105 protein-coding genes (1 of these 105 only partly in view) are annotated in these 114840 nt (G+C 65.8%); 59 read left to right on the top strand and 46 right to left on the bottom strand.

The window, feature by feature from the left end:
• Positions 1-1158 precede the first annotated feature (1158 nt).
• From AB4061_RS23875 to dmpG, 14 genes are all read left to right on the top strand, one after another.
• The gene (locus AB4061_RS23875) at positions 1159-1377 is read left to right on the top strand and encodes a phenol hydroxylase subunit (RefSeq protein ID WP_441638106.1); all 219 of its coding nucleotides are present in this window, start codon (positions 1159-1161) and stop codon (positions 1375-1377) included.
• A 64-nt stretch (positions 1378-1441) separates the two neighbouring features.
• Positions 1442-2437, top strand: coding sequence for an aromatic/alkene monooxygenase hydroxylase subunit beta (locus tag AB4061_RS23880; RefSeq protein WP_441638108.1), 996 nt, complete (start codon positions 1442-1444; stop codon positions 2435-2437).
• A 10-nt stretch (positions 2438-2447) separates the two neighbouring features.
• On the top strand, positions 2448-2720 hold the full coding sequence (locus tag AB4061_RS23885; RefSeq protein ID WP_441638110.1) for an MmoB/DmpM family protein: 273 nt from the start codon (positions 2448-2450) through the stop codon (positions 2718-2720).
• A gap of 41 nt (positions 2721-2761) precedes the next feature.
• A complete protein-coding gene (locus AB4061_RS23890) occupies positions 2762-4276 on the top strand; it encodes an aromatic/alkene/methane monooxygenase hydroxylase/oxygenase subunit alpha (protein WP_150987097.1) in 1515 nt (504 codons plus the stop codon).
• A gap of 32 nt (positions 4277-4308) precedes the next feature.
• Entirely contained in the window at positions 4309-4668 is a 360-nt protein-coding gene (locus AB4061_RS23895; protein WP_441638112.1) for a phenol hydroxylase subunit P4, read from the top strand.
• A 15-nt stretch (positions 4669-4683) separates the two neighbouring features.
• Positions 4684-5751: an NADH:ubiquinone reductase (Na(+)-transporting) subunit F gene (locus AB4061_RS23900; protein ID WP_441638114.1), complete on the top strand. Its 1068-nt coding sequence runs from the start codon at positions 4684-4686 to the stop codon at positions 5749-5751.
• Positions 5752-5764: 13 nt separating this feature from the next.
• Complete coding sequence (locus AB4061_RS23905; RefSeq protein WP_441638116.1) at positions 5765-6112, top strand: 2Fe-2S iron-sulfur cluster binding domain-containing protein; 348 nt, start codon at positions 5765-5767, stop codon at positions 6110-6112.
• Positions 6113-6185: 73 nt separating this feature from the next.
• Positions 6186-7118 (top strand): catechol 2,3-dioxygenase, encoded by a 933-nt coding sequence (locus AB4061_RS23910; RefSeq protein ID WP_441638118.1) that lies wholly within the window; start codon positions 6186-6188, stop codon positions 7116-7118.
• A gap of 214 nt (positions 7119-7332) precedes the next feature.
• Positions 7333-8787, top strand: a complete 1455-nt coding sequence (locus AB4061_RS23915; RefSeq protein WP_441638120.1) for a 2-hydroxymuconic semialdehyde dehydrogenase — start codon at positions 7333-7335, stop codon at positions 8785-8787.
• Positions 8788-8795: 8 nt separating this feature from the next.
• Positions 8796-9578, top strand: coding sequence for a 2-oxopent-4-enoate hydratase (gene dmpE, locus AB4061_RS23920; protein WP_441638122.1), 783 nt, complete (start codon positions 8796-8798; stop codon positions 9576-9578).
• Positions 9579-9610: 32 nt separating this feature from the next.
• Positions 9611-10399, top strand: coding sequence for a 2-oxo-3-hexenedioate decarboxylase (dmpH, locus tag AB4061_RS23925; protein ID WP_441638124.1), 789 nt, complete (start codon positions 9611-9613; stop codon positions 10397-10399).
• The gene (locus AB4061_RS23930; RefSeq protein ID WP_441638357.1) at positions 10368-10673 is read left to right on the top strand and encodes a 2-hydroxymuconate tautomerase; all 306 of its coding nucleotides are present in this window, start codon (positions 10368-10370) and stop codon (positions 10671-10673) included. Before dmpH ends, AB4061_RS23930 begins: the two co-directional genes overlap by 32 nt.
• A gap of 61 nt (positions 10674-10734) precedes the next feature.
• Positions 10735-11700, top strand: coding sequence for an acetaldehyde dehydrogenase (acetylating) (locus AB4061_RS23935; protein WP_441638126.1), 966 nt, complete (start codon positions 10735-10737; stop codon positions 11698-11700).
• Between the two features lie 24 nt (positions 11701-11724).
• Complete coding sequence (gene dmpG, locus AB4061_RS23940; protein ID WP_441638128.1) at positions 11725-12777, top strand: 4-hydroxy-2-oxovalerate aldolase; 1053 nt, start codon at positions 11725-11727, stop codon at positions 12775-12777.
• Positions 12778-12822: 45 nt separating this feature from the next.
• Here dmpG and AB4061_RS23945 read toward each other — a convergent pair whose 3' ends face one another.
• Positions 12823-13776, bottom strand: coding sequence for a GlxA family transcriptional regulator (locus AB4061_RS23945; protein ID WP_441638130.1), 954 nt, complete (start codon positions 13774-13776; stop codon positions 12823-12825).
• Between the two features lie 124 nt (positions 13777-13900).
• Between AB4061_RS23945 and AB4061_RS23950 the strand changes: the two genes are divergently transcribed.
• Positions 13901-14740 (top strand): SDR family NAD(P)-dependent oxidoreductase, encoded by an 840-nt coding sequence (locus tag AB4061_RS23950; protein WP_441638132.1) that lies wholly within the window; start codon positions 13901-13903, stop codon positions 14738-14740.
• Positions 14741-14812: 72 nt separating this feature from the next.
• Here AB4061_RS23950 and AB4061_RS23955 read toward each other — a convergent pair whose 3' ends face one another.
• From AB4061_RS23955 to AB4061_RS23975, 5 genes are all read right to left on the bottom strand, one after another.
• Positions 14813-16621, bottom strand: coding sequence for a methyl-accepting chemotaxis protein (locus AB4061_RS23955; RefSeq protein WP_441638134.1), 1809 nt, complete (start codon positions 16619-16621; stop codon positions 14813-14815).
• Positions 16622-17021: 400 nt separating this feature from the next.
• A complete protein-coding gene (locus AB4061_RS23960) occupies positions 17022-18005 on the bottom strand; it encodes an aliphatic sulfonate ABC transporter substrate-binding protein (protein WP_441638136.1) in 984 nt (327 codons plus the stop codon).
• Between the two features lie 117 nt (positions 18006-18122).
• Positions 18123-18935 carry a MetQ/NlpA family ABC transporter substrate-binding protein gene (locus tag AB4061_RS23965; protein WP_441638138.1) on the bottom strand — a complete coding sequence of 271 codons (813 nt, stop codon included), beginning with the start codon at positions 18933-18935 and terminating at the stop codon, positions 18123-18125.
• A gap of 456 nt (positions 18936-19391) precedes the next feature.
• Positions 19392-20666: an O-acetylhomoserine aminocarboxypropyltransferase/cysteine synthase family protein gene (locus AB4061_RS23970; RefSeq protein WP_441638140.1), complete on the bottom strand. Its 1275-nt coding sequence runs from the start codon at positions 20664-20666 to the stop codon at positions 19392-19394.
• Between the two features lie 125 nt (positions 20667-20791).
• Positions 20792-21760, bottom strand: a complete 969-nt coding sequence (locus AB4061_RS23975; RefSeq protein WP_441638142.1) for a sulfonate ABC transporter substrate-binding protein — start codon at positions 21758-21760, stop codon at positions 20792-20794.
• Positions 21761-22451: 691 nt separating this feature from the next.
• On the opposite strand from AB4061_RS23975, the gene cyoA reads away from it, so the two are divergent.
• The 4 genes from cyoA to AB4061_RS23995 are packed head-to-tail and all read left to right on the top strand — an operon-like array spanning position 22452 to position 26424.
• The gene (gene cyoA / locus AB4061_RS23980) at positions 22452-23420 is read left to right on the top strand and encodes a ubiquinol oxidase subunit II (RefSeq protein WP_441638144.1); all 969 of its coding nucleotides are present in this window, start codon (positions 22452-22454) and stop codon (positions 23418-23420) included.
• A gap of 8 nt (positions 23421-23428) precedes the next feature.
• Complete coding sequence (gene cyoB / locus AB4061_RS23985) at positions 23429-25405, top strand: cytochrome o ubiquinol oxidase subunit I (RefSeq protein ID WP_441638146.1); 1977 nt, start codon at positions 23429-23431, stop codon at positions 25403-25405.
• A gap of 3 nt (positions 25406-25408) precedes the next feature.
• Positions 25409-26059, top strand: a complete 651-nt coding sequence (cyoC, locus tag AB4061_RS23990; protein ID WP_441638148.1) for a cytochrome o ubiquinol oxidase subunit III — start codon at positions 25409-25411, stop codon at positions 26057-26059.
• The gene (locus AB4061_RS23995; RefSeq protein ID WP_183031587.1) at positions 26059-26424 is read left to right on the top strand and encodes a cytochrome o ubiquinol oxidase subunit IV; all 366 of its coding nucleotides are present in this window, start codon (positions 26059-26061) and stop codon (positions 26422-26424) included. Before cyoC ends, AB4061_RS23995 begins: the two co-directional genes overlap by 1 nt.
• Before the next feature lie 85 nt (positions 26425-26509).
• Here the strand turns inward: AB4061_RS23995 and AB4061_RS24000 are convergent, their stop codons facing one another.
• From AB4061_RS24000 to AB4061_RS24025, 6 genes are read right to left on the bottom strand one after another with little or no spacing between them, the layout of a single operon-like run.
• A complete protein-coding gene (locus tag AB4061_RS24000) occupies positions 26510-27874 on the bottom strand; it encodes an LLM class flavin-dependent oxidoreductase (protein WP_441638151.1) in 1365 nt (454 codons plus the stop codon).
• 11 nt (positions 27875-27885) lie between these two features.
• The gene (locus tag AB4061_RS24005) at positions 27886-28836 is read right to left on the bottom strand and encodes a TauD/TfdA dioxygenase family protein (RefSeq protein WP_441638153.1); all 951 of its coding nucleotides are present in this window, start codon (positions 28834-28836) and stop codon (positions 27886-27888) included.
• Positions 28837-28867: 31 nt separating this feature from the next.
• Complete coding sequence (locus AB4061_RS24010; protein ID WP_441638155.1) at positions 28868-29710, bottom strand: ABC transporter ATP-binding protein; 843 nt, start codon at positions 29708-29710, stop codon at positions 28868-28870.
• A 41-nt stretch (positions 29711-29751) separates the two neighbouring features.
• Positions 29752-30573 carry an ABC transporter permease gene (locus AB4061_RS24015; RefSeq protein ID WP_441638157.1) on the bottom strand — a complete coding sequence of 274 codons (822 nt, stop codon included), beginning with the start codon at positions 30571-30573 and terminating at the stop codon, positions 29752-29754.
• A 34-nt stretch (positions 30574-30607) separates the two neighbouring features.
• Positions 30608-31456 (bottom strand): ABC transporter permease, encoded by an 849-nt coding sequence (locus AB4061_RS24020; RefSeq protein ID WP_441638159.1) that lies wholly within the window; start codon positions 31454-31456, stop codon positions 30608-30610.
• A gap of 4 nt (positions 31457-31460) precedes the next feature.
• Entirely contained in the window at positions 31461-32558 is a 1098-nt protein-coding gene (locus AB4061_RS24025) for an ABC transporter substrate-binding protein (RefSeq protein WP_441638161.1), read from the bottom strand.
• A 222-nt stretch (positions 32559-32780) separates the two neighbouring features.
• On the opposite strand from AB4061_RS24025, the gene AB4061_RS24030 reads away from it, so the two are divergent.
• From AB4061_RS24030 to AB4061_RS24070, 9 genes are all read left to right on the top strand, one after another.
• Positions 32781-33359 (top strand): TetR/AcrR family transcriptional regulator, encoded by a 579-nt coding sequence (locus AB4061_RS24030; RefSeq protein ID WP_441638163.1) that lies wholly within the window; start codon positions 32781-32783, stop codon positions 33357-33359.
• A 139-nt stretch (positions 33360-33498) separates the two neighbouring features.
• Complete coding sequence (locus AB4061_RS24035; RefSeq protein ID WP_441638165.1) at positions 33499-34635, top strand: thiolase family protein; 1137 nt, start codon at positions 33499-33501, stop codon at positions 34633-34635.
• Positions 34636-34675: 40 nt separating this feature from the next.
• Entirely contained in the window at positions 34676-35527 is an 852-nt protein-coding gene (locus AB4061_RS24040) for an alpha/beta hydrolase family protein (protein WP_441638167.1), read from the top strand.
• A 142-nt stretch (positions 35528-35669) separates the two neighbouring features.
• Positions 35670-36941 carry a sulfite dehydrogenase gene (gene soxC / locus AB4061_RS24045; protein WP_441638169.1) on the top strand — a complete coding sequence of 424 codons (1272 nt, stop codon included), beginning with the start codon at positions 35670-35672 and terminating at the stop codon, positions 36939-36941.
• Positions 36928-37527, top strand: a complete 600-nt coding sequence (locus AB4061_RS24050) for a c-type cytochrome (RefSeq protein ID WP_441638171.1) — start codon at positions 36928-36930, stop codon at positions 37525-37527. The genes soxC and AB4061_RS24050 overlap by 14 nt, the downstream gene beginning before the upstream one ends.
• A 203-nt stretch (positions 37528-37730) precedes the next feature.
• Positions 37731-38675 (top strand): TauD/TfdA dioxygenase family protein, encoded by a 945-nt coding sequence (locus tag AB4061_RS24055; RefSeq protein WP_441638173.1) that lies wholly within the window; start codon positions 37731-37733, stop codon positions 38673-38675.
• 109 nt (positions 38676-38784) lie between these two features.
• A complete protein-coding gene (locus tag AB4061_RS24060) occupies positions 38785-39819 on the top strand; it encodes an ABC transporter substrate-binding protein (protein ID WP_441638175.1) in 1035 nt (344 codons plus the stop codon).
• A gap of 1 nt (position 39820) precedes the next feature.
• Positions 39821-40669 (top strand): ABC transporter ATP-binding protein, encoded by an 849-nt coding sequence (locus tag AB4061_RS24065; protein WP_441638177.1) that lies wholly within the window; start codon positions 39821-39823, stop codon positions 40667-40669.
• A 19-nt stretch (positions 40670-40688) separates the two neighbouring features.
• Entirely contained in the window at positions 40689-41591 is a 903-nt protein-coding gene (locus AB4061_RS24070; protein ID WP_441638179.1) for an ABC transporter permease, read from the top strand.
• A gap of 62 nt (positions 41592-41653) precedes the next feature.
• On the opposite strand, the gene AB4061_RS24075 is transcribed toward AB4061_RS24070, so the two are convergent.
• From AB4061_RS24075 to AB4061_RS24085, 3 genes are all read right to left on the bottom strand, one after another.
• The gene (locus tag AB4061_RS24075; RefSeq protein WP_441638181.1) at positions 41654-42199 is read right to left on the bottom strand and encodes a shikimate kinase; all 546 of its coding nucleotides are present in this window, start codon (positions 42197-42199) and stop codon (positions 41654-41656) included.
• An 88-nt stretch (positions 42200-42287) separates the two neighbouring features.
• Complete coding sequence (locus AB4061_RS24080) at positions 42288-43112, bottom strand: 3-keto-5-aminohexanoate cleavage protein (RefSeq protein WP_441638183.1); 825 nt, start codon at positions 43110-43112, stop codon at positions 42288-42290.
• 46 nt (positions 43113-43158) lie between these two features.
• Positions 43159-45042 (bottom strand): bifunctional sugar phosphate isomerase/epimerase/4-hydroxyphenylpyruvate dioxygenase family protein, encoded by a 1884-nt coding sequence (locus tag AB4061_RS24085; RefSeq protein WP_441638185.1) that lies wholly within the window; start codon positions 45040-45042, stop codon positions 43159-43161.
• A 131-nt stretch (positions 45043-45173) separates the two neighbouring features.
• Here AB4061_RS24085 and AB4061_RS24090 point away from each other — a divergent pair, with 131 nt between their 5' ends.
• Positions 45174-45941, top strand: a complete 768-nt coding sequence (locus AB4061_RS24090; protein ID WP_441638187.1) for an IclR family transcriptional regulator domain-containing protein — start codon at positions 45174-45176, stop codon at positions 45939-45941.
• A 24-nt stretch (positions 45942-45965) separates the two neighbouring features.
• Here AB4061_RS24090 and AB4061_RS24095 read toward each other — a convergent pair whose 3' ends face one another.
• The 4 genes from AB4061_RS24095 to AB4061_RS24110 all read right to left on the bottom strand — a co-directional run bounded on the left by AB4061_RS24095 (position 45966) and on the right by AB4061_RS24110 (position 51034).
• Positions 45966-46925 carry an AEC family transporter gene (locus AB4061_RS24095; protein ID WP_441638189.1) on the bottom strand — a complete coding sequence of 320 codons (960 nt, stop codon included), beginning with the start codon at positions 46923-46925 and terminating at the stop codon, positions 45966-45968.
• A 60-nt stretch (positions 46926-46985) separates the two neighbouring features.
• Positions 46986-48047 (bottom strand): porin, encoded by a 1062-nt coding sequence (locus AB4061_RS24100; protein WP_441638191.1) that lies wholly within the window; start codon positions 48045-48047, stop codon positions 46986-46988.
• Positions 48048-48374: 327 nt separating this feature from the next.
• Positions 48375-49787: an MFS transporter gene (locus AB4061_RS24105; protein WP_441638193.1), complete on the bottom strand. Its 1413-nt coding sequence runs from the start codon at positions 49785-49787 to the stop codon at positions 48375-48377.
• 287 nt (positions 49788-50074) lie between these two features.
• Positions 50075-51034 (bottom strand): LysR family transcriptional regulator, encoded by a 960-nt coding sequence (locus AB4061_RS24110; protein ID WP_441638195.1) that lies wholly within the window; start codon positions 51032-51034, stop codon positions 50075-50077.
• A gap of 108 nt (positions 51035-51142) precedes the next feature.
• On the opposite strand from AB4061_RS24110, the gene AB4061_RS24115 reads away from it, so the two are divergent.
• Together AB4061_RS24115 and aroQ are read left to right on the top strand one after the other, a co-directional pair.
• Positions 51143-52195 (top strand): Gfo/Idh/MocA family protein, encoded by a 1053-nt coding sequence (locus AB4061_RS24115; protein WP_441638197.1) that lies wholly within the window; start codon positions 51143-51145, stop codon positions 52193-52195.
• Between the two features lie 63 nt (positions 52196-52258).
• Entirely contained in the window at positions 52259-52708 is a 450-nt protein-coding gene (gene aroQ / locus AB4061_RS24120; RefSeq protein ID WP_150987230.1) for a type II 3-dehydroquinate dehydratase, read from the top strand.
• Positions 52709-52980: 272 nt separating this feature from the next.
• Here the strand turns inward: aroQ and AB4061_RS24125 are convergent, their stop codons facing one another.
• On the bottom strand, positions 52981-53832 hold the full coding sequence (locus AB4061_RS24125) for a shikimate dehydrogenase family protein (RefSeq protein ID WP_441638199.1): 852 nt from the start codon (positions 53830-53832) through the stop codon (positions 52981-52983).
• A gap of 456 nt (positions 53833-54288) precedes the next feature.
• Between AB4061_RS24125 and AB4061_RS24130 the strand changes: the two genes are divergently transcribed.
• From AB4061_RS24130 to AB4061_RS24140, 3 genes are all read left to right on the top strand, one after another.
• On the top strand, positions 54289-55479 hold the full coding sequence (locus tag AB4061_RS24130) for a 4-hydroxyphenylpyruvate dioxygenase family protein (protein ID WP_441638201.1): 1191 nt from the start codon (positions 54289-54291) through the stop codon (positions 55477-55479).
• A gap of 240 nt (positions 55480-55719) precedes the next feature.
• Entirely contained in the window at positions 55720-56682 is a 963-nt protein-coding gene (locus AB4061_RS24135; RefSeq protein ID WP_441638203.1) for a hypothetical protein, read from the top strand.
• A 109-nt stretch (positions 56683-56791) separates the two neighbouring features.
• On the top strand, positions 56792-57562 hold the full coding sequence (locus tag AB4061_RS24140) for a class I SAM-dependent methyltransferase (RefSeq protein WP_441638205.1): 771 nt from the start codon (positions 56792-56794) through the stop codon (positions 57560-57562).
• Between the two features lie 36 nt (positions 57563-57598).
• On the opposite strand, the gene AB4061_RS24145 is transcribed toward AB4061_RS24140, so the two are convergent.
• Genes AB4061_RS24145 through AB4061_RS24155 form a run of 3 tightly spaced genes read right to left on the bottom strand, consistent with a single transcriptional unit; the run spans position 57599 to position 63566 of the window.
• A complete protein-coding gene (locus AB4061_RS24145; RefSeq protein ID WP_441638207.1) occupies positions 57599-59092 on the bottom strand; it encodes an efflux transporter outer membrane subunit in 1494 nt (497 codons plus the stop codon).
• Position 59093: 1 nt separating this feature from the next.
• Positions 59094-62318 carry an efflux RND transporter permease subunit gene (locus AB4061_RS24150; RefSeq protein WP_441638209.1) on the bottom strand — a complete coding sequence of 1075 codons (3225 nt, stop codon included), beginning with the start codon at positions 62316-62318 and terminating at the stop codon, positions 59094-59096.
• A 15-nt stretch (positions 62319-62333) separates the two neighbouring features.
• On the bottom strand, positions 62334-63566 hold the full coding sequence (locus tag AB4061_RS24155) for an efflux RND transporter periplasmic adaptor subunit (RefSeq protein ID WP_441638211.1): 1233 nt from the start codon (positions 63564-63566) through the stop codon (positions 62334-62336).
• 702 nt (positions 63567-64268) lie between these two features.
• On the opposite strand from AB4061_RS24155, the gene AB4061_RS24160 reads away from it, so the two are divergent.
• The 6 genes from AB4061_RS24160 to AB4061_RS24185 all read left to right on the top strand — a co-directional run bounded on the left by AB4061_RS24160 (position 64269) and on the right by AB4061_RS24185 (position 69150).
• Positions 64269-64448, top strand: coding sequence for a hypothetical protein (locus AB4061_RS24160; RefSeq protein WP_441638213.1), 180 nt, complete (start codon positions 64269-64271; stop codon positions 64446-64448).
• Between the two features lie 46 nt (positions 64449-64494).
• A complete protein-coding gene (locus AB4061_RS24165; protein ID WP_441638215.1) occupies positions 64495-65052 on the top strand; it encodes a sigma-70 family RNA polymerase sigma factor in 558 nt (185 codons plus the stop codon).
• Entirely contained in the window at positions 65049-65840 is a 792-nt protein-coding gene (locus tag AB4061_RS24170) for an anti-sigma factor family protein (protein WP_441638217.1), read from the top strand. The genes AB4061_RS24165 and AB4061_RS24170 overlap by 4 nt, the downstream gene beginning before the upstream one ends.
• Before the next feature lie 196 nt (positions 65841-66036).
• A complete protein-coding gene (locus tag AB4061_RS24175; RefSeq protein ID WP_441638219.1) occupies positions 66037-66522 on the top strand; it encodes a hypothetical protein in 486 nt (161 codons plus the stop codon).
• Positions 66523-66950: 428 nt separating this feature from the next.
• On the top strand, positions 66951-67679 hold the full coding sequence (locus AB4061_RS24180; protein ID WP_174424044.1) for an IclR family transcriptional regulator: 729 nt from the start codon (positions 66951-66953) through the stop codon (positions 67677-67679).
• Between the two features lie 241 nt (positions 67680-67920).
• Positions 67921-69150, top strand: coding sequence for a diguanylate cyclase (locus AB4061_RS24185; RefSeq protein WP_441638221.1), 1230 nt, complete (start codon positions 67921-67923; stop codon positions 69148-69150).
• A gap of 28 nt (positions 69151-69178) precedes the next feature.
• Here the strand turns inward: AB4061_RS24185 and AB4061_RS24190 are convergent, their stop codons facing one another.
• The 6 genes from AB4061_RS24190 to AB4061_RS24215 form a co-directional block, all read right to left on the bottom strand.
• Positions 69179-70045: a citryl-CoA lyase gene (locus AB4061_RS24190; protein WP_441638223.1), complete on the bottom strand. Its 867-nt coding sequence runs from the start codon at positions 70043-70045 to the stop codon at positions 69179-69181.
• Entirely contained in the window at positions 70042-71241 is a 1200-nt protein-coding gene (locus AB4061_RS24195) for a CaiB/BaiF CoA transferase family protein (protein WP_441638225.1), read from the bottom strand. The genes AB4061_RS24190 and AB4061_RS24195 overlap by 4 nt, the downstream gene beginning before the upstream one ends.
• Before the next feature lie 72 nt (positions 71242-71313).
• The gene (locus tag AB4061_RS24200; RefSeq protein WP_441638227.1) at positions 71314-72291 is read right to left on the bottom strand and encodes a Bug family tripartite tricarboxylate transporter substrate binding protein; all 978 of its coding nucleotides are present in this window, start codon (positions 72289-72291) and stop codon (positions 71314-71316) included.
• Between the two features lie 1070 nt (positions 72292-73361).
• Complete coding sequence (locus AB4061_RS24205; protein ID WP_441638229.1) at positions 73362-74084, bottom strand: MgtC/SapB family protein; 723 nt, start codon at positions 74082-74084, stop codon at positions 73362-73364.
• 128 nt (positions 74085-74212) lie between these two features.
• Positions 74213-76969, bottom strand: coding sequence for a magnesium-translocating P-type ATPase (mgtA, locus tag AB4061_RS24210; RefSeq protein ID WP_441638231.1), 2757 nt, complete (start codon positions 76967-76969; stop codon positions 74213-74215).
• A 124-nt stretch (positions 76970-77093) separates the two neighbouring features.
• Positions 77094-77243, bottom strand: a complete 150-nt coding sequence (locus AB4061_RS24215; protein WP_441638233.1) for a hypothetical protein — start codon at positions 77241-77243, stop codon at positions 77094-77096.
• A 653-nt stretch (positions 77244-77896) separates the two neighbouring features.
• Between AB4061_RS24215 and AB4061_RS24220 the strand changes: the two genes are divergently transcribed.
• The 11 genes from AB4061_RS24220 to AB4061_RS24270 all read left to right on the top strand — a co-directional run bounded on the left by AB4061_RS24220 (position 77897) and on the right by AB4061_RS24270 (position 94177).
• Complete coding sequence (locus AB4061_RS24220; RefSeq protein WP_441638235.1) at positions 77897-78397, top strand: DUF6630 family protein; 501 nt, start codon at positions 77897-77899, stop codon at positions 78395-78397.
• A gap of 563 nt (positions 78398-78960) precedes the next feature.
• Positions 78961-79875 carry a polysaccharide deacetylase family protein gene (locus AB4061_RS24225; RefSeq protein ID WP_441638237.1) on the top strand — a complete coding sequence of 305 codons (915 nt, stop codon included), beginning with the start codon at positions 78961-78963 and terminating at the stop codon, positions 79873-79875.
• A 127-nt stretch (positions 79876-80002) separates the two neighbouring features.
• Positions 80003-80689, top strand: coding sequence for a MotA/TolQ/ExbB proton channel family protein (locus AB4061_RS24230; RefSeq protein WP_441638239.1), 687 nt, complete (start codon positions 80003-80005; stop codon positions 80687-80689).
• Entirely contained in the window at positions 80689-81105 is a 417-nt protein-coding gene (locus tag AB4061_RS24235) for a DUF2149 domain-containing protein (protein ID WP_441638241.1), read from the top strand. Before AB4061_RS24230 ends, AB4061_RS24235 begins: the two co-directional genes overlap by 1 nt.
• Complete coding sequence (locus tag AB4061_RS24240; protein WP_441638243.1) at positions 81105-85220, top strand: cobaltochelatase subunit CobN; 4116 nt, start codon at positions 81105-81107, stop codon at positions 85218-85220. Before AB4061_RS24235 ends, AB4061_RS24240 begins: the two co-directional genes overlap by 1 nt.
• Positions 85221-85435: 215 nt before the next feature.
• Entirely contained in the window at positions 85436-86518 is a 1083-nt protein-coding gene (cobW, locus tag AB4061_RS24245; RefSeq protein ID WP_441638245.1) for a cobalamin biosynthesis protein CobW, read from the top strand.
• A gap of 59 nt (positions 86519-86577) precedes the next feature.
• Positions 86578-90381 (top strand): cobaltochelatase subunit CobN, encoded by a 3804-nt coding sequence (gene cobN / locus AB4061_RS24250; protein ID WP_441638247.1) that lies wholly within the window; start codon positions 86578-86580, stop codon positions 90379-90381.
• Positions 90378-91442: an ATP-binding protein gene (locus AB4061_RS24255; protein WP_441638249.1), complete on the top strand. Its 1065-nt coding sequence runs from the start codon at positions 90378-90380 to the stop codon at positions 91440-91442. Before cobN ends, AB4061_RS24255 begins: the two co-directional genes overlap by 4 nt.
• Before the next feature lie 209 nt (positions 91443-91651).
• Positions 91652-92128 carry a vWA domain-containing protein gene (locus AB4061_RS24260; protein ID WP_441638251.1) on the top strand — a complete coding sequence of 159 codons (477 nt, stop codon included), beginning with the start codon at positions 91652-91654 and terminating at the stop codon, positions 92126-92128.
• Positions 92129-92283: 155 nt separating this feature from the next.
• Positions 92284-92790 carry a GNAT family N-acetyltransferase gene (locus AB4061_RS24265; protein ID WP_441638253.1) on the top strand — a complete coding sequence of 169 codons (507 nt, stop codon included), beginning with the start codon at positions 92284-92286 and terminating at the stop codon, positions 92788-92790.
• A gap of 391 nt (positions 92791-93181) precedes the next feature.
• Positions 93182-94177, top strand: a complete 996-nt coding sequence (locus AB4061_RS24270) for a hypothetical protein (RefSeq protein ID WP_441638255.1) — start codon at positions 93182-93184, stop codon at positions 94175-94177.
• Positions 94178-94392: 215 nt separating this feature from the next.
• Here the strand turns inward: AB4061_RS24270 and AB4061_RS24275 are convergent, their stop codons facing one another.
• Positions 94393-94845 carry a MarR family winged helix-turn-helix transcriptional regulator gene (locus tag AB4061_RS24275; RefSeq protein ID WP_441638257.1) on the bottom strand — a complete coding sequence of 151 codons (453 nt, stop codon included), beginning with the start codon at positions 94843-94845 and terminating at the stop codon, positions 94393-94395.
• Between the two features lie 65 nt (positions 94846-94910).
• On the opposite strand from AB4061_RS24275, the gene AB4061_RS24280 reads away from it, so the two are divergent.
• A complete protein-coding gene (locus AB4061_RS24280) occupies positions 94911-95204 on the top strand; it encodes a DUF1330 domain-containing protein (protein ID WP_441638259.1) in 294 nt (97 codons plus the stop codon).
• A gap of 205 nt (positions 95205-95409) precedes the next feature.
• On the opposite strand, the gene AB4061_RS24285 is transcribed toward AB4061_RS24280, so the two are convergent.
• From AB4061_RS24285 to AB4061_RS24330, 10 genes are all read right to left on the bottom strand, one after another.
• Positions 95410-96258: a DUF3626 domain-containing protein gene (locus AB4061_RS24285; protein WP_441638261.1), complete on the bottom strand. Its 849-nt coding sequence runs from the start codon at positions 96256-96258 to the stop codon at positions 95410-95412.
• Positions 96259-96877: 619 nt separating this feature from the next.
• Complete coding sequence (locus AB4061_RS24290; RefSeq protein WP_441638263.1) at positions 96878-97183, bottom strand: metal-binding protein; 306 nt, start codon at positions 97181-97183, stop codon at positions 96878-96880.
• A gap of 21 nt (positions 97184-97204) precedes the next feature.
• Positions 97205-97912, bottom strand: a complete 708-nt coding sequence (locus AB4061_RS24295; protein ID WP_441638264.1) for a 2OG-Fe(II) oxygenase — start codon at positions 97910-97912, stop codon at positions 97205-97207.
• A gap of 12 nt (positions 97913-97924) precedes the next feature.
• A complete protein-coding gene (ada, locus tag AB4061_RS24300; RefSeq protein WP_441638266.1) occupies positions 97925-98989 on the bottom strand; it encodes a bifunctional DNA-binding transcriptional regulator/O6-methylguanine-DNA methyltransferase Ada in 1065 nt (354 codons plus the stop codon).
• An 86-nt stretch (positions 98990-99075) separates the two neighbouring features.
• A complete protein-coding gene (locus AB4061_RS24305) occupies positions 99076-99720 on the bottom strand; it encodes a DNA-3-methyladenine glycosylase family protein (RefSeq protein WP_441638268.1) in 645 nt (214 codons plus the stop codon).
• A 2-nt stretch (positions 99721-99722) separates the two neighbouring features.
• Positions 99723-100274: a methylated-DNA--[protein]-cysteine S-methyltransferase gene (locus AB4061_RS24310; protein ID WP_441638270.1), complete on the bottom strand. Its 552-nt coding sequence runs from the start codon at positions 100272-100274 to the stop codon at positions 99723-99725.
• A 52-nt stretch (positions 100275-100326) separates the two neighbouring features.
• Positions 100327-100527, bottom strand: coding sequence for a hypothetical protein (locus tag AB4061_RS24315; protein WP_441638272.1), 201 nt, complete (start codon positions 100525-100527; stop codon positions 100327-100329).
• Between the two features lie 22 nt (positions 100528-100549).
• Positions 100550-100816 (bottom strand): hypothetical protein, encoded by a 267-nt coding sequence (locus tag AB4061_RS24320; protein ID WP_441638274.1) that lies wholly within the window; start codon positions 100814-100816, stop codon positions 100550-100552.
• Positions 100813-101505 (bottom strand): 2OG-Fe(II) oxygenase, encoded by a 693-nt coding sequence (locus AB4061_RS24325; protein ID WP_441638276.1) that lies wholly within the window; start codon positions 101503-101505, stop codon positions 100813-100815. The genes AB4061_RS24320 and AB4061_RS24325 overlap by 4 nt, the downstream gene beginning before the upstream one ends.
• Before the next feature lie 457 nt (positions 101506-101962).
• Positions 101963-102430, bottom strand: coding sequence for an ester cyclase (locus AB4061_RS24330; protein WP_441638278.1), 468 nt, complete (start codon positions 102428-102430; stop codon positions 101963-101965).
• 394 nt (positions 102431-102824) lie between these two features.
• On the opposite strand from AB4061_RS24330, the gene AB4061_RS24335 reads away from it, so the two are divergent.
• Positions 102825-103232, top strand: a complete 408-nt coding sequence (locus AB4061_RS24335; protein WP_441638280.1) for a hypothetical protein — start codon at positions 102825-102827, stop codon at positions 103230-103232.
• Here the strand turns inward: AB4061_RS24335 and AB4061_RS24340 are convergent.
• Positions 103216-104109 carry an AraC family transcriptional regulator N-terminal domain-containing protein gene (locus tag AB4061_RS24340; RefSeq protein ID WP_441638359.1) on the bottom strand — a complete coding sequence of 298 codons (894 nt, stop codon included), beginning with the start codon at positions 104107-104109 and terminating at the stop codon, positions 103216-103218. The genes AB4061_RS24335 and AB4061_RS24340 overlap by 17 nt on opposite strands.
• Before the next feature lie 280 nt (positions 104110-104389).
• On the opposite strand from AB4061_RS24340, the gene AB4061_RS24345 reads away from it, so the two are divergent.
• The 3 genes from AB4061_RS24345 (at position 104390) to AB4061_RS24355 (ending at position 107079) form a co-directional block, all read left to right on the top strand.
• A complete protein-coding gene (locus tag AB4061_RS24345) occupies positions 104390-105130 on the top strand; it encodes an SDR family oxidoreductase (protein WP_441638282.1) in 741 nt (246 codons plus the stop codon).
• Positions 105131-105279: 149 nt separating this feature from the next.
• Positions 105280-106131 (top strand): SDR family oxidoreductase, encoded by an 852-nt coding sequence (locus AB4061_RS24350; RefSeq protein ID WP_441638284.1) that lies wholly within the window; start codon positions 105280-105282, stop codon positions 106129-106131.
• A 366-nt stretch (positions 106132-106497) separates the two neighbouring features.
• The gene (locus AB4061_RS24355) at positions 106498-107079 is read left to right on the top strand and encodes a histidine phosphatase family protein (RefSeq protein WP_441638287.1); all 582 of its coding nucleotides are present in this window, start codon (positions 106498-106500) and stop codon (positions 107077-107079) included.
• A gap of 210 nt (positions 107080-107289) precedes the next feature.
• Here AB4061_RS24355 and AB4061_RS24360 read toward each other — a convergent pair whose 3' ends face one another.
• Together AB4061_RS24360 and copC are read right to left on the bottom strand one after the other, a co-directional pair.
• Positions 107290-108159 (bottom strand): copper resistance D family protein, encoded by an 870-nt coding sequence (locus AB4061_RS24360; protein WP_441638289.1) that lies wholly within the window; start codon positions 108157-108159, stop codon positions 107290-107292.
• Positions 108159-108530, bottom strand: a complete 372-nt coding sequence (copC, locus tag AB4061_RS24365) for a copper homeostasis periplasmic binding protein CopC (RefSeq protein WP_441638291.1) — start codon at positions 108528-108530, stop codon at positions 108159-108161. Before copC ends, AB4061_RS24360 begins: the two co-directional genes overlap by 1 nt.
• 395 nt (positions 108531-108925) lie before the next feature.
• Between copC and AB4061_RS24370 the strand changes: the two genes are divergently transcribed.
• From AB4061_RS24370 to AB4061_RS24380, 3 genes are all read left to right on the top strand, one after another.
• Positions 108926-109309: a DUF2946 family protein gene (locus AB4061_RS24370; RefSeq protein WP_441638293.1), complete on the top strand. Its 384-nt coding sequence runs from the start codon at positions 108926-108928 to the stop codon at positions 109307-109309.
• A 90-nt stretch (positions 109310-109399) separates the two neighbouring features.
• On the top strand, positions 109400-110443 hold the full coding sequence (locus AB4061_RS24375; protein WP_441638295.1) for a transporter: 1044 nt from the start codon (positions 109400-109402) through the stop codon (positions 110441-110443).
• A complete protein-coding gene (locus AB4061_RS24380) occupies positions 110433-110972 on the top strand; it encodes a TlpA disulfide reductase family protein (RefSeq protein ID WP_441638297.1) in 540 nt (179 codons plus the stop codon). Before AB4061_RS24375 ends, AB4061_RS24380 begins: the two co-directional genes overlap by 11 nt.
• A 48-nt stretch (positions 110973-111020) precedes the next feature.
• Here the strand turns inward: AB4061_RS24380 and AB4061_RS24385 are convergent, their stop codons facing one another.
• The 3 genes in view from AB4061_RS24385 to AB4061_RS24395 are tightly spaced (at most 53 nt apart) and all read right to left on the bottom strand, a layout consistent with a single transcriptional unit that may run on beyond the window.
• Positions 111021-112079, bottom strand: coding sequence for a HoxN/HupN/NixA family nickel/cobalt transporter (locus AB4061_RS24385; protein WP_441638299.1), 1059 nt, complete (start codon positions 112077-112079; stop codon positions 111021-111023).
• 53 nt (positions 112080-112132) lie between these two features.
• Positions 112133-113647, bottom strand: coding sequence for a PepSY domain-containing protein (locus AB4061_RS24390; protein WP_441638301.1), 1515 nt, complete (start codon positions 113645-113647; stop codon positions 112133-112135).
• Between the two features lie 7 nt (positions 113648-113654).
• A protein-coding gene (locus AB4061_RS24395; RefSeq protein ID WP_441638303.1) for a TonB-dependent receptor crosses the window boundary here: on the bottom strand, positions 113655-114840 show its 3' portion. 1073 nt of this gene lie beyond the right edge of the window; only the last 1186 of its 2259 coding nucleotides appear in the window; its start codon lies off the right edge, out of view; its stop codon occupies positions 113655-113657.

The following is a 114840-nucleotide window of genomic DNA, read 5'->3' on the forward strand; positions in this document are numbered from 1 at the left end:
ACATCCCCCTGCGGGGGCTGCCGGTCACTCTTCTTTGCGTCGGCAAAGAAGACTAACGAGAAGAAAGCCGACCCTGCCGGGTGCAGAGCAATCGCGGGTGCTAGGGATACTGGTTTCTTCGTACGGCCACAGTTCTGCTGGCATCTGCCGGTACCGGCTTGAAGGGCCACGACGCTGCCGGTTTCCGGGATTCGTAGTGCGGCCCCCGGTAGCGGTATCCTTGCCCTTTCGCCAATCTGCCGTTACCGGCGCGAAGCACCACGACACATCGCCTGCCAATGGTTTCGTGGTGGGGCGGGCGCGGTGGTCAAKGTCTCGGGCAAGTCAACCCGGTGCCACCGCGCCCACGACGGAACCGGTGCGCTTGCAACTTCGTGGCCGGCCACGCCACGAGCGACAGACGGCTTGAAGCAAGTGATGTCCGCTACCGGGGGGCTCACCACGCATCCCGGAAGCTGGCAGGTTCGTGGCCCTTCAAGCCGGTACCGGCAGATGCCAGCCAACACTCGGGGCCGTACGACGCAACCACCGAGGCCCAAATAGCCTTATTGCTCTGCGCCCGGCAGGGTCGGCTTTCTTCTCGTTAGTCTTCTTTGCCGACGCAAAGAAGAGTGACCGGCAGCCCCCGCAGGGGGATGTCGTATGGCACTTGGGTGCAAAAACCAACGCCGTACAAAGAAACAGCGACCAACCCAGCAGAGCAACGTCGTACGGCCACCTTGGGTGCAAACGCCAACACCGTTCAAACAATCAGCGCCACCCACCATCCACCACCCAAATCCCATTTAATCATTTGATGCAATTACCAATCCCCACCCCAATCAAGTAACCCCCCCACTTGTTGCGCCGCATGCGCCAGCAATCCCTTCCCCCTCCTACCTCTAACCTCCCCCCGCCCCCTTCCCTGTTGCAGCGCCGCAGCCTTGCGCAAAGGCAATAAGCTCCCCGCAAACCACCACCCAGCGCGGCATTTCATCATTTGGTCAAATCCCACCTTGCACTTCATCAATTGATTGAGCCGCGGCGCATGCGCAATTCAGGGTAAACGCCAAATCCAGCGCGGCCCGAATCCCGACGCGCCTTGTGGCGCCGTCGTTTGCGTCAGCTGGCACGCTCTTCGCAATAGAGGCCATACAGCCCACGCGAAGGAGCAGCGCCATGATCAACCAGTCGGTCCCCTTGTTTGAAGCCTCGCCCCGGTTCGTGCGCATTGACGGCCGCACGCCAGAGGGCTTCGTGCAGTTCGCGTTCAGCGTGGCGGACCCCGAGCTCAATGTCGAGCTGATCATGCCCGAGCCGATGTTCGAAGCCTTCTGCAGCGTCAACCACGTGCGCTTCCTGCCGCCGGAGCTCCCGGCGCCCGATCGGGACGACTGAGCACGGCCGGCCCCCACGCACCGAACCACCCCCATAAAAACAGCAAGACCCAGGAGACCAAGCGATGCAAGTCGATATCAAGACCCAGCAGATCCAGCCGCTGCGCCAGACCTACGGCCATGTGGCGCGCCGCTTTGGCGACAAGCCCGCCTCGCGCTACCAGGAGGCCACCTACGACGTGCAGTCGGAAGTCAATTTCCACTACCGCCCGACCTGGGACTCGCAACACGAGATCTACGACAAGCGCCGTACCGCGATCGTGATGGCGGACTGGTACGCGCTCAAGGACCCGCGTCAGTACTTCTACGGCGCCTACGTGACGGCGCGCGGCCGCCAGCAGGACGCCACCGAGAAGAGCTTCGCCTTCGTGGAAAAGCGCGGGCTGCTGCAGGCACTGCCCGCCGAATGGCAGGACCGCCTGGCAGACGGCTTGCTGCCGCTGCGCCACGTGGAGTGGGGCGCCAACATGAACAACTTCTATTGCGCCGACTATGGCTGGGGCACGGCCATCACCCAGGCCTGCACCTACTGTGCGATGGATCGCCTCGGCATTGCCCAGTACCTGTCGCGCATCGGCATGCTGCTGGACGGCAACACCGGCGTGGCGCTGGAGCGCGCCAAGGTGGCCTGGATGGAGAGCGCCGCGTGGCAGCCGATGCGCCGGCTGATCGAGCGCAGCTTCGTGATCGAGGACTGGTTCGAGACCTTCGTCACCCAGAACCTGGTGCTCGACGGCCTGCTTTACCCGATGGTGTACCAGCACGCCGACGCCGCCATCGTCCGCGCCTGCGGCACCGGGCTGGCGGTGCTGACCGAGTTCATGAACGACTGGCGCGAAGAACACGCACGCTGGGTCGACTCGGTGGTGCAGACCGCAGCGGCCGAATCCGACGCCAATCGCGTGCTGCTGTCCGGCTGGGCCCGCGCCGCACGCGCGCAAGCGGCCGAAGCGTTGGTGCCGGTGGCTGACACCTTGCTGGGCGAGGGCGGCGAGCGGGTGGTGGCGCTGTGCGTGGAGCAGTTCGACGTGCGTCTTAACAAGCTTGGCCTTGCCGCCTGAGGAGCCCGCCATGACCGCCAACGTTTATATCGCGCTGCAAAGTAATGACGACACCCGCCCCATCATCGACGCCATCACCGAGGCCAACCCGCACGCCGTGGTGTCGCAGTTTCCCGCGATGGTGAAGATCGATGCGCCGGGCCATCTGACCATCGTGCGCGAACTGGTGTCGGAAAAACTCGGCCGCGAATGGGACCTGCAGGAGATCCACCTGAACCTGATTTCGCTGTCGGGAAACATCGACGAAGACGACGACGCCTTCACCCTGCACTGGAACGCCTGAAGTGGCCCGCCCACAGCAAAGACAAACGGAGACAGAACATCATGGACGCACGCAAGAAGCTGAACCTGCGGGAAAAATACGCGACGATGACGCGCGACCTCGGCTGGGAAACCACCTACGAGCCGATGGACAAGGTCTTTCCCTACGACAAGTACGAAGGCATCAAGATCCATGACTGGGACAAATGGGAAGACCCGTTCCGCATGACCATGGACGCCTACTGGAAGTACCAGTCGGAGAAAGAGCGCAAGCTGTACGCGATCATCGATTCGTTCGTGCAGAACAACGGCCACCTCAACGTCTCGGACCCGCGCTACCTGAACGCGCTGCGCCTGTTCCTGACCGGCGTAACGCCGCTGGAGTACGCGGCGCACCGTGGCTATGCCCACCTCGGGCGGCACTTTCGCGGCGCCGGCGCGCGGGTGGCGGCGCAGATGCAGTCGATCGACGAGCTGCGCCACGCGCAGACCCAGATGCACACGCTGTCGGTCTACAACAAGTACTTCAACGGCTTCGGCGAATGGCAGCACATGCATGACCGGGTCTGGTACCTGTCCGTGCCCAAGTCCTACTTCGAAGACGCCATGAGCGCGGGGCCGTTCGAGTTCATCACCGCGATTTCGTTCTCCTTCGAGTATGTGCTGACCAACCTGCTGTTCATGCCCTTCATGTCGGGTGCGGCCTACAACGGCGACATGGCCACGGTGACCTTCGGCTTCTCGGCACAGTCCGACGAATCGCGCCATATGACGCTGGGCCTGGAAGTGGTGAAGTTCCTGTGCCAGCAGGACCCGGACAATATCCCCATCCTGCAGAAGTGGCTGGACAAATGGTTCTGGCGCGGCTTTCGCCTGCTCACGCTGGTCGGCATGATGATGGACTACATGCTGCCCAAGCGCGTGATGTCGTGGGCGGAAGCCTGGGAGATGTACTTCGAGCAGGCCGGCGGTGCGCTGTTCAAGGACCTGGAGCGCTACGGCCTGCGCATGCCCAAGTACCACGAGGTGGCCACCAAGACCAAGGACCGCATCACCCACGAGGCCTGGGGCACCTTCTACAACTACGCCGCCGCGGCCGGCTTCCATACCTGGGTGCCCAAGCAGGACGAAATGGCATGGCTGACGGAGAAATATCCCGACACCTTCGCGCGTTACTACAAGCCGCGCCTCGATTACTGGCAGGAACGCCAGCAGCAAGGGGAGCGCTTTTACAACGCCACGCTGCCGATGCTGTGCCAGACCTGCCAGATCCCGATGGTGTTCTCGGAGCCGGACGACCCCACCCAGACCTGCTACCGGGAGAGCAGCTACCACGGCATGCGGTTCCACTTCTGCTCGGACGGCTGCAAGGACATCTTCGACGGCGAGCCGCAGAAGTACGCGCAGGCCTGGTTGCCTGTGCACCAGATCTACCAGGGCAACTGCGGCGGTGGATCGCTGGACGACGTGCTCAAGTGGTACCGCATCAACCCTGGCGCCGACAACCTGGATTTCGAAGGTTCGCAGGATCAGAAGAACTGGAACGCCTGGAAAGGCGTGCCGGGCACGGCTGCCTGAGCAGCCGGCATACAAGAGATAAGGAGACCACCATGTCCGTCGTATCCATTGGCCCCTACGCGTTCGAGCCCGCCGACCGCGAAGCGGTGTTCCACGGCAACCGCCTGCTCTATATCGGCTGGGACCGCCACCTGCTGTTCTGTGCGCCGCATTGCCTTCCCTTGCCGCCGTCGATGCGCCTGCGCGATGTCGTGGAGACCGTGCTGCCGGGCGTCTACGGCTATCACCCCGACTTTGCCCGCATCGACTGGCGCCGCGTGGAATGGCTGCGCGGCAGCGAGCCCTGGCAGCCAGGCCTCGACCGCACGCTGGAAGAGAACGGCCTGGGCCACAAGGCGGTGATCCGGTTCCGCACGCCGGGGCTGGATGGCATTGGCGGCAGTGGCAGCTAAGGCAGGAGACACAAGATGTATTCCCTGACCATTGAACCGATCGGGCAGACCATTCCCATCGCACCGGGCCAGACCGTGCTGGATGCCTGCCTGCGCAACGGCGTGTGGCTGCCGCACGCCTGCTGCCACGGGCTGTGCGCCACCTGCAAGGTGCAGGTGGTGCAGGGCGAGTTCGAGCATGGAGAGGCCTCCAGCTTCGCGCTGATGGATTTCGAGCGTGACAGCGGGCAGTGCCTGGCCTGCTGCGCCACCGCGCAGTCCGACATGGTGATCGAGGCCGATATCGAGGAAGACGCCGACTCGCTCGGCTTGCCGCTGGCCGACTATCGTGCCGAGGTGGTGGAGGCCCGCGCGCTGACCCCCACCATCCGCGGCATCTGGCTGCGCGTGAAGGGGGGCGCCGCGGCAGCTTTCCAGGCCGGCCAGTACCTCAACCTGCGCGTGCCGGGCTGCGACCAGCCGCGTGCGTTCTCGCTGGCTAACCGTCCCGGCGACGACCTGGTGGAGCTGCATGTGCGGCGGGTGGAAGGCGGGCAGGCCACCAGCTACCTGCACGATCGGTTGTCGGTGGGTGATGAACTCGGATTTTCCGCGCCTTACGGCCGCTTCTTCGTGCGCAAGTCGGCGCAAAAGCCCATGCTGTTCCTGGCGGGCGGCTCGGGCTTGTCCAGCCCGCGCGCCATGATCCTGGACATGCTGGCCGCCGGCGAGACCCTGCCGATCACGCTGGTGCAGGGCGCGCGCAACCGCACGGAGCTGTACTACGACGAGGCGTTCCGTGCACTGGCCGGCGCGCATCCCAACTTCCGCTATGTGCCCGCGCTCTCCGACGAACCGGCGGACAGTGGCTGGGATGGCGCGCGCGGCTATGTGCATGACGTCCTGCACGGCCTTTACGCCAATGGCGCTACCGCCGACTTCCGTGGCCACAAGGCCTACCTGTGCGGCCCACCGCCGATGATCGAAGCCTGCATCCGTACGTTGATGCAGGGCCGGCTGTTCGAGGAGGACATCCACACCGAGAAGTTCATCTCGGCCGGCGACGCACAGAACAGCGCGCGCAGCCCGCTGTTCAAGATCTGATGGAGGGCGCGGCATGCATACCGTCGAGATTGCGGGAAGCGGCCAGTGCTACCCCTGCGCGCCGGAGCAGAACCTGCTGCGCGCCATGGAAGCCCTGGGCAAGCGTGGCATTCCCGCGGGCTGCCGGGGCGGTGGCTGCGGGGTGTGCAAGGTGCGCATCGAGGCTGGCCGCTACCGTACCGGCAAGATGAGCCGCGCCTGCCTGTCGGAGGCGGAGGAGGGGAGTGGGTTTGTGCTCGCCTGCAAGGCCTTCCCCGACAGCGATATCCGCCTGCAGCCGGTGGCATTGCTGCAGCGCTGCCTGGACAAGCAGCGGGCGCGGCAGGACGCAGCGCAGGAGCAGTTGAACAAGCAGCCATAGATGCGGCAATGAACGCAGCAATGAACGCAGCAATAAAAGCTGGACCAATAACCCCATCATCAAGGAGACAGTCATGGCATTGACAGGCGTATTGCGCCCGGGGCACGTGGCACTGCGCGTGCTGGAACTCGAACCGGCGCTCAAGCACTACACCGAGGTACTCGGACTGATCGAAACCGCGCGCGACGACAAGGGCCGCGTCTACCTGAAGGCCTGGGACGAGCACGATCACCACAGCGTGGTCCTGCGCGAGGCCGACAGCCCGGGCATGGACTACATGGGCTTTCGCGTGGATAGCAGCCGCACGCTGGAGCGGCTTGCACAGGAAGTGGAGCAGTCCGGACTCGCGTCGGACTTCCAGTGGATTCCCGCCGGCGAGCATCCGCGTACCGGCGTGCGCTTTCGCTTCACCATTCCCACGGGACATGYCATCGAACTCTTCGCCGACAAGGACAAGCTGGGCTGCCTGACCGGCGACAGCAATCCCGACCCGTGGCCGGACGACCTGCGCGGCATGGCGCCCAGCCGCTTCGATCATTGCCTGCTCTATGGCGACGACCTGGATGGCACGGTCAAGCTGTTCCGCGACGTGCTCGGCTTCACGCTGGCCGAGGAAGTGGTCGCCGGCCCTGACAAGATGATGATCGGCGCCTTCCTGACGTGCTCCAACAAGGCGCATGACATCGCCTTCATCCGGCATGCGGAGAAGAACAAGTTCCATCACGCCTCGTTCAACCTGGACAACTGGGGCGAAGTGCTGAAGGCCGCCGACATTATTTCCAAGAAGGACGTGTCGCTCGATATCGGGCCGACGCGCCATGGCATTACCCGCGGCGCGACGATCTATTTCTTCGATCCTTCGGGCAACCGGAATGAGGTCTTCTCTGGCGGTTATATCCACTATCCCGACAAGCCGACCATCACGTGGACCGACAACGAACTGGGCCGCGCGATCTTCTATCACGACCGCAAGCTGAACGATGCGTTCCTGAATGTACTGACCTGATCCCCGGCGCGACGACTTCTCCGATGCCAGATGCTTGCCCCCCTCTCCCAGCGGAGCAAGGCGGGGCAGAGGCGTGGTGAAACGAGACGTCAGGCGCCACGTGTTTGCTCCCCTCTCCCGCTTGCGGGAGAGGGGAGCAAAGCACGGCAGAGGCGTAGCAAGGCGAAAGACAGCAAGGCAAAGCGGCGCACCCCGCCGCACCAAGCGAGACAACATGAAAGAGTTCAAGAACTTCATCAACGGCGAATGGGTGGCCACCCATCGCCAGTTCGACGACCGCAACCCGGTCGACAACAGCCTGATCGCCCGAGTGCACGAAGCCGGGAAGCCCGAGGTCGATGCCGCCGTCGCAGCGGCAAAGCAAGCGCTGAAAGGCCCGTGGGGCCAGATGACCGTGGCGCAACGCGTGGAGCTGCTGCATGCGGTGGCCGACGGCATCAACCGCCGCTTCGATGACTTCCTGCAAGCGGAGATCGCCGACACCGGCAAACCGCACTCGCTTGCCAGCCATATCGACATCCCGCGCGGCGCCGCCAATTTCAAGGTGTTCGCCGACCTGATCAAGAACGTGCCGGCCGAGAGCTTCGCCATGGCCACGCCGGATGGCGGCGAGGCCATCAACTACGCGGTGCGCTCGCCGCGCGGTGTGATCGGCGTAGTGTGCCCGTGGAACCTGCCGCTGCTGCTGATGACCTGGAAGGTCGGCCCCGCGCTGGCGTGCGGCAACACGGTAGTGGTCAAGCCATCGGAGGAAACGCCTGCAACCGCCACGCTGCTCGGGGAGGTCATGAACGAGGCCGGCGTGCCGCCGGGCGTCTATAACGTGGTGCACGGCTTTGGCCCGGATTCCGCCGGCGCCTTCCTGACCGCGCACCCGGATGTGAACGGCATCACCTTCACCGGCGAGACGCGTACTGGCGAGGCCATCATGAAGGCGGCTGCCAATGGCGTGCGCCCGGTTTCGTTCGAGCTGGGCGGCAAGAATGCCGGCATCGTGTTCGCCGACGCGGATTTCGACAAGGCGGTGGCCGGCATCACCCGCTCGGCCTTCGAGAACAGCGGCCAGGTCTGCCTGGGCACGGAGCGCGTCTACGTGCAGCGGCCCATCTTCGCGCGCTTCGTCGCGGCGCTCAAGGCCAGGGCCGAGGGCTTGCGCATCGGCCGGCCGAACGATGAGGGTGTCAACATGGGCCCGCTGGTGTCGCTGGAGCACCGCGACAAGGTGCTGTCCTACTACCGCAAGGCGGCGGATGCGGGCGCTACCGTGGTCACCGGCGGCGGTGTGCCCGAGATGCCCGGTGCGCTGGCCGAAGGCGCCTGGGTGCATCCCACCATCTGGACCGGCCTGCCGGAGGACTCGGCGGTGATCCGCGAGGAGATCTTCGGCCCCTGCTGCCACATCGCGCCGTTCGATACCGAGGAAGACGCCATCCGCCTGGCCAACGACACGCCTTACGGGCTGGCCGCCACCGTATGGACGTCCGACCTGGGCACCGCGCACCGCATGGGCAGCGCGCTGGAGGTGGGCATCTGCTGGATCAACGCGTGGTTCCTGCGCGACCTGCGCACCGCCTTCGGCGGCGCCAAGCAATCCGGCATCGGCCGCGAGGGCGGGGTGCATTCGCTGGAGTTCTATACCGAGTTGCGCAACGTGTGCGTGAAACTGTGAGGCAGGCCATGAGACCCGAAGACATTCTCGAGATCGGCGCGAGCCTGCATCAGGCACTGGATAAACGCCGGGCCATCGCCCCGCTGACCGAGCGCTACCCCGAACTGTCCATCGACGATGCCTACCGCATCCAGCTGGCCATGGTGCAGCACCGCCTGGACGCCGGCGAGCGCGTGATCGGCAAGAAGATCGGCGTGACCAGCCGGGTGGTGATGGACATGCTCGACGTGCGCCAGCCGGATTTTGGCCACCTGCTGTCCGGCATGGTCCATGGCGATGGTGCTGCCATTGCCGCCGATACGCTGATCGCGCCCAAGGCCGAAGGGGAAATCGCCTTCGTGCTCAAGGAAGACCTGGAAGGCCCGGGCATGACCAATGCCGATGTGCTGCGCGCCACCGCCTACGTGCTGCCGTGCTTCGAGATCGTCGACTCGCGCATCCGCGACTGGAAGATCCGGATCCAGGACACCGTGGCGGACAACGCATCGTCCGGTGTGTTCGTGCTGGGCGACGCCGCGGTGGACCCGCGCGGCCTTGACCTCGGCACCGTTGGCATGACGCTGGAGAAGAACGGCGAGATCGTCGCCACCGGCGCGGGCGCCGCCGCGCTCGGCCACCCGGCCAACGCCGTGGCGTGGCTGGCCAATACGCTGGGGCGTCTCGGCATCGGGCTGAAGAAGGGTGAGGTGATCCTGTCAGGCTCGCTGGCCGCGATGGTGCCTGTCCAGGCCGGCGACCAGCTTCGCATCAGCCTGGGCGGCATCGGCTCCGCCGGCGTGCGCTTCGTTTGATCGGATTCCACATAGCAGCCCAGGACAACGCCATGAACCTCACCCAAGACACCATCCGGCAACTCGCCGAGCACCTGGAAAACGCCGAGCTCAGGCGCGAGCCGGTGCGCAAGATTACCGACACCCACCCCGATATGGACTGGGATGACGCCTACGCCATCCAGGACGCGATCCGGGCGCGCAAGGAAGCGCGCGGCACCCGCATCGCCGGCCTGAAAATGGGGCTGACCTCGTTCGCCAAGATGCGCCAGATGGGCGTGACCGATCCGGTCTATGGCTTCCTGACCGACTACGGCGCCTGCATGGACGGTGGCACCATCGATACCGCATCGCTGATCCATCCCAAGGTGGAGGCCGAGATCGCCTTCGTGCTCAAGCATCCGCTCAAGGGACCGGGCTGCCATATCGGCGACGTGCTGGCCGCCACCGATTTCGTGCTGCCGGCGGTGGAGGTGATCGACTCGCGCTATGAACACTTCCGCTTCGACCTCAAGAGCGTGATCGCCGACAACACGTCGTCGGCACGCTTTGTCGTTGGCGGCACGCATCGCAGCGCCGAGGGGATCGACCTGAAGAACCTCGGCGTGGTGCTGGAGAAGAACGGTGAGGTGGTCGCCACCGCCGCCGGCGCCGCCGTGCTCGGCCACCCGGCTAGCAGCGTGGCCATGCTGGCGAACATGCTTGGCGCGCGTGGGCGCGAGCTGCCGGCGGGCACTTTCATCATGACCGGCGGCGTGACCGAGGCCATTGCGGTAGCAGCCGGCGATAGCATCACGGTGCGCTACCAGCATCTCGGCACCGTATCGATGCGCTTCGTTTGATGCTTCGTTTGATGCGCCCGGCGAGCGTGCTGGTGGCGCGGTACGATGCCACCGACTCAACCCATCCCGCAGGAGAAAAGCCATGCCCATCATGCAAGTGTTTCTGATCGAAGGCCGGACCGAAGAACAAAAGGCTCGCCTGATCAGCGCGCTGACGGACGCCGCCGTGGAATCGATCGGCGCGCCGATCGAGAGCGTGCGCGTGATGATTACCGAGGTGCCCAAGACGCAGTTTGGCATCGCGGGCAAGACAGCGAAGGAACTCGGCCGCTGAGGGAGCGGCATACGGAATGCCTGGCGGCACTGGACCTGGACCGCCCGGGCACGGAGACAACATGGACATGAAAGCAGGCGCCGGCGGCAGCCATCCGCCCGGCAAGCACAAGGTAGCCATCATCGGCTCGGGCAATATCGGCACCGACCTGATGATCAAGGTAATGCGCCACGGCCGGCATCTGGAGATGGGCGCGATGGTCGGCATCGACGCCACCTCCGACGGCCTGGCCCGGGCCGCGCGGCTGGGCGTGCCCACCACGGCCGAGGGCATCGAAGGCCTGGTGAGGATGGCCGGCTTTGGCGATATCCGCATCGCCTTCGACGCCACCTCGGCCGGCGCCCACGCGCATCACAACAAGATCCTGCAGCAGCACGGCATCCAGGTAATCGACCTGACCCCGGCCGCGATCGGGCCGTACGTGGTGCCGGTGGTCAACCTGGACCAGCAGCTCGGTGCCAGCAATATCAACATGGTGACCTGCGGCGGCCAGGCCACCATCCCGATGGTGGCGGCGGTGTCTCGCGTGGCCGAGGTGCATTACGCGGAGATCGTGGCCTCGATCTCCAGCAAGTCCGCCGGGCCGGGCACGCGCGCCAATATCGATGAATTTACCGAGACCACCAGCCAGGCGATCTGCTCCGTGGGCGGCGCGGCGCGCGGCAAGGCCATCATCGTGCTGAATCCGGCCGAGCCGCCGCTGATGATGCGCGACACGGTGTTCACGCTGTCCGAGGACGCCGACGAGGCGGCGATAGAGGCCAGCGTGCAAGCCATGGCGAAGGCAGTGCAGGCCTATGTGCCCGGCTACCGCCTCAAGCAGCGGGTGCAGTTCGAGCGCATCGATCCGTCAGCGCCGTTGAACATCCCGGGGCTGGGGCGGATGAGCGGGCTAAAGACATCGATCTTCCTCGAAGTGGAAGGCGCCGCCCATTACCTGCCGGCTTATGCCGGCAACCTCGACATCATGACCAGCGCTGCGCTAGCCTGCGCCGAGCGCCTGGCGCAAACGCGGCTGGCCGCGTAAGCGGCGGGCGCACGGAGACAAGACATGACCCAGCAAGCCACGCAGAAGAAACTCTATATCTCGGATGTCACGCTGCGCGACGGCAGCCACGCCATCCGCCATCAATACAGCCTGGACGACGTGCGCCGCATCGCCGCGGCGCTGGATGCCGCCAAGGTGGACTCGATCGAAGTCGCGCATGGCGACGGGCTCGCCGGCTCCAGCTTCAACTACGGGTTCGGCGCGCATACGGACCTTGAGTGGATCGCGGCGGCGGCCGAGACCGTCCGCCATGCCAAGGTAGCCACCTTGCTGCTGCCCGGCGTGGGCACCGTGCATGACCTGCGCGCCGCGTTCGACGCTGGCGCGCGCGTGGTCCGCGTGGCCACGCACTGCACCGAGGCGGATGTCTCGCGCCAGCATATCGAGTACGCGCGCAACCTGGGCATGGACACGGTGGGCTTCCTGATGATGAGCCACATGACCACGCCCGCCGCGCTGGCGCAGCAGGCCAGGCTGATGGAAAGCTACGGCGCCGAGACCGTCTACGTGGTGGATTCCGGCGGCGCGCTCAACATGAACGACGTGCGCGACCGCTTCCGCGCCTTCAAGGACGTGCTGAAGCCGGAAACCCAGACCGGCATGCATGCGCACCATAACCTGAGCCTGGGCGTGGCCAATTCCATCGTGGCGGTGGAAGCGGGCTGCGACCGCATCGACGCCAGCCTGGCCGGCATGGGCGCCGGCGCCGGCAACGCGCCGCTGGAGGTGTTCATCGCCGCCGCCAGCCGGCTCGGGTGGAACCACGGCTGCGATCTCTACACGCTGATGGACGCCGCCGACGAGATCGTGCGGCCGCTGCAGGACCGCCCGGTGCGCGTGGACCGCGAGACCCTCGCGCTTGGCTATGCGGGCGTCTATTCCAGCTTCCTGCGCCACGCGGAGGCAGCCGCCGGGCGCTATGCGCTGAAGACCGTGGATATCCTGGTGGAACTAGGCCAGCGCCGCATGGTGGGCGGGCAGGAAGACATGATCGTCGACGTGGCGCTGGACCTGGTGGCGCGGCGCGAGGCCGGGCAGGCGCGGATCACGGCGTAAGCTCCGCCCGGCCGAAGGGCGGCCGTCCGATAGGGGCGCCAGCACTCAAGCCGCCATCGGCTCCTCTTCCCCGCGCGCCATGCGCCGGATCGCCTGCGGCGGTTGCCCGAACGCCCGCAGGAACGCGCGGCGCATGCGCTCGCGGTCGCCAAAGCCGGTCTCCTTGGCCACCACATCGATCGGATGCCGCCCGGACTCCATCATCAGCCGCGCGGCCTCGATGCGCAGGTGCTCCACCGCCTTGGCCGGGGTTTGTCCCGTTTCTTCGCGGAAGGAGCGGCTGAACTGGCGCGGGCTGAGGTGCGCCGCTTGCGCCAGTTGGTCGACCGACAATTCGGCGTGCAGGTTCAGACGGGCAAAGGCGAGCGCGGCCTGGATGCGATCGGACTTGGGCTCAAGCTCGAGCAGCGCCGAGAACTGCGATTGCCCGCCGGCACGGCGGTGATAGACAACAAGCTTGCGCGCGACAGTGCGCGCGGTTTCGGCGCCGGCGTCTTTCTCGACCAGCGCCAAGGCCAGGTCGATGCAGGCGGTCATGCCGGCGGAGGTCCAGACCGGTCCGTCGATGATGAAGATGCGGTCTTCCTCGACGCTGACCGCGGGATACGTGCGCCGGAACCGGGCCGCGTAAAACCAGTGGGTGGTGGCCCGGCGGCCGTCCAGCAGCCCAGCCTCGGCGAGGTTGAAGGCGCCCGTGCAGGTGGCGCCGATGCGCCGTGTGGAGGGCGCCGCCTTTTGCAGGAAGGCGACCAGACCGGGCGACGCCGGCTGGATATCGTTGTCGCCCACCACCAGCAGCGTGTCGAACGCGCGGTCGTCGAATGCCTCCGTGGTGACGCAAAAGCCTGCCGAGGTCGGCACCGRCCCGCCTTGCTCGGACAGCAGGTGGACCGCGTAGAGCGGTTTGGCCGCGGTGCGATTGGCGAACTCAAGGACAGTGGTGACGCCCAGGTTCATGACCTGGAAGCCGGGGTAAAGGACGATTCCGACACGCAGCATGGTGAACTCCCACCGATGGCATAAAAGGTGGCATCTATGACATTGTTGCCATCGGATTATGCACCTAATCTTCGTTCCGTGGTGGCCGGCAACGGGCCGGCAACAACGAAATCGGAGAACGGACATGACCGCATCGACAGCAACCTCGGGAACCTCGGCAAGCTCGGGAATCAATTCGCACCAAGGCACCGCCCTGATTACCGGCGCGTCCTCAGGGATCGGCGCCGTCTACGCGGACCGGCTCGCCCGGCGCGGCTACGACCTGATCGTGGTCGCCCGTAACCGCGGCAGGCTGGCCACGCTGGCAGAACGCCTGACCAGCGAGACGGGCCGCTGCGTGGAGATCGTGACCGCGGATCTTGGCGCCGATGCCGATGTCCGCCGCCTGGAGACGCTGCTGCGCACCGACGCCAGCATCACCATGCTGGTCAACAACGCGGGCATCGGCGCGGCGGGGCCGCTGCTCCAGTCCGATGCCGACAAGATGGCTGCGATGATCGCGCTCAACGTTACCGCGCTGACCCGGCTGACCTACGCCGCCGCGCACGGCCTGGTGGCGCGTGGCAAGGGGACGATCATCAACATTGCCTCGATCGTGGCGCTCGCCCCGGAATTGCTCAACGGCGTCTACGGCGGGTCGAAGGCCTTCGTGCTGGCCTTTACGCAATCGCTGCAGCATGAACTGGCGGACAAGGGCGTGCGCGTGCAGGCCGTGCTGCCCGGTGCGATCCGTACGGAGTTCTGGGATGTGGCCGGCCAGCCGGTGGACAACCTGCCGCAGGAGTGGGTGATGAGCGCGGACGACCTGGTCGACGCGGCCCTGTCCGGGCTGGACCAGGGTGAGGTGGTGACGCTGCCGTCGCTGCCGGACGTGGCCGACTGGCATGCCTTCGAGGCCGCCCGCGCGGCGCTGGGGCCCAACCTGTCGCGCAGCGTGCCGGCCGCGCGCTTCCGGCTCGCCTGAAAGACGCGGTCTCGTTCAGGCGGAGGGGGAACACCGAGATGCGGGAGCCCGCCATGGGCTCCTCCCAGGACCTCACCCCAGCCTGAACTGCCCCACGACCCCCGCCAACGCGCCCGCCTGCCCCTGCAACGCCTCGGCGGCCGCGGTGGATTCCTCAACCAAGGCCGCATTCTGCTGCACCATCTGATCCAGCTGGCTAACCGCCCGGTTCACCTCCTGGATGCCCCGGGTCTGCTCCTGCGCAGCACTCGTGATCTCGGAAATGATGTTGGTCACCTTGTCCACGTTCCCGACGATCGCATGCATCGTGTCTCCGGCGCGGCGTACCTGCCCGGAGCCGGACACCACGCTGTCGACGGTGGTCTCTATCAGTGTCTTGATCTCCTTCGCGGCTTGCGAACTGCGCTGCGCCAGCCCGCGCACCTCACCGGCAACCACGGCGAATCCACGGCCCTGCTCACCGGCGCGCGCTGCTTCCACCGCAGCATTCAGCGCGAGGATGTTGGTCTGGAACGCAATGCCTTCGATCACGCCGATGATGTCGGACACCTTGACCGAAGCCCGCTCGATCTCGCTCATGGTTTGAATGGCCTCGCCAATGGCGGCGCCGCCATTGCCAGCGACCTGGGAGGCCGCGATCGCAGACGCATCGGCCTGCCTGGCCGACATGGCAGACTGGCTCACCGTCGCGGTGATCTGTTCCATCGACGCCGCCGTCTCTTCCAGGCTCGCCGCGGCGGATTCAGTGCGCCGCGAAAGGTCGATGTTTCCGGCCGCGATCTCGTCAGCGGCGGCATGTACAGACGCGCTGGCATCCCGGATCTGGCGCATCACGCTGACCAGCTTCTCGGCGAATGCGTTGAACGCCTGCGCAATCTGCGCCACCTCATCGGTGCCATCGGCTGGCAGGCGGCGCGTCAGGTCACCATCCCCGCTGCCAATATCCCGCATGGCATCGCGAATCACCGACAGCCTTCGGAATGAGACCGCTGTCACCCCGGCGACGATGGCGGCAGCCACGCCAGCGATCACGATCAGCACGAACACCGATGCCATCAGCATGGAGCGCATGCCCGCCGTAGCCTCGCTTTTGTCCAGCGCGATCACAGCGATCCAGTCCGTGCCGGGCACGCCGCGCGCCCGCAGCAGCTTGGGTGCATTGTCCACATCGACCTGCAGCGGCGCCTTGGCGCTTTCGAGCCCCGCGAGCTTGTCGACGGCAAGCGCAGGCATCAGATCGGTCAGCGGTTTGAGGGTGAGCTTATCGTCCTGGTGGGCGACGATCTTGCCGTCCTTTGTTGCCAGCACGCCAAAGCYGGCAGGGGTGGGGTGGATGGCCTTGATGTTGGCGATGACACTGTCCATGGACACGTCGCCGGCCACCACGCCTTTGAGCGTGCCGTCGCGCAGGATGGGCACGGCGAAGGTCACGACCAGCTTGCCGCTGCTGGCGGCCACGTAGGGCGGCGTGACCACCGGCTTGCCGGCGGCCACGGCCTGCTTGTACCAGGGACGGGACGTGGGATCGTAATCGGGCCGCAGGCCTTCGGTATCGGAAAACCGGTGGGACTTGTCGGGAAAGCCGATGTAGGTCATGACGAAGCCGCCGGCGCTGCCGACCTGCTTGAGCGCGGCGATGGCGGCGTTGGTGTCGGGCTGCGTTGCCGCGTCCTGCAGCGAGCCGATCATCTGCATGTGGCTCGCCACCCAGTCGGCGATGGCGCCGACGTGGCCGTTCTGCACGGCGGCCAGGTTGCTGTCGATGGCGTCGTCGCTGTACGAACTGGCCACCACGTGATTGATAACGGCGTTGGCAATGAGTGCCACCACGACGATGGCCACCGATAGGGCCACGATGCGCGCGCGCAGGGAGGACAGCATAGTTGGATCTTTCTTGTTTGGCTCGTCGGGCGGATAGCCGCTCGGAGCGGTGGGGGCGGAGGGTCCTGGCTCGCTCTTACGGCATTGTTGGCGGCGAATTTAGGATGGCCGGGCAGCCAATTTTCAAAGTGCGAAGAGCGCCATTCGGATATCCGGATAAAGCGCGATCTGGTTGTTCGGGTATTCGGATGCTCGGTTTTTTCTGCGTATTTGGCACCGAAGTGGTGCGTCTGTTGGCATGGGCGGAGCCTGCCTCGCGCAAAAAAGAAAGGCCTCCGAAGTGGAGGCCTTTCGTCTTTGTCTGGTCGTGTTTTGCGCGTGAGAACGCTGTGTCTTTTCCGCTGCCAGAGCGCACGGACCTCCACCTGTTAACGTGGTGGCAAGCCAATGGTCCCGAGGGTCAAGCGCGCCGCCACACCGGCGACTCAGCCACCACCACCTTGCGCGGCAGGATCTTCTGGCTGGTGAAGGCATCCGCGATGCGCTGCTGCTCATCGAGCGAGGCCGCATCCACCGTCTGCACCTGGTAGGTCCGGCGGCGGTTGGCGGCTTCCACCGTGGGCGCGTCCAGGCCGATCAGCGGCGCATGCCACTGCGCGGCGGCCGCGGGGTTTTGCTTGATCCATTCGCCGGCGCGGCGCAGTTCTTCATAGACCACGGCCAGCACGTCCGCATGCTTCTGCGCGTAAGGCGTGGCGGCGAGGTAGAAGCGCCGGTAGCTTGAGAGCCCCTTGCCATCGCGCAGGATGCGCGCGTTGGCCTGGCGTTGCACTGCCGCCAGGAACGGGTCCCAGATCACCCAGGCGGCCACGCTGCCGCGCTCGAAGGCGGCGCGGGCGTCGGCCGGGCTCAGGTAGGCGGGCTCGATGTCGCGGATCGACAGCCCGGCGCTGGCCAGCGCTTCGAGCAGCAGGTAGTGCGCGCCCGCGCCCTTGGCAAAGGCGATGCGCTGGCCTTTGAGCTGGGCGATTTCCTTGATCGGCGAATCCTGCCGCACCACGATGGCCTGCGCTTCGGGCGAGGGCGTCTCGATGGCGTAGTAGGTCAGGTTGGCGCCGGCCGCGAGCGCGAAGGGCGGTACCGCGTCGGCCACGTCCGCGCTCAGGTCGAGGTTGCCGATATTGAGGGATTCCAGTAGCGGCAGGCCCGAGGTAAATTCATACCATTGCACCGACGCGCCCAGCGGTGCGAGTGCCTTCTCCAGCGTCTCGCGCGATTTCAGCAGGATCATCAACGTGGACGATTTCTGGAAGCCGATGCGCAGCGTGTGCTTTGGCGCCTGCGCGCGTGCCRGCAACGCCGTGCCAAGCGCGCAGGCCGCGCCGGCGGCCAGCATGCTGCTGACAACGATTCTCCGCCGCCGCTGGTTGCGTTCGTTTGTCATTGCCGCTCCCCCTTGTCTTTCAAGTTGTAAGGGGAAGAGGGTAGGCGAAAGCCATGCCGCAAGGAACGAAGAATGCCGCAGTTGCTTATGCGCCGGATGGCGCGCTGCAGGAGCGCCTCAGCGCTGGTAGGCCGGCGGCAGGAAGCCGGCAAAGCGTTGCTGCGTGGTCGCCTTGAATTCCGGCGACTGGTAAGCCTCGCGGATGTCCTTGACGAACGGCTTGCCGGTGTCGGCGGTGCGCACGGCAACCAGGTTCATGTAGTAGTCGGGAATCTTCTCCAGGCTCAGCGCTTCGGTCAGCTTCAGGCCGGAGGACAGCGCGAAGTTGCCGTTGACGAAGGCGAAGTCCACGTCGTCGAGCGAGCGCGGCAGTTGCGCGGCTTCGAGCTGGATCAGCTTGAGCTTGTTCGGGTTGCCTTCGATGTCGCGCTCGCTGGCGCGGATCGGATCGGTGCCGGCCTTGAGCGTGATCCAGCCGATCTGCTGCAGCATGGCGATGGCGCGTGCCAGGTTGGACGGATCGTTAGGCAGCGACACCGACGCGCCCGGCTTCACTTCCGTCAGCGACTTGTGCTTGCGGCTGTAGATGCCGATCGGGGCGGTGGGGACCTGGATGACGTCGGACAATTGCAGCTTGCGGTCGCCGGAGAACTTCTTCAGGTAGGCCACGTGCTGGAAGGCATTGGCGTCGATGGCGCCATCGGCCAGCGCCAGGTTCGGCTGCACGTAGTCGCTGAACTCAACGATAGTGACCTTGTAGCCCTTTTTTTCCAGCAGGGGCTTGATGCCGTAGCGGATCTGGTCGGAGTAGGGGCCAGCGGTGGCGCCGAAGCGGATTTCCTTCTTGTCCGGATCAGCCGCGCCGGCCGTCTGGATCACGCCGAGCGCGAGCACCGCGGCAATCAGTCGAATTCCGAAACCCAGTTTCATCTAAAGCTCCCCGTATTGTTTGTGTGGTTTGTGTGCATCGTGGCTTACCGGGATGGCGGCAAGCAAGGAAGCCCATTGTAGGGAAGTGCATACGTTCAAGGAACGAGTAAAAACGCATGGTCTTATAACGCACTTGCATATGCCTGCAAGCAGGTTTGCAGGCACTCGTGTGACGCTAACGGCTGTTTCGCTCGGCGGCATATGCATATGGCAATTGGGTAGTTGCGGGATAACCCGTATTGCGGTTATGATAGAACTGTCTCCTCCAATCCCTCCAAGGAATTGGATTCGCGCCCGCCTCATTGGTGGGCGTTTTTATTTGTGCTTGCCAAACGGGCTTAAGCGGTCGCCAGCGCGGCGGAAAACAAGAAGGGCCGGTGGCATCCATGTGCCACCGGCCCTTCTTGTTGCGAGCGCCGCGTTGCGACGCCAGCTACTGCGCTACCCCGCCACCCCTCAGGCCGCGGCCAGCGCGCGCTCCAGGTCTTCCARCAGGTCGTCGATGTGCTCGATGCCGATCGACAGGCGCACCATGTCTTCGCTGACACCGGCGGCCTTCAGCTCGGTGGCGTCGAGCTGGCGGTGCGTGGTGGAGGCCGGATGGGTCGCCAGCGACTTGGCGTCGCCGATGTTGACCAGGCGGGTAAACAGTTGCAGCGCGTCCAGGAAGCGCGCGCCGGCTTCGCGGCCGCCGCTCTTCAGGCCGAATGACAGGATGCCGGGGCCGCGCCCGCCCAGGTAGCGCTGCACCAGCGCATGGTCCGGGTGCTCCGGCAGGCCGGCAAAGTTGACCCACTCCACCTTGGGGCTGGCCTTCAGGTGGCGCGCGACAGCCAGCGCGTTCTCGGTGATGCGGTCCAGGCGCAGCGCCAGGGTCTCGATGCCTTGCAGGATCAGGAAGGCATTGAACGGCGACAGCGCCGCGCCGGTATTGCGCAGCGGCACCACGCGGGCGCGGCCGATATAGGCGGCGGCGCCGAGCGCTTCGGTGTAGACCACGCCGTGGTACGACACATCCGGCTCGTTCAGGCGCTTGAAGCGCGCCTTGTGCTCGGCCCACGGGAACTTGCCGCTATCGACGATGGCGCCGCCCACGCTGTTGCCGTGGCCGCCCAGGTATTTGGTGAGCGAGTGCACGACGATGTCCGCGCCATGCTCGAACGGACGGCACAGGTAGGGCGAGGGCACGGTGTTGTCCACGATCAGCGGGATGCCGTGGCTGTGCGCCACCTTGGCGATCGCTTCGATATCGACGATGTTGCCCAGCGGGTTGCCCACCGACTCCACGAAGATCGCCTTGGTGCGCGCATCCACCAGGTCGCCGAAGGCGGCCGGATTGCGGCCATCGGCAAAGCGGGTCTCGATGCCGGACAGCGGCAGCGTGTGCGCGAACAGGTTGTAGGTGCCGCCGTAGAGCTGGCTGGCCGAGATGATGTTGTCGCCGGCCTCGGCGATGGTCTGGATGGCATAGGTGATGGCCGCCATGCCGGACGCCAGCGCCAGCGCGCCCACGCCGCCCTCGAGCGCGGCCAGCCGCTGCTCCAGCACGTCGTTGGTGGGGTTCATGATGCGGCTGTAGATATTGCCGGGCACCTTGAGGTCGAACAGGTCGGCGCCGTGCTGCGCGTTGTCGAACGCATACGCAACGGTCTGGTAGATCGGTACGGCCACGGCACGCGTGGTGGGGTCCGGGGAGTAGCCGCCGTGAACAGCAATTGTCTCGATTTTCATGATGTCGTTGTCTTCTTGTTGGAATGAATACGCTCAGGAACGGGCATGGTAGCAACCGTGGTTCGCGTGTGTCATCCGGGGGCGGGGCTGCGCGGGCCCGCCCCCGGATGTGGGCATGGGCCCCTTTACTGGCTGGCCAGGGGGAAGCTCGCCTGCCAGACGTTGTCCTTGACCTTGACGGCGGTGGGGATCAGTTTCTGCTCGTGGAACAGGTCGGCCACCCGCTGCTGGGCGGCGATCACCTCCGGCGTTACCGGGGTGGCGCCGTACGGCACGCGCTTGAGCCAGGTCTCCACGACCTGCGCGTCCAGGCCCACGGCAGGCGCGAGCAGGGCGGCAGTCTCGCCGGGGTTCTTCACCACCCACAGGCCGGTCGTGCGCAGTTGCTCCAGGATGGCATTGACCACTTGCGGCTGCGCCTTGACGAAGCCGTTGGCGGCTTCATAGAAGTTGAAGGGGGAGGGCACGCCTTCATAGTCGGCGATGGTGCGCACCTTCAGCGCCTTCTGCGCCAGCGCGTAGTACGGGTCCCAGACCACCCAGGCGTCCACGTTGCCGCTCTCGAAGGCGGCGCGTGCATCGGCGGGCGGCAGGTAGATCGGCTGGATATCCTGCAGGGCCAGCCCATGCTTCTTGAGCAACTGCACCAGCAGGTAGTTGGAGCTGGAGCCTTTTTGCAAGGCGATGCGCTTGCCGCGCAGGTCGGCCACCGAGCGGATCGGCGACTTCTCCAGCACGAACAGCGCCTCGTTGGTCTTGCCGCCGGGCTCTGCGCCCACGTAGACAAAGTTGGCGCGGGCCGCCTGGGCGAACACTGCCGGCGGCGCGCCGGTGTAGCCAAAGTCGATGCCGCCGGCATTGAGCGCCTCCAGCAACTGCGGGCCGGCGGGGAATTCCTTCCACTCCACCTTGACGCCGAGCGGGGCGAGCTTTTTCTCCAGCGAGCCCTGCGCTTTGAGCACGGCCAGCAGGCCGGCCTTCTGGTAGCCCACGCGGACCGACGCGTCGGCGGCATGGCCGGCGGCGGACCAGGACAGCGCGGCGATGGCCAGGGCGCGGCCGACGACGGGTAGCCATTGGCGGAAAGGATGCATTGCGATGTTCTCCGAAGTCGACGATGCGGTAGCAAGGGTCTGAGGTTGGGATGCGGCCCTATGGTTGCGAAATCGCGCGAGGAGGGGAACGAAGGTTATTGCATTTGGATAGAACCGCGGCGGGCGCCGCGCGGTGGCAAGCACGTTTCGGCGGTCCGTGGCATCCTGCTTTCCCACCCCATTGCCACCCCGCTGCCCACCGCACGCGCGTTGCGGTTTGTGCAGCTGCTTTCAAGGGTGCGCACCCCTGCGACACCTTGCCGCAGTCAAAAATGTCCCGGCTTAATTGGGTGTTGCCGGCGAGATGGCAGAAGAAGCTGCATTGTCCGATTTTCCGGACAGTGTGTTCCAGATCACGGGTTTACCCTCAATGCTGCGATGCGGTAGATTCGCGGCCACGATGTCTGACGTACCGCGAACCTCACCCGAATTCCCTGCTTGCCCACCAGGCAAGCTCGCCGGGCCGCGCCACGCCGACGTCCTCCTGTGTGGACCGCCGCAGTCCCACTTTGATCCGTCCCACAAGGACCAAGCCAGGCTGCCGCTGATCGGCGCGTCCCCCGGCACACCGGTCGCTTGACCCGGATCTGACCCAGTTTCCCCCAAGCCTTAAGCCTGCCTCTTGCTCCTGCATCTGGCAGCAGAATCACGCCGCGCCGTCGCTGCCGTGGCCAACTCAACCAGTCGTGACATGAAGATACCCAAACTTCCGCGTTGGACGCGGCTAATGCCTTGCGCCGCCCTGCTCTTGCTGGCCGGATGCAACATGGCCGTGCTAGATCCGAAGGGCCAGATTGGCGCCGACGTCAAAAACATCATCCTGATCGCGACCTGGTTGATGCTGCTCGTCGTGGTGCCGGTGATCGTGCTGGTCTTCACCTTCGCGTGGAAGTACCGCGCCAGTAACAAGTCGGCCCGCTACGAGCCGGACTGGTCCCATTCGACCGGGATCGAAGTCGTGGTCTGGCTGATTCCCTGCCTGATCATCCTGGTGCTGGGCATCATCACGTGGAAGTCCTCGCACGACCTGGACCCCTACAAGCCTATCGAATCCAACGTCAAGCCGATCACCATCGAGGCGGTTGCGCTGAATTGGAAATGGCTGTTCATCTATCCGGACCTGGGCATCGCCACGGTCAACGAGATCGCGTTCCCGGTGAACACCCCCGTGAACTTCAAGATCACGTCGGATTCGATCATGAATTCCTTCTTCATCCCGCAACTGGGCAGCCAGGTGTACGCCATGGCGGGCATGGAGACCAAGCTGCACCTGATCGCCAGCGAGACCGGCGCGTTCGACGGCATGTCGGCCAACTACAGCGGCGGCGGCTTCTCGGGCATGAAATTCAAGGCCAAGTCGGTGTCGAACTTCGACTTCGAGGCGTGGGTCAAGCAGGTCCGCGCCTCGTCGAGCCAGCTGACCCTGGCTGACTACAGCGCGCTGGCCAAGCCCAGCGAGGCGAATCCCGTGGCGCTGTACGCCAAGGTCGATCCGCAGCTGTACCACGGCATCCTGCACAAGTACATGGACGGCGCCGGTGGCGCTATCGCCGGCAACGGCACCTCGTTTGGTCCCGTCTGCACCTCGCGCAACACCCTTGGCGTGAGCCAGGTGTCCATGGCCGCGCCCGCTACGCCGGCGCCGGGCTCGAATTCCTAGGAGTAGAGATGTTTGGCAAATTGAGTTTGGATGCCATCCCGTTCCACGAGCCCATCATCATGGGCACGTTGACGATGGTGGCGCTGGGTGGCGTGGCGCTATGCGCGCTGATCACCTATTTCGGCAAGTGGAAATGGCTGTGGAACGACTGGTTCACCTCGGTCGACCACAAGAAGATCGGCATCATGTATTCCGTGGTTGCGCTGATCATGCTGCTGCGCGGCTTTGCCGACGCCATCATGATGCGTACCCAGCTGGCGCTGTCCACCAACGGCTCGCCGGGCATCCTGCCGCCTGAGCACTACGACCAGATCTTCACCGCCCACGGCGTGATCATGATCTTCTTCGTGGCGATGCCGCTGATGACTGGCCTGATGAACCTGGTCGTGCCGCTGCAGATCGGCGCGCGCGACGTGGCCTTCCCGTTTCTCAACACGCTGAGCTTCTGGCTGTTTGTTGCCGGCGCGATGCTGGTCAACGTCTCGCTGGGCGTCGGCGAGTTCGCGCGCACCGGCTGGCTGGCCTATCCGCCGCTGTCCGGCATTGCGTACAGCCCTGGCGTGGGGGTGGATTATTACCTCTGGAGCTTGCAGATCTCGGGCCTGGGCACCTTGCTGACCGGCGTCAACTTCCTGGTGACCATTCTCAGGATGCGCGCCCCGGGCATGACCCTGATGCGCATGCCGGTGTTCACCTGGACCGCGCTGTRCACCAACGTGCTGATCATCGCCGCTTTCCCGGTGCTGACCGTCACGCTGGGCCTGCTGGGCCTTGACCGCTACCTGGGCATGCACTTCTTCACGAACGAAATGGGCGGCAACGCCATGATGTACGTGAACCTGATCTGGATCTGGGGCCACCCCGAGGTGTACATCCTGATCCTGCCGGCATTCGGCATCTTCTCGGAAATCATCTCGACGTTCTCCGGCAAGAAGCTGTTCGGCTACAAGGGCATGGTCTACGCGACCTGCGCCATCATGGTGCTGTCGTTCCTGGTCTGGCTGCACCACTTCTTCACGATGGGCTCCGGCGCCAACGTGAACGCGTTCTTCGGCATCACCACGATGATCATTTCCATCCCGACCGGGGTGAAGATCTTCAACTGGCTGTTCACGATGTACCGCGGCCGCGTGCAGATGACCACGCCCGTGCTGTGGACGCTGGGCTTCATGGTCACCTTCGTGATCGGCGGCATGACCGGCGTGCTGATGGCAGTGCCTGCGGCTGACTTCGTGCTGCACAACAGCCTGTTCCTGATCGCCCACTTCCACAACGTGATCATCGGTGGCGTGCTGTTCGGCTACATTGCCGGCATTACCTACTGGTTCCCGAAGGCCTTCGGCTTCAAGCTCGACGAGCGCCTGGGCAAGTACGCGTTCTGGTGCTGGATCATCGGTTTCTACCTGGCCTTCATGCCGCTGTACGCGCTGGGCTTCATGGGCATGACCCGTCGCCTGAACCACACCGACAATCCGGCGTGGAACCCGTACCTGTATGTGGCCGTGCTCGGCGCCGCGTTTGTCGGCCTGGGCATCCTGTTCCAGATCCTGCAGATCGTGGTCAGCGTGCGCCGCCGCAAGGAACTCCTCGACGTGACCGGCGACCCCTGGGGTGGCCGTACGCTGGAGTGGGCAACTTCGTCGCCGCCGCCGTTCTACAACTTCGCGCACACCCCGGTGGTGCGTGACCTGGACGCGTTCGCCGACATGAAGGCGCGTGGCGAAGTGCCGCAGCAACAAGCGCACTACGAGCAGATCCACATGCCGAAGAACACCGGCGCCGGCTTCTACATCGGTGCCTTCAGCCTGGCGCTGGGCTTTGCCCTGACCTGGCATATCTGGTGGCTGGCGGCGGTAGGCCTGGTTGGCATGATCGTCAGCTTTATCTTCCGCAGCAACGACGACCACATCGACTACTACGTGCCCGCGCACGAAGTCCAGGCGGTCGAAACGAGCCATTTCCAGCGCATTGCGTCACAGGCCTGAACCATGACGACTGAAGTCCTACAGCGTTATCCCGCGCATGGCGCCGCCGAGGCGCATGCCCACTCGCACGATCATTCGCACGATCACGCCCATCACGACACCAGCGCCAACACGGTGTTTGGTTTCTGGGTGTACCTGATGAGCGACTGCATCATCTTCGCCGGGTTGTTCGCCGCGTTCGCGGTGTTGCGCGGCGAAGTGGCAGGCGGCCCGTCGGGCAAGGAGTTGTTCGAGCTGAACTACGTCCTGGTCGAGACCTTCCTGCTGTTGTTCAGCAGCTTGACCTCGGGCATGGCGATGATCTCGCTGCATAACGGCCAGCGTGCCCGCCTGCAGTTCTGGCTCGGCATCACGTTCTTGCTGGGCGTGGCGTTCATCGGCATGGAAATCAACGAGTTCCATCACATGATCGCCGAGGGCGCAGGCCCCGAGCGCAGCGCTTTCCTGTCGTCGTTCTTCACGCTGGTCGGCACCCACGGGCTGCACGTGGCGAGCGGCCTGCTGTGGATGGCCGTGCTGATGTGGCAGATCTCCCGCAAGGGCCTGACCCCGACCATGACCAAGCGCCTGGCTTGCTTCGCCTTGTTCTGGCACTTTCTGGACATCGTCTGGATCGGCGTGTTCACCGTGGTCTACCTGATGGGAGCGATGTAATGGAACATAGCAACGTCTCTGCCGCCGGCGCTCACGACGCGCACGGCACCACGTCCGCAGGCGCCAGCCATGGCAGCGTCAAGTCGTATGTGATCGGCTTCGTGCTGGCGGTGATCCTGACCGTCATCCCGTTCAAGCTGGTGATGGGCGGCACGCTGGAAGCCTCGACCACGCTGGCCGTGATCCTGGGCCTGGCGGTCGTGCAGATCGTCGTGCACCTGATCTACTTCCTGCACCTGGACAGCTCGTCGGAGCAGCGCTGGAACGTGATGGCCCTGGCCTTCACCGCGCTGATCCTGCTGATCGTGGTAGCGGGCTCGCTGTGGATCATGCATAACATGAACGCCAATATGATGGTGCATTGAGCGTTAAGCCTCAATGCTGACGACAAAGGCGGCCTTCGGGCCGCCTTTGTCGTTTCTGGCTTCGTTGTCTGGCCAGCCTGGCCCGTCAGGCCACCTGCCGCGCGCCGCCGAACGCGCGTGGATGCGCCGGGCGCGCCAGGCCCAGGTGCTCGCGCAAGGTGTTGCCCTCGTAGCGCTCGCGAAACAGCCCGCGCCGGCGCAGTTCCGGCAGTACCAGTTCGATGAAGTCGTCGAGCCCGCCCGGCAGCCATGGCGGCATGATGTTGAAGCCGTCGGCGGCGCCGCCTTCGAACCACGCCTGCAACTGATCGGCGATGCTCTCGGCGGTGCCATGAATGGACCAGTGCCCACGCGCGGTAGCCACGCGCAGGTAGAGCTGGCGAATGGTCAGTGCCTCGCGCCGGGCTAGCCCGGTCACTAGCTGGAAACGGCTCTTGGCGCCGTTGGGCTCGGGCAGGTCGTGGGGCAGCGGCCCGTCGAGCGGGTAGCCGGACAGATCCACGCCGCCGAGGTTCTGCGACAGCAGGGCCAGCCCCACGGCCGGATGGATCAGGCTTTGCAGTGACTCGAATTTCTCCTTCGCTTCGGCCTCGCTGCGTCCGATCACGGGGAACACGCCCGGCATGATCTTGAGCTGGTCGGGCGTGCGGCCATAGCGCGCCAGCCGGCCTTTCAGGCTCTGGTAGAAGGCCTGGGCGTCTTCCAGCGACTGCTGCGCGGTAAAGATGACCTCCGCCGTGCGCGCCGCCAATTCCTGTCCGGCCTCGGACGAGCCCGCCTGCACGATGACCGGATGGCCCTGCGGCGGGCGTGACACGTTGAGCGGCCCGCGTACCTGGAAATGCTTGCCGTGGTGATCCAGTGCGTGCAGCTTGTCAGCCGCGAAATGCAGGCCGCTTTCCTTGTCGTAGAGGAAGGCGTCGTCTTCCCAGGTGTCCCAAAGCCCTGTCACCACATCCACGAATTCCTCGGCGCGCGCGTAGCGGTCGGCGTGCTCGGGGTGCTTGTCCAGGTTGAAGTTGCGCGCCTCGGCGTCGGACCACGACGTCACCACATTCCAGCCGGCGCGGCCGCCGCTGAGGTGATCGAGCGAGGCGAACTTGCGTGCGACGTGGAAGGGCTCGTTGTAGGTGGTGGAGACGGTGGCCACCAGGCCGATGCGCTCGGTCACCGCGGCCAGTGCCGAGAGCAGCGTCAGCGGCTCGAAGCTGGCTGCGCGCGCGGTGCGGGGCAGGGTGGCGTCGTCAAGCGCGCGGATTGCGACGCCATCGGCGAGAAAGATCGTATCGAACTGCGCGGCCTCGGCGCTTTGCGCCAGCCGCACGTAGTGCGCAAGATTTTGCCCGGCGTCGGCCTGTGCGCCGGGGTGGCGCCAGCCGGCCACATGGTGGCCGGTGGCTTGCAGGAAGGCGCCGAGCTTGAGCTGGCGCTGATGCGCGGGTTGGCTCATCTGTGGCTTCCTTATGCGGCGGCGCGCGCCGGCGCCGCGTGGTTGGCCGGCTCGGCTTGCTTGGGCGCGGCGGACTTCACCGATACGCTGCGGCGTCCGTCCACGCTGACGGGCACATCGCCCGCGATGGTGACGCGGCGCACCACGCGTTTCGCATCGCCGTAGTCGTTGATGGCGTAGTGCTGGGTGGCGCGGTTGTCCCAGATCGCCACGTCGTTGGCGCGCCAGCGCCAGCGCACCGTGTTCTCAAGGCGATGGACGTGGTCCTGCAGTACGGAGACCAGATGCTGCGAGTCGGAGGACGAGTAGCCAAGCAGCTTCTTCACGAAGTGCCCCAGCACCAGCGTGCGCTCGCCGGTTTCCGGGTGCACGCGCACCACCGGATGCTCGGTCTCGTAAATGGCGGCGGTGAAGACCTCGCGGTAGCGCTTGATGGCTTCGGTGCTGACCGTGTTGCGGGTGGCGGCGTAATCGTAGTCGTTGGTGTGCAGCGCCCACAGGCGGTCGGCCAGTTCGCGCAGCGCCTCGGGCAGATCCTGGTAGGCCGCAGCCGTATTGGCCCATACGGTGTCGCCGCCGGCGGCGGGAATGACCACGCCGCGCAGCACGGACACCTGCGGGTAGGCCAGGTCGAAGGTCACATCGGTATGCCAGGAGTTGGCACGGCCGCCGTGCTCGGAATCGAGCTCGAGCAGGAACCGCGTGCCGTCGCGGGAGGGCACGGTGGGGTGGGGCACAGGCTTGCCGAACAGGCTGGCAAAGCCCTCCTGTGCTTTGTCGTCCAGGTGATCCTGGTCGCGGAAGAACAGCACCTTGTGGCGCAGCAGCGCGGCGCGCACGGCGCCGAAGGTGGTGGCATCGAGGTCCGGCGCCAGCTTGACGCCGCGGATCTCGGCGCCGATGCGCCCGGCTACCGGGTGGATGTCTAGCGTGACTTGTGCTGCGGATTGCTGCTGGGTCATTTGGGCTTCTCCTGTGGGCGAGGGGCGCGATTCAGATCGCGAACTGGATGTTGGGCGGCAGCCGGTCGGTGTATTCGGGATCGGGTTCGCGCTTGATGGGCGCCTCCGCGAGATCGGCCAGGCGCCGGGTGAATTCCTGCAGCACGTCGTCCTTGACGCGCGCAAAGCCCAGCGCGGCGCGGTCGCGCGGATGGGCCAGCGGCACGGGCAGGATGCGCCGGATGCGCCCGGGGCGCGGCTCCATCACCACCACGCGATCGCCCAGGTAGATGGCTTCTTCGACATCGTGGGTGACCAGGATCATGGTGATGCCCTCGGCCTGCCAGATGCGGTGCAGTTCCTGCTGCAGGTAAGCGCGGGTCAGGGCGTCGAGCGCGCCGAAGGGCTCGTCGAGCAGCAGGATCTCCGGGCGCGTGACCAGCGCGCGGGCAATGGCCACGCGCTGGGACATGCCACCCGATAGCTGGTGGGGAAACGCGGTCTCGAAGCCGGCCAGCCCCACCAGAACGATATGCTCGCGCACCGTGCGGCGCTTCTCGGTCTCGGTCAGGTTGGCATTGAGCAGCGCCATGCGGATGTTCTGCTCCACCGTCAGCCACGGGAACAGCCGGTGCTCCTGGAACACGATGCCCCGGTCCAGGCTGGTGCCCACCACGCGCTTGCCGTCGAGCAGGATCTCGCCCTTGTAGTCCTCCTCCAGCCCCACCACCAGCCGCAGCAAGGTCGATTTGCCGCAACCGCTGGCACCGACGATGCTGACGAACTCGCCGGGCGCGATGGACAGCGTGATGTCTTCGAGGACGGGCAGGGGCTCGCCCTTGACTTCATATTGCTTGCGCAGGTGCGCGATATCGAGCGTGCCGGCTCGGGCCATGACAGGTCTCCGGGATGGGTTCAGAAGCAATGGGTTCAGGATCAGAAGGCGGCGACCGAGCGCCCGCGCCACGCTAGCAGGCGGCGCTCGATGCGGCTGGCGATCCAGTTCAGCGTAAAGCCGACCAGCCCGACCACGATCACGCCGAAGATCACCAGGTCCATCCAGAAATTCTCGCGGCCATCGGTCAGGGTGTTGCCGATGCCCTTGCCGGACACCAGCATGTACTCSGCGCCSAGCGTGGCCAGCCAGGCGTAGATCAGGGCCAGGTGGATGCCAGCGAAGATCGACGGCGAGGCCGACGGCAGCGCCACGCGCAGCAGCACCTGCCGGCGCGAATACTTCAGCACGTTGGCCACTTCCAGCAGATCGGCGGGCACGGCGCGGATCCCTTCGAAGGTGTTGAGCACCACGGGGAAGAAGGCCGCGAGCGACAGGAACACCACCTTGGCGGTATCGCCCAGCCCGAACCAGACCGAGATCAGCGGGATCCAGGCGAACAGCGAGATCTGCTTGATGGTGTGGAACGTCGGTCCCACCAGTTGCTCGAACAGCCGCGACAGCCCCAGCGCGGTGCCGAACAACAGGCCCACGCTGGCACCCAGCGCGAAGCCGGCAACGTCGCGCCACAGGCTGGCCGACAGCGCGACAAAGAGCGCGCCGCTGCGCACCTGGTCCACCGCCGTGGCCCAGACCTTGGACACCGGCACCAGCAGCGGCGAAGTGCTCCAGCCAAAACGCACCGCGGCCCACCACAGGACGATCAGGCCAATAGGAAGGACCCAGCCGCGCAACGCGCGCGGGATACGCAGGGAACGCGGGTTGCCGGATTTCGCGACCAGCGTCGAGGAGGCATCGGCCATGTTGTTTTCCTTTGCTGTTGTCTTGCGCCGCAACTCAGAGCCCCGGCTTGCGCCAGCGCAATACCGCGCGCTCGGCCAGTGCCAGCACCTTGTCCAGCGCGAATCCCACCGCGCCCACCACGATCACCGCGGCAATCACCATGTCGAGCTGGAACAGCTGCCGGCCGTACACGATCATGTAGCCCAGCCCTTCGGAGGAGGCCAGCAGCTCCACCACCACCAGCGCCAGCCACGCGTGCGTCAGGCCGTAGCGGATGCCGCTCCAGATCGGCGCGGCGGCGGCGGGAAACACCACCCGCGACAGCAGTTGCCAGCGCGTGAAACGCAGCACCCGCGCCACCTCGATATAGCGCGTGGGCACGTTCTGGATGCCCTTGTAGGTATTGAGCGCGATCGGTACCAGCGAGGCCTTGGCGATCAAGATGATCTTGAGCGCTTCGTCAATGCCGACCAGCAGCATCAGCAGCGGCAGCCAGCCCAGCACGGGCACCTGGCTGAAGGCTTTGAAGGTGGGATAGACGTAATCGCGGAAGCTGGGCGACAGGCCCATCGCCACGCCCAGCGCCAGCCCGCCGGCCAGGCCCAGCGCAAAGCCGCCGGCCACGCGCAATGCGCTGACGGCCAGGTTGGCCTGCAGCTCGCCGCTTTGGTACAGCTCGGTAAGCGTGTGCCAGACGGTGTCGGGGGCGGGCAGCACCTGCGGCGGAATCCACGCGAAGCGCGCCGCCACGTACCAGACCAGCAGCAGCGTCAGCGGCACCGGCCAGGCCAGCAGCCACGCGGCATGCTGCCGGGTGGGCCGCCAGCCGCGCAGCCGCTTGCCGCCTTGTGTGGGGGCGCTGCCCGCCACGGCCGGCAGCGCCAGGGTCTCGTTGGCTGCCATCGCGTCAGGCTCCGAGGATCTTGCCGTTGGGCTGGTAGACCGGCCAATAGCTCTGCAGGCTCAGGTCGTTCAGCGCGGCCTTCAGGAAGCTCGGGTCGATCCACTGGTCCACGTCGAACTTCGCGCGTGAGAGCCGCAGGCGGTACGCCTGCTCGGTGGCGTCCTTGTAGCGGCTCACCAGGAAGGGGTCAAAGTTCGGGTTCAGCCGCACGCGCAGCGGTTCGCCTTCGTAGTCTTCTTTCCAGTGCTCGTAGGGCGTGCCGGCGCGCGCCCACGTACGCAGCACGTCTTCGCGGTTTTTTTCGTCAGAGGCCCAGCGTGCGGCCTGCACCGCGGTCTTGACCAGTTGCTGGGTGGCTTCGGGGTACTTGCTGGCGAACGCGTCGGTCACCAGCACATGGCTCTGGCGCGTGTAGATCGGCGACTGGTTCTTGCTCGAGTACAGGATGCGCACCGCGCCCTTGTCGCGCAGGCGCAGGATATCCATGGCGCCGATGGCGCCGTCGATATCCCGTGTGGTGAGCGCGGCCAGGTAGCCGGCGGTGTCCAGGTTCAGCAACCGCAGGTCCTTCTCGGCCAGGCCGTTGGCCTCAAGCAGGCGCAATGCCGGCAGATGCATATTGGTGCCCTTGAACAGCGACACGCGCTTGCCGCGCAGGTCCGCCACCGTCTTGAGCGGGGAGTCGGGTGGCACGCCGATGTAGATATTGGTGCGCACGCCCGTGGCCAGCACCAGCCGCGTCTTGAGGCCGGCGGCGCGCGCCACGATGGCGGGCAGGTCGCCCTGCATCGCAAAATCGAGCTGGTTGGTGCTGATGGCTTCGTTCACGGCTGGCCCCGCGCCCTTGAAGAACAGCCATTCGATGCGCGTGCCTGACGGCTTGAACGCTTCTTCCAGCCAGCCGCGCGCATGCGCGATGGCCATGGAGCTGCCCGCGAAAGTGGGCGGCGTGCCGGTGGCCGGCTGCGCCACGCCAATGCGGATCACGTCGGGCCTGGCGCCACCGTTGGCACTGAATGCGCTCAGCGGGCTGGCGGATGCGGCGGCACCCAGGCCGGACACGGCAAAGCGTTTGAGGAGGGTTCGTCGCGTGATTGCCATCTTGGCTGGTTTCCTATCGGAGCAGTGAAAGTCATCAACGGCTCTCAAGATACGCGGTGCCTTTGGCGCGACAGAACGAATGTTTTTGGCTTTGGTTATGGGTTGCCTGCATAAGCCGGGGGTGGGGCTGCCGTCAACTGGCTGGCGGACCAGGTTGACGGTGGCCAAAGCCTACCTTATAGTAGGTAGGATATAAGCCTAGCCGCAGTACCAGCCGAACCCATGCCCACCGCAACGGCCCGATCCAATACCACGCACACCACGGACACCACGCGCGCCCATGTGCTGCGCGTGGCGCGCGACCTGATCCAGACGCGCTCCTACCTTGGCTTCAGTTTCCAGGACATCGCCGACCAGGTCGGCATCCGCAAGGCCAGCCTCTATCATCATTTCCCGACCAAGGAAGCGCTCGGCGTGGAAGTCCTGCAGGAATCCACGGCGGCGTTCCGGGCCTGGTCCGAAGCCTTGCCTGGCCGGCCCGCGCAGAAGGTGGCGGCGTATTGCCGGATGTTCCGCGAGGCGCTGCACGCGGGCAGCGGCGTATGCCCCGCCGGCGCGCTGGCGCCCGGCTGGGACTGCATCGACGAGACCCTGCGCCAAGCCGTGCGCGGCTTGCGCGCCGCGCAGGTTGACTGGCTGGAAGGGGTGCTGCGCGAGATGGGCCTGGGCCGGCAGGCCGGCCCGGCGGCCGCCGCGCTGTTCGCGGCTTGCCAGGGTGCATTGCTGTCCGCGCGCATGACCGGGCGGGTGGAGGATTTCGATCAGGCGGTCGCCTTCGCCAGGCAAGCGCTGTCGCTCTGATGCATGTTGAAGCAACGAGGCACGCCCGCAAGCGTGCCTTTTTTTGGCACCGTTACCCTACCATATGGTTGGTAGGTTGCGGTAACGCAACGGCATCGCAAGCGCCCGCGCGCATCTTGAACCAGACGGAGTCCCAGTCATGCAAGCTCTCATTGCCGCCTACGCCCGTACCCCCTTCCATTTCGCCGCCAAGGGTGCCCTTGCCCAGGTCCGGCCCGACACCCTGGCGGCCCAGGCCGTGCGCGGGCTGCTGCAGCGCGCCGACTTCGATCCTGCTGGGCTGGAGGATGTGATTCTCGGCTGCGCCTATCCGGAAGGGCCGCAGGGATCCAACCTGGCGCGCATCGTCGGCTTCCTGGCCGGCTTGCCGCAGCAGGTGGGGGGCATGACGATCAACCGCTTTTGCGGCTCGTCCATGTCCGCCATCCATATGGCCGCCGCGCAGATCGAGGCCGGCATCGGCGAGGCTTACCTGTGCGTGGGGGTGGAGTCGATGAGCATGGTGCCGCAAGGTGGTTTCAATGCCTCGCCCAGTCCCGACCTGCTGCGCGACTACCCCGATGCCTATATCAGCATGGGGCAGACCGCCGAGAACGTGGCGCGCCGCTATCACGTGTCGCGCCAGGACCAGGAACGGATGGCGCTGGCGTCGCACCACAAGGCCGCCGAGGCGCGCGCGCAGGGCAGGCTGGCCGGCGAGATCGTGCCGGTGGTGCGCGGCGATGGCGAGCGCATCGACGCCGACGGCTGTATCCGCCCGCAAACCTCGCTGGAAGCGCTGGCGGCGTTGCGTCCGGCCTTTGGCCCCGAGGGCGTGGTCACGGCCGGCACCGCCTCGCCGCTGACCGATGGCGCAGCGGTGGTGCTGGTCGCCACCGAAGCCTTCGTTGCGCGCCACCGCTTGCAGCCGCTGGCGCGCATCCGCGCCATGGCCACCATCGGCTGCGATCCGGCCGAGATGGGCATGGGCCCGGTGCACGCCACGCGCAAGGTGCTGGCGCGTGCCGCGCTGTCGGTGCGGCAACTCGACGTGGTCGAGATCAACGAAGCCTTTGCCTCGCAGGCGTTGGCCTGCATCCGCGAACTGGACCTGGACCCCGGCACGGTCAACCTGGATGGCGGCGCCATGGCGCTGGGCCACCCGCTGGGCGCCACCGGCGCGCGCATCACCGGCAAGGCGGCGTCCCTGCTGGCGCGTGAGCAGGGACGCTATGCGCTGGCCACGCAGTGTATTGGCGGCGGGCAAGGCATTGCCACCGTGCTCGAAGCGCTTTGAGCCGGGTTGAACACGACACACGATATCGAGGAGATCCCGTATGGAACAGACCGACGTAGCCGCATCCGGAGCGCCATTGCCCGCCGGTGTGGCGCAGGCGCTCAAGGCGTTCATCGAACCGCGCCGCTTCCCGCTTGCCGAGGGCGAGCGCCAGTGGCTGGAAAGCGGCCGAGCGCAGCGCGTCGCGCACGAGGGCGTGGAGCTTGCCGCTTGGACCTGGCCGGCTGCGCGGGGCACGGCACCGGCGCCGCGCGTGCTGCTGGTGCATGGCTGGGAAAGCCGCGCCAGTCACTGGGGGGCATGGGTGCCGGCCCTGACGGCGGCGGGCTTCGACGTCTGTGCCTTCGACGCGCCGGCGCATGGGGATTCGCCCGGTACGCGCTCCGACGTGGTGGCATGCGGGCGCGCCATCGGCAGCGTGGCGCTGGCGCTGGGCCCGTTCGACGTGGCGATCGGGCATTCGGCGGGCTCGGCCGCGGCGCTTTATGCCTTTGCGCATGGGCTCGACGTGCGTGCGAGCGTGCATCTGGCCGGCCCGTCGTCGCTGGTGCGCGTGCTCGCCTATGTGGCGCACGCGGCGGGGTTGCCCGAGGATCTGCGGCCGCTGCTGCGCGAGCGGTTTGAGCTATATCTCGGGCAGCCGGCCACGGTGATGGACCTGGCGCGGCTGGCGCCGGGCCTGCGCCACCCGGCGCTGCTGCTGCACGACCCCAGCGACGCCGAGATGCCTTATGCGGAATCCGTCGCGCTGGCGCGCGCCTGGCCGCAGGCGGAACTCGTGCCGGCGGCGGGGCTCGGGCACCGGCGCATCCTGAAGGATGCGGACGTGGTGGCGCGTGTCGTCGCGTTCCTGCGGCGCCACGCCGGCCCGGCAGCGCTGCGCCCGGACTGAGCCGGCAAGGCGGGTGTCAATCAGCGGGTGTCAATCAGCGGGCGCAAATCATATCGGCATGCGTTTTCCTTCGTTCCTCCGTTCCTGAGCCGGTCCTATAGTTCGCCCTTTGTGTGCAGTGGACAAGGCAAGGCGTGAGGCAATGACGAACAAGGACGACAAAGGCAAGCTGCCGCAGGCCGGGCGGCGCCGCTTCCTGCATCAGGGGGCAGGCATGGGCGCGAGCCTGGGCGCTGCGGCGGCGCTGGGCGCCGTGCCCGCGCGCGCGCAAACGCTGACGGTGCCGCCATGGACGCGGGCCCCGGGCGAGCCGGTGCTGTGGCACGCCTACGGCCAGCCCTCCGCATTCGAGAAGAACGTGATCCGGCGCAACCGCGGCCCCGCGCCGATGCCCGGCGCGAACTCCTCCATGACGCCGCTGCAGGACCTGCGCGGCATCATCACGCCCACGGGCCTGGTGTTCGAGCGCCACCACGCCGGCATCCCACAGATTGATCCGGCGCAGCACCGCCTTGCCGTGCATGGCCTGGTGGACCGCCCGCGCATCTTCACCATGGACGACCTGGTGCGGTTGCCATCGGTTTCGCGCATCCATTTCCTGGAGTGCTCGGGCAATACCGGGCGCGAATGGCGCGCGCCCAGCGCCACTTCCGTGCAGATCAGCCACGGCTTGCTGTCATGCTGCGAATGGACGGGCGTGCCGCTCTCCGTCGTGCTGGAAGAAGTGGGCGTGCGCCCGGAGGCCGCCTGGCTGCTGGCCGAGGGCGCCGACTCCGCCACCATGACGCGCAGCGTGCCGATGGCCAAGGCGATGGAAGACGCGCTGCTGGTCTACGCGCAGAACGGCGAGATGCTGCGGCCCGAGCACGGCTACCCGCTGCGGCTGTTCCTGCCGGGCTTCGAAGGCAACATGAGCATCAAATGGCTGCGCCGGCTCAAGCTCGGCCGCGCGCCCTTCATGACGCGCGAGGAGACATCCAAGTACACGGACTCATTGCCGGACGGCAGCGCGCGCCAGTTCACCTTCATGATGGATGTGAAGTCCGTGATCACCTTTCCCGCGCCGGACCACCGGTTGCGCGACAGAGGTTTTTATGAAATCTCCGGCCTTGCCTGGTCCGGCTACGGCCGCATCCGGCGAGTGGAAGTGTCGGTGGACGGCGGGCGCAACTGGCGCGAGGCGCAGTTGCAGGATCCCGTGCTGGACCGCGCGCTCACGCGCTTTCGCCTGCCATGGCGCTGGGAGGGCGGCCCTGCCGTGCTGCAAAGCCGCGCCATCGACGAGGCGGGCAATGTGCAGCCCTTGCCGGACCAGCTGGTGGCCGCGCGCGGCTATGAGTCCACCTACCACTACAACGCCATACAAGCCTGGCGCGTCAGCGCCGACGGGAGCATTGCCAATGCGCGCGCTTGAATCCCACCGTACCCACGTTGCCGCCGCTGTGCTGGCGATGGCCGCGGTCTGCGCGCAGGCACAGGCGCAAACCTACGGCATTGGCTTGCTGGCCAGCGAGCGCGATCTCGCCGCCTGGAACATCGATGTCACGCCGGATGGCGCCGGGCTGCCGCCAGGCAGCGGCAGCGTGACACTTGGCAAGCAGGTCTACGAGAACCAGTGCGCCGCGTGCCACGGCTTGAAAGGCGAAGGGAAGCCGGCCGATGCGCTGGTCGGCGGGCATGGCAGCCTGAAAGGCGGCGGCGTGAATGGCAAGCCGCCGTTGAAGACCATCGGCAGCTTCTGGCCGTATGCGACGACAGTGTTCGATTTCATCAACCGGGCCATGCCATACAACGCGCCGCAGAGCCTCAAGGCGGATGAGGTTTATGCGGTCACCGCGTATCTGCTGCACCTGAACGGCATCGTGCCGGCGGATGCCGTGCTGGACGCGCGCACGTTGCCGCAGGTGCGCATGCCGAATCGCGATGGCTTCGTCGCGGACGCGCGGCCCGATACGGCGAACGTGCCTTGCCGCCGCGGCTGCGGCGCACCGGCGCGTTGAGACTACGCTGCAATCACGCGGGACGCCCATATGCGATAAGCGAATAAGCGGCGGCGATTACATTCGTTGACCGCTCCAGTCCGGGTTCACTACAGTGCAAAGCTTGAACAAGCGGTGCGGGCCTGGCTATTGCCTTGTGCAGCCAGGCGCGGTGCCGCGCGCGTTCCGCTACGCACTTTCGGTCCCCCGCTTAAGAGCCTGTCATGACGATTGGAACCCACCCGGCCTCAACTTCCCGTGCCACCGCACCCGCCGCACCCGCCGCACCCGCTGCACCCGGCGCATTCCCCGGCAGCGCCCGGTTCGAGATCCGTCCCTTCGATGCGCCGCTGGGCGCCGAGATCGTTGGCCTGGACCTCGCCGAGCCGCTGTCCGCGGAAGACTTCGCCCGCATCCACCGCGCGCATCTCGACTACCACGTGGTGGTCTTCCGTGGCCAGCGCATCACGCCCGCGCAGCAGATCGCGTTCAGCCGCCGCTTTGGCCCGCTGCAAATCCATGTGCTGCACCAGTTCCAGCTTGCCAATCACCCCGAGATCCTGATCGTCTCCAACGTGCTCGAGGACGGCAAGCCGATCGGGCTGGGCGATGCCGGGCATTTCTGGCATTCCGATCTCTCGTACAAGGAAAAACCCAGCCTGGGCTCGCTGCTGCACGCCCAGGCGTTGCCGGCCGAAGGCGGCGACACGTTGTTCGCCAACATGCACCTGGCCTGGGAAACGCTGCCCGCGCATCTCAAGGCGAAGGTGGACGGGCTGAAAGCAGAGCACACCTACCTGGCCAAATACGCCGAGCTGCAACAGCGCAGCCCGTGGCGTCCCAACCTGACGCCCGAGCAGATCGCGCAGGTGGCCCCGGTGCTGCAGCCGGTGGTGCGCACGCACCCTGAGACCGGGCGGCGCGCGCTGTTCGTCAGCGAGCATTTCACTACGCGCATCGCCGGGCTGCCTGAAGACGAAAGCCGCGACCTGCTGGCGCAGCTGTTCGCGCATAGCGTCAAGCCCGAGCATATCTACCGCCACGCCTGGCAGGAGCACGACCTGGTGTTCTGGGACAACCGCTCGCTGTTGCATCTGGCAGCAGGCTGCCCGCAGGCCATGCGCCGCGTGATGTACCGCACGACCATCGAAGGCGATCTGCCCGTCTGAGCGGCACGCATCGCACACTGCAGGGCGGGCCCGGCCCGTCTCCCGCGCTCTGCCGAATTCACTGTATCCACGGTATCCACCGCATCCGCAATATCCACCGGAGTCCCGCATGTCCCTGCTACGTTCCCGTTTTTTCTCCGCCCGCTGGCCGCGTGGCGTCGTCGCGCTAACGCTTGCCGCTGGCATGGCGGCCACGGGCGCGGCCCGCGCGGAAGGGAAGATCCGCATCGCCGAGCAGTTCGGCGTGGTCTACCTGCTGCTCAACGTGGCGCGCGACCAGCAACTGATCGAGAAGCAAGGCAAGCAGCAGGGCGTGGACGTCAAGGTGGAATGGACTCAACTGTCAGGTGGCGCCGCCGTCAACGATGCGCTGCTGTCCGGCGCCATCGATATCGCCGGCGCGGGCGTGGGCCCCTTGCTGACGGTGTGGGACCGCACGCACGGCAAGCAGAACGTGAAGGGTGTGGCATCGCTGGGCAACTTCCCTTACTACCTGGTCAGCAATAATCCCAAGGTAAAGACCATCGCCGACTTCACCGACAAGGACCGCATCGCGCTGCCCGCGGTATCGGTATCGGTGCAGTCGCGCGTGCTGCAGCTGGCTGCGGCCAAGCAATGGGGCGACAAGGAGTTCAACCGGCTGGACAAGTGGACGGTGGCGGTGCCGCATCCCGATGCGGCCGCGGCCATCATCGCCGGCGGTACCGAGATCAGCGGCCATTTCGGCAACCCGCCGTTCCAGGAGCAGGAGCTGGCCGGCAATCCCAATGCGCGCATCGTGCTGAATTCGTATGACGTGCTGGGCGGCCCCAGCTCGGCCACCGTGCTCTATGCCACCGAGAAATTCCGCAACGACAATCCCAAGACCTATCGCGCCTTTGTCGATGCGCTGGCCGAGGCGGCCAGGTTCGCCACCGCCAACCCGGAAGCCGCCGCCGACCTCTATATCCGCGTCAACAAGGCCAAGATCGATCGCGCGCTGCTGGTCAAGATCCTGAAGAACCCGCAGGTGCAGTTCAAGGTCGCGCCGCAGAACACCTTTGCGCTGGCCGAGTTCATGCACCGGGTGGGCGCCATCCGCAACCAGCCGAAATCCTGGCAGGATTATTTCTTCCAGGATCCGGTCACCGCGCAGGGTAGCTGACATGACCGCGCAACCTTCCCCGCTACGCGTGGTTTCCGCGCGCGCCGCCCCCGCGCCGCTGTTGCAGGTCGACGGCGTCTCGCTGGAATACCGCACTCCCGAGCGCGTGGTGCGCGCCACCCATCAGGTGAGCTTCGATGTCCATGCAGCCGATCGCTTTGTGCTGCTCGGCCCGTCGGGCTGCGGCAAGTCGACCTTGCTCAAGGCCGTGGCGGGCTTCGTTGCGCCGTGCGAGGGCGAGATCCGGATCGAGGGTGCGCCCGTCAGTGCGCCCGGCCCCGACCGCATCGTGGTGTTCCAGGAGTTCGACCAGTTGCCGCCCTGGAAGACGGTGCGGCAGAACGTGATGTTCCCGCTCATGCAGTCGCGCGGCATGTCGCGCCGCGAGGCGTCCGAATGCGCGCTGCATTTCCTCGACAAGGTGGGGCTGGCCAACTTTGCCGATGCCTATCCACATACCCTGTCGGGCGGCATGAAGCAGCGCGTGGCGATTGCCCGCGCGCTGGCGATGCGCCCCAAGGTGCTGCTGATGGACGAGCCCTTCGCCGCGCTGGACGCGCTCACGCGCCGGCGCATGCAGGAGGAGTTGCTGACGCTGTGGCACGACGCCGCCTTCACGCTGCTGTTTGTCACGCACTCGATCGAAGAGGCGCTGGTGGTGGGCAGCCGTATCTTGCTGCTGTCGCCGCATCCGGGGCGCGTGCGCGCCGAGCTCAACAGCCACCAGTTCGACCTGGCCAGCCAGGGCGGGGCGGAGTTCCAGGCTACCGCGCAACGCATCCACCATCTGCTGTTCGACGAGGCGCCGCACCCGGCGCCGTCGCCTGCACGCACCGCGCAGGCGCGCTGAACGCCCGCCAGGATCGACCATGACGAGCACAAACACAAGCACGAGCACAACCTCTCTTTCCGCCACCACGGTGGTCCGCGCGGAGTACGAGCGCGTACTGGAACCCTTCACCGCGCTGCCGGTCGCGCGCGCCTTGCCCTGGCCACAGCGCCTGTGGCAGCACGGCTGGCTGCGCAAGACGCTGATCCTGGTGGCGCTGGCCTGCCTGTGGGAAATCATTGCCCGCGTGCAGGATAACGATTTGCTGTTCCCGAGTTTCCTCGCCACCGCGCGGGCCTTCGCCGAGGGCGTCGGCAGCGGCGAGCTGCTGGCCAAGGCCGGCATCTCGCTGTCGGTGCTGCTGCAAGGCTATGCCGGTGGCATTGTGCTGGCGTTCGTGCTGACCACGCTGGCGGTGTCCACCGAACTGGGGCGCGACGTGCTGGACACGTTGACTGCCATGTTCAACCCGCTGCCGGCCATCGCGCTGCTGCCGCTGGCGCTGCTGTGGTTCGGCCTTGGCAGCAAGAGCCTGGTGTTCGTGCTGATCCATTCGGTGCTGTGGCCGCTGGCGCTCAATACCTATGCGGGCTTTCGCGGGGTACCGGCCACCTTGCGCATGGCCGGGCGCAACTACGGCCTGCGCGGGCTGCGCTATGTGCTGCTGATCCTGGTGCCCGCCGCGCTGCCGGCCATCCTCTCAGGCCTGAAGATCGGCTGGGCCTTTGCCTGGCGCACGCTGATCGCGGCGGAGCTGGTGTTTGGCGCGTCGTCGGGCAAGGGCGGGCTAGGCTGGTACATCTTCCAGAACCGCAATGAGCTGTACACCGACCGCGTCTTCGCCGGCCTGGCCATGGTGATCCTGATCGGCCTACTGGTGGAGAACCTGGTGTTCAGGACGCTGGAGCGTGTCACCGTGCGCCGCTGGGGCATGCAGCACTGAGGCTGGCGGTGATGGGAAATGTGATGGTTGCGCCACTCCTGGGCGAGGCGGTTTCAGGGGCTTCAGGGGTCGACCGGAGGCGGCAGAACCCGCTCGCTCAAGCCCAGGCGCTCCAGCACGCGGTCGGCGGCATTCGCCACGCTGTCACCGTGCGGGGGCATGATCAGGTGCGCGGTCTCGCGATACAGCGGGTCGCGTACCTGGAACAGCGCTTCCAGCGTGGCGCGCGGGTTGGCGACCTGCAGCAGCGGGCGGTTGCGGTTGCGCCGCGTGCGGTGCCACAGCTCGGCGGGCGAGGCGCACAGGTAGATCACGCAGCCGCGCGAGCGCAGCATCTCGCGGTTTTCCGGGCGCAGCACGGCGCCGCCGCCGGTGGCCATCACGATGCCGTTGCGCTGGCTGAGTTCATCCAGCACCCGGCTTTCGCGCTCGCGAAAGCCTTCCTCGCCTTCCAGCTCGAAGATCGTGGGTATCCGCACGCCGCAACGCGCCTCGATTTCGTGGTCGGAATCGAAAAAAGGCAGCCCGAGCCGGCGCGCCACCGTCCTGCCGATGGTGGTCTTGCCAGCGCCCATGAAGCCAACGAAGAAAAGGTTATCGAAATCCAAGTTTGCGTTGAGCCGTTTTCGGCTCCGGATCCGGTCTTCTCTACGGTAGCACGAGATGCGTGGCAATSAAAACGGGTGGGTAAGACGCTCATGCCAGGCCGAGCAGCTGGCGCGCCTCTTGCGGCGTGGCCACGGCGCGGCCGTACTGCGCGCACAGCGCCGCCACCCGGCCCACCAGCTGCGCGTTGCTGGCGGCCAGCGTGTCCTTGTCCCAGCGCACATTGTCTTCCAGGCCGGTGCGGCAGTGGCCGCCGAGCTGGAGCGTCCAGTGATTGACCTCCAGCTGGTGCCGGCCGATGCCCGCCGCGGTCCAGGTCGCGCCGGGCAGTACCTTGCCCAGTTGCGCCACCTGGAATTCGAGGATGTCCTTGCGCGCCGGCAGCGCATTCTTGATGCCGAACACAAATTGCACGTGCACCGGCGCCAGCAGCAAGCCTTCCCTGACCAGGTCCGCCGTGTTGTAGAGCATCGCCAGGTCGAAGATCTCGATCTCGGGCTTGATGTGGTAATCGCGCATGGCCTTGGCCAGCGCGCGCACGAAGTCGGGCGGGTTCTCGTAGACGGTGGTGGGGAAGTTGACCGAGCCCGTGGCCAGCGAGGCCATGTCCGGGCGCAGGTCGAGCATGGCGCCGCGTTGCTCCATGGCGCGCCCGCGCCCGCCGGTGGAGAACTGCACGATCATGCCCGGGCAATGCTTGCGGATGCCTTCCTGCAGCTCGGCGAAGCGCGCCGGGTCCGAGCTGGAATTCCCTGCATCGTCGCGCACGTGCAGATGCACCAGCGTGGCGCCTGCCTCGAAGCTCTGGTGCGTGCTCTCGATCTGCTCGGCCACCGAGATCGGGATGGCGGGATTGTCTTTCTTGCGGGGCACCGAGCCCGTGATGGCGACTGAGATGATGCAGGGATCTTGCATGTGAGGCTCCAATGTGAGGCTCCAATAAGGGATGAGGCTGCCGGCTTCAGGCCGCGGGGGCTTGGCGGCTGCGGCAGGCCAGGGCTTGCGCGGCCATGCGCAGCGAGGCGTTGGCCGCGCCGAAGCCGAGGTAGCCGTCGCGCTGCACCAGCTCGAAGAAGAAGCGGTCGTGGAAGGGCTCGGTGTACGCATGCAGGAATTCGCCACCGGCATCCCTGTCGTATAGCAGCTGGTGTTGCCTCAGGCGTTCCAGCGCGGCATCGTCCAGCCCGAGCCGGGCGCCGACATCGTCGTAGTAGTTGTCCGGCACGTGGAGCATGGCGGCCTCGGCGGGCACGGCCTGCGTCAGCGTCGCGCACAGATCCGGCGTACGGAATGCGATGTGGTGGATGCCCGAGCCCGCGTAGGCGGTGATGAACCTGCCGGTTGCGGTGCGGCTGCTCTCCGAGACATTGAGCGCAATCCGCAGGCTCTGCTCCGCGCTGACCATGGCGCGGCTCTTGACCAGTCCATACGGATCGGTGATTTCGTGCAGCGCCTGCGCCTGCAGGCCGAACACCGTCTTGTAGAACAGCACGAAGCTGTCGAGCCTGTGCGGCGGCAGGGCCTGGGCGATATGGTCGATGGCCATCAGCCCCGCGCCCGCGCTGTCGGCGCCGCCGGGTTCCAGCACGAAGTCGCTTTCGTAGATGCTGCGGTCCGAGCCCTGTTCGTCGATCAGGTAGAACAGCATGCCGTCGGGCGCGCGCAATGCCGGAATGCGGCGCTCGTGCGGGCCGATGCGCTCGCGCCACTCCTTGCACAGCAGGGCCCGGGCACGCGTGACGGCGCGTTGTGCATCATCCACCTTCAGGCCGAGTGCGCACACGGAGGGGCCGTGCAGCTGGAAATGCTCGGCCGCGGCGCTGTCCTGCTCGGCATTGAGAATGATGTTGACGCCGCCCTGCCGGTACAGCTCCACCGCCTTGGAGCGGTGGCGGCCCGCGTGGCTAAAGCCCAGCGAGCGCAGGCGCGCGCCCAGCTCGCGCCCGGTCACGTAGTCCACCGCGAACTCCAGGAAGTCCACGCCGCCGAAACGCGGTGGCGCCGGCAGGGGCGGGCCGCCCGCCTCGGACTCGAGCCAGATCAGCGAGCGCAGCCCATCGAGCGCGGTCAGGCGCGCGGGTGCCGCGCGGAATTCGTCGTTGAAGATCTCCAGCGAGAGCGGCCCGCGATAGCCCGCGCCCATTGCCGCGCGCGCAAATTCGGTGACGGGCAGATCGCCCTGCCCGGGGAAATTGCGGTAATGCCGGCTCCACGACAGCACGTCCATGCTCATCCGCGGCGCGTCGGCCAGTTGCACGAAGAAGAGCTTTTGCGCTGGCACCTCGCCGATGCCTTCGAGCGTGTCGCCAAGCGCGAGCGTGTGAAAGCTATCCAGCACCAGGCCCAGCGCGGGGTGGTCAGCCTGCCGCACGATTTCCCACGCCTGGCGCCAGCGCCGCGTGTGGCGGCCCCAGGCCAGCGCCTCGTAGCCTACCGACAGCCCGCGTTTGGCCGCGGCTTTGGCCATGGCGCGCAGGTCGGCCGCCGCGCGCGCAGGATCGTCGATGGCGATCTCCTGCACATTGCTGCAGACCAGCACCATGCGCGCACCGAGCTCTTCCATCACGTCGAACTTGCGCTCGGCTCGCGCCATGTTGCGCTCGCGGATCGCATCCGGCATGGCCTCGAAATCGCGGAAGGGCTGGTACAGCATGATGGCCAGGCCGAGGTCGGCCGCGATGCGGCGCACGTCGGCTGGCGAGCCGTCGAAGTTCAGCAGGTCGTTCTCGAAGATCTCGACCCCATCGAAGCCGGCCGCGGCGGCGGCCTCGAGTTTTTCAGGGAGCGTGCCGGAGAGCGATACGGTGGCGATCGATTTCGGGTGGCGCCAGATTGTGGTGTCCATGTCAGATCCTGCGTGCTTCGTGTAAGGCAAGATTAAGACTGATCGTAGGAGGCAACAAGCGCAATTCGCGCGTAGACGTGCGACAATCGCGCGTATGCGAGCGACTGGCGCTCGGAATTAGGGTTTCCGCTATGGATAAAGAACCATTGAGCCGTCGGGACTGGATTGCCGGGCTGGAGAAGGGCCTGGCCATCCTGGAGGCATTCGACAACGACCACCCGCGCCTGACACCCACGCAGGCGGCCCAGCTCACCGGCCTCACGCGCACCGCCGCGCGACGCTACCTGCTGACCCTGGAGCATCTGGGCTACACCACCAGCGATGGCACCTTGTTCAGCCTCACCCCGCGCGTGCTCAAGGTCGGGTGGTCGTACTTCGACTCCGCGCGCCTGCCGCGCACCGTGCAGCCCTTCCTGCAGCAGATCACCGCCGCCGTTGGCGAGCCGGCTTACCTGAGCGTACTGGACGACTGGGAACTGGTGTTTATCTGCCGCACCGGCACCAGCCGGGTGATGAACACAGGCTTCGTGCTAGGCGCGCGCGTGCCCGCGCCGCTGGCGTCGTCCGGCGTGATGATGCTGGCGTCCGAGCCGGAGGATAAGGTCAAGGCCTGGCTGGAAGGCTGCGTGCTGACGCCCTACACGCCGTACACGATCATGCAGCAGGATCGCTTGATGGCGGAAATCCGCCGTGCCGGCGCTCAAGGTTATGCCTTGGTCGAGCAGCAGTTGCAGATCGGCGTGCGGGGGGTGGCGGTGCCGCTGCGGGATCGCCATGGGAAGGTGATCGCAGCGCTCAGCGTGAATATGCAGATCGGGGACGAGAGCGCGGAGCAGGCGCTGGAGCGGGTGCTGCGGGTGCTGCAGGATACGGCGATCTCGATCATGCGGGTGTTGTGAGACGCGCCGCGCCCGGCAAGCCTGTCAGGGGAGCGCGTGAAATGCGCCAAGCAAAAAGAGCAACGCGCTCAGCGTGAAGAAGGAAGCGATGGTTGTGATCAGCAAGGTCACAGCGCTGAAATCCTCCTGCCCGTAGGCCTGGCCCAGGGTAGCGTAGATACCCATCATCGGCATCGCCGCCATCAGCACGGCCGCTGCGCTAAGCGAGCGGTCGATCTCGGGCAACCCGAGCATCGGCAGCATCGTGGCCGCCAGGAAAACGCACAACGGATGCAGCGCCAGCTTGCCCACGACAATCGGCGCGATCCGCGAGCCGAGCCCGCCCATGGGTAGTCCGACCAGCGTTCCGCCGATGACAAACAGCGAGAGCGCGCTGCAGGCGGTTGCCAGCGTATCGACGGTACGCGTGACCGGCGCGGGCAATGTCAGGCCAAGCACCGACACGGCCAGCCCCGCGAGCAAGCCAAGGATCAGCGGATTGCGGATCAGCCGGGCCAGCGCTTTGCCCAACGCTTGCCACCGGCCGGCGCCACCCGGCTTGCGCTCCGCCATGAAGAGCAGGATGGGAATCACCAGCAGGTTTTCCACCATCATGTTGAGCGCGAGCGAAACGCCCGCCACCGGCGCCAGCGTCAGCAGGAGGATGGGGTAGCCGATGAACCCACTGTTCGAACATGACATGCCCATCGCATAGAACGCGCTGGTGGCCGGATTCAGCCGGCTGACGCGCCGGCACCAGGCATAGCCCAGGCCGATCACCGCCCACGATCCGATGCTATAGGCGAGCAGGTAGCTGACATTGAGAATCTCGCCAACCTGGCGTTGCGACAGCGCGCGGAATAGCAGCGCCGGCAATGCCAGGTTGATCACGAACTTCCCGAACACGCGCATGTCGGCCTTGGCAAACAGCCCGGCGCGGGTCGTCGTGAATCCGATCAGGATGAGGATGTAGATCGGCGCGATGATCGCCAGGATATCGAGCATGCGAGTCTTGTCGGTATTCTTGTTGGTTTATGTTTGTCAGCTTGTGTCCGGCTACGCGCCTCAGAATTTATGGCGCAGGCCGGCCATGAAGCCCAGCCGGGTCGTGTTGCCGAACATGTTGCCGCTGTTGTTGAAGTTCGGCGAGCTGTTCAGCGGGATCCAGGCGCCGCTCAGGTGGGTGTAATCCACTGCCACGTAGACGTCGGTGCGCTTGCTGAAGTTGTAGTCCAGCATGCCCGCGGTGGTCATGCGCTTGCCGCTCGCGCCGGCATGCTTGAGCCAGTCGTACTGGAACGTGCCGATAAAGCTGAAGGCCTCGGTGATATTCACGCGCGTGCCGATATAGCCTACGTTGTTGCGATAGTCGGCCACATCCAGGCGGTTGTTGGTATAGCCCAGGTAATACTGCGCGCGCGAAGCCTTCCACGTACCCCCCAGGCCCCACACGGTTTGCTTGCTGGCCTGCGCGGCCGGCACGGCGCCGAAGAAGGCGGAGGAGACATCGTGCGTGACCTGGTAGACGGCGCCCACTTCGATGGGGCCGCTGCTGTAGACCAGCGAGCCTGCCGTCGCGTTGCTGGCCTTGATGCTGCCCGGCACCTCGCCGAAGGTATAGGCCGCCGCGGCCTGCAAACCGCCGAAGGACTTGATGTACTTGATGGTGTTGTCGTAGCGCAAGCCGGTGTAGTTGCCGCCCTGGTAGCCGACGATGGAGTTGTTGGCGAATGCCATGGCCTCGTAGGAGGACAGGATTTCGTGGGCGAGCGTATATTGCCGGCCCAGCGCAAGCTTGCCGAAATCGCCGTCCAGGCCGATCACCGCGGTGCGCCCGAACAGGCGGCCGCCTTGCTGGCTGCTGCCGGTATCCGGGCTGAAACCTGATTCGAGGATGTAGAAGGCCTTCAGGTTGTTGCCGAGATCTTCGGTGCCGCGCAGGCCCCAGCGGCTGCCGGTGAGTTCGCCATCGGTCATTTCCCACTTGCTGTTGCCGGCGGCGTTCGCGTGGGTGGAGTAGCGGATAGTGGTGTCGACGAGACCATACAGGGTGACGCCGGATTGCTGCGCGAATGCGGGCAGGGCGGCGCTCCCCAGAACGAGCAGGGCGGCGGCTTTCTTGTTCATGTCGATACTCCTCCAGATATTTTTCATGTGGATATCAATATTGATATTGATTTCTTTAAAACGTGGGCTTGGTAATTCGATTTAATTAAATTTCATTCGATGGCGCGTTTGTGTTTCAGCGCTTTCGGAAAAACGGGTCCCCTTGGGTGCCTGCGATCGCACCGGCATCAGGTGAAAGGAGCGTGACAGGGCCGTGATATCGGCGATATCGCCGATATCGCCAACAAGTGCAACTCGGTGACGGCGGCGGAGGTAGGGCCTGGCTTCAGAGCGCGCTGGTCCGGGGCGGACCGGCGCGCTTTGCTCTCAAGCAGGGCCGTGGTGCCCTCAGGCGGCTGCCCGGGCCACCTTCGTCTCGCCCATGGCCTCGGCGCGCAGCCGGTCGTAGTCCTGCTTGTCCATGGGAGCGGCGTTGGGCTCGCCGAGCTCGCTCATGGGGATGCGGTGGGTTTCCCGGGCACTCAGGGCCGCCAGGGCCGCAACGATCGTCACGGCGAGGGTAATCGCGCCGATCGTCATCGGGATATTGGCCGATCCCGGAGGCGCTACGGTGGCGAACAGCGCGGGAAGCAAGGCGGTGACGGCGGTGCCGATATTCTGCGCGATGGCCATGGCCGACACGCGCGAGCGTGTCGGGAACAACTCGGGGAAGAAGCTCGGGAAAATCGCGTTGTAGCCCTGGTAGACGATGCCCCACATCAGCAGCGATGCCACGATGGCAAGCGGCACGTTATGGATGCTGATGGCATAGAGATAGAGAAAGGAAAGCAACCCGGAGCTAAGCGCGCCAATGACGATCGGCGGCTTGCGGCCGATCTTGTCGGACAGGTTGCCGACAATCGGAATGACCAGCACCGCGAGAATATTGCCTGCCACCGGAATCCACAGGTAAAGGCTCTTGTCGAAGCCGATGCCGTACGCCGGCTGCACCGCATAGGCCGCGCCGAAGATCGTGGCCACCACCGGGATCACGTTCATCAGGGCCATGCACACCACGCGGATCATGTCGCGCCAGCTGAACTTGAAGGCTTCAATGATGGGCGAACGCACCACTTCGCCAGCCTTGGCTTCCTTGGCAAACGCCGGCGTCTCGGAGACTTCACGGCGGATGATGAAGCCCGCCACCAGCACGACGGCGCTCAGCAGGAAGGGAATGCGCCAGCCCCAGGCATTGAACGCGTCCGAGGGCATGTAGTAGGCAAGCGGCAGGAAGACTGCGGCGGCCAGGATCTGGCCGGCCTGCACGCCCTGGAGCGTGAAGCTGGCGTAGTAGCCGCGGCGCCCGAACGGCGCGTGCTCCAGGATCATCGAGCTGGCGCCGGAGATTTCACCGGCGACCGCGAAGCCCTGGATCAGGCGAAGGATGACCAGGAGCACCGGGGCGAGCATGCCAACCTGGCTGTAGGTCGGCAGCAGGCCGACTGCCACGGTCGAGAAGCCCATCAGGAACATGCACAGCACCAGCACGTTCTTGCGCCCGTGGGTGTCGCCCCAGTGGCCCAGGAAGAGGGCGCCGATGGGCCGGGCGATATAGCCGACACCGTAGGTTGCCAGCGAAGCAACGATGGCGACCTTGGGGTTGCCCGAGGGGAAGAAAATCTGGGGGAAGATCAGCGACGCCGCGGTCGCATAGATGAAGAAATCGTAGTACTCGAGTGCCGAGCCGATCCAGCCGCTCGCGGTTGCTTTCTTGGTTTGGCGCTTGCCGTGCAGGTCACGGTCATTGAGGGTAGTAGCCAATTTCGTCTCCAATCATTGTTGGCTGGAAATTAAGCGATCCCTTGATCATGGACAAGGCGAATTCTCACAATTTGCGCGCTATTCGCGCAGACTGCGCGATATGCGCCCAAAAGCCGGGTTTCTACCAGCGGGGTGGCCCCCCAAGCCGTTGCAAAGAGAGGTCGGATCCCACGTCCGTCTCAGGAGCGTGGCAGCCTCGCTGGGGTTGTCTGCTCATCCGAAAAGTGATTTTTGTAGCATATGGCGCCCGTTGGTGTCAGATCACGCCCTTTCCAACGTGCGGCACGCTACTCTGCTTCGGCCCCCAGGGTGGTTGCCAGCGCGTGTGGTCCTTGCGTCAGCTGCGCTTTGAGGAAATCGATGCAAGCCCGCATCTTGGCGGAGCCTGAAGCGCGTGCCGTGGTCACCGCCCATACGTCGGCCGGCTGGTGGTACGCGGGCAGCACGCGCACCAGTGCGCCGCTGCGGATGCTGTTGGCCACGTCCCATATCGAAGCCATGATGATGCCGTAGCCTTCGTGTGCCCACTGGCGCACGATATCGCTGTGGTTGGAGGCCATGGGCCCGGTGATCTTGACGGTTTCCATGCCGCTGGGCCCGGTCATGCGCCATACCCCGAAGCGCTGGTCGCGGTCCCGAAAGGGCAGGCAGTCGTGCTGCGCCAGTTCCGCCAGGGTCCGCGGCTGGCCGTGCCGGGCCAGGTACGAGGGCGCGGCGCACAGGATGCGGCTGCCCGAGGCGATCTTGTGGGCAATCAGATGAGGTTCCTGGACTTCGCCCACGCGGATGTCGAGGTCGAAGTTCTCGGCGATCAGGTCGACGCGGCGGTCCAGCAGTTCCAGCCAGACTTCGAGCGCGGGATGGCGCTGGCGCAGCAGGGACAGCGCCGGGCAGAGGTGGTCGCGCCCGAGCCGCAAGCTGGTGCTGATGCGTAGCAGGCCCCGTGGCTCTGCGCTTGCGCCGCCAACCGCTTCCAGCATGCTCTCGACGTCGTCCAGGATCTTCTGCGCCCACAGGAAGGCCGCTTCACCGTCGGCGGTCACGCTGACACGGCGCGTGGTGCGGTGGAACAATTTGACGCCGAGCATGGCCTCGAGGGTGGCGATGCGCTTGCTCACATGCGCGGCGGACAGGCCCATCTCGTTGGCGCCGGCGATAAAGCTGGCGCGCCGGGCCACGGTGCAGAACAGGCGTAGATCCCGGAGGAAGGGATCATTGTTCGCTGATGGGACATTGTGAGTTTCCATGACGCCTGATTATCATATCGACGCATAACAGTACGCTGTGCCGATGGCGCCTGTCCAGGCGGCCGGATGCGGGGCTCACCCCACGCTCATCCCTCACCAGCACAGCAAATGACAAAGCTCAGAATCGGAATTGCCGGCGCCGGCCTGATTGGCCGCCGCCATATGGAACTGGTGCAGGCCAGCCCGGCCTGCGAGCTGGCCGGCATTGCCGACCCCGCAGCGGCCGCGGCCGAGGTGGCGCGCGCCACAGGCGTGCCCTTGTACGCTTCGCTAGATGCACTCCTTGCAGCGCAGCGGCTCGATGGCGTGATCCTCGCCACGCCAAACAAGCTGCATGTGGCAGAGGCGCTGGCCTGCTTGCGTGCGGGCGTTCCGGCGCTGATTGAAAAGCCCGTGGCGCACAGCCTGGAGGAGGGCATGCGCCTGTGCCGGGCAGCCGAGGCGGCCAATGCAAAGCTGCTGGTCGGCCATCACCGCGCGCACAGCCCGCTGCTGGCCCGTGCACGCGAGATCGTGCAGGAAGGCGTGCTGGGCACGCCCGTGGCGGTGGTTGGCTCGGCGATGTTCTGCAAGCCCGATGACTACTTCGCGGCGGCGCCGTGGCGCCGCCAGCCTGGCGGCGGGCCGATCCTGATCAACATGATTCACGAGATCGGCAACCTGCGGGCCTTGTGCGGCGAGATCGTGGCGGTGCAGGCGATGGCGTCGAACGCCGCGCGGCAATTTCCGGTCGAGGACACGGTGGCGATCAACCTGCGCTTTGCCAACGGCGCGCTCGGCACGTTCATGCTGTCCGATAGCGCGGCTTCGGCGCGCAGTTGGGAGCAGACTTCGCGGGAGAATGCGGACTATGCCAGCTATCCGGACGAGGATTGCTATGTGGTCGCCGGCACGCGCGGCTCGCTCGCGGTGCCGACCATGCGGCTCAAGATCTATGCGCAAGACCAGGACCGCTCGTGGTTCAAGCCCTTCCAGGCCAGCGTGGTCGAGCTCATGCGCGAGGATCCGCTCGCGCGCCAGCTTGCGCATTTCTGCGACGTGATCCGCGGCGCTGCCGTGCCGCTTGTCACTGTGCATGACGGGCTGCAGAATCTGCGCGTGACCGAAGCCATCGCCGAAGCTGCGCGCAGCGGGCGCATTGTCGAGACGGTGGACGCCTGAGCCGGGCGTCTTCAAGCTGGCGGCAATCAACCAGACCCATCAGAGGAAACCAGAGGAAACACCATGAAATCCGTACTCGTCCTGAACGGGCCCAACCTGAACCTGCTGGGCACGCGCGAGCCGCAGATCTACGGCTCGACCACGCTAGCCGATGTCGAGGCCAGCCTGCGCCAGCAGGCCGGCCAGCTGGGTTTATCCTTGGCCTGCTTCCAGAGCAACCATGAGGGCGCCATCGTCGATCGCATCCACGCGGCGCGCACCGAGGGTGTCAGCTTTATCCTGATCAATCCAGGCGCCTTCACCCACACCAGCGTGGCGATCCGCGACGCGTTTGCCGGCGTCGCGATCCCCTTCGTCGAGGTACATATCTCGAACGTCCACAAGCGCGAGGCGTTCCGCCACCACTCCTACCTGTCGGATATCGCGGAGGCGGTGATGGCGGGGTTCGGCACCCAGGGGTACGGGCTGGCGCTGCAGTTCATCGCAGCGAAACTGGCGGGCACGCCGGCCTGACAAATCCAATGCGCGAGCCGAAGCCGCCGAACAGGCCAAAGCCATACGCTTTGACGACGGCTGTCTGCTCCCTCTCCCCCGGTTGCTCTCCCGCAAGCGGGAGAGGGGAGCCAACCAGCGGCAAGATCAACCGTTCAACTGATCAGCCCATTGTGGTAGCCGTGTGAAGCGCCCAAAGGGCGGGCCACACCCCAACGCGATGCGAAGCGAGCCGTCAAGGTTTACCTAGGCCGTATGGGGCGGAAAAGAGGGACCCATGTCTGAGTATCGCCTTAAGGCGATGCGAGTTTGGGTTCCGGCCRCTCTTTTCGCCGAATCCCGAGGGGGTAGTCGCCCCATCCGGCGCGCCTTTTTTGCCTACTTTTTTGGCAAGACAAAAAAGTAGGTCGCCGCCCCGCAGGGGTGGTGAAACTGCGCTCCAGCGCCGCGCGCAGCAAAGGCGTGTACTCCGTCTTCATCACGACCTCGCCCACCCAGGCTTGCGGGTCGATGCGGCTGACGTCGAAGGGCAGGGGATCGGCCTCGTTCATGCCCAGCGGCGTGGCGTTGACCACCAGCTGGTAGCCGGCAGGATCGTTCGAGCCCGTGCCGAGCTGCAATTGCGGGTAGTGCGCCTGCAGCCGCGCGGCCAGTGCCTGCGCCGAGGCGTCGCGCGCATCGAACAGGCCTAACCGCGCCACGCCGGCGCCGGCCAGCGACGCGGCAATGGCCGAACCCACGCCGCCGCAGCCGGACACCAGCACGCTGGCCCCCTGCAGCTGGCAGCCTTTGCGCTGGATGCCGCGCACGAAGCCTGCGCCATCGAACTGATCGCCGAGCAAGGTGCCGTCGTCGCGCAGCAGTACTGCGTTGCAGGCGCCCGCGATGCGGGCCGTCGGGGTGAGCGCGTCCACCAGTTCCATGGTGGACACCTTGTGCGGCATGGTGATGAGCGCGCCGCGCAGGTTGGTCAGCCGGAATAGCGTGCGCAAGCCATCGGCGAAGTGCTCGGCTTTCAGGCCCATGGGCACCACGACGGCATTGATGCCGCGCTGCGCGAACCAGGGGTTGTAGATCATCGGCGCCTTGAAGGACTCGGTGGGGTAGCCGATGTGCGCGATGAGGGTGGTCTTGCCGTCGATCATGGTGGTGTCCGTGTTGCCAGTTGCCAGTTGCCAGTTGCCTGTTGCAGTTTGTTCCGCAAGGCGGAAGCGAGGTGGGTAGCACAAGCTTAAGGGGTGAAATGAGGCGAACCAAGAGGTGTAATGCGCACTATGCGCGATAGACGGACGTATGTGCGCGCTTATGGGGCGAAATTCGGGTTTGCCCCCGGTGGATGAGACCATATTGCGGGGATGGCATCGAAATTAAGGGTTTACCCTTTATTTGTGCGTTCATCGCACGCCGGCGCACGCATAGCGCGACAGGCGGGGGCGCTCCCATTGTTGGCGCGCGGGGCGCCCGCTACGCTTCGGCTGCCGCTAGCCGAACCCGGCACGGCGCCACGGCGGGGCACGGCGCCCGGGCTAGAGCGAAGCCATGGCCCTTGCTATGATGGCTAACACCCGCAGCCACCACGGACCACATAAAAAGGAGCAGACATGAGCCGACCGGCAGACGTTTTTTCGCCGCGCGCCGACGATTTCCAGCCTTGGGAGAATCCGCTGGGCATCATGGGTTATGAGTTCGTCGAATTTGCGTCCCCCGATCCCGCGGCGCTTGGGCGTACCTTCGAGCGTTTCGGCTTTCATGCCATTGCCCAGCACCGGCACAAGAACGTGAAGCTGTTCCGCCAGGGTGAGATGAATTTCATCGTTGACGCGGAGCCGGATTCCTTCGCCACCCGCTATGCCTCCGAATATGGCCTCTCGATCTGCGCGGTCGGCATCCGCGTGAACGATGCCGCCACGGCATTCGCGCGCGCGGTCGATGCCGGTGCATGGCCGTTCGAGGCCGGCACGGTCGGGCCGATGGAGCTGAATATCCCGGCTATCCAGGGCATCGGCCGCTCCATCATCTACTTTATCGACCGCTGGCGCGGCAAGGAGGGGCGGCCCGGCGACGTGGGCGACATCTCCATCTACGACGTGGATTTCCGCGCGCTGGCGCATGCCGCCACGGCTACTGCCACTGCCACTGCCACTGCCACTGCCACTGCCACTGCCACTACTTCCGCCACTACCGCTGACGCCGGCCTGGCCCGCGTCGATCACGTGACGCAGGCGGTCGACCCCGGGCACCTGGAAGAGTGGCTCGATTTCTATCGCAAGGTGCTGGGCTTTCGCGAGATCCATGAGGTCAATGCCGGGTGGCATGTCGCGAGCGATTCCCGCGTGCTGCTCTCACCCTGCGGCCTGATCCGCATCCCGATCTACGAGAAAGGCACGCAGCGCCACGACCAGATGGAGCACTACCTGTCGGGGCATCACGGCGAAGGCATCCAGCACATTGCGCTGGCGACCGACGACCTGGTGGCCAGCGCCGCCGCCCTGGCGCGCAATGGCGTGCGCTTTGTCGAGCCGCCCGCGGCCTACTACGACACTGTCGACACGCGCGTGCCGGGCCACGGGCTGGATCTGGCGGCCTTGCGGCGCTACGGCATCCTGGTGGACGGCGCGTTGCGCGCCGACGGCACGCGCGAGACCTTCCTGCAAGCCTTTGCCCGCCGCGAGGCCGGCGAATTCTTCTTCGAAATCGTCCAGCGCGACAACTACCATGGCTTCGGCGAGGGCAACCTGCCCGCGCTGGAGGCCTCCATGGGCTCCGCCTCTACACCCGGCGCCCCGGCTTGAGGGCGCGGATTGCAGCCGGCCCGCCTTGACGGCGCGGGCCGGCTCGCGGATAGTGCGGTGCGCGGCATCCGCGTGGCCATTTCCCATGGTTCCCACGGTTCCCGCGGTGCCTGCGGTTCGTGATTCTCGCTTTGCCTCCCTATTCCTGGCCGTGCAGCTGCGGCCCTTGCGCCCGCCGTCAACATGACCTTTTGCTCGCTTCGTGCCTCTTCCGCGGATTCCCGACGTATTGCCAGGCGGATGCTGGCGCCGGCCCTGGCGCTTTGCCTCGGCTTGTCTGCCTGCTCGCGGCATGAGACCCCGCCCGCGGCGGCTGGCGCTTCGTCCGCGCAGGCCGCGCCGGCCTCCGCCGCCGTGGCGCAGGCCGACACCCTCAAGCGCGAGGCGTTGATCCTGCTGGCCTTTCCCGCCTGGCGCGACGACGACAAAGGCCGCGTGGTGCGTGCCGCGTTGCCGGACCCGGACTACAAGGGCACGGGCGAGGCGCCGCTGGTGGAGGGCACCATCGATATCAAGCCGATCCAGGTGATCCGGCTGGACGACACCCATGCGGTGATGCTGACCGAGGGCATGGTGGTGGAGGAAGGCGGCACGCGCAACAATAGCCACGCGGCGGGTGCCTGGCTGGGCGCGTACTTCTTTACGCGCGATGCCACGGCCAGTGGCGAAAGCCATGGCGGCTGGCGGCTCAGCCGGCGTGTCGACGGCTACGACTTCTCAGGCGGGCAAGGCTCGCTCGGCGAGTCGTCGGTCGCAAAGATATCGGCCACGGACTTTGCGCTCATCCTGACCTGGGGCAGTTGCTGGCAAGGCTATTGCGGCAGCTGGGCGTCGTTCTATCGCCTGGCGCCGGGGCAGATCTCCACCCTGCTGGGCGGCGTGGCCATGAGCGCGGAGAATTCCGGCGCGCATGAGCCATGCGACGAGGCGCTGTCAGGCAAGTCCGACGTGCTCGCGGAACGCGGCACGGATAGCCAGGACGCCGGCGAGCAGGTCTGCTATTCGGTAGAGGGCAAACCGGCATTTGCCCTTGGCGCGGACACGCCGGGTGACCTGACCGTGACGTTCCAGGGCCAGGAGGTCAAAGTACCGGGAGGCGCGGCCAAGCCGCGGCGCAAATCGCTGGATGCGGTGGTGCGCTATCGCTTCCAGGACGGCAAGTACCTGGTCAGCCAGGGCGAGAACCCGGTGCCTTCGTTCTAGTTCCACTTCCTCCACTTCCTCCACTTCCTCCACTTCCAGGGCCGCTGCGGCAACGGGCTGGCTCCGGAGTGCTTGTCCAACGCACGAGAGAGACGAGAGACGCGCAGCCATGACCGACATCCACCACGCCGCCGCCCAGGGCTTTTCCAGCCAGGCCGATACCTACGCCCGCGGGCGCCCCGACTATCCGAGCGCGCTGGGCGCCTGGCTGACGACGGAGCTCGGCCTGCAGCCCGGCAAGACGGTGCTGGACCTGGGCGCCGGCACCGGCAAGTTCAGCCGCCTGCTGCTGGCCACCGGCGCCAGCGTGATCGCGGTGGAACCCGTGGCGGCCATGCGCGCCCAGCTAAGCGCCGCCGTGCCCGCCGTGCAGGCGCTGGCGGGCACGGCCGAGGCCATCCCGCTGCCCGGCGCCAGCGTCGACGCGGTGGTCTGCGCGCAGGCGTTCCACTGGTTTGCCAACGCCGCGGCCATGGCCGAGATCGCCCGTGTGCTGCGCCCGGGCGGCAAGCTCGGCCTGGTGTGGAACGTGCGCGATGAATCGGTCGACTGGGTGGCGCAGCTGACCGCCATCATGACTCCGTTCGAGGGCGACGCGCCGCGCTTCTACAAGGGCGACTGGAAGAAGGTGTTCCCGGCCAGCGGCTTCGGCGAGCTGGGGCTGGCCAGCCTGCCTTACGAGCACGTTGGCCCCGCGCAGCAGGTGATCGTGGACCGGGTGATGTCGGTCAGCTTCATTGCCTCGCTGCCGGCCGTGGAGCAGGATACGGTGCGCGCCCGGCTGCTGGCTGTGATCGACGGCAGCCCGGCGCTGGCCGGCAAGGCCAGCGTGGCGTTTCCCTACCGGACCGAGGCGTATAGCTGCCAGCGGCTGGCCTAACGGACGGGCCCGCAGCGGACCCGCAGCGGCGGCGCGCTACGGCGCGCCCGCCGGGCCCGGTGCGTTCGCGCTGTAGTCGACCGGCGCGTCCGAGGGGCGGGGCGTGTCGCCGGCGCGCTCGATCCAGCCGCCGCCGAGGAACTGGTAGAGATCGACCAGGTTGCTCAGCCGTTGCAGCCGGGCGTTGATCAGCAGCAATTGCGCGTTGTAGAGGTCGTTCTGCGCGGTCAGCACGCTCAGGTAGCTGTCCACCCCGTTGCGAAAGCGCAGGTCCGACAGCACCAGCCGCCGCTCTTGCGAGCCGGTGAAGCGCTCAAGCGCCTTGATCTGGTTGTCATAGGTGCCGCGCGCCGCCAGGCCATCGGACACCTCCCGAAAGGCAGTCTGGATGGCCTTCTCGTAGGTGGAGATCTCAATGCGTTTCTGCACCTGCGCCAGGTCCAGCGCGGCAATGTTCTGGCCGCCCTGGAAGATCGGCAGGGTGATCTGCGGCGCGAACGACCAGGCACCTGAGCCCGGCTTGAACAAGCCGCCCAGCGTGGGCGACAGCGTGCCCGCGCTGCCGGTGAGCGTCACCCGCGGGAAAAACGCCGCGCGCGCCGCGCCGATGTTGGCGTTGGCTGCCCGCAGCGATTGCTCTGCGGCGGCGATGTCCGGGCGCCGGGTCAGCAGGTCGGACGGCAGGCCCGCCGGGATGTCGGCCAGCAAGGCCTGGCTGTTGAGCGGCAGGCCAGGCGGCAGGTTATCCGGCAGTGGCTCGCCCACCAGCAGCACCAGCGCATTCTCGGACTGCGCGCGTAACCGACTTTCCGTTTCCAGGTTGGCGCGCGCCTGCTCGACCACGCCTTCGGCCTGGCGCAGGGCCAGCTCCGAGCCCGTGCCGACGTCAAACTGCAGGCTGGTGATGCGCAACGACTCCTCGGCCGTCACCAGCGTGCCGCGCGTAACGGCCAGCGCGTCGTCGTAGCTGAGCATGGTGAGGTACTGGTTCGCCACCGACGACAGCAAGGCCAGCTCCGCCGCCCTGCGGGTTTCCGCCAGCGACAGGAACTGCGCGAGGGCCTGGTCTTTCAGGCTGCGGATGCGGCCAAAGAAGTCGATTTCCCACGACGCGCTGAGGCCGACTRAATAGTCGCCGGAGATGGTCTTGCCAAGGAACGACAGGTTCTTTGGTGTGCGCGAGCGGCTCTGCGAGGCCACCGCGTTGACGGCCGGGAACAGGCCGGCGCGGCTGATCTGGTACTGCGCGCGGGCCGCCTCCATGTTCAGAACCGACACGCGCAGGTCGCGGTTGTTCTTGAGCGCAAGCGCCAGCAGGCGCCGCAGGCGCGCATCGGCAAAGAAGTCCCGCCAGCCGATCTCCGGGGCCGGCGTATTGGCGGTGGCGCTGGCGGCGTCCGGCTGGGTGTCGTAGACGCCGCCGGCCGGGAAGTTGGGGGCAACGGGGGCGGCGGGGCGCTCATAGCGCGGCTGGAGCGTGCAGCCGGCGGCCATGACGGCGGTGGTGGCGATCAGTGCGAGTCTGGGCATCTCAATGTCCTTGGCCAGGCGTGCCGGCGCTGCCATTGCTGCCATTGCTGCCGCCGCTGCCATCGTCATTGCCACTGCCCGCGTGGCCGGACGGGACGGGCGCAGGTGGCGACCCGGGCTTGTGCTTGGTCTTGCTGAACTTGCCGATCACGACGAAGAACATAGGGATCATGAAGATCGCTAGGAAGGTGGCGGTCAGCATCCCGCCGATCACGCCGGTGCCGATCGCATGCTGGCTGCCGGAGCCGGCGCCATTGCTGAGCGCCAGCGGCAGCACGCCAAGGATGAAGGCCATCGAGGTCATCAGGATCGGGCGCAAGCGCAGGCGTGCCGCCTCCACCGCCGCGTCGACGGTGCTCATGCCCTGGTCGCGCAGGTCGCGGGCGAACTCCACGATCAGGATGGCGTTCTTTGCCGACAGCCCCACCGTGGTCAGCAGGCCGACCTGGAAGAAAACGTCGTTCTCCAGCCCGCGCAGGGTGGCGGCCAGCAGCGCGCCCAGGATGCCCAGCGGCACCACCATGATCACCGAGAACGGGATCGACCAGCTCTCATACAGCGCGGCCAGGCACAGGAACACGACGAGGATCGAGATGCCGTAGAGCAGTGGCGCCTGCGAGCCGGACTGGCGCTCCTGGTACGACAAGCCGGTCCATTCGTAGCCGATGCCGTCGGGCAGCTTCTGGGCGATGGCTTCCATGGCGTTCATCGCCTGGCCGGTCGATTTGCCGGCCGCCGCCGCGCCCTGGATCTCGACCGCCGGAATGCCGTTGAAGCGCTCGAGTTTGGGGGACCCGAAGATCCAAGCCCCCGAGCCGAAGGCGCCGAACGGCACCATCGTGCCAGCCGCATTGCGCACGTACCAGGCGTTCAGGTCCTCCGGGTTCATGCGGAACCTCGGTTCGCCCTGCACGTAGACCTTCTTGATCCGGTTGTCGGTATCGAGGAAGTTGTTCACGTAAAGCGACGCCCAGGCGGTCGAGAAGGTCTGGTCGATGTCGGCGGCGCTGACCCCCAGCGCATTGGCTTTTTCGCGGTCGATGTCGACCTTGAACTGTGGTGTGTCGTTCAGGCCGTTCGGGCGCACCTGTGCCAGCAGCGCGTCTTTGGCCGCCATGCCGAGCAGCATGTTGCGCGCCTGCATCAGCTTCCCGTGGCCCACGCCGGCACGGTCCTGCAGCTCGAAGTCGAAGCCCGCGGCCGTGCCGAGTTCCGGAATGGACGGGGGGTTCAACGGGAACACGTTGGCGTCCTTGTATCTCGCAAAGTGCCCGAAAATCCGCCCGACCAGCGCGGGCGCTTTCAGGTTCGCGGACTCCCGCTTGGAGAAGTCCTTGAGCCGCACGAACACCAGGCCCGAGTTCTGGCCGCGGCCGGCAAAGCTGAAGCCGTTAACCGTCAGCGCGGCTTCCACGGAATCCTTCTCGTTGTTGAGCAGGTACTCCTGCACATCCAGCAGCACCTTGGCGGTCCGCTCCTGCGTGGAGCCCACGGGCGCCTGCACCAGCACGAACATGGTGCCCTGGTCCTCTTCGGGCAGGAAGGCTTTCGGCAGGCGCACGAACAGCAAGCCCACCACCAGGATCACCATCAGGTAGATGACCAGCCAGCGCCCCGAGCGCCGGATCACGTGCTCCACGCCGCTGTGGTACTTCTTCTGGCTCTTGGCGAAGGTGCGGTTGAACCAGCCGAAGAAGCCAGTCTTTTCATCGTGGTGGCCTTTCGGGATCGGTTCGAGCATGGAAGCGCACAGTGCCGGCGTCAGGATCAGGGCCACCAGGACGGACAGCACCATGGCGGCAACGATGGTCAGCGAGAACTGCCGGTAGATCGCCCCCACCGAGCCACCGGAGAATGCCACCGGCACGAACACCGCCGACAGCACCAGCGCCACGCCCACCAGCGCGCCGGTGATCTGCTCCATGGCCTTGCGCGTGGCGTCGCGCGGCGACAAGCCTTCCTCGGCCATGACCCGCTCGACGTTCTCCACCACCACGATCGCATCGTCCACCAGCAGGCCGATGGCCAGCACCATGCCGAACATCGACAGCGTGTTGATCGAGAAGCCAACCACCGACATCACCGCGAAGGTGCCCAGCAGCACCACGGGCACCGCGATGGTCGGGATCAGCGTGGCGCGCAGGTTCTGCAGGAACAGGTACATCACCAGGAACACCAGCACGATGCCCTCGATCAGCGTCTTGATCACTTCCTCGATCGACAGCGTGATGAATGGCGTGATGTCGTACGGATACTCCACCACCACGCCTTGCGGCGCGTAGCGCTGCAGCTCGGCCATCTTGGCGCGCACCGCCTTGGCCGTGGCCAGCGCATTGGCGCCGGTGGCGAGCTGGATGCCGAAGGCCGCGGTCGGCTGGCCGTTGTACTTGGTGTCGAAGTTATAGTTCTCGCCGCCCAGCTCGATGCGCGCCACATCCCTCAGGCGCACCTGCGAGCCGTCGGTATTCACCTTGAGCAGGATATTGCCGAACTGCGCGGGGGTTTGCAGCAGCGTGGCCTCGGTGATGGTGGCTTGCAGCATCTGGCCCGGCACCGACGGCGTGCCGCCCAGGCTGCCGCCGGCGACCTGCACGTTCTGCGCGGCCACCGCGTTCTTGACGTCGATCGGGGTCAGGCTGTAGTTGTTCAGCTTGGTCGCATCGAGCCAGATCCGCATGGCGTACTGCGAGCCGAACAGCGTGACCGTGCCAACGCCGTCGATCCGGCTGACCGGGTCCAGCACCTTCGACGCCACGTAGTTCGCCAGGTCGTAGCGGCCCATGCTGCCGTCCCTGGACACGAAGGCGAGGATCAGCAGGAAGCTGCTGCTCGACTTGGTGACCTTGGTGCCCAGTTGCTGCACGGCCTGCGGCAGCAGCGGGGTGGCCAGTTGCAGCTTGTTCTGCACCTGGACCTGCGCAATGTCCGGGTTGGTGCCGGCCGCGAAGGTCAGCGTGATGGTGGCGGTGCCGGAGTCGTCGCTGGTCGACGACAGGTACAGCAGGTGGTCCAGGCCACTCATCTGCTGCTCGATCACCTGCGTGACGGTGTCTTCGACGGTCTTGGCGGAAGCGCCGGGGTAGGTGGCGCTGATCTGCACGGCCGGCGGGGCAATCGTGGGGTACTGGGCAATGGGCAGCGTGGTGGTCGCGGCGAGGCCGGCCAGCATCAGGATGATTGCGATCACCCACGCAAAAATTGGCCGGTCGATAAAGAACTTTGCCATGAAGCTGGCTCCCGGTTATTGCGCGGCCGATGCTGCCGACGCTGCGGAAGGCGCCGATGCCGCTGCCGCGCCGGCGCCAGGCATGGCCTGCGCGCCGGAGGCCGGCTGCGCCGGTGCCTGGGCTTCGACCGGCTTGACCGTCATGCCCGGTTTGGCTTTCTCCACGCCATTGACGATCACGCGATCGCCCGGCTGCAGGCCGCTGTCCACCACCCAGCCGCTGCCGTAGGTGCCGGTGGTGACGATCTGGCGTTGCGTCACCTTGTTGTCCTGGCCGACGACCAGCGCCACGGCCTGCCCCTTTGCGTCATGCGTGACGCCAATCTGCGGCACGACGATGGCCTTGTCGTTGACGCCCTGGTCGATGCGCGCGCGCACGAACATCCCGGGCAGCAGCACGCGATCCTTGTTCGGGAAGATCGCACGCACCGTCACGGATCCCGTGCTCTGGTCCACGCTCACGTCGGTGAACTGGAGCTGGCCGGGCTGCGGATAGGCGCGTCCGTCCTCCAGCAGCAGCGTGACCTTGGCGGCGTTGGCGCCGGCGGCCTGCARGCGGCCCTCCTGGATCTGGCGGCGCAGCCGCAGCCCATCGACGCTCGATTGCGTCAGGTTGACGTAGACCGGGTCCAGTTGCTGGACCGTGGTCAGCAGCGTGGCCTGGCTGGCCTGCACATAGGCGCCCGGCGTGACCTGCGACAAGCCGCTGCGCCCGCTGATGGGGGACACGACATCGGTGTAGCCCAGGTTGATCTGCGCGGTTTCCACCCCTGCCTTGCCCGATGCCACGTCGGCCACGGCCTGGCCCAGCGCGGCCACGGCGTTGTCGTAGTCCTGCTTGCTCACGGCGTTGGACGCCACCAGGATCTTGTAGCGCTGGACCAGCGCGTTCTGCGTGCCTACGTTGGCCTGTGCCTTTGCCAGCACGGCCTTGGCATTGTTGAGCGCGGCAATGTAGGGCGTCGGGTCGATCTTGTAGAGGCGCTGGCCCAGCTTGACCTCATCGCCCTCGGTGAACTCGCGGCGCAGCACGATGCCGTCGACCCGCGCGCGCACCTGCGCGACCAGGAAGGCGCTGGTGCGGCCCGGCAGTTCGGACGTGACGGGCACGGTGGCCGGCTTGACGGTGACGACGCCGACCTCCAGCGTCTGCGGCGGCGGCGCGGCGGGCTTTTGTCCGCATGCAGCAAGAATTACGGCAACCGTCGCGGCACTGATATGGCGAAAGGGAACCCGCTCGATGCGCATGAAGGGACCTCGGAATCGGTGGAAGTGGACGGGAAGCACAAACACGCGCACGCGCTGGCCATCCTGTATGGACAGGCAGAGGCGCTACATGGCACGGCGATCGGAGCCGCGCGCCGGCAACCGTTGTCCCGGTTGGCGCCTGGCGGGTGAGCAACTGCCGCCCCGGCCTTGCCTGCTGGCGGGCGGTTGCCGTGGATTCGGCGATGGATAGGCGCTGCGATCAGGGCGCCGGCGATGGCCGCAAGCCTCGCGCGGCATGCGGGAGAGACCGCGAAAGCTTGGGCGCCCGACCTTGCCATGCGGCGTGGCAGGACGAAGGCGAAGAGGGTAGGGGGAGATGATTTCCGCAAACCGAATGCAAGCCCGTATCAGTGCACTCATGCCGGCCATCAGCCATTACGCGATCACGTCATCGTGTCCTTGCACGCTGTGGCCCTTCCGGCACCGCCACAGCCGGGCGAAATGGTGCATCACACCACTCTAGATCACTTGCATGACAAAGCAAGAAGCGTCTCGAAGTATCGTGCGCCGCACGGGCCGGGCCAAGATGTGGGCCATGCTGCGCGCTTCGTGGGAGCGGGGGCAAAACATCCACGCTACGGAATAAAACCGGGGCGCCATGCGTTTACTCGGGTGGGCAGGACCGAATCGCGGCATCACCCGATGGCGTCACCATGCGGCCCGCCCGCCAAGGAGACCAACATGAAAGCGCTCCGCCTGGTTTCTGCCCTGCTGCTAGCCTTGATGGCGGTGGCGGCCTGTACTTCCGGCGGCGGTGGCGACGGGTCCGGCGGCGCCTCGGTCTCGCGCGATGGCAGCCGCGGCACTAGCGGCACTAGTGGCACGGCTGGCACCGGCGGCATGGGGACGAGCGGATATTGATCCCCGCCCCGATGCTTGCAGATGCGCCCCCCATGTCCTGTCAGCAGTGAGCGTTGGCGACGACATCGCGGTCTGGCTTCCGCAGCTGCGGCGCTATGCGCGCGCGCTCACCGGCGACGCGGCGTGGGCCGATGACCTCGTGCAGGACACCGCGGAGCGCGCGCTTGCCCAGGGCAAGCGGCTGCCCGCGGGCGGTCAGGCCCGGGCCTGGATGCTGACCGTGCTGCGCCACCTCTACATCGATCAGTTGCGCCGGCGCCGCGAAGTGGCGTTGGACGCGGCCGATCCGCTCTGGCAGCGGCAGGCGGCCCCTGCCAGCGAAGTCGACGGGCTGACGCTGCGCGATGTGCAGCGTGCGCTGTACCGCCTGCCGATCGAGCAGCGCGAGGTGCTGCTGCTGATCGTGCTGGAGGGCCTGCGCTACCAGGAAGCCGCCGCGGTCTTGCACGTGCCGCTGGGCACGGTGATGTCGCGCCTGTCCCGCGCGCGCGAGCATCTGCGCGCACTGCTGGCCGATGGCGCCGGCGGCTCTGGTGGCATGGGTGGCACGGGTGGCGCCGGCGAGCGCCACGTACCGCTAAGGGTGGTGAGGAACACGCCATGAACGACGACCGCGGCCCCGGTCCCGCCTCTGACCCGAACGCCAGCGAGCCCGCACCCGACCTGGCGCGGCTGTGCGCGCTGGTGGACGGCGAATTGCCCGAGGCCGAGGGCGCGGCCCTGCGCGCGGCCCTCGCGCATGACGCGCGGGCCGCGGAGCTGGCGGAGCACTATACCCAGCAGAACGCCGCGCTCAAGGCCCTGTTCCCGCTGCCGGCGGACCTGCGCTACGTGCTGGTCCGGGCGCGCGCGCCGTGGTGGCGCAGTGCGCTTGCCGCCACGGGCTGGGTGATGGCCGGCCTGGCGCTTGCATTCGGCGTGGCGTGGCTGCCAGGCGCCAGCGCGGACCCCAACGCATTTGCGCGCCATGCCGATGCCGCCTATGTGGTGTTTGCGCCTGAAGAGCGCCATCCCGTCGAGGTGGCGGCCGCCGACCAGGCGCACCTGCGCGCGTGGTTGTCGCGCCGGATCGCCCGTACGCTCACCATTCCGTCGCTGGACGAGTACGGCTTCACGCTGCTGGGCGGGCGCCTGCTGGCCGGCGAGGCAGGCCCGGCCGCCCAGTTGATGTACCAGGACCCGGCCGGCGAGCGGCTCACGCTCTACATCACGCCGGCCGCGCCCGCCCTGGCCACGCTTGGCGTGCTGCGCCAGGCCGATCGCCGCACCTTTTACTGGGTCAGCGGCGGGGCCGGCTATGCGCTCTCCGGCCAGTTGGCCGAAGCGCGGCTGCGCGCCATCGCCGGCGATGTCTGCGCGAGCCTGGGCGGCGATCCGCAGGCATGGCAATAACAAGGGGCAAGGGCGCGCGGAATGTACCGGGAATGCATGGAATAAACGGGGAGCCTGATCCGTTTACCCATTGCAGGAACGCGCGCCGCGCAAGCGTGCCAGCGGGTCCGGCAGGCAAACCGATGTGCCGCGGGATGCGGTTCGGGCAATAGCCCGGCGCATCGCAACGTCGGGCATTCGATCCCGGGATGACATCATGAGCAAGGCTCTGGGTGCCGTGGCGGCGTTACTTGCCGGCCTCGGCCTGAGCGCGCCCGCGGCGGCGCAGGCGGTGGCCGCGGACGCAGGGAGTGGCTATTCGTCGCCTTGCCAGCAGATGGCGGGGCAGGTGGAGATCGACGGCTACCTGCAACAGGTGGTGGGGCTGGCCTGCCTGCAGCCGGATGGCTCCTGGCAGATGGTGGATAGCTCTGGCGGCGCGGTGGTGTATGCGCAGCCGGCTTACTACTACGACCCTTGGTACTGGGCGCCGGTTGGCGTCGGCTTTGGCGCGAGCTTTATCTTTATCGACCGCTTTCATCACGCGCACAACATGCACCGCGTGTTCTTTTCGCGCCCGGGCGGCGGTTTCCGTGGCGGCTTCCATGGCGGCTTCCATGGCGGCTCGCGCGGGTCGTTTGTCGGCGCGCCGCACGGCGGCTTCCAGGGGGGCGGGTTCCATGGTGGCGGCCATCATCACTGACGAAGGACGGCGCTTAATGTGAATGCACGACGGGCGTGAATGCACGAAGGGCGCTGCCACCGGATCGCTCGGCCGCGCCCTTCGCGCACGCGCAGGCCCTGCGCGGCTTCGCCGCGGCGCCTGTCGCCTGTCTTTGCCGCCATGCTTGACCGGGCCGGCCCGGTGCGGCGGCTCAAGGATGCGCGCGACCCGGCGGGCATGCCGGCGCCAGGCAAGCAGGGCATCTGGCCCGCGGGGCATCCTTCCACACCCGCGCGCGGCACCGATTGACAAGCCTGGTACCGTTCTGTACCGTGGAACACTGTGCGGCTCTGCCGCTGGCTTTCCCCGGTCGGCGGGATGCCGGCCCTGTGCCACGCCGCCACGCCGCCACTCTGCTTTTTCCCGCTTTCCTGCCCTTTCCTGACCTTTCCTGCCCTGTTTCCTTCATGCCACGTAAAGCCGCCCAGCTCTCCGAAGCCGACAAACATGCCGCCGAAGGCGGCGCCGTAGCCGTAGACCGGGCCTTGTTCGTGCTTTCCGCGTTCCGCCTGGGCGACACCACGCTGAGCCTGGTGGAGCTGGCCCAGCGCACCGGGCTCTACAAAAGCACGCTGCTGCGCCTGCTGGCGTCGCTGGAGCACGCCAGGCTGATCCTGCGCCATACCGATGGCCGCTACGGGCTAGGCCCGGAAGTGGCGCGGCTGAACTCGGTGTATTCGGCTTCGTTCTCGCTCGAACTCATCGTCATGCCGGTGCTGCGCCAACTGGTGCAGGCCACACGCGAAAGCGCCGCTTACCACGTCGAGCAGGGCGAGCACCGTCTGTGCCTGTACCGCGTCGACTCGCCCCAGCCGGTGCGCGACCATGCCAAGGCGGGGGAGCTGCTGCCACGCAACCGCGGCGCCGGTGGCCGCGTGCTGCGCGCATTCAGCGGGGCGCGGGGGGAGCTATACCAGAAGATACGGGAAGAGGGCGTCGCGGCGATGGTCGGGGATCGTCTCCCGGAGATTGCCGGCGTATCGTCGCCGGTGTTTGGCCCGGACGGCGAGCTCAAGGGCGCGCTGACCCTGACCTGCCCGACGCCGCGCTTCGACGAGGCCTTCCGCCCGCATGTCCTGCGGGCAGCCCGCGACCTGACCCTGGCGCTGGGGGGCACGTTCCCGTTTCCCGCCTGAGCTGCCCCAGATCGGTGCAAAACCGGTCCTGGCGCGGTGTTTGCTCGTCAGCGTTGGCTCCTTGCTCCTTGCTCCTTGCGCCGTGCCCCTGCAACCAGGCCGATGCCCGGCTTGTCGGGGGTGGCCCTGTCGGCGTCCGTGGCGATATCATGCGCCTTTGCGAAGTTGACCAACCAATCGGGCCTGCCTCTGAAGCCTCCCGTCAACGTCACCGGCAACACGGTATCTTCAAAGGAATTCCGTGCAGTTAGACCAGCAAACGATTGTCGTCGTCATGGTGGTGGTGTACGCCAGCACGCTGGCCATTTCGGCCGGCCTGCTTGGCGCCTTGCGGCCCAGCGCGGCCGGGCGCCTGTGGGCGCTCGGGCATCTGCTGGTGTCGGCCGCCGGGCTGGTGCTGGCGGCCAACGCTTCGGCCAGGCTGGTCTATGTCAGCGCGGGCGGGGCGGCCGCCTTTATCGCCGGCAGGATGCTGATCTACCGCGGCGTGCGGGTGTATTACGGCATGGCGTCGTGGGATCGCACGCTCGCGGTGGGCGTGACGGTGGCCGCGCTGGCGCTGGTTGGCGCCGCCGGCATGGCTGGTGGCCAGGCGCGCATGCATGTGATCGGCTACGGCAGCCTGGCCCTGGTGGCCGTGCTGACGGTCGTCACCCTGCTGCATGCCTACGATGGCCGGCGCAGCGTGGGCACGCCCCTGGTGGTGATTGCCAGCCTCGTTCACCTGGCCACGCACCTGGCCGGGTTTGCCGCCGGGCTGGCGGGCAACGTGGCCTCGGGGCCGTTCTATGCCAGCAGTGCCAACGGGATCTTGCTGGTGGTGCCGCTGGTGGGCACCTTGCTGGCCTTGTTCGGGTTTACGGTCATGGCCATGGAGCAGGTCATTGCCACCAATGAAAACGGCGCCAGGCTCGATGCGCTGACGCGCCTGCTCAACCGGGGCGCGCTCGACAAGTCGGCCATCAGCCTGGTGGCTGCCTGGGAGCGCCACGGCCAGCCCTTGTCCTGCCTGGTGATCGATATCGACCATTTCAAGCAGGTCAACGACCGGCATGGCCACCATGCCGGCGACACCGTGCTCAAGCTGATCGCCGAGGCCATCGACAACTCGCGGCGTGCCTCCGATGTAGCCGGGCGCTACGGCGGCGAGGAATTCTGCATCCTCTGCCCGCATACCGACGAAGGCCAGGCCACCGCGCTGGCCAACCGGATCCTGAAAAAAGTGCGTGGCATTGCGCTGCCCGGCGACTCGGCGGCGTTCGCCAGCGTCAGCATCGGCGTGGCCGAGCTGCGCGGCGGGGCGGCGGGGGTGGAAGGGCTGTGGCGCGCCTTGTTCGCGGCGGCTGACCGGGCGCTCTATGCGGCCAAGGAGTTTGGCCGGGACCGCTATGCGCTGGCGTCCTGGATGGCGCCGTCCACGCGCCCGGTGCCCGGCGACGTGGGCGACTCCGCCCACGTGCCTGGCCGCTAGGGCCGGTAGCGCTGTCTCTGAGCCTGGATCAGTCCTGCGCCGTCGGCACGTCCCGGGGCGGGTGGCCGTCGTAAGTCCAGATGTACTGGCGCGGGATCGGGCCCTTGTTGCGGCCGCCTTGCTGCGTTTGCTCCCAGGCATGCGCCAGGATCCCGACCGAGCGCGACAGGCAGAACAGCCCGCGCGCCAGCGGCGCCGGGAAGCCCAGCTCCGCATAGATCACAGCCGTGGCACCGTCGATATTCATGGGAATCGGCTTGCTGCGGCCCGCGCCCAGTTCGGCCTCCACCGCGCGTGCAATGGTGGCGAAGCGGCCCGAGACCACGCCATCGGCTGCGGCTTGGTCCACCAGCGCCAGCAGGCGCGGGGCGCGCGGGTCCAGCGGATGGAAGCGGTGGCCGAATCCGGACACGAACTTGCCGTGGTTGTCACGATAATCCGCCAGGGCGGCCTTGACCGCGGCTTCCTGGGTTTCGCCGCCGTCGATACGGCGCGCCACATCCTGGTACAGTTCCACCGCCTGCTCGCCGGCGCCGCCGTGCACGTCGCCCAGCACGTTGACGGCGGACGCCATCGCATTGTTCAGGCCCACGCCACAGGTGGCGGCCATGCGGGCAATGGCAATGCTGGGCGCTTGCGGGCCGTGGTCCACCGCCGACATCAGCGCGGCGTCCAGCAACTCGCCTTGCCCGCGCGCCGGCAGGTCGCCGCGCAGCATCAGCCAAATCATCTGCGCGAACGACACCTGGCCGATCAACTGCTCGATGGGATAGCCGCGGTAGCGGATCTCGCCGGGCTGCATGTCGATGATCTCGGTACGCCACCAGTCCTGGGAGAGGCGCTGGCCTTCGTTGATGTCATTGGTGCCGGTGTTTGCCTTGGTAGGTTCACTCATACCGCACGCTCCTTTTGCAGGGTTTCGATATCCGCCTCGCCGTAGCCAAGCTGGACGAGGATCTCGCGGGTGTGCTGGCCGAGCTCCGGCGGCGGGGTGTCGACCGACGGCGCCTCGCCATTGAGCTTGAAGCCCGTGCGCACCAGCCGGATGTCGCGTCCCACGCCGGGCACGTCGGCAAACTCACCGATCATGCCGCGCCCGCTCACCTGCGGGTGATCCAGCGTTTGCGGCACGCTGTAGACCGGGCCGGCCGGCACGCCCGCCTCGTTGAACAGTTTCCACCACGCATCGGCGGATTTCTTCGCCAGCTCCGCCTCCAGCTCGCGCGTGAGTTCGGCGCGGTTGGCCAGCCGCGCCTGGCGCTGCGCGAAGCGCGCGTCGGTGGCAAGTTCCGGGCGGCCCACCACGCGGCAGACCGCTTCGAACTGCTCCTGCTTGTTGGCAGCGATATTGATCAGGCCATCGCCGGTGTGGAAGGCGCCGGACGGGCTGGCCGTCATGTTCTCATTGCCCATCGGCGCCGGGGTCTTGCCTGCGATCAGGTAGTTGGACACCACCCAGCCCATGGTGGCCAGGGTGGCTTCCAGCATCGATACGTCGATGAAGTAGCCCTCGGTGCGCTGGTGATCCGCCAGCGCGGCGGCCACGGCAAAGGCCGCGGTGATGCCGCCGATGGTGTCGGAGACCGGGTAGCCCACGCGGTAAGGCGCGGTCTGCGGGTCGCCGGTGATGCTCATCACCCCGGACATTCCCTGGATGATCTGGTCGTATGCTGGCAGGTCCGACAGCGGGCCGTCCTGCCCGAAGCCGGAAATGGCGCAATAGATCAGCTTGGGATGGATCTGCTTGAGCGCCTCGAAGCCCAGGCCCAGGCGGTCCATCACGCCGGGGCGGAAGTTCTCCACCAGGACGTCGGCGCTCTGCACCAGCTTGCGGAAGACTTCCTTGCCGCTCGCGTGCTTGAGGTTGATGGTGATGGAGCGTTTCCCGGGGTTCTGCGCCAGGAAGGACACGCCCATGAGCCGGCTGTTGAGCTCGGCATCGGCCCCCAGCTGACGGGCCAGGTCGCCGGTGCCCGGGGTTTCCACCTTGATGACCTCGGCGCCCATATGGGCGAGCTGGTGGCAGCAGAAGGGCCCGGCCAGCACGTTGGTGAGGTCGAGGACGCGGATATGGCGTAGCGGTTTTTGCATGGCGAGGCTTTGAGGTGTCGGTGCCGCGGCGCTTCGCAGTGGCGAAGCTGGCCGCGGCGGGCGGCGAAGGCGTTACTCTACCTTGGCGCCGGACTGGCGCACGAGGGTGCCCCAGCGGGTGTTTTCAGCCTTGATGAACGCGGCCAGGTCTTGCGGGGAACCGCCGCGCGGCTCGCTGCCTTCCTCGCGCATCTTGGCGATGGTATCGGGCTGGGCGATGGCCTTGTTGATCTCCTCGTTGACGCGCTTGACTATCTCCGCCGGCGTGCCGGCCGGCGCCACCAGCGCCTTCCAGTCCTCCGCCTGGAAGCCGGCATAGCCGCCTTCGATCACGGTCGGCACGTCACCCAGCAGCGGCAGGCGCTTGGCCGAGGTCACGCCGAGTGCGCGCAGCTTGCCGGCCTTGATCATCGGCAGCGCGATCGGCGGCGTAGCGAAGTAGAAGTCGGTCTGGCCGCCCAGCAGGTCGGTCAGCGCCGGCGAGGCGCCCTTGTAGGGCACGTGCAGCATCTTGATGCCCGTGCGGCGCGCGAACATCTCGCCCGTCAGGTGGCCCACGGTGCCCGTGCCGGCCGACGCCATCGAGAGCTGCCTGGCCTTGCCGGCGGTGACCAGGTCGGCCAGGTTCTTGTACGGCGCGTCCTTGCGCACGATCAGCACCAGCGGTTGCGCGGAAACCAGCGCCACCGGGGTGAAGTCCTTGATCGCGTCGTAGGGCATCCTGGGGTACAGCGTGGGATTGATCGCCAGGTTGGCGGTCTGGCCCATGCCGAGCGTGTAGCCATCGGGGCGGGCCTTGGCCACCGCGTCCATGCCGATATTGCCGCCCGCGCCAGCTCGGTTTTCCACCACCACGTTCCAGTGGGTGGTCATGCCCACCTTGTTGAACACCAGGCGCGCCATGACGTCGGTGCCGCCGGCCGGCGGGAAGGGGACCACCAGGCGCACCGGCTGGCTCGGATAGGTGTCCGCGGCAGCGGGGATGGCGCCTGCGGCGAGCAGGGCGGGGACTGCGAGCAGCAGCAGGGCGCGGATGGGGAAGCGTTTCATTGTGTCTCCGGATTGGGGTGGTGCACGGCACCGGCGGAAGATTCTTTGTGTTCTGTAGATTAGAACGTTGGTCTTACTTAGGGAATTTAGGTGGGAGGATAGGAGGGGGGAGGGGGGGATGTCAAGGGGTAGGGGGGCGGCTTTTTGGGGAGGCGGCGTTGGCTTTTGCACCCAAGGGCCATACGACATCCCCCTGCGGGGGCTGCCGGTCACTTTTCTTTGACCGGCAAAGAAAACTAACGAAAAGAAAGCCGCCCTGCCGGGAGCAGAGCAATAAGGCTTATGTGGGGCAGTGGTTGCGTCGTACGGCCCGGAGTGTTGGCTGGCCGATCCTAGCGGCCCGAAGGGCATCACAATTGCATGACCCATGGGTTACGTGGTGCGGCCCCTGGCCTCGTATGTGGTGACCGTTCCCACATCTGCCGTTCGCGGGGCGAAGTGCTGCGCCGTTTCGGGTGTGGCTGGTTTCGTGGTTTTGTCTCGGAGGACAAGCACCGTGAGGTGCGAGCGCGGCCCTCGCGAACCGGGCCACGGTGCCCACCACGAAACCAGAGGAGTTGATAGCAAGGTGCCGCTCGCGCCGGTACGGCAGGGCACCAAATGGCCGGGCGGCCACCGTCAGAGACAAAACCACGAAACCACCGATGCAGGCAGGATCGTGGCGCTGCGCACCGCGAACGGCAGATGTGGGAATGGTCACCGCACACGAGGTCAGGGGCCGCACCACGTGACCATTGGGTCATGCAGTTGCGATGTCCTCTGGGCCGGTAGGATCGGCTAGCCAACACTCCGGGCCGTACGACGCAACCACCAAGGCAAAAACAGCCTTATTGCTCTGCTCCCGGCAGGGCGGCTTTCTTTTCGTTAGTTTTCTTTGCCGGTCAAAGAAAAGTGACCGGCAGCCCCCGCAGGGGGATGTCGTATGGCCCTTGGGTGCAAAAACCATCGCCGCTCAAAAAACAGCGACCAACCCCAGCAGGGCGATGTCGTACAGCCCTTGCGCCCAAAAGCCAACGCCGCAAAAAAACGACCACAAACGTCAATCAACCATCTATCCATCCATCCCAAATTCAATCCGTCGTACTTGGACTCCAAAACGCCTGATGAATATGCTCCGACTCCGCCAGCTCCGCCATCAATCGATCCAGCACATCCCCATCAACGGACGTTGACGTGAGCACCGCTTCAATCTCGACATCGCTATCCCCGAACGCATGCACCTCCAGGTCCCGGGTCGGATAGTTCCCCGCCTCCAGCGTATCTTCGAGCAAGCGCAACGCCAGCTTCTGCGCGGAGCGCGGCGCGATGACGTAGACCGTATTGGTCACCTCCACCGCGGTCGTATCCATTGGCTGCTGGTTGATGCGATTCACCACCGGTCGCAACAGGGTATTGGCCGCCAGCACAAACAGGCAGCCCAGCCCGGCCTCGAGAATCAGGTCCGCCCCCGCACTGGCGCCGATCGCCGCCGATCCCCATAGCGTGGCCGCGGTATTCAACCCCCGCACATTGCCTTCCTCCCGCATGATCACGCCGGCACCGAGAAAGCCGATGCCCGAGACCACATAGGCCACCACGCGCACCGCGCCGTCGTGCCCGGCCATGCGGTTGGCCATGTCGACGAAGATGGCGGCGCCTACCGCCACCAGCACATTGGTGCGCAGGCCGGCCGTGCGCTGGCGGATCTGCCGCTCATAGCCGATTACCGCGCCAAGCACGAAGGCGGTGGTCAGGCTGACGGTGGTGTCGAGCAGCGAGTCAAGGTTGATGTTTTGAAAGGCTTGGAGGGACATGATGGTTTCCCCGGGCTTGAAAGTTATTGTTATGGAACCGCTTGCGTCTTTTTACGCCGGCCAGGTGTCACGCCGATGTCATCGGCGGCGCCTTTCGCGCGAGCATCGCGAAAGGCGCCGCCCATCGCTTATTGCCAGCCAAAGCGCCGGATATAGAACCGCTTGACCGCCGTCACCAGCAGGGCGTAGCCCAGCACGATGCCGATCATCCAGGGAAAATAGCCGGGCGGCAATGCCTCCAGCTTGAAGTACGCCGCGAGCGGGCCCATTGGCAGCCAGATGCCCACGGCCATGATGGCCACCGTGGCCAACGTCAGCGGCCAGGCCGCGCGGCTCTGAATGAACGGCAGCTTGGGCGTGCGGATCATGTGCACGATCAGCGTTTGCGTGAGCAGCCCGATCACGAACCAGCCGGACTGGAACAGCGCCTGCGCCTCCACGTTGTTGGCGGCGAACACGTACCACATCACCACATAGGTCGTGATGTCGAAGATCGAGCTGATCGGGCCGAAGACCACCATGAAGCGGCCGATGTCGCCCGGGTTCCAGCGCAGCGGCTGCGCCACCAGTTCCTTGTCCACGCGATCGAACGGAATCGCGATCTGCGAGACGTCGTACAGCAGGTTCTGCACCAGCAGTTGCAGCGGCAGCATCGGCAGGAAGGGCAGGAAGGCGCTGGCCACCAGCACCGAGAACACGTTGCCGAAGTTGGAGCTGGCCGTCATGCGGATGTACTTCAGCATATTGCTGAAAGTGCGCCGGCCTTCGATCACGCCTTCTTCCAGCACCATCAGGCTCTTTTCCAGCAGGATGAGGTCGGCGGCTTCCTTGGCGATATCCACCGCGCTGTCTACCGAGATGCCGATATCGGCCGCGCGCAGCGCGGGCGCATCGTTGATGCCGTCACCCATGAAGCCAACCACATGGCCGTTGGCGCGCAGCGCCAGCACCAGTTGCTCCTTTTGCAGCGGCGACAGGCGTGCGAATACGTCGTGATCCTCCACGGCACGGGCCAGCGTGGGGGCGTCCATCTTCTCGATGTCCGGCCCCAGCAGCACGCGCGTGACGGGCAGCCCCACTTCGCGGCAGATCTTGGCGGTGACCAGTTCGTTGTCGCCGGTCAGCACTTTCACCGTGACGCCGTGCTCGGCCAGGGCCTTGAGCGCGGGCAGCGTGGAATCCTTGGGCGGATCGAGAAAAGCGATGTACCCGACCAGCGTCAGCTCGCATTCATCGGCCACGCCGTACTGCGTTTGCGTGGTGGGCGTTTCCTTCATGGCCACTGCCACCACGCGCAAGCCTTCCTCGTTGAGGTCGTGCGTCACCTGGCGCACGCGCGCCAGCATCTCGGTGTCCAGTGCTTGCGCCACGCCATCGATCTGCACGCGCGTGCAGATGCCCAGCATTTCCTCCACCGCGCCTTTGCAGATCAGTTCGTTGTGATCTTCGCGCTCGGCCACCACCACCGACATGCGGCGCCGCTCGAAATCGAACGGGATTTCATCGACCTTGCGGTAATGCTGCGTCAGCTTCAGCTCGCTTTGCAGCTCCACGTGATCGAGCACCGCGCGGTCCAGCAGGTTCTTCAGGCCGGTCTGGTAGTAGCTGTTCAGGTAAGCGTGCTTGAGCACGTCGGTGCTGATGCGGCCCAGCACATCGGTGTGGCGCTCCAGCACGATCTTGTCCTGCGTCAGCGTGCCGGTCTTGTCGGTGCACAACACGTCCATCGCGCCGAAATTCTGGATCGCGTCGAGCCGCTTCACGATGACCTTGCGGCGCGACAGCATCACCGCGCCCTTGGCCAGCGTGGAGGTCACGATCATCGGCAGCATCTCGGGCGTGAGCCCTACCGCGACGGACAAGGCAAAGAGGAACGCCTGCGTCCAGTCGCCCTTGGTAAATCCGTTGACCAGCAGCACCAGCGGCGCCATCACCAGCGCGAAGCGGATCAGCAGCCAGCTCACCTGGTTGACGCCAGCCTGGAAGGCTGTGGCCGACCGGTCGGTGCTGGTGACGCGCGCGGCCAGCGTGCCGAAGTAAGTGTGGTTGCCGGTGGCGAGCACCACGGCGGTGGCGGCGCCCGAAACCACATTGGTGCCCATGAAGGCGATGTTGGCGAGCTCCAGCGGGCTGTCGTGGCGATCGCGCAGCTCGGCGAATTTCTCCACGGGCAGCGATTCGCCCGTCATGGCCGCCTGGCTGATGAACAGGTCCTTGGCCGCGATGATGCGGCAGTCGGCGGGAATCATGTCGCCGGCCGAGAGTGCGACCAGGTCGCCTGGCACCAGCTTGACGATAGGCACTTCGATCTTGTGCGGCGGGCGGGAATGCACGTGCACGTTGAAGTACTCCGCGCTGACGGCGGCAACGCCGGCCGCAAGGTCCCGCCGGATCACCGTGGCGGTGGTGCTCACCATGGCCTTGAGGCTCTCCGCAGCCTGGTTTGAGCGCCGCTCCTGCACGAAGCGCAGCAGCGTGGACAGCGTCACCATGGTGCCGATGACGATCGTCGCCTTCATGTCCTCGGTGAAGTAGGAAATCGCCGCCAGCAGTGTCAGCAGCAGATTGAACGGGTTGCCGTACGAATGCCACAGGTGCAGCCACGCCGGCAGCGGCTTCTCATGGTCGACTTCGTTCGGGCCGAACTGCTTGAGCTTGTCGTCCGTCTCGGCGCTGGTCAGGCCGTCCTCGTGGGAGTGCATGCGTACCAGCACGGCCGGCACGTCCTCGCGCGCGGCGCGCTTGAGCGATTGTGCCAACTGCTCCGGCACGGTGCGCGACGGCCCCGGCTTGCCCAGCGACTCGAACATCGCCAGCCGGCGGAAGTGGTGGGTCGCCCGGCGCGTGCGCAGGAAGGCGACGAAGAGCGTTTTCATCAGGTTCATCGGTGCGGTTTCCCAAAAGTCCCGGCGTGCCGGGGCGGCGATGCTGGAGTGAGACGGGGAGCGGCAAAGGCAGGCGCGTCGCGCCGCCTGCGCCGGATGCGGTGAGTGTGAAACGGCGCGCGCGTCAGCCCGGCCGGGGCTGGTGTGCGGCATGGCGCGCGCGGGGCAGGGCCAGCGTGAGCAGGAGGACGGCGGCGCTGCCTGGCCCGCGGGCATGCCAGCGCAGGATCTGCAGCGCCAGCAAGGCATGTTGTGCGATGAAGAGGGACGGCATGGGGCCTCCTTGCGCTAACGCTCGATGGCGCGCGCAGGCAACGGCGGATATCGCATCGCGAAACTGCGGACGAACGCATTCTCGCGGCGGGATAGCCGCAGGCATTTGCAACGAACTGGGAGGGGGTCGCACGGAGAACCCGTGCAACGGACCACTACCCGCCGGTATCGGCTAGGCAGTGGCGGTAAGACGCCTGGACTTGCCTAGCCGTTCAAGGTTTGGCCGTAAGGCCAACTAGAACAACTGTCCATGGAGATGACTCCGAAGCGATAACGGGGCGAAGGGTAACAAAGGCGGCGCGCGCTTGGCAATCTTTTTCTTCCGGCTTTTTCCGCCGAATAGGACACGTCCTAAACTTTGCGTTTTTCGTGCCGTAAGGCAATGCGTATGCGCTGGTCCTGCGAGACGATCGGCGTGCCTTCGATGCGCCTTCCACGCGTATGTGTAGTAGCGCCTCGCACCAACCTTTGTCAGAATAGGGGGCTGCCATTTTCCCGGCGTTGGGCAAAGCACCGCCAGACGTTCAGCCACTCGGATGCTCACGCATGGTTCCGGCATCCGAGTCAACCACCGCGTCGGCTCGCGGCATCACGCTGCGGCCTGCCAGCATCGAACCTCTTCCGTTCCCTGTGTTCCCAACCTGCCAGAAGCCTATGACCACTGTGCTCCCGAGTGAAACGCAGGATGCCGTGCGCAAGCTGATCCTGCTGATTTCTCTGCATGACCAGGACGCCGCGGACAAGTACTGGACCGCGTTCCAGCATGCGCTTGCGCGCACCGAGACTGGCTGCGAGGGCCATATGCTGCTATGGCCGCTGACCGAAGCGATCGGCGCCGCAGGCTTCTACGTGGAATGGAAAGATACGGCCGCCGTGGTGCGCGGCGTGCAAGCCATGTGCGACCGGGTCGGCCTGCGCGTGGACTGGGGCGCGCCCGAGCCGCTTGCGGCGACCTTCCTCGCGGGCAAGGATGTGCCCGGCCTGATGGCGATCGCGCAGGTCTCGTTGCAAGCGGCCGGCTTTACGCTGTGGTGCTGGGACACGCAGGCGGACGCTTACGCGGGATGGATGATCCGCAGCGCGGACGAGCCGGTGCTGGCCGAGCTTGCCAGGCAGCTTCACCTGATGATCGATCCCGCCGACGAAACCTACTGAGCCGGCTCAGGCTCAGCGTTCACATTTGTTGACATTTGCACCGGGTGGCCGCGAAAGCCTCGTGGCCGTCCGATGCTGGCTCGGCAGCATGCCTGCGCGCTTTGCGCGTTGCAGCTGCCTTTCGACAGAGCCGGATCGTGCGACCCACGCGCGATCCATGCGCGTGCCAGGCGCGTCGTCTTGCGGGATAGCCAAACGGATGAGGCGCGGCGACACAGTTGTTTGCGTTTGCAAAATGGGGGAGCCGCTAACCTGTTGGCCGGGGTGTCCAAAACGGCATCCCTGACCCGCAGGCAGCGGTGCCCCTTGCTGCCGATTTGCCCGCCAGGCCATGTCTCATGGCCTGGCTTTTTTCGCTGCGCGGGCTCGGCCGCGCCAGCGCAAAAGCGCGCCAACACGATATGGCACAATGCCTTCTTGCATTTTGCCGGGGCCACGGCGAGCGCTGCGGCGCTTCGCGCACATGGCTACGGTTCGCCCCCATTTCCTTTGCTTGAGAATCATTCCGGATTGCCCCTGCAACGCGCCAGAGAGCGCCCGAAGTGGCGAGCCGGACGCCCCGCATGCGCTTTTCCCATTTTGTTCATCTCGCCGCCGGGACCCTGGCGTGCTGCCTGAGTCTCGCCGGAGCGGCCGCGCCGGTAGCCCCGCCGGCAGCCCCTTTCGATACGTCGGCGAGCGCGCTGCCCGCGATCCAGCTGGCGGCCCTGCGCGCGCAGCGTCCGCTTCCCCCCATCCGCTTCCTGCTCACGTTCGATGACGGCCCCGATGCCGGCGAGGATGGCAGCACGCCGCTGATTCTGCGCCAGCTTGCCGACAACCCGGTGACGCCGGGCATCAAAGCGCTCTTCTTCGTGCAGACCGCCCACCCGAGGCGTGGCGGCGGCGAGGCCGGCAAAGCGCAGATGCACGCTACCTGCCTCGCCGGCCATCGGCTGTCCGTGCATAGCGGGTTGCCGATCGGGCATCTCTCGCATACGCGCATGTCGCCTGAAGAACTGGAGGCGTCGCTGCTGTCGGGCGAGGCCGACATCATCGCGCAATGCCGCGGCGCGGCCCAACTGGTACGCCCGCCCAACTGGGCCTACAACGATGCGGTGCAGGCGGTCTACCGCAAGCTCGGCCTGGGCATGCTGATGTCGGACGTGAACGCGCGCGACGGCAAGATCTACGGCTGGCATATCAGCCTGCGCCGCCGCTCCCATATGAATAGCGAGCTGGCGCAGGTCAAGGTGGCCATCGCCGAGCAGCGGCTGCCATCCATGGGGGGCGTGGTGCCGATCGTGGTGAGCTTTCATGACACCAACGACTACACGGCCTCGCACATGACCGAGTACCTGCAGATCCTGGTGGAAGAAGCCCGGGAGAACGGCCTGGTGCTGGCGGACCCGCCGTTCTACACGGATGCCCGGGTCGCGGAACGCGCCGCGCGGCTGCGCGCGCAGTCGGGCGTGTATGCGCGCGACAGCTGGCCCTGAGGCCTTGGCGGCAAGGAAATCGCAGGCGGTTCCTGGCCTGGGATAGGGGGGCGCCCGCAACGTACAATACTGCGCCGGGACCCGCTGTGCCCTGCCGATCCGCCTAACCCAACTGCCGCCAATCACAATGGAAAGCGTCGTCACCGAGATTTTCTTCCGCCTTTCCACGGCGTTCTTCTGGCCGGTCGCGCTGGCGTTGCTGGTGCTGTTCGTGCTCTCGCTAGCCGATCTCGGCAGCCTGATCGTGCAGTCCCGGCGCCGCACCGTGGCGCCGCGCAGCGATCTGCCCGCGCTGGCCAATACGCTGGCCTCGAGCCTGCAAAATGGCAAGCCGGCGCAATTGGATGCGGCATTGCTGTCGCCTTCGCTGGCCCGCTTTTGGGGCATGCTGGAAGAACGGCTCGCCCGGCTCGATTCGCACGAACACCTTGATCTGTGGCTGGACGAAACGCTGCAGCGCGAGGAAATGCGCGTGGCCAACCGGCTTGACCTGACCCGCACGCTGGTGCGCATCGCGCCGATGCTGGGCCTGGCCGGCACCATCATCCCGCTCGGGCCGGCGCTGCAATCGCTGCTCGGCGGCGATATGGCCGGCATGGTCAACCACCTGGTGATCGGCTTTGGCGCGGTCGTCTGCGGGCTGGTGCTGGGCGGTATCGCCTATGTGCTGACGCTCACCCGCGAGCGCTGGGCGCGCAGCGATCTCAAGGAAATGGAAAACCTGTGCGAGCTGGTGCTGCGGGCCATGCCCGAGCCAGTGGCGCCCGCAGCACACGCGCGCGCCGCCATCCATCTGGCCGGGACCCAGGCCTGATGGACGCGGGCCAGGGACACCAGTTCAGGCGGCGGCGCTTCGTGCGGCGGCGCCGCGCGCAGGGCGAGCTTGCTTCGGTGCATCGGGAAGACCCGCTGGCCGGCGTGGCCAACCTGTTCGATGCCTCCATCGTGTTTGCCGTGGGCCTGATGGTGGCGCTCACGCAAGCGTTCAGCCTGACCCAGCTGCTCAATCCCGACTCGCAGTTCACCATGGTCCAGCGCGATCCGCGCACTGGCGAGCTGCAATTGCTGGAGAAGAACCGCAAGGAGGTCAAGGTCAGCAAGATGTCCCCGCGGCAGAAGACGGGCGAGGGCACCCGGCTGGGCGTGGCTTACCAGTTGCCGGATGGCAGCGTGGTGTATGTGCCGGAAGGCGCGGCGGCCGCCGCGGCCTCGGCCCCGGGCGCGCGTTGATGGCTTCGGCGCGGCGGGTTTCGCTGTGGCTGCCCTGGCGGCCCTGGCTGCTGCTGATGCTTGGGCTGCTGTGCGGGGGCCTTGCCGGCCCGGGCCTTGCCCGCGCTGCCGAACCCGGGCAGCCAGCCCCGGTACGTGTGCTGCTGATCACCACCAATACGCACCTGCTGCCCGCCGCCCAAGCGCGCCTGCGCGAACTGGCCGGGCCGGGCCGGGTGGTGCTGGACGCCGTGACGGCAGCGCCCGATGCGGCGCAAGTCGCGGCCGCCGATGTCATCTACGCGTACTTCGTTCCCACGACCGTGCTGCGCCAGATGGCGCCGGCCGTGCGCCAGGCGCGGCAGCGCGGCGCGCTGGTGCTGGCCGCGCCGGCAGCGTCCGCCGAGGCCGCCTGGGGCTTTGGCCTGGACGCCGCGCGCAACCAGGCCGCCGAGGCTTACTGGAGCGCCGGCGGCGCCGACAACCTCGCGGGCTGGATGGCCTGGCTGGTGGCCGCCGTGCGCGGCGAGCAGGCCATGGCCGTGCCGCCGCCACGCCCGCTGCCCGCGGCCGGCATCTATCATCCGCGCGCAGCGCAAGCGTTTGCCACGCTCAAGGACTATCTCGCCTGGTACCGCGCCGGCGCAAGCGGCCTGCCGGCCGGCGCACCGCTGGTCGGCATTGCCTTCTATGCCAGCAATTATCGCCAGCAGGATCTCGCGCATATCGATGCGCTGATCGCGGCGCTGGAGCGTCAGGGCATCGGCGCGGTCCCGGTGTTCGGCTGGCCGCTGTCCGGGCTGGATCCGATGCTCACGGTCGACGGCCAAAGCCCTCTGCGCGCGTTGCTGACGCTGAACCTCACCATCAGCCGCGCCGAGGACAAGACCTGGCTGGAGCGCCACGGCCTGCATGCCATCAACCTGATCGCCACGCGCGACAGCCAGGCCGGCTGGCGGGCCGATGCGCGCGGCATCGGCGGCGAGCGCCTGCCGCTGCTGCTTAACACGCCCGAGCGGGCCGGTGCCTCGGAGCCGATCCTGTTCGCCACGCTGGAGGACGAGCACGGCGCCAAGGCCAGCCGTGCCGTGCCGGAGCGGGCAGACGCGGCGGTGGCSCGCGTGCGGCGCTGGATCGMGCTGCAGGACAAGCCCGCGGCKGACAAGCRCRTSGCCATCCTCTAYTACAACAACCCGCCRGGCCGCGGCAATATCGGCGCMAGCTACCTGGCYACGCTGCCCTCGCTGGTGCAGGTCATGGCGCGGCTGCGCGAGGCTGGCTACCGCACGGGCGCCACGCTGCCGGACACTGCCGAGCTGACCGCACTGCTGGAGCGCAATGGCCGCAATATGGAGGAATGGTCGCCCGGCGAACTGGCCGAGATGGTGTCGCGCGGCCGCGTTACGCTGCTGCCGATGGCGCAGTACAAGCGCTGGTTCGATGCCTTGCCGGCGGCGTTTCGCCAGTCGGTGGTGGCCGCCTGGGGCCCGCCCGAGCGCAATCCGCTGATGCTGGTGAGGGACAGCGAGGGCGGGCAGGACTTCGTGATTCCGGGCCTGCGCTTTGGCAATCTGTTCGTTGGCCCGCAGCCGCTGCGCTCCACCTTCGCGCGAGCGATGGACAGCTCGCACGATACGGTGACGCCGCCGCCGCACTCCTATATTGCCGCCTACCTTTGGTATCGCCACGCCTTCGGCGCGGACGCGATGGTTCACGTGGGCCGCCACGGCACGCTCGAATGGCTGCCTGGCAAGCAGGTGGGGCAAAGCGGCGACGACAGCGCCGAGGTGTTGCTGGGCGACCTGCCCAACGCCTACTACTACATCCAGGACGGTGGCGGAGAAGCCATCCAGGCCAAGCGCCGCAGCGCCGCCGTGCTGGTCAGCCACCTGACCCCGCTGATCGCCCGCGCCGGCTGGCCGGACAAACTGGCCAAGCTGGACGAGGTGATCGAGCAGCAAGAGGCCGCCGCCGACGGCTCCCCCGCGCTGGCGGAGCAATACCGTCTGCAGGCGCTGGCGCAGATCCGTGCCCTTGGGCTGGACCGCCAGCTCGGGCTGGATCCCGGCGCGCCGTGGGAGCAAATCGAGCCGGTGATCCACCGCTTCTTGCATAAGGTGGAAGCCGAGCCGGTGCCGCTGGGCATTCACACGCTGGGCGAGCTGCCGCCGTTGGATGCGCAGCGCCAGGCGCTGGCCACCGTGCTGGAAAGCGCGTTCGACGCGAGCGAGACGCGGGTGATCGGCAAGGACGCGCTCTCGCGCTGGGCAGGCGCATTGGCAGAAGGCCGTGAGCCGGCCAGCGCTGCCGACGCGCCATTGCCGCCGCCGCTGGCGGAGAAGGTAAAAGCCGCGCTGTCCAGTACGCGCGCCTGGCTGGCCAATCTGCGCGAATCGCCGCGCCGCGAGCTGGATGGCCTGGTGACCGTGCTGTCCGGCCGCTACCTGCCGACCGCGCCGCTGGGCGACCCCGTGCGCACCCCGCAGGGCCTGCCTACCGGGCGCAACCTGCACGCTTTCGACGGCGCGCTGATCCCCACGCCGGCCGCCTGGCAGCTCGGCAAGCAACTGGCCGCGCAGACGCTCGCGCGCTATCGCGAGGAAACCGGCAAGGCGCCCGAGCAGGTGTCGATGGTGCTGTGGTACGGCGAGACCGAGCGCCACCAGGGCGCGATGGAGAGCGAGGCGCTCTACCTGATGGGCGTGGAACCGGTCTGGAACGCGCGCGGCGTGGTGGAGGATGTGCGCCTGATCCCCGATGCCGAGCTCGGCCGCCCGCGCGTCAACGTGCTGTTCACCATCTCCGGCATCTACCGCGACGGCTTCGGCGACAAGGTGGCGCTGCTGGACAAGGCCGCGCGCCTGGCCGCCGCCGCCGGCGACAATGCCATCAGCCGCCACGACCGCGAAGCGCAGGCCACGCTGCTGGCGGCTGGCGTGGAGCCGCAACTGGCCGCGCGCCTGGCGCGCGCCCGCGTGTTCGCCGCCAAGCCCGGCAACTACAGCATCGGCGTGCAGCAGATGGTGGAGCAGAGCAAGGACGTGGCGCAGGCCGGCGAGCAGCCGGGCGCGCTGGCGCGGCAGTACTTGCGCTACATGAACTTTGCGTTCTCCAGCGAAGGCTGGGGCGAGACCGCGCCGCAGGCGCTGGCCAGCCACCTCAAATCCAACCAGGCCGTGCTGTTCTCGCGCGCCAGCACGCTTTACGGCGCGCTCGACAACGACGATACCTACCAGTACGCCGGCGGCCTCAACATGGCCACGCGCGCCGTCAGCGGGCAGGCGCCGCGCTTCTGGCTGCACAACCTGCGCCGCGCCGGCGAAGAACAGACCGTGGATGCCCGTACCTGGCTGGCCACCGAGCTCAACGCGCGCAACTGGAACCCGCGCTGGATCGAAGGCATGCAGCGCTCGGGCTATGCCGGCGCGCGCGAGATGTTCAAGGAGATCGAGCATCTCTATGGCTTCCAGGCCACCAGCCCGGAGCAGATGAGCGGCAGCTTCTGGCAGAACACGTATGACGTCTATGTGGCCGACAAGAACGGCCTGGGCATGGACAGTTTCTTTGCGCAAAACAACCCGCACGCGCGGCAGGGCATCCTGGCCCGGCTGCTGGAAGTGGACCGGCAGGGAAGCTACCGCTTCACGCCTGCGGAGCGCGCCGATATGGCACGGCGCTATGTGGCGTCGGTCAATCGCGATGGCTTGTCCTGCTCGGCCAATAGCTGCGGCAATCCCGTGTTGATGCAGTACATCGCCGGGCTGGGGCAGCAAGCCCGGCTGCCCACGGATGCGCTGCGCGAATTCTCCGCGCGGCTGGCGACAGCCATGCCGGGGCGCGAGCCCGCTGCGCCTGGCCGGGCTGCACCGCCCGACGCACCCCATGCGAGCCCGCCGCCGGCTCGGCAGGCCAAGCCGCAGCCAGCACCGGCGCCGGCTCCGCGTCCCGCGGCCGGGCAAGTGACAGGCCAATTGCTCGAAAGCCGCGTGCTCAAGCTCGCCGCGCCCGCACCGCCAAGCGGCCTGGCGCCGCGCGAGGCGCTCTGGGCCGCTGCGCTGATGCTGCTGCTGGTTGGCGCTGGCGCCTTTGCGGAGTGGTGGCGCGGCCGTGGCCGGCGGCAACCCGCGCCACGCTGACGCGCCGCGGGTGGACAGCACCGTGCGATCTCTTTATGCTGATCCCCTCGCCGCGGCCGGGCCCGTGGCCGTTTGCCGACACTGCGTTTTCCGATACTGCGTTTGCCGGCACTATTTACCGGCTGCGCAAAACATAACTTGCCAGGGGCCTGCCACGCCGCGCATCGCACGCCCCGATTCAACCCCAGCGCCAGCGCTGAACTCCCTTATCCGCCATGCAGACCCGTAAAATCCCCGCCACCATCGTCACCGGCTTCCTGGGCAGCGGCAAGACCACCTTGCTGCGCCATATCATCGAGAACGCCAACGGACGGCGCATTGCGGTGATCGTCAACGAGTTCGGCGAGCTGGGCATCGATGGCGAGATCCTGAAGGGCTGCGGCATCGGCTGCGACGAATCCGGCCAGAGCAATGGCCAGCTCTATGAGCTGGCCAACGGCTGCCTGTGCTGCACGGTGCAGGAGGAATTCTTCCCGGTGATGGAGCAATTGCTGGAGCGCCGCGCCGATATTGACCACGTGCTGATCGAGACCTCCGGCCTGGCGCTGCCCAAGCCGCTGGTGCAGGCTTTCAACTGGCCCAGCATCAAGAATGCCTTCACCGTGGACGCGGTCGTTACCGTGGTGGACGGCGCGGCAGCCGCGGCCGGCCAGTTCGCCGCCGACCCGGACGCCGTGGACGCGCAGCGCAAGGCCGATCCCAACCTCGATCACGAGTCCCCGCTGCACGAGCTGTTCGAAGACCAGCTCGGCGCGGCCGACCTCGTCATCCTCAACAAGACCGACCTGATCGACGACGCGCAGCGCGCCGACGTGGAAGCGCTGATCCGCCCGGAGATCCCCGCCGAAGTGAAGATCGTCGGCGCGCAGGGCGGCAAGCTGGATATCGCGTTGCTGCTGGGCCTGAACCGCGCATCGGAAGACACCATTCACCTGCGCCCGGATCACCACGGCTCGGCGGACGATCCCGATCACGCAGACCACCATCACGATGCGTTCGATTCCGTCGTCGTGACGCTGGGCGAGGTGGACCGCGACGCGTTGATCGATGGCCTGCGCCAGCTGGTGGAGAGCCACACCATCTACCGCATCAAGGGCTTTGCCAAGCTGCCCGCCAAGCCCATGCGGCTGGTGCTGCATGGCGTGGGACGGCGCTTTGACAGCTACTTCGACCGCCGCTGGCTGTCGGGCGAGGCGCAATCCACGCGTATCGTCCTGATCGGCCAGGAGCTTGACCAGCCCACGCTGCAGGCTGCCCTGGAGGCCGCGCTGAGCGCCGCTGCCGTGCGCACGCCGTAAGGCATAGCGCATAAGGCATAACGCATAAGGAATAACGCCCACACCAGCCCAGGCACCCGATGCACTTGCTTTCCACCCGTCCGGGCGGCTTCGTCGACGATAACGCCGGCGTGGTGCGCATTGAACAAAGCCCGGCACAAATCGTGGTGCTCAGCGCGGCGGATACCACGCTGTCGCTGCTGGCCGGGGCCTTCCCGCGCCTGGGGAAGGATTTTCCCACGGTGCGGCTGGCCAACCAGATGTACCTGCGCCAGCCGGCTTCGCTCGACATGTATGTGGACGACGTGCTGCAGCACGCGCGCGTGGTGGTGGTCGACCATCTTGGCGGCGACAGCGACTGGCCCTACGGCCTGGAGCGGTTGACCGAACTGGCGCGCTCGCGCAACCAGCTGCTGGTGATGTTCTCCGGCGACCTGGCCGAGGACGCCAACCTGCTCGGGCGCGGCAACGCGCCGCAAGCGCTGGCCAGCAACCTGTGGCGTTACCTGCGCGAGGGTGGGGCGGACAACGCCGAGCAGTTTTTCCGCTGCCTGGCGCATCACGCTTTCGGCTGGGGCGAGCCCGCGCTGCAGCCGCGCGTGCTGCCGCAGGCGGCGATCTATCACCCGGCACACGGCGTGGCTACCGCGGCGGACTGGCTGCGGGAGTGGGCGCAGGATGGCCATGCCGATGCGCCGGTCGTGGCGCTGGTGTTCTACCGCGCCCACCTGCAGGCTGGCAACACCGCTGTGTTCGATGCCCTCATCGCCGCCTTGCGCGCAGAGGGCATGAACCCGCTGCCGCTGGCGGTCAACTCACTCAAGGACACGCTGTGCCGCGAGGTGCTGCGGCATCTGTGCGCCGGGCACGGCGCGGCGCTGGTGCTGAACACCACGGCGTTTGCCGTCTCGTCGCTGGACGCGCCTGAAACCCTGGAGCTCGCCGGTGACGCGCCGGTGCTGCAGGTGATCCTGAGCGGCGGCAACCGCGAGGACTGGCTGCAGGACAGCCAGGGCCTGGGCCCGCGCGACGTGGCCATGCATATCGCCATGCCCGAGGTGGACGGGCGCATCATTACGCGCGCCGTCAGCTTCAAGGGGCTGGCCTATCGCTGCCCCCATACCGAGGTCGACGTGGTGCGCTACCAGCCCGACGCGGAGCGCATCGCCTTCGTGGCCGAACTGAGCCGCCGCTGGTGCCGCCTGCGGCAGCTGGACAATGCCGACAAGCGCGTGGCGCTGGTGCTGGCCAATTATCCGGCCAACGAAGGGCGCATCGGCAACGGCGTGGGGCTGGATACGCCGGCCTCCGTAGTGGGCATTCTCGGCATGCTGCGCGAGCAGGGCTACCACTGCGAAGGCCTGCCCGCCGATGGCGACGACCTGATGCGCGGGCTCACGCAGGGCATCACCAACGACCTGACGCACCGCGACCTGCGGCCAGCGTTCCAGAGCCTGTCGATGGCCGACTACCTGGCTCACCTGAGCGGCCTGCCGGCGGACAACCAGCGCGCCCTTGCCGAGCGCTGGGGCAGCCCGGACCAGGACCCGATGGTGCGGCAGGGCCGCTTCATGATCGCCGGCGTGCGCAGCGGGCATCTGTTCGTCGGGCTGCAGCCGGCCCGGGCGTACGCGCTGCCGGGCGAGGAGGGCAGCGAGAGCTACGCCAGCTACCACGATGCCGATCTGGTGCCGCCGCATGGCTACCTGGCGTTCTACTTCTGGCTGCGCCACAGCTTCGGCGCCGACGCCATCGTCCACGTGGGCAAGCACGGCAACCTGGAATGGCTGCCCGGCAAGAGCGTGGCGCTGGCCGATACCTGCTGGCCCGATGCCATCCTCGGGCCGCTGCCGCATCTCTATCCCTTTATCGTCAATGACCCGGGCGAGGGCGCGCAGGCCAAGCGGCGCGCGCAGGCTGTCATCATCGATCACCTGATGCCGCCGCTCACGCGCGCCGAGAGTTATGGCCCGCTGCAGGACCTGGAGCGGCAGGTCGACGAATACTACGAGGCGCTGGCGGTGGACCCGCGCCGCGCGCGGATGCTGCGCAAGGAGATTCTGAAGCTGATCGTGGACCAGCAGCTGCATCGCGAACTGGGGCTGGATGCACCGGCGGATACCGATGGAGAAGACGCGCTGCTCAACCGCACCGACGCTTACCTGTGCGAGCTGAAAGAGTCTCAGATCCGCGATGGCCTGCACGTTTTCGGCGTGTCGCCGCAGGGCCGCCAGCGGCGCGATACGCTGCTCGCGCTCGGGCGCTTTCCGGTGGGCGACGGCAAGGGCGCGCAAGCCAGCTTGCTGGCTGCGCTGGCCGCCGACCTGGCATTGGGCGATGGCTTTGACCCGCTCGATGCCGACTGGTCCGCGCCCTGGCAAGGGCCGCGTCCGGCGCAGCTGGCCACGCTGGATGCCGGGCCGTGGCGCCATCATGGCGATACGCGCGAACGCCTTGAGATGCTGGCCATGGCGTTGCTCGGCGACGTGGCTGGCGACGTTGCCTTGCCGCGGGCCCGCGCCGTGCTCGCGCGTCTGCGGCAGGACGTGATGCCGCGCCTGGATGCCTGCGGCCCGCAGGAAATGCGGCAGCTATCGCGTGGGCTGGCCGGGCAGTTCGTGCCGCCGGGCCCCAGCGGCGCGCCCTCGCGCGGCCGGCCGGATGTCCTTCCCACGGGGCGCAATTTCTACTCGGTCGATACGCGCGCGGTGCCAACGCGCACGGCATGGACGCTGGGCCTGAAGTCTGCCAATCAGCTGATCGAGCGCCACCTGCAGGAGCACGGCGAGTATCCGCAATCCATTGGCCTGTCCGTCTGGGGCACCGCCACCATGCGCAGCGGCGGCGACGATATCGCACAGGCCTTCGCGCTGCTGGGCGTGCGGCCCAAGTGGGCAGCCGGCAGCTTCCGCGTGACCGACTTCGAGATCTTGCCGATGGCGATCTTCGACCGTCCGCGCGTCGACGTCACGCTGCGCGTGTCGGGGTTCTTCCGCGATGCCTTCGCCAACGTCATGCGCCTGTTCGACGCTGCCGTGCAGGCGGTGGCGGAGCTTGACGAACCCACCGAGGTCAATCCCGTGCGCGCCCGCATCGAGAGCGAGCGCGCGCGGCTGGAAGCCGAGGGCGTGCCCGCTCTCGAGGCGCGCCGCCGCGCCGGCTGGCGCGTGTTCGGCGCCCGCCCGGGCGGTTACGGCACCGGCCTGCAGGACCTGATCGATAGCCGCAACTGGCAGGGCGACAGCGATCTGGCGCGGGCCTACCTGCATGCCGGCGGCTACGCCTATGGGCAAGGCACGGATGGCGTCGAGGCGCGCGCCAGCTTTGCCGAGCGCCTGTCCAGCCTGGACGCGGTCGTGCAGAACCAGGACAACCGCGAGCACGATCTGCTCGACGCCAACGACTACTACCAGTTCCAGGGCGGCATGGTGGCGGCCGCGCGCGAGTTCGGCGGCGCGCAGCCGGCGATCTACCATGGCGACCACAGCAACCCGGCGGCGCCGCGCATCTGCACGCTGCAGGAAGAAATCAGCCGCGTGATCCGTGCGCGCGTGGTCAATCCCAAATGGATCGACGGCGTCAAGCGGCACGGCTACAAAGGTGCGTTCGAGATGGCCGCCACCGTGGACTATTTGTTCGGCTTCGATGCCACCACCCGCGTGGTGGCCGATCACCAGTACGCGCTGGTGACCGATGCCTATGTGAACGACGCCGGCACCCGCGCCTTCCTGCGCCAGCACAATCCGCGCGCGCTGCACGCCATCTGCGAGCGCCTGCTCGAAGCGGCGCAGCGCGGCCTGTGGCAGGAGCCGGGCGAGCGTCGCGCCCAACTGGAACAACACCTGCTCGACAGCGAGCAGGCGCTTGAAGGAATCCCCTCATGAATGCAACCGCCTGGCTCGCCCGCATGCCATTTCCCTTCAGCGCCCTGGTCGGCCAGCAGCGCCTGCAGCAAGCGCTGCTGCTCGCCGCGGTGGACCCCGGCATCGGCGGCGTGCTGGTCAGCGGCCCGCGCGGCACGGCCAAGTCGACCGCGGCGCGAGCCCTTGCGGAATTGCTGCCCGAAGGCCAGTTCGTCACGCTGCCGCTGGGCGCCAGCGAGGAACAACTGATCGGCACGCTCGACCTCGGCCACGTACTGAAGCAGAGCGAGGTCCGCTTTGCCCCCGGCCTGCTGGCGCGCGCGCACCAGGGCGTGCTCTATGTCGACGAAGTCAACCTGCTGCCGGATCACCTCGTCGACCAGTTGCTGGACGTGGCCGCCAGCGGCGTCAACGTGGTGGAGCGCGACGGCGTGTCGCACCAGCACGAGGCGCGCTTTGTGCTGGTGGGCACCATGAACCCGGAAGAAGGCGAGTTGCGCCCGCAGCTGCTGGACCGCTTCGGCCTGTCGCTGGCGCTGGAGAACTGCACGGACGCCGCGCAGCGCCAGGCGATCGTCAAGGCCCGGCTCGCGTTCGACAACGACCCGGTGGCCCTGCGCACGCGCTTCGCCACCGAGCAGGATGCGCTGACGCGAAAGGTGCGGCTCGCGCGCGGCGCACTGTCCGCGCTTTCGTTCAGCGATGCCGTGCACGAGCGTGTCAGCCACCTGTGCTTGGCCGCCGCCGTCGATGGCGTGCGCGCAGATCTGGTGATGCTGCGCGCGGCGCGCGCGCTGGCTGCCTTGCAGTGCGACGCGGCGGTGGTGCCCGCGCATGTGGACACCGTAGCGGAGCTGGTATTGCACCACCGGCGCCAGGAACCGCCCAACGCGGGCGGGCAGGCTGGTGAGCAGGCCAATGGCGCTGGCAGTGCGAATGGCAGCGGCGATGGCGATGGCCGCAATGCGGGCGGCGCAGCCGCCAACAACCCATGGGGCGCGCTCCCGCCCCCGCCGGCAAGTGCCGCGGCCGGCATCGCCCCGGTCAAGGGCGTGAGGCCGCTGCCCGCAAAAAAAGCCTGAGCCACCGGCAGGCCGCCGCCGAACCCGGGCAAGGCGGCAACCGGTGGCAAGCCCCTCGTTTTACTCCTCGTTTCGCCCCACTGCTCGCCGCGCCGCACGGCCGCCCGGGCAGCTCGCGCATCCACTGGACACGCACGCTGGCCGCTAAGGGCAGCCAGCCGTTTGCGCCCAGCCATCTGCGCTGGCGCGCACAGCAAGCCCACGCCGGCGTGCTGCACTGCTTCGTGCTCGATTGCTCGGCCTCGATGCTGCACGGCAGCCAGCTCGCGCTGGCCAAGGGCGTGCTGCTGCGCCTGCTGCAACGCGCCTACCAGGCGCGCGCCGAGGTGGCGCTGGTGTGCTTCGCCGCCGGCCGCGCCGAAGTCCGCCTGCAGCCGGCACGCGCCCGCCCATGGAGCGAAGCCTGGATCCGCCCGATCGCCGGCGGCGGCAGCACGCCGCTCGCACTCGGCATGGAGCGCGCCGGCCAGCTGCTGGCCCACGCCGCGCGCCGGCGCCCGGCGCAACAGCGCTGGCTGTGGGTGCTCAGCGACGGCCGCAGCATGGAGCAGCCACCGCGTCCGCATTGGGCCGATGCGGTGATGGTGGTGGATTTCGAGCGTCAGGCGGTGGCGCTGGGGCGCTGCCGGCAGCTGGCGCAGGGGTGGGAGGGAGAATATCTGGTGGCAGATGCGTTGATGGCGTGATGTTGCGCAAAGTCACCATAACCTCGGCTCCGGACGACCAGCGCATCGTTCCCCCTCGGATCTGAAATAGCGCAATGGAAGTCTCGGCGACCGGCGCTATCCTCGGCGCACTAAACCGCCAACCAGACCACCATGTAACTACCAAGGAACCCGATATGACTATGGATTTGAGCGCTGTGACGGTCCGTGCAACTGCAGAAGAAGACTGGGAAGTCCTTAAGACTATTCGTCTCGCCTCCTTGCAGGACAGTCCAACCGCGTTCGGCCTGAGTCACGCTACTGCAGCCGCATATAACGAACAGCAATGGCGCGAACGCGCATCACACGAGACGCGGCCAGAATTCCTGCTGGCCATGCAGCAAGAACAAGCGGTCGGTCTTATTGGCGACGCTGTCGGCCCGACGCAGGAATACAACCTGATTGCGATGTGGGTCCATCCTATGTGCCGCGGAAAAGGAATCGCGGAACGCTTGGTTGACGCAATCAAGACCCGCGCGATTGAGAGGGGGCACCGGAGGGTCGTCTTGAGCGTTTCACCGGACAACGTTCGCGCCGCGAATCTCTATCGTCGACAGGGTTTCGTCTTCTTGCCGGAATGGGAGGCCTTGGCCAGTCATCCCGGCGTCAAAGTCCAAAAAATGGAATGGCGCGCGGTTGATTGACCTTCGGTGCGAGTTCCCTGAGCGCTTGAGTGGCCGCTTCGGGCGAAGTCGAAGGGTCGCGGCGGGTCGGGAAGAGCCAACTGGCACCCCTCCCCTCTGTCGACCGGAGTCGGCCCAAAAGCAGGCACTCGCGCTCAAAGACAAATGATTGCGTTCCAGCTAGCCGCAAGGCGTGACTGTGTCTCGATGTGCGAGGCGGGCGAACGTCTGGGGTGGGCCGCGGGAATCGAGGTGGCCATTTGCATCTCCCCAGAAAACCCCACAATAGTTGGGTTATCGATTTGCCCGGACTTATTGCATAAAAAGCTAGAATTGCAATGCTTTAGATTTCGAGTCAGAAATCCATCGCACTAGAAATTAACAATAAGATTGAAGGGCAATAATGAAAACGATGAGTAAGTTTTTTGCCAGCCTCCTGCTGGCAGGGTCTCTTGCCGCCTGCGGCGGCGGTGGTGACGACGGTGGTGGCAGCTCGCTGAGCATCAATGCTACGGGCAGCGCTCCACAAGCGACGAGCGTCGGTGCAGGCCAGACCGCGTCCATCAACATCAAGTCGGGCGACTTCATTAAGCTGCAGGCGACCGAGCCGGTCAAGTGGCAAGCCGTGATTACCAGCACCAAGACGACGGTTACCAACCAGACGCTGACGGACACGGTATGGTCCGGCAACCTGATCAGCCCGGACGGTGACAGCATCGTTCTGACGGCGGCACTCGCCAGCAATCCCAACAAGGTATTTACGCTGAAGCTGGCGGTTGCCGCATCGACGCGTTATTCGGCAATTGCGCCAACGGTCGGCGAGGTAACGACGTTCAAGGAAACCTCGGTAACGATCGGTGGCACCAGCAACGTCAGAAACATTGCCTACACGACTTCGGCCGTCAACAACGGCGTGTTCACCATCAATGCCGTGAATCTGGCCGACAACTCGGCTTTCCGCAACTACACGCAAGATGGCGACCGCAATCGTCTGACCCAGACCTACCCGGCGACCAACAACGTCTGCACGTATACGCCCAAGCGTGGCCTGTACGATTTCCCGCTGTATGTGGGCAAGACGTGGAACAGCACGTGGCAATACGCTTGCCTGGTGGGCGGCGTATCCGGTTATCATGAAAACGCCAGCGTGGTGGGCAATGTCGAAGGTATCGAGTCAGTTACGACGGCTGCCGGTACGTTCAATGCACTGCGTATCAGCTATGTGATCTCGTACGCCAACTCGAACGATCCGGCTGGCTTCACGACCTATAACGAAACCATCAAGACATGGTGGTCGACGGAGTTGGGTCGTATTGTGAAGTGGCAAGATACCTATGGCTATCCGACCAGCTTCTCGGATCCGACTTACCTGAGGACTTACACGCAGGAACTGACCAGCGTGAAGTAACAGAGTGAGATGTAAGGAAAATGGCCAGCACAAGCTGGCCATTCAGATTGTTGACAAAGGCCACCCTGGTACAGGGTGGCCTTTGTTCATAATTGCGTGATGCTAAAGACGCCAATGCCTACCAGCACGAGCAACGCTGCGGAGTGTCTGCTTCGGAGCAACCTGACCGGCTGCAATGGGTCGGGAGGGGACGACTGGGTAGCGGCGGGCCGAGGTCATGAGGATTCTGCGGCCTCGGCCAGCTCCGCCATCGCCTGCCTTGCGGAACAAAGTTCTTCGTCGCCCATGCGACGGGCGAGTTCCGCTTTGGCCCAATTCCACACCGGGAACGCATCGACCACGAGTCGACGCCCGGATGTCGTCAGAGCTAGCCGCTTTCCAGCGCGGCCACGTCCGCCTTCAGCGCGAACCAAATCTCGGCTCTCCAGATTCTGAACATTTCGGCTGAGGGTAGTCGGATCGACCCCGGCCCTATCCGCAAGCTCGACGAGCGTCGCCCCCTCGGCCGCACCGATCCCAACCAAGAGGCTGAATTGCTCGGCCGTCAGCCCGAGCGGCTTGAAGCAGGCATTGTAATATCGCGTGAGTGCACGCGCCGTTGCACGAGCCTGGAAGCCCGGACACTCTGCTTCGACGCCCTTCAAAGATTCTGGATCAAAACCGTTCACGTCTACCTCCTTGACAACCCCCATCGTAGCATAATAGTGTATATGCATTATTGAGAGGAGGCACAATGCCGGCATACGTACACGTCAATCTACGCGTCATCGACTCAGCCAAGCAGGCCGCGCTCGCTCCGCGCTTTCAGGCGGCGCTAAAAGAGGCGGGCGGGCGGATTCTACATTTCGGTCCTGTTGCGCAGATTCTAGAAGGGGATGAGGTGCCGCTGCCGATGGCCGGCGTGTTCGAGTTTCCGACTCTCGCCCAAGCGGTAGCCTTCTACAATTCCGAGAGGTATGCGCCGATCAAGGCCGAACGTCGGGAAGCCCAGCAAGCGCGCATGTTCATAGTCGAAATGCACTCGTGAGTGACCGCTTTCGGAAGGCGTGACGGTCCGCAATGGAGCAGAAGCGGCGGCTGGCTGGCTGGCTGATTGCCGAGGTCCCTTCCCGGCCAAAACAAGCCAGTCGCGACTGCCCGCACGAATGTCTGAAATAGGGAGCTACACGGAGTTGGGATGGGGAAACCAACACGCAGACGTCATGAAAAACACCAACGTTTGAATATTCCCATCAGCAGTCACTTGCGCTCGCAGTCCGGCCAAATCGGGCAACGCAGTGCCAGACCCACTTGGCCATTTGATAGTCAAGCACGACATCCCGGGCGGTACCTATCTCCAGGGGAGTGACAACGCCATTGGCGCTGATCCTCGAAATCGCTTCGGCGACAGTTGGACTGCGAAATTGTGCGCAGCTGCCAAGGTGGTCGAGAGACAATCGGAATCCGTCGTGCCACTCAAGTATGCATCCGAGCGTGAGAGCCGCTCGTTCGACGGCGGTATCACGATAGCAGGGGTCCAGTACAATCGCCTCGACATCCGCGTTGACCTGTAGTTTCCCGTGCACATGCGCTTCGATATAGTTGTCGAGTACATCATCCAGATTTGAGACGTTCGCCTTTGCCAACTCGATCAGTGACATGCGATCGCTAACACCAAAATCCATTGGGTTTTGGACACTGTCAGGGTAACAAAATGTCGTTCGGGAAAGCACGTGAGGACGCAATCGAAGATGGCACGAACCGAAACGCGGGGAGCCTCCTACAGGTTCGGCTCGGTAGTTCAGCGCTCCGTATTTCGGACGTAGCGCCATATCTGCCTGATCGTAGGCCCCACCGAATATGCGGCTCTCCCAATTCCAGCGGTCGCCGCCCGGATAAGCGGTTATACCGCCATTACTCGAACCCGTTTCGAACTGCGACCGGTATATGCCGTCGCGTGCAATGGCTTCGATGGTCGTTATCCCATCGACTGCCGTGTCTGGATGAAAGTTCAGCGTAACGCTCGTCAATTCACGCAGCGGCAGACCAACCGATCGTTCCCGGATATGCTGCACAACTTGTTTGATAGAAGTGTCTGTCATGAGTCGAAACTGAACCTGAACATTTGCAGGAAGCGACCCTACGGCTGCCCCGACTTGTTAGTCAGTCATTCGGCTATTGCTGCCTTGGGTACAGCCTTTGTTTGTGCATTCTAAAACAGACACTCTAAACGTAAGGTGTGGACGTCCGAATTGAGTCGGGAAGCGACGACCGGCTGCCCGATGACCGAGATCCCTTCCCGGCCAATTTCGCTCGGTCAGCCCATGATTAATCAATGACTGATCCGCACCGATACGCGGACACCTGAGGTCGTGAATTCCGTGAAGCCGATTGCGGCGGCCAGGCATGCACGACGGACGGGCAGGCGAGAGCTCCTGCCCCGAGCGGCGGACTGACGTACGCCACCGCCGACGGCAAAGGCAGCCGGTTTGCCCCGTCCCAGTCATCAGTGCGCTGGGAACCATCATGAAGCAGGCTTGCTGCCGCCCCTGGCGGGATCGACCCGTGTCTTCACTTGGTCGCTATGGAATCCTCTGGCCATTCTCATACGCACCGACCGAGATTGTCGCACCATCGCCAGCTTGTCGGCCAGGGACTGCGGTTTCAAGAGTTCTCCTCCCGAGGCCTTCTCCAAGGCTGTGTTGACTTGCGTTTCTGCGGTCATGACTGCACTCGATTTCGTGATGTAGGGCGGCTTCCGGTAGCTTGCGTCCTCTTCCAGGCAGCGTATCGGTCAGGCATGCAAACCGCACATGGCCGGAAGCAGGCGGCGATAGCGATCGACTCGTCGAGAAAGAAGACTCGCTGTTTGATATAGCCCCCGCGGGCGATGGACTGCAGGGCCGCTCGACAATCCAATCTGCCGTAGATCCGCCCGCCTCGATGGCCACCGAGTGTGCCTGGCACCGAACTCTCATAGGGCTTGCCGTCCCGTCCGATCAGCGTCCAGGTTCTGGATTCGGTCATGGTCCGATCCACCATCCAGGCTCACACAACATGATGGAACGTGAGTTCCACGCCGATGCGTTCACCCTGCCGGACGCGACTGATCGCGTGCTTGAGGTTGACCCGATAGTCGCCACGCGTGCCTTTGAACGGGCGCTGAGCTGTCGTGATAATGGCCACATCGCCAAGTTTGAGCGGAACGACCAGTGGCCGTGATTGCATGCGTGGGCGCTGCTCCGTCATGACAAACTCGCCTCCGAGGAAGTCGTCGCCCGGTGTCGTAAGCAAGGCAACCACTTGCATCGGGAATACGTGCTCTGCATCGCTGCGTTGGTGTAACGCGACGTAGTCTCCGGCACTCAGCCGGCTCAAGTAAGACTGGCCGCGCTTCTGTCCCGCCGCGCTGCATTGCTGGAGGAACGCCGCCAATTCCTCTGGATAGCGGTAAGTTATGTCCAGTCGCTCGTTCCACGCGTTGGCAATTGCCGCGAGCTTGGGATAAAACGCTTCGCACAGCGACTGCCACGGGTCTGGTAAGTTCTGATCGAAATAGAACAGATCACCTTGCCCGAGTTCGGTGGTCGCCAATGGCATTCGGCGAGTCTTTCCGTCGAGATCGGTCCGCCGCGCCAGCTCGCGCGCCCGATCGGCTGCAAGCAGTCCCGGAATCACGGCGTAGCCGTCTGCCTCCAGGTGGCCATATATGGCAAACCAATCCAGTTGATCGAGCGCATCGGAGAATTGCGTCATGGCAGCATCTTTTCAGGTTTGAGCTTCGCGTTGGAGCAATTCGCGCTTCCGATCCACGCCCCAGCGGTAGCCGGCGATATCGCCATCGCGCCGCACGACGCGGTGGCATGGAATGGCCACGGCAATGTGGTTCGCAGCACAGGCCTGCGCTACGGCACGCACGGCCTTGGGAGCGCCGATGCGCTCGGCGATCTCCGCGTAGCTCACGGTCGTGCCCGGCGGAATCTCGCGCAGAACCCGCCAGACGCGCTCCTGGAAGGCCGTGCCCTGTACGTCCAACGGTAAGTGCAGACCGATAGCCGGTGCCTCGATGAATCCAACAACCTGGGCGATCAATTGCTCGAACTCAGCATCGCCGCCGATCAGCCTAGCCTTGCGGAACTGGTCCTGCAGGTCACGCACCAGCGCATCCGGGTCATCGCCCAACAGAATGGCGCAAATGCCGCGCTGGCTCTGCGCGACCAGAATGGCACCTAGCGAGCACTGTCCCACCGCGAATCGAATGACCGCCCCGGTGCCGCCTGCCAGGTAGTCTCGCGCCCGCATGCCCAGCAGATGGTCGGAGGCTTCGTAGAATCGGCTATTGGAGTTGAAGCCGGCGCCATAAATCGCGTTGGTGACCGAAGCGTTGGGTGTGCTCAATTCCTCCCTCAACTTGCGGGCACGATAGGCCGAACTGTAGGCCTTGGGGGTGAGGCCCGTTTCGGCCTTGAACAGACGGTGGAAGTGGAACGGGCTCATGCCGATTTCGGCTGCCAGGTCGTCGAGCTGGGGCGGTGTCTCAGACGCCTCGATCAGGCGGCAGGCATGCTCCACCAGCGCGGCGCGCTCGGCTGCCGCGCTGGTCTGGTCGCCACGTGCGCGGCGGCTGGGGCGGTAGCCCGCCGCTTCGGCAGCTTTTGCCGAGTCGAAGAACTCCACGTTTTCACGCTTGGGTAAGCGTGCCGTAGAGCTAGGCTGACAGTACACACCCGTGGTGCGCACGGCATAGACGAAGTGCCCATCGGCCGCGACATCCCGTGCCTGCACAGCCTCCCAACGGGTATCCTCGGTTTCGTAAACATGGGTCGTATTCATGGCGACAGTCCTGGAATCGTCAATCACAGAGACAGGATAGGCAGGAATTCATTCGCAAGAACTCCGATTCTTGCGAATGAATTTCATCATTTGGGCGGCAGTCGCCACAAGTACCAGGCCGCGATAGTCCGCCAGGGACTCCAGGCCCCGCCGATCTCGCGCATCTGCCGAGGTGTCGGCGCCTGCTCGAAGCCCTTCAGGCGCCGGTAGCCCTCGCGCACGCCGAAGTCGTCCGCAGGCAGGATGTCTGAGCGCTCCAATGAGTAGATCAGGAACATTTCGACGGTCCAGCGCCCCACGCCACGCAGGCAGACCAAGCGCTCGATCAGCGCGGCGTCAGGAAGGCGCCGAGCTTCATCGAGACTGGGCACGATTCCGTCCACCGCAGCCTGCGCGATGCCACGTAGGGTGGCCAGCTTGGTGGCCGAGAAGCCGCACGCACGCTGTGACTCGGGATCGGTCGACAGGAGTTGTGCCGGCGATGGGAAGGAGGCTGCCGGATAGAGCGCCAGCAGTCGCGCAAGAATCGCATCGCCGGCCTTGGCGTGCAACTGCTGGTAGGCGATGGCGCGCACCAAGGCTTCGTAGGGCTCGCGCCCAGGTTTGGCCTCATGTCGGCATGGGCCAACAATGGCGATATGGCGTGCCCAATCTGCATCCAGGCCGGACAAGTACTGAGAGGCCTGTTCGTACGCGCGCGCAGACAAGTCCGCTGCAATGGTATCGGCCAAGATCAGATCCCCGGCAGCATGGCAGTCTGTGGTTCGGGACGCTCTGGCGCGATTGCCCTCTCGTGTTCCAGTAGCCAGCGTTTACGGGGCACCCCCCATGCGTAACCCTTGAGGTCGCCATTGCTGGCGATGACCCGATGACACGGTACGATGATGGCGATCGGATTGGCGCCATTGGCTGCACCGATATCGATGGCCGCGCGCGGATCGTCGAAGCCCAGATCCTTCGCCAGCTTGCCGTAGGTCGTGGTCTTGCCGGCCGGAATGCGGCGCAGCGCGGCCCAGACCCGGCGCTGAAGCTGAGAACCAGCGGTCTCAGTCCGCAGGGCATCCAGCGCGCCTGATTCACCCGAAAAATAGCGGGCCAAGGCTTCTGCGATCTCGGAAGGGGCCGGAACTTCAACCAGCTCGACACTGCCATAGTGGTCGCGCAAGCTGCGATGCTGGCGCGCCTTGTGGTCGGCAAAATCGAGCCCGCGTACGATCTGCCGCGCATCGGTGACGAGCAGTAGGCCGCCCAGCGGCGACTCCAGATAGCTCAGGAACATTCGCATGATGCACTCCTTGTTGAATGAATCGGTGGCTCACTTGGGGTGGCCGATCTGCTCATCTCAGGCGGGTAACGCCCCAATCGCCAAACAAGTAGGCCTCGCCGCTTTCCATGTGCAGCTCGATAGCGCCGGTATCGCCGGTATCGCCGACCCGCCATTGCGCTGTACCAACGTCCACCAACGACTGGCAATAGGCCTCAATCTGGCGGCGCGCATCGGCCTGTTCGTTCGTCGGTTCTATGAATATCGAGTGCATGGGGGCGCCTTGGCGGCTGCAGCTACTCTAGTTGTGTCATCGCGGGAAAAAACTCCGACTCTTGCTCTTGAATTCCGATGCTCATCCCGCAGTTCGTCAGCGCAACCGACACGGCGAAGCCTTCAGGCGTCACCATGTGCCGAAATGGCGACATGGCCGCGATGTCAGAAATGGCGGGTATCAACTCGCTCGCATACGGCAGCGCGAATCCGCGCAGCACAAAATCGCCTGAACCCAGGCGCAGGCGTTTGCCACTTGCCTCGAAGCGCTCAAACGACTCCATGTTCACCTTGAATCGTGGAAGATAAGCCCCACCGTATGCCGCTTGCCGCTGCGGATGCGGCTGACGCCATGCCGCATCGCCACTTTCTTGATGCCGCGCAACCCCGTCGCTGGCCGCTGATTGACGGTGAATACCACCGCATCGCCCTGGCGCAGCGCGACGACATCGGCGCGTTGCCTTTTGGCCGAAAACTCCGTCATGACGAACTCGCCACCGGCGAAGTCCCTGCCAGGTTCCGACAAGAGAATTGCCACCTGCAACGGGAAAACGTGCTCGCCGTAGAGATCCTGATGCAGGCAGTTGTAGTCACCTTCGCCATACTGGAGGATTAGCGGCGTCGGCCGCGTCTGCCCGGACTGGTGACATCGGTCGAGGAATACATCCAGCTCATCCGGGTATTGCGTGTCGATTCCCAACTGCCGGTTCCAGCGGTTGGCGATCGGCACGAGTTGGGGATACAGTGCATGCCGCAGCCAATTGAGCAGCGGTGGCAACGGGTATGTGAAGTACTTGTATTCACCCCGCCCGAATCCGTGGCGAGCCATGACGATCCGAGCGCGAAAGCCTTCCTCCCTCGAGTACAGTGCCGCGAGCTCATCGCATTGCTCCGCAGCCAGCAGGCCAGGCAGGACGGCATTTCCATGGGCATCAAGCGAACGCTCCATGTCCATCCAGTCGCAAGTCAAGCTCTCCATGGGGCTATAGCGCTCCGCAATGGCCCTCATTGCGCGCGGAAGAGGGCGCAGATGCCCCGCTGGCTTCGTCCAACGAGAACCATACCCGGCAAAGTCTGGCCGACGGCGAATCGAATAGGGCCCTCTACCCGGGTTCTCGGGGCACGGAAGTTGTACTTGAACGTGGGAAAGGAACGAACTCTCATGGCAAATCGCTCGCGTCGGCTTTAGGGTGTCGTAAGTGTAGGCATTCACGCCCCCTGAGAAACTCCGATCTTTGCGGTTGAATTCTTTGGCGGCGCGACTTACCAGCCGGGGTATCTGGCGATGACAGGAATCCGCAGCCTCATCCTATCCGGCGCGCCCGGTTTCCTGCTCAGGCATTCTGAAATCACGCAACGTGGATCTGAGGTGCGCAATGAAGAAGCGTGGCGCGCCGCCATAGCGGCGTCGCGCCACTTCTCCTGATTGCTGGAGATCAGCCGCCGCCATGAATGGTGGCCTCCTTGATCAGGCCGAGCTGGGTCAGCGCAGCCACACCGTCGTCCAGGCCCAGTTCTTCCACGATCCTGCCGTCGATCACCCTCAGCACGGTAGTGCCGGTGAAGTGCATCTTGCGGCCAGATGCGGCAGGCAAACCGCCAATCAGGAAGTCATCAAATGCCGGGCCCGTGTGGATGCCGCCACCTTCCCACTGGCCGACGACATAGTCGCCTTCGGCGATCAGCTCAGCCGTGCCCCAGAAGTTGAGATCGGGGAACGCGGCACGAAAGCCGGTCATGAAGGCCTTGATATCCTCGCGACCACGGCGAGGCTCGTGCAGCGAATACTTGAGCCGCATGTTCGGGGCGGCAATCTCATCGATCACCGCCAGATTGACATTCTTGCCCCAGAATTCCGTGAACCAGCGACCGACGACGGCCTTGTTCTGCTCTTCTTTGCTCATGGAAAGGTCCTCACAGTTAGTTTCGGGAAGGGTCATCGAAACCATTCGATGCCCTGAGCAAGAGCATAGGCATCCCCGCCTTGTTCAAAACTCCGATTCTTGCTGCGCAAACCAATCCGAAGATCGACGCACCGTCCAGGCCAGTGACGGTACCTCATCGTCTGTGCGAGCGGTGCGCACTAGAGTGGCTAGCCGCTCCAGTGTCGCGTCGTGGATTCCATTGGCGCGCAAGCCTTCGCACGTGCGGGACAGACAGGCGTATTGGATTCAATCGCAAGAAGCGGAGAGCGCGGCCAGGACAGGCTGCCTACTCTTCATTGCGAGCCGGTCGCGACATGTCTTGGTTCCACGTGTCCGGTATCCACCCGCTATGTCCTCAAGCAAGGAGTCTGTCATGCCCATCAATGAAGTGCAGCCAGACGCCTATGCAGACCTTGGCGACATTTGGCTTCGGGATCAGTCGGCGCGACTCAAGCAGAAGTATCTGCAGTTTGGACGGCACTATCGGATGGATGTCGAGGCGCTGCTGGCTCGAAACGCTCAAGCGACTCGAATGGGCAGAGCCGCCGCAATGGCCGCCTCAAATCGTGGCCTGCCCACCGATTGCATTCGGCGGGCGACGATCGAAGCAATCGAACATTGCTCGCGGTTGAACGATCCGCTGGCGTGCGTGGCACTGCTGCCGGCGACCACCAAATCGGGTTCGCACCCGATGCCAGCATCGGAGCCGCGCGGCGAAATGGGGTTCGCAACACCTGGCGCCTTGTCGCCTGGCGGGCCAGTTCCTAAATGCCGAAGCTAACCGCCGGCGAGAGCGTGAACGACTCGCGCATGTCGCGCACCTCCTCGATCGGGGTACGGCCAAACAGGCGCTTGAACTCGCGGCTGAACTGGGATGCGCTTTCATAGCCCACGCGTCCCGCCGCCGCCGCTGCCGTCACGCCGTCGCGGATCATCAGCAACCGGGCCTGATGAAGGCGGGTGGACTTGATGTACTGGATCGGGGATGTCTGCGTCACCGTGCGGAAGTTGGCATGAAATGCCGGCACGCTCATGCCCGCTTCCTCGGCAAGGCCCGCGACGTTGAGCGGCTGGGCATAGTCGGCATGAATCCGCTTGAGTGCCCGCGCCACGCGTCCAAAGCGGCCATGATGGGCAAGCGCTGCGCGCATGGCGCTGCCTTGCTCGCCCGTCAGCACGCGATAGCAGATCTCACGCACGATGGCAGGCCCCAGGACCTGCGCGTCCAGCGGTGCCGTCAACGCCTCAAGTAATCGTATCGTGGCGTTGGCAAGGTCCGCGTCAAGCCGCGTGGAGACGATGCCGGTCGGATGCGACTCGGGATGAAGCCCGGCGGCCCCGATCTGCGTGATCAACTCGCTGAGTTCAATCAGGTCCAGGCGAATGGACACTGCGAGCATGGGCTCCTCTGGCGTGGCCTGCGTCTCTGTCGAGAATGGCAGCGGCACAGATAGCACGAGATAGTGCTGCGCATCGTAGACATAGACCCCGTCGCCGAGGAAGCCGAGCTTGCGCCCCTGACAGACAATCACGATGCTTGGCTCATACAGCACTGGCGTACGCCCGAGCGGGCGGTCGGAGCGCAYCAGCCGCACGCTGTCGAGCGCCGATTGGGTGTAGCCCTCATTGGGCGCCAGCCGCTCAAGCAGACGGACCATCGGGATGGAAGCAGGATAGCGGACCTTCGACACCGCTTTCTCCTTGTCTTGCGATGGTTGCCATTCTAGCCCCTGGCTCCGTGCCCGTCGTACGGATTGATAGAAATAGGCAAGAACGCCATCGATCCGTGTATTCGCCCCGGCGCCGGCCTTCTCTACCATTCATTCACCGGCCGACGAAACCGTATTCATTTCCTGGCGGCCGCTCCTGGCAAGGGGTCTCGCGCGGCAGTCGCCGCTAGATGCCTCCAAATCCGAACCGACAATAGGAGTATGCAAGATGGCAATTCCATCCACCGAATCGAAGGTCATCCTCATCACCGGGGCCAGCAGTGGCATTGGGGAAGGTGTCGCCCGATTGCTCGCCGCGCAAGGTCACCGCCTCGTCGTGGGTGCGCGACGCACTGACCGGCTGATCGAACTGACCGAATCACTGCAATCGGCTGGCGGCACGGTTCGCTATCGCGCGCTCGACGTCAGCTCGGCGGACGACGTTGCGGCATTTGCGCGCTTCGCGCTCGATGCCTTCGGCCGCATCGACGTACTGATCAATAACGCTGGCGTGATGCCGCTCTCGCCGTTGAATGCGCTGAAGGTGGCTGAGTGGAACCAGATGATCGACGTAAATATCCGCGGCGTGCTGCATGGTATCGCGGCCGTTCTACCGACGATGGAGCAGCAGGGTCAAGGCCAGATCATCAATATCTCGTCGATCGGTGGCTTGTCCGTATCGCCGACCGCAGCCGTCTATTGCGCCACCAAGTTCGCGGTGCGCGCCATTTCCGATGGACTGCGTCAGGAGACGGACAAGATCCGCGTAACCGTCGTCTGCCCGGGTGTCGTGGAGTCCGAACTCGCGGACTCGATCACCGACGACACCGCACGCACGGCGATGCAGGAATTCCGCCGCATCGCCATCACCCCAGGTGCGATTGCCCGTGCCATCGCGTACGCGGTGGAGCAGCCAGCGGATGTGGACGTGAGCGAGATCGTCGTGCGTCCGACAGCCAGCCCCTTCTGAACGCATGGAACGCATGGAACGCATGGAACCCATCGCGCAAGCCTATCAAGGAGAGCATCATGACGTCACGCAATGAAGCAACCGGCGCCTTCGCAGGCAAGGTCGCTATCGTCGGGCGCATTGATCAATAGCCCAACAGGAGCATCATCATGAATCCAGCATCCCGCACCTGGTTTGTCACCGGCGCATCGAAAGGCGTCGGTCAAAAGCTCGTCAGGCACCTGCTAGCACAGGGTCATCGCGTGGCAGCAACGTCCCGTACTGTCGGCTCACTGGCACAGGCGGTCGGTGACGCATCCGACAAACTCCTCCTCCTTGAGGTGGATCTGACCGACGACCATAGCGTCCATAATGCGATCGAGCGCACCGTACAGAGGTTTGGCTCGATCGACGTGATTGTGAACAACGCCGGCTATGCGCAGCAAGGGACCATCGAGGCGCTGTCCGACGAGGAGATTCGCCAGAACTTCGAGGTCAACCTCTTTGCCCCGCTGCTCGTGCTGCGGCACGCCTTGCCGCATCTTCGCGAGCAGCGGGGCGGTCACGTCATCAACATTGCGTCCATTGTCGGCTACCAAGGCGGCTACGCCGGCTGGAGCAGCTACGTGGCGAGCAAGTTCGCGCTGGCCGGCTTGACGGAATCGCTGGCTGCGGAAGTCGCCGAATTCGGCATCCACGCGACGGTGGTCTATCCGGGGCCGGTGCGCACCGACTTTCTGTCAAGCGGCGCGCTGGCGGTAGCCAGGCGCCAGATTGACCAGTACAACACGGCGGCCAGGGCTTCGCTCGACTTGCATCTCGGCACCCTGCATGGCCGCCAGGCCGGAGACCCGGACAAGCTGGCGCTGCTGATCATCCAGGCCGCGAGCGTCGAATCGCCGCCATTGCACCTGTTTGCGGGCAAGATCGCGAACGAGCTCGCGGCAGGCAAGGCCGAGGCGGTGGGGAAGGACCTCGACGCGTGGAAGGGTTCCTCTGAAGCCACCGATTTCATCGAGTAGCCGGAAGAGGTTATCCCGGCATTGTTGCTGGGGTACCCCTTCGCCGCAGGCATCGCCTGAGATCCGCCGGGCCTGCCCCATGAAGTTGGCCCTTCATGCGTCCAACCCTGGGTGGCTGCCTGCAATGGCGCTTCAGCCCTGCATGCACGTCGTCCCAGGCGCCCCTTTGGGTCGAGTCCCACCAGTTTCACGTGGATCTGGCAGGCGCCGCCAGTTTGAGACGTTCGACGTAGTTGCCTGGATCGTCGATAATCGACGGACGAGCGCGAGGGCTTATTTGGAGTGGAACGGCTACAAGCGGCCTGTTAACTGATCCTCGCCTAGATTCGCGTGCCAGAGGGTAGTTACCGTAGCGGGAGATCTTGGTTGAAAATCGTTCTGATGAGGCATGGAAAGCCTCAAATCGACAAGAAAAGCAAACTGAATGCAGCAGAGTTCGGCGTTTGGGTTGAGAAATACAATGCCGTCGGTATCGATACGAAGTACCCACCTCCACAGATCGCAATTGAGCAAGCCGATCAATGCGCATTTACCGTGTGCAGCAACCTGGTGCGCTCGTTGGAGTCTGCGAAACTTCTGGGTGTCAAGCGTATAGGTGTTTGTGACTCCATGTTCCGGGAGATGGAGATGCCCCATGCAGCGTGGCGCATCCCGAAACTCTCGCTACCACTGTGGTCGGTATTTTTTCGGCTTGCCTGGGCATTCGGATATTCAGAAAATGTAGAGCCATTCAAAGCGGCTAGAGAGAGAGCTTTCCGCTGTGCCGAGCATCTGGTCGAGATGGCTTCCACTCACGGTGCTGTGTTGTTTGTTGGGCACGGCTCACTAAACTGGTTCATTGCCAGATATCTCAAAAAAATTGGGTGGCTGTGTTCGGGAAAGTCGCCCAGAAAGTATTGGGAACACACTGTTTTTCACTTCCAACAAGATAACAATGCTGCCCGCTAATCGCTCTCATTGAACGGCCGCTTTCGTGACAAACGTCCGACCGCGGTGGGTTGTACCGGGACAGCCATAGCCTCGCGGCGGTGTCGACCACGACGCCGCCCGGCGGTGGGCAAGTTGCTGGCGATCGCGTTTCGTTGTGCTTCGGCCTGTTCGTAGGCCAGGCGGCGGCGCAGGACACGTTCGTCGGCTCCCGCATGGGCATCTCATCGACTACATGGATGGCATGGTCGAGCCAAGCCTAGCCGCAAGTAGAAGGACCAGCATCAGCAGAACAGCCTCGGCAGACAGGCTAAGCGCGAACGGTTTTCGGGCGGACGCATCGCCCTGTAGCAGGCGGGGTAATGCAATCCAACGGTTCCACGCGCCCAAGGCCGCGGCTAGTCCCACGACAGTCAGTTTGACCGTCAATCGTTGCTCATAGGCGCCGAATGAGACTTGCGCTGCGTCCAGTATTCGCCATACGTTGAATAGGCCACTCACGACAACCAGGGTCAGAGCCAGCGCGGCGACCTGCGACAGCCGTTGCAGGAAGGCCGTCTGCCATAACACATTGGCTTCAGGCCGGCGCAGTAGTATGGCCTGGGAGACCATCACGCACCCTGCCCATGTGCAGCCAGCGGCAATGTGGACAACATGTACGAGTACCGCCGCACTGAAGGTGCCAGCCTCGGCCGCATGACCCGTAGCGGCGCGTGCGCCCACGAACAGCGTCAGGCTGGCAGCCATGGCGCCACGCGGCCAACGCCCCGGCGGTCCCGCCGATTCTCCTGAACTGGCAATACCGGCCGCGATCAAGGCGACGGCGCCGAGCAACCACATGGCGCCGTTATGTGTATGCCGCAGCACGAGCCAGACCGTGGGGAAGAGTTCACCGGCCGGCTCATCCGCCAGCGCCAGCGCAAAAGCCGGCAGGTAAGCCAGGAAGACGCACGCCAATAGCAACAGGCAGCTTCGCATCCAACGCTGCGCCGAGTCGGGAGGCAATGCCGGCGACAGCGACCAGACGCCGAGTGTGGCGGCAAGCACCACCGACACGCCACCGCCTAGCCACCAACTCAAGGCGGTTGCGGGGTCTTCCATTACTCCACCGTGAAGCGATAGCGACCCTTGGTGCGGTGTCCATCGATGGAGACCACGTTCCAATTGACCGTGTAGTTGCCGGGAGCCAGCTTGTCGAGCGGCACGCGCAGCGTTTTTGGGGCGACCGCGTCGAAGGCCGCCTTGTTGGCCGTGACCTGCTTGCCGGCACCATCCGTCACTTCGATCTTGCTGAGTGGGCCTTCCAGAGGCTCGGAGAAATCGAGCCGCACCTCCTGCGGCGCGGCCTGCGTTGAATCGGCCGCGGGCGCTTGCTGCTGGAGATGCGTGTGCGACCATGCGGCAGCGGCGTACAGCAGGGCGATGGCGCCTGCGGTGATCCGGATGGGGGAGAACAAGCGTTGAATCGACATGGGGAATCTCGAAATACAATCTTCAGCCGGTCGATTCTATCGCACGGCCCGCACAAGTAGCCCTCACGGTATGTGCGAAAGCAGACCTAGGACACGAAGCCATCTCATCGCGCCGGTTCACAGCTGACCGCGACGCCCCAAGCGCCGGCGACGGGCGACGTCGTGCTGGCTTCTTAGAAGAGAGTGGCATAGCGTACAGAGTGCGGGGAGATGCGGCGTAAGCTGACTACATGAATGGACAGGGGGCCGTTTGCGATGACATCCGGCGCAAATGCCGATCCGGCGGCAGTGGGTGCGACTCGGTGTCACACCCCGGTCTAGCTGGATCAAGCCCAAAGCGTCCTTTCAGGCGGCGGCTCGCCACTATAATCAGCCACCCATTTTCGCGGCGCAACATGTCCTTCACCCATCGGCTCGTCTTCTGGCTCGCGCTGCTGGGCATGGCGTTGCACTCGCCATGGCCGCCGATGGCCCACGGGCAAGCGGCCGGGGGTATGGTAGATCACTCGATCTGCAGTGCGAGCGGCATACGTGTCGTCTCGGTAGACGATCAAACGTCCCTCGATCAGGACGCCCCTGGCAGTCACCAGAGCCTCGACGATTCCCTCTGCTGCCTGGTCTGCGCGGATCTCGCCAGCACTGTTGCAATGCCGCACGTGCCCTTTGTCTTTCAGCCTTACCTGAGACAACTTGGCCTTGTGCGGCCGGTGTTACAGCCGGATGCCTATCGGCCTCCGGGCATTCTTCGCGCGACGGCCCGAGCGCCGCCCTTGGCATGATCGGCTTCGCCTGATCGCCCGCGCGCTGTACGGGCGCGCGCCCATGCCACGGGCGGACTACCGGTCCGCCCCCGTATCGCCCTGAACACCATGAATCCGATCCTTCGCGCCGGCACCGCGGGTGCCGCCTTGCTGCTTCCCTCGTTTGCGTTCGCCTGTGCCACCTGCGGCTGCTCACTCAGCGCCGATGCCGCCATGGGCTACTCCACAATGCCGGGCTGGCGCATCAGCTTCGACTACAGCTTCATCAACCAGAACCAACTGCGCCATGGGACAGGATCCGTCCCCGCCACGCAGGCTGCCGCAATCAACGACGCTGGCGGCGGCCAGGAGGTGGAGAAGCAGACAATCAACCGTTACTACAACCTGGGACTGAGCTACAGCCCGAATAGTAGTTGGAGCTTTAGCACTATTGTTCCCATCATTGACCGCAGTCACACCACGTACGGCAATGCGACTTCCGACCAGCTCACGCCGGACAACGTGAGTGGTGTGACCGCCAGTGGCCTGGGCGATATCAAGCTCATTGGCACCTACCAGGGATTCCTGCCCACCCGAAACCTGGGTGTGCAACTTGGCGTGAAGCTGCCCACGGGCGCCTACGGAGGCCAGAATGTCGCCACCGGCGCCACCGTGGGCCGCCGCCCGGTGTTCTTCTCGTCAGGCCCGAATGCGGCTGCTGGCCAGGCGCTCGACGCCAGCCTGCAGCCCGGTACCGGCAGCACCGACCTGATTCTTGGCGCGTACTATTACCAGCCGGTCAGCCAGAATTTCGATGCGTTCATCAACGGCCAATTCCAGGCGGCGGTGATGCAACGCCTGCACGACTTCAATGCGGACTATCGTCCCGGCAATCTCCTGACCGTGAGCACCGGCCTGCGCTACGTAGCCAACCCAAAGGTGGTGCCCCAACTACAGTTCAATTTCACTCGCAAGAGCGCAGACCAGGGTGCACTCGCCGATACCATCAGTACTGGAGGTAGCGTGCTCTACCTGAGCCCCGGGGTCACCGTCGCGGTGAGCGAGCACGTGCGCGTGTACGCCTTTGTGCAGAAGGCAATCTATAGCAATCTTCAGGGATATCAGCTCTTCCCTCGCTGGACTGGCAACTTGGGGGTGTCCTATGCGTTCTGATCTCTCGTCTCGTCGCGACTGGATCCGGAAGGCCGCCGCTCTTGCCTGCGGACCATCGCTTGCTGGCTGGCACGCATCGGCGAGCGCGGAGAGCCTGGCGGTGGGGCGGCCTGCGCCACCGCTGGCGCTGCGCACGCTCGACGGGCGTACCATCGATACGCGGGACCTGCATGGCCAGGTAGTCGTACTCACGTTCTGGGCGACGTGGTGCGGCCCGTGCCACACAGAGCTTCCTGTCTTGTCGGCCTATGCGGCGGCGCACGCCCGCGAAGGGCTGACCGTGCTCGGCTTCAGCCTGGACACGCCGGACTCGCTCGCCGATGTGCGCAAGATGGCTGCCAGCCTCGCCTTTCCGGTAGGGCTGCTGGGTAGTGCCTACGCGGGTGGCTACGGCCGGGTCTGGCGCCTTCCAGTGAACTTCACCATCGACCGCGCGGGGATCCTCGCCGATAACGGCTGGGATGATGCCAGCCCGGCCTGGACAGCCGAGCGGCTGGAGCAGGTCGTCACGCCTTTGCTGAAGCGGTAGCTGTCTGATCGAGATTAGCGCCAAGCGGTTATCCGTCCCACCATACCTTCACCCCATCCTCACCTCGATCTCGTCATAACGCCGCACCCGGTACACCACCATCGAGATCAGCCAGCTCAGCACGAACACGCCGATGATCACATAGCCGAGCATGCCGAAATGCGCGTTTAGCGCGCCGATCACGTCCCACAGCCCGCCTTCGAGCCCGAGCTTGTCGGCGATCAGCCCGAGTGCTTCGATGCCGCCGATGACGACCGCGACCACCACCGAGACCAGCGTGATGGTCATGTTGTAGTAGAGCTTGCGGATCGGCTTGGTGAAGGCCCAGCCGTAGGCGCCCAGCATCAGGATGCCGTCGGTGGTGTCCACCAGCGACATGCCGGCGGTGAACAGCGCGGGGAACACCATGATGGTCCAGAAGGGTACGCCCTTGGCGGCTTCAGCGGCGGACAGGCCGAACAGCGCGACCTCGGTCGCGGTGTCGAAGCCGAGGCCAAACAGCAGCCCCATCGGGAACAGATGCCAACTGCGGCTGGCCAGCCGGAACAGCGGGCGGAACAGCCGCGAGAGCACGCCGCGGTTGTTCAGCAGCAGGTCCAGGTCCTGCTCCTTGAGCGCTTCGCCGCGCTTGACCGCGCGGAAGGCACGCCACACGGAGATCAGGATCAGCAGGTTGAAGAAGGCCAGCAGGAACAGGAACAGCGCGGAGACGCTGGTGCCAATCATGCCGCCCACGGCTTTCATGTCGGCGAAGCGTGTTTGCAGCGCGGCGGCGGCAACCGCGATGCCGATCGACATCAGCGTGACCACGGTGGAGTGGCCGAGCGAGAAGAAGAAGCCGACCGTCACCGGACGCTTGCCTTCCTGCATCAGCTTGCGCGTGACGTTGTCGATGGCGGCGATATGGTCGGCGTCAACGGCGTGGCGCAGACCGAGCGTGTAGGCCAGCACGGCGGACGCCAGCAGCATGGGGTGGTCGCGGAACGCTGCCAGTGCCCACAGCCATGCCCCCACGTTGGCGGCGATCAGGAAGACATAGAGCGCAATGACCTTGCGGCGCACGTCGGCGTCTTGGTCGTTGAAGATGCTGGCTAGAAAGCGGAACATGAGCGGTCCGTGAAAGATCGGGGATTCTGAGTGGATGGACGCCAGGCCGGGACTCATGCCCGCCGGCGGCGCCCGCGAAACAACCTGCGCCAGCCAATCACCACGCCACTGACGCAGACTACCAGCCCGGCAACCGAAAGCAACCAGACCGTTGCGTCCCAGGCTGGGCGATGGCGCACTAGCCAGCCAAAGTCCCAGCTGTGCGCGGCATGGAACAGCCATCGGTAGGCGCGGCGGCTGCGGTCGCTGCGGCCCAGCAGGTTGCCGGTGTCCGGGTCGATGTACGCCCACGTCGCGCCATCGTCGTCAAAGCGCACGCGCAGCACCGGCAGCTTGCGCGGCTGGTGGTGGCTGTACCAGTAGGCGTCATCCTCGTGCAGCAGGTCGTGGCCGGCGACGGTGGCGTCCGGCATCAGCCGCGCGGCTGCCTGGGCCAGTGCCGCGGCCGTGAGCGCCAGCGGCGCGCCGGTGTCGGCGCGATAGGCTTGCGTCGTGGCCGCGGTCGCCACCAGCATGACCGGCACGCCGGCCTGCCAGGCCAGCTTGATTTCCCTTGGGGGCACGGCGGTGTTGGACAGCAGACCCGCCAGCGTCGCGCCATCGCCGGCGGGGAAGTGCGGCAGGGTTGCCCCGGCGTAGCGTTCCAGCGCTGGCTGCGCAAACGCCCGCCCCGCAAACCACTGGTTGGGGTTGACCGACAGCCAGCCGCTGGCCAGCCACGCCAGYAGGAACAGCGATGCGGCCAGCCCGGCGATATGGTGCCAGGCCATCCAGCCGTGATAGGGCGAGGTGCCGCGGGCGCTGCCATGCGCAAACCGGCGGCGCACGCGCAGCCGCAGCCAGCCTATCCAGACGCCGCTGACGGCCACGGCAATGCACACGCCGGAGGTCCACAGCACGACCTGCCGCCATAGCGGCGGGTCGGCCCGCACCGGCGTGAAGTACAGCCAGTGCGGCACCGAGCCGAGCCAGTTCCAGAACCGTTCGGCGCGGCTCGTGTCGCGCATCACCTCGCCGGTCCTGGCAGACACGTACAGCTCGGAGCCGGCCGCATCGTCCAGCGCAATGCGATGCAGCGGCCGCCAGGGATTGAGCCCGTTGGGCACGGTCCACTGGTCGCGCTCCGCGGTTTCCACCCAGCGCGCGCCCGCCGCACCGGAGAAACGGCGGGCGATAGCTTGCGCGGCGACGGCATCCACCTGCTCGATGCGCGCCGCGTCGCGGGCGGAGACGGTGTAAGGCTTGCCGTTCCAGTCGATCATCCGGTAGACCGGGTGCGCGCCCATCATCTCCAGGCGCAGGCTGCGCGGAAAGCGGGTGAGGCCCGCGCTGGCCATCGCGGCATCCGGCGTGATCCTTACCCCGGGCAGGTCCAGCGGCGGGAGCCCCGCGTGGCGCTCGGCGTCGGTTAGCGCGGGAAAGGCCACGTACATCATGACCAATCCCGAGAGAAACCACATGGCGATCAGCAGGCAGCCCGCGATCCCGGCCCAGCGGTGCACCAGGTAGAGCCAGCGGCGCGTGAAGCGCCAGCACGCTTCACGCCAGGACAGGGGTGTGCTTGCCATGCCGGGCCTAGAAGTAGAAGTTGGCCGACAGCTCGGCCGCGCGCGGCCGGCCCAGCAGCCACTGGCTGCCGCTGTTGCCGGAGGATTCGGCGTAGTCGCGGTTGAACAGGTTGTACACGCGCAGCGTCAGCGCCGTCTTGCGCGATACGCGCCATTGCAGCGAGGCATCCACCGCCGTGTACGACGGCATGGTGGTGGTATTGGCGTTGTTGGTGTAGCGCTTGCCCACGTAGCGCAGGCCGCTGCCTACCTGCCACTGCGGTGCGAAGGCCCACGTCAGCCACAGGTTGGCCGCCTGCTGCGCAACGCTGGTGGGCACATTGCCATTGCGCGAGACCAGCGCGCCGTTCACGCTTTCCGCGAAGTTGTCGTAGCGGGCGCGCAGCACGGTGCCGTTGGCTTCCAACCGCAACCCGCGCATGAGTTCCACGCTGACCGAGGCCTCCAGCCCGCGCGAGGATTGCTCGCCCACCTGCACCGCCAACGCCGGGTTGTTGGCGTCGCGTGTCAGCAGGTTCTTCTTGACGATCTGGTAGGCGGCAAAAGTCCACTCGCCGCGCTGGTTCCAGAACGATTGCTTGACCCCGGCTTCGATCTGCCGCCCGGCGGCCAGCTTGAAATCCTTCTGTGCGTCCGAGGTGGAGATCAGTGCGTTCAGCGGATCGGTGGCGGTGGCGTACTGCGCATACACCGACAGGGCTGGCGTGAATGCGTAGACGGTGCCCGCGCGCCACGTGACGTTGTTGAAGCTGCGGGTCCAGTCGTCGCCCGTGAGCAGGTTGCCGCGTTCCAGCTGGGCATGGTCCAGCCGCACGCCGCCAATCACCGACCATTCCCGGGTCAGCTTGAGGCGGTCCTCGCCAAACAGCGCGGCTTGCGTGGTGTGGGTGCGAAAGCGCGGCGACGTGACAACGCCTGGCGGGCTGAAGAACTGGCCCGGGTCGAACTGGTAGGCATTGACCGTGGATGCGCCGCCATAGGGCGAGTTGCTGCTATTGGTGTAGTTGATGCGGTTAACGTCGAACCCCACCATGGCGGTATTGGCCATGCCGAACAACTGGCCATCGATCTTCAGGTCGGCGCGGTTGCCCACCTGTTCCTGGTCGTGCAGGATCTCCAGGTAGTCGGTGCGGCGCACCTGGCCCGTCGCGGGCAGGAAGGTATAGGACTCGGCGTCGCGCCAGTGGCGCTGG

It is taken from the genome of Cupriavidus sp. YAF13 (genome assembly GCF_052113425.1).
Lineage (GTDB): Bacteria > Pseudomonadota > Gammaproteobacteria > Burkholderiales > Burkholderiaceae > Cupriavidus.

Excerpts from the sequence above, each read along its gene's own strand:
- AB4061_RS23875 (WP_441638106.1), top strand. The coding sequence starts at position 1,159 with ATGATCAACCAGTCGGTCCCCTTGTTTGAAGCCTCGCCCCGGTTCGTG.
- AB4061_RS23880 (WP_441638108.1), top strand. The coding sequence starts at position 1,442 with ATGCAAGTCGATATCAAGACCCAGCAGATCCAGCCGCTGCGCCAGACC.
- AB4061_RS23885 (WP_441638110.1), top strand. The coding sequence starts at position 2,448 with ATGACCGCCAACGTTTATATCGCGCTGCAAAGTAATGACGACACCCGC.
- AB4061_RS23890 (WP_150987097.1), top strand. The coding sequence starts at position 2,762 with ATGGACGCACGCAAGAAGCTGAACCTGCGGGAAAAATACGCGACGATG.
- AB4061_RS23895 (WP_441638112.1), top strand. The coding sequence starts at position 4,309 with ATGTCCGTCGTATCCATTGGCCCCTACGCGTTCGAGCCCGCCGACCGC.
- AB4061_RS23900 (WP_441638114.1), top strand. The coding sequence starts at position 4,684 with ATGTATTCCCTGACCATTGAACCGATCGGGCAGACCATTCCCATCGCA.
- AB4061_RS23905 (WP_441638116.1), top strand. The coding sequence starts at position 5,765 with ATGCATACCGTCGAGATTGCGGGAAGCGGCCAGTGCTACCCCTGCGCG.
- AB4061_RS23915 (WP_441638120.1), top strand. The coding sequence starts at position 7,333 with ATGAAAGAGTTCAAGAACTTCATCAACGGCGAATGGGTGGCCACCCAT.
- dmpE (WP_441638122.1), top strand. The coding sequence starts at position 8,796 with ATGAGACCCGAAGACATTCTCGAGATCGGCGCGAGCCTGCATCAGGCA.
- dmpH (WP_441638124.1), top strand. The coding sequence starts at position 9,611 with ATGAACCTCACCCAAGACACCATCCGGCAACTCGCCGAGCACCTGGAA.
- AB4061_RS23935 (WP_441638126.1), top strand. The coding sequence starts at position 10,735 with ATGGACATGAAAGCAGGCGCCGGCGGCAGCCATCCGCCCGGCAAGCAC.
- dmpG (WP_441638128.1), top strand. The coding sequence starts at position 11,725 with ATGACCCAGCAAGCCACGCAGAAGAAACTCTATATCTCGGATGTCACG.
- AB4061_RS23950 (WP_441638132.1), top strand. The coding sequence starts at position 13,901 with ATGACCGCATCGACAGCAACCTCGGGAACCTCGGCAAGCTCGGGAATC.
- AB4061_RS23965 (WP_441638138.1), bottom strand. The coding sequence starts at position 18,935 with ATGAAACTGGGTTTCGGAATTCGACTGATTGCCGCGGTGCTCGCGCTC.
- AB4061_RS23975 (WP_441638142.1), bottom strand. The coding sequence starts at position 21,760 with ATGCATCCTTTCCGCCAATGGCTACCCGTCGTCGGCCGCGCCCTGGCC.
- cyoA (WP_441638144.1), top strand. The coding sequence starts at position 22,452 with ATGAAGATACCCAAACTTCCGCGTTGGACGCGGCTAATGCCTTGCGCC.
- cyoC (WP_441638148.1), top strand. The coding sequence starts at position 25,409 with ATGACGACTGAAGTCCTACAGCGTTATCCCGCGCATGGCGCCGCCGAG.
- AB4061_RS23995 (WP_183031587.1), top strand. The coding sequence starts at position 26,059 with ATGGAACATAGCAACGTCTCTGCCGCCGGCGCTCACGACGCGCACGGC.
- AB4061_RS24000 (WP_441638151.1), bottom strand. The coding sequence starts at position 27,874 with ATGAGCCAACCCGCGCATCAGCGCCAGCTCAAGCTCGGCGCCTTCCTG.
- AB4061_RS24005 (WP_441638153.1), bottom strand. The coding sequence starts at position 28,836 with ATGACCCAGCAGCAATCCGCAGCACAAGTCACGCTAGACATCCACCCG.
- AB4061_RS24010 (WP_441638155.1), bottom strand. The coding sequence starts at position 29,710 with ATGGCCCGAGCCGGCACGCTCGATATCGCGCACCTGCGCAAGCAATAT.
- AB4061_RS24020 (WP_441638159.1), bottom strand. The coding sequence starts at position 31,456 with ATGGCAGCCAACGAGACCCTGGCGCTGCCGGCCGTGGCGGGCAGCGCC.
- AB4061_RS24025 (WP_441638161.1), bottom strand. The coding sequence starts at position 32,558 with ATGGCAATCACGCGACGAACCCTCCTCAAACGCTTTGCCGTGTCCGGC.
- AB4061_RS24030 (WP_441638163.1), top strand. The coding sequence starts at position 32,781 with ATGCCCACCGCAACGGCCCGATCCAATACCACGCACACCACGGACACC.
- AB4061_RS24035 (WP_441638165.1), top strand. The coding sequence starts at position 33,499 with ATGCAAGCTCTCATTGCCGCCTACGCCCGTACCCCCTTCCATTTCGCC.
- AB4061_RS24040 (WP_441638167.1), top strand. The coding sequence starts at position 34,676 with ATGGAACAGACCGACGTAGCCGCATCCGGAGCGCCATTGCCCGCCGGT.
- soxC (WP_441638169.1), top strand. The coding sequence starts at position 35,670 with ATGACGAACAAGGACGACAAAGGCAAGCTGCCGCAGGCCGGGCGGCGC.
- AB4061_RS24050 (WP_441638171.1), top strand. The coding sequence starts at position 36,928 with ATGCGCGCGCTTGAATCCCACCGTACCCACGTTGCCGCCGCTGTGCTG.
- AB4061_RS24055 (WP_441638173.1), top strand. The coding sequence starts at position 37,731 with ATGACGATTGGAACCCACCCGGCCTCAACTTCCCGTGCCACCGCACCC.
- AB4061_RS24060 (WP_441638175.1), top strand. The coding sequence starts at position 38,785 with ATGTCCCTGCTACGTTCCCGTTTTTTCTCCGCCCGCTGGCCGCGTGGC.
- AB4061_RS24065 (WP_441638177.1), top strand. The coding sequence starts at position 39,821 with ATGACCGCGCAACCTTCCCCGCTACGCGTGGTTTCCGCGCGCGCCGCC.
- AB4061_RS24070 (WP_441638179.1), top strand. The coding sequence starts at position 40,689 with ATGACGAGCACAAACACAAGCACGAGCACAACCTCTCTTTCCGCCACC.
- AB4061_RS24080 (WP_441638183.1), bottom strand. The coding sequence starts at position 43,112 with ATGCAAGATCCCTGCATCATCTCAGTCGCCATCACGGGCTCGGTGCCC.
- AB4061_RS24085 (WP_441638185.1), bottom strand. The coding sequence starts at position 45,042 with ATGGACACCACAATCTGGCGCCACCCGAAATCGATCGCCACCGTATCG.
- AB4061_RS24090 (WP_441638187.1), top strand. The coding sequence starts at position 45,174 with ATGGATAAAGAACCATTGAGCCGTCGGGACTGGATTGCCGGGCTGGAG.
- AB4061_RS24095 (WP_441638189.1), bottom strand. The coding sequence starts at position 46,925 with ATGCTCGATATCCTGGCGATCATCGCGCCGATCTACATCCTCATCCTG.
- AB4061_RS24100 (WP_441638191.1), bottom strand. The coding sequence starts at position 48,047 with ATGAACAAGAAAGCCGCCGCCCTGCTCGTTCTGGGGAGCGCCGCCCTG.
- AB4061_RS24110 (WP_441638195.1), bottom strand. The coding sequence starts at position 51,034 with ATGGAAACTCACAATGTCCCATCAGCGAACAATGATCCCTTCCTCCGG.
- AB4061_RS24115 (WP_441638197.1), top strand. The coding sequence starts at position 51,143 with ATGACAAAGCTCAGAATCGGAATTGCCGGCGCCGGCCTGATTGGCCGC.
- aroQ (WP_150987230.1), top strand. The coding sequence starts at position 52,259 with ATGAAATCCGTACTCGTCCTGAACGGGCCCAACCTGAACCTGCTGGGC.
- AB4061_RS24130 (WP_441638201.1), top strand. The coding sequence starts at position 54,289 with ATGAGCCGACCGGCAGACGTTTTTTCGCCGCGCGCCGACGATTTCCAG.
- AB4061_RS24135 (WP_441638203.1), top strand. The coding sequence starts at position 55,720 with ATGCTGGCGCCGGCCCTGGCGCTTTGCCTCGGCTTGTCTGCCTGCTCG.
- AB4061_RS24140 (WP_441638205.1), top strand. The coding sequence starts at position 56,792 with ATGACCGACATCCACCACGCCGCCGCCCAGGGCTTTTCCAGCCAGGCC.
- AB4061_RS24150 (WP_441638209.1), bottom strand. The coding sequence starts at position 62,318 with ATGGCAAAGTTCTTTATCGACCGGCCAATTTTTGCGTGGGTGATCGCA.
- AB4061_RS24160 (WP_441638213.1), top strand. The coding sequence starts at position 64,269 with ATGAAAGCGCTCCGCCTGGTTTCTGCCCTGCTGCTAGCCTTGATGGCG.
- AB4061_RS24170 (WP_441638217.1), top strand. The coding sequence starts at position 65,049 with ATGAACGACGACCGCGGCCCCGGTCCCGCCTCTGACCCGAACGCCAGC.
- AB4061_RS24175 (WP_441638219.1), top strand. The coding sequence starts at position 66,037 with ATGAGCAAGGCTCTGGGTGCCGTGGCGGCGTTACTTGCCGGCCTCGGC.
- AB4061_RS24180 (WP_174424044.1), top strand. The coding sequence starts at position 66,951 with ATGCCACGTAAAGCCGCCCAGCTCTCCGAAGCCGACAAACATGCCGCC.
- AB4061_RS24190 (WP_441638223.1), bottom strand. The coding sequence starts at position 70,045 with ATGAGTGAACCTACCAAGGCAAACACCGGCACCAATGACATCAACGAA.
- AB4061_RS24195 (WP_441638225.1), bottom strand. The coding sequence starts at position 71,241 with ATGCAAAAACCGCTACGCCATATCCGCGTCCTCGACCTCACCAACGTG.
- AB4061_RS24200 (WP_441638227.1), bottom strand. The coding sequence starts at position 72,291 with ATGAAACGCTTCCCCATCCGCGCCCTGCTGCTGCTCGCAGTCCCCGCC.
- AB4061_RS24205 (WP_441638229.1), bottom strand. The coding sequence starts at position 74,084 with ATGTCCCTCCAAGCCTTTCAAAACATCAACCTTGACTCGCTGCTCGAC.
- mgtA (WP_441638231.1), bottom strand. The coding sequence starts at position 76,969 with ATGAACCTGATGAAAACGCTCTTCGTCGCCTTCCTGCGCACGCGCCGG.
- AB4061_RS24215 (WP_441638233.1), bottom strand. The coding sequence starts at position 77,243 with ATGCCGTCCCTCTTCATCGCACAACATGCCTTGCTGGCGCTGCAGATC.
- AB4061_RS24220 (WP_441638235.1), top strand. The coding sequence starts at position 77,897 with ATGACCACTGTGCTCCCGAGTGAAACGCAGGATGCCGTGCGCAAGCTG.
- AB4061_RS24225 (WP_441638237.1), top strand. The coding sequence starts at position 78,961 with ATGCGCTTTTCCCATTTTGTTCATCTCGCCGCCGGGACCCTGGCGTGC.
- AB4061_RS24230 (WP_441638239.1), top strand. The coding sequence starts at position 80,003 with ATGGAAAGCGTCGTCACCGAGATTTTCTTCCGCCTTTCCACGGCGTTC.
- AB4061_RS24235 (WP_441638241.1), top strand. The coding sequence starts at position 80,689 with ATGGACGCGGGCCAGGGACACCAGTTCAGGCGGCGGCGCTTCGTGCGG.
- cobW (WP_441638245.1), top strand. The coding sequence starts at position 85,436 with ATGCAGACCCGTAAAATCCCCGCCACCATCGTCACCGGCTTCCTGGGC.
- cobN (WP_441638247.1), top strand. The coding sequence starts at position 86,578 with ATGCACTTGCTTTCCACCCGTCCGGGCGGCTTCGTCGACGATAACGCC.
- AB4061_RS24255 (WP_441638249.1), top strand. The coding sequence starts at position 90,378 with ATGAATGCAACCGCCTGGCTCGCCCGCATGCCATTTCCCTTCAGCGCC.
- AB4061_RS24265 (WP_441638253.1), top strand. The coding sequence starts at position 92,284 with ATGACTATGGATTTGAGCGCTGTGACGGTCCGTGCAACTGCAGAAGAA.
- AB4061_RS24270 (WP_441638255.1), top strand. The coding sequence starts at position 93,182 with ATGAGTAAGTTTTTTGCCAGCCTCCTGCTGGCAGGGTCTCTTGCCGCC.
- AB4061_RS24280 (WP_441638259.1), top strand. The coding sequence starts at position 94,911 with ATGCCGGCATACGTACACGTCAATCTACGCGTCATCGACTCAGCCAAG.
- AB4061_RS24285 (WP_441638261.1), bottom strand. The coding sequence starts at position 96,258 with ATGACAGACACTTCTATCAAACAAGTTGTGCAGCATATCCGGGAACGA.
- AB4061_RS24290 (WP_441638263.1), bottom strand. The coding sequence starts at position 97,183 with ATGACCGAATCCAGAACCTGGACGCTGATCGGACGGGACGGCAAGCCC.
- AB4061_RS24295 (WP_441638264.1), bottom strand. The coding sequence starts at position 97,912 with ATGACGCAATTCTCCGATGCGCTCGATCAACTGGATTGGTTTGCCATA.
- ada (WP_441638266.1), bottom strand. The coding sequence starts at position 98,989 with ATGAATACGACCCATGTTTACGAAACCGAGGATACCCGTTGGGAGGCT.
- AB4061_RS24310 (WP_441638270.1), bottom strand. The coding sequence starts at position 100,274 with ATGCGAATGTTCCTGAGCTATCTGGAGTCGCCGCTGGGCGGCCTACTG.
- AB4061_RS24315 (WP_441638272.1), bottom strand. The coding sequence starts at position 100,527 with ATGCACTCGATATTCATAGAACCGACGAACGAACAGGCCGATGCGCGC.
- AB4061_RS24325 (WP_441638276.1), bottom strand. The coding sequence starts at position 101,505 with ATGGAGAGCTTGACTTGCGACTGGATGGACATGGAGCGTTCGCTTGAT.
- AB4061_RS24330 (WP_441638278.1), bottom strand. The coding sequence starts at position 102,430 with ATGAGCAAAGAAGAGCAGAACAAGGCCGTCGTCGGTCGCTGGTTCACG.
- AB4061_RS24335 (WP_441638280.1), top strand. The coding sequence starts at position 102,825 with ATGCCCATCAATGAAGTGCAGCCAGACGCCTATGCAGACCTTGGCGAC.
- AB4061_RS24345 (WP_441638282.1), top strand. The coding sequence starts at position 104,390 with ATGGCAATTCCATCCACCGAATCGAAGGTCATCCTCATCACCGGGGCC.
- AB4061_RS24350 (WP_441638284.1), top strand. The coding sequence starts at position 105,280 with ATGAATCCAGCATCCCGCACCTGGTTTGTCACCGGCGCATCGAAAGGC.
- AB4061_RS24360 (WP_441638289.1), bottom strand. The coding sequence starts at position 108,159 with ATGGAAGACCCCGCAACCGCCTTGAGTTGGTGGCTAGGCGGTGGCGTG.
- copC (WP_441638291.1), bottom strand. The coding sequence starts at position 108,530 with ATGTCGATTCAACGCTTGTTCTCCCCCATCCGGATCACCGCAGGCGCC.
- AB4061_RS24370 (WP_441638293.1), top strand. The coding sequence starts at position 108,926 with ATGTCCTTCACCCATCGGCTCGTCTTCTGGCTCGCGCTGCTGGGCATG.
- AB4061_RS24375 (WP_441638295.1), top strand. The coding sequence starts at position 109,400 with ATGAATCCGATCCTTCGCGCCGGCACCGCGGGTGCCGCCTTGCTGCTT.
- AB4061_RS24380 (WP_441638297.1), top strand. The coding sequence starts at position 110,433 with ATGCGTTCTGATCTCTCGTCTCGTCGCGACTGGATCCGGAAGGCCGCC.
- AB4061_RS24385 (WP_441638299.1), bottom strand. The coding sequence starts at position 112,079 with ATGTTCCGCTTTCTAGCCAGCATCTTCAACGACCAAGACGCCGACGTG.